Source organism: Curtobacterium sp. VKM Ac-2884 (assembly GCF_015350945.1).
GTDB lineage: Bacteria > Actinomycetota > Actinomycetes > Actinomycetales > Microbacteriaceae > Curtobacterium.
In genome coordinates this window covers 339,015-452,955 of record NZ_JADKSA010000004.1, presented here as the reverse complement: position 1 = coordinate 452,955, position 113,941 = coordinate 339,015, and the positions used below count along the sequence as shown (strand labels likewise).

Annotated in this window: 105 protein-coding genes, 1 tRNA gene and 1 riboswitch (2 of these 107 only partly in view); of the genes, 61 read left to right on the top strand and 45 right to left on the bottom strand. The window is 71.1% G+C overall.

Annotation, left to right across the window (positions count from 1 at the left end; all coding sequences use genetic code 11):
• The 3 genes in view from ITJ60_RS13680 to ITJ60_RS13670 are tightly spaced (at most 53 nt apart) and all read right to left on the bottom strand, a layout consistent with a single transcriptional unit that may run on beyond the window.
• On the bottom strand, window positions 1–972 hold the 5' portion of the coding sequence (locus tag ITJ60_RS13680) for a transporter substrate-binding domain-containing protein (protein ID WP_194648283.1). It extends 60 nt beyond the left edge of the window; 972 of the gene's 1,032 nt are visible here — the first part of the coding sequence; its start codon is at window positions 970–972; its stop codon lies beyond the left edge, outside the window.
• 53 nt (window positions 973–1,025) lie between these two features.
• The gene (locus tag ITJ60_RS13675) at window positions 1,026–1,799 is read right to left on the bottom strand and encodes an amino acid ABC transporter ATP-binding protein (RefSeq protein WP_131846160.1); all 774 of its coding nucleotides are present in this window, start codon (window positions 1,797–1,799) and stop codon (window positions 1,026–1,028) included.
• Window positions 1,799–2,974, bottom strand: coding sequence for an amino acid ABC transporter permease (locus tag ITJ60_RS13670; RefSeq protein ID WP_228510228.1), 1,176 nt, complete (start codon window positions 2,972–2,974; stop codon window positions 1,799–1,801). The genes ITJ60_RS13675 and ITJ60_RS13670 overlap by 1 nt, the downstream gene beginning before the upstream one ends.
• 160 nt (window positions 2,975–3,134) lie before the next feature.
• On the opposite strand from ITJ60_RS13670, the gene ITJ60_RS13665 reads away from it, so the two are divergent.
• From ITJ60_RS13665 to ITJ60_RS13655, 3 genes are all read left to right on the top strand, one after another.
• Window positions 3,135–4,103, top strand: a complete 969-nt coding sequence (locus tag ITJ60_RS13665; RefSeq protein WP_194648282.1) for a zinc-ribbon domain-containing protein — start codon at window positions 3,135–3,137, stop codon at window positions 4,101–4,103.
• 76 nt (window positions 4,104–4,179) lie between these two features.
• A complete protein-coding gene (locus tag ITJ60_RS13660) occupies window positions 4,180–5,634 on the top strand; it encodes an alpha/beta fold hydrolase (protein ID WP_194648281.1) in 1,455 nt (484 codons plus the stop codon).
• Entirely contained in the window at window positions 5,631–7,181 is a 1,551-nt protein-coding gene (locus tag ITJ60_RS13655) for a GMC family oxidoreductase (protein WP_194648280.1), read from the top strand. Before ITJ60_RS13660 ends, ITJ60_RS13655 begins: the two co-directional genes overlap by 4 nt.
• A 46-nt stretch (window positions 7,182–7,227) precedes the next feature.
• On the opposite strand, the gene ITJ60_RS13650 is transcribed toward ITJ60_RS13655, so the two are convergent.
• Entirely contained in the window at window positions 7,228–7,794 is a 567-nt protein-coding gene (locus ITJ60_RS13650) for a GIY-YIG nuclease family protein (RefSeq protein ID WP_194648279.1), read from the bottom strand.
• Window positions 7,795–7,991: 197 nt separating this feature from the next.
• Window positions 7,992–8,837 carry a siderophore-interacting protein gene (locus ITJ60_RS13645; RefSeq protein WP_194648278.1) on the bottom strand — a complete coding sequence of 282 codons (846 nt, stop codon included), beginning with the start codon at window positions 8,835–8,837 and terminating at the stop codon, window positions 7,992–7,994.
• A gap of 58 nt (window positions 8,838–8,895) precedes the next feature.
• Here ITJ60_RS13645 and ITJ60_RS13640 point away from each other — a divergent pair, with 58 nt between their 5' ends.
• From ITJ60_RS13640 to ITJ60_RS13585, 12 genes are all read left to right on the top strand, one after another.
• The gene (locus ITJ60_RS13640; protein ID WP_194648277.1) at window positions 8,896–9,579 is read left to right on the top strand and encodes a heme oxygenase (biliverdin-producing); all 684 of its coding nucleotides are present in this window, start codon (window positions 8,896–8,898) and stop codon (window positions 9,577–9,579) included.
• Window positions 9,576–9,869, top strand: coding sequence for a DUF2470 domain-containing protein (locus ITJ60_RS13635; RefSeq protein ID WP_214547084.1), 294 nt, complete (start codon window positions 9,576–9,578; stop codon window positions 9,867–9,869). The genes ITJ60_RS13640 and ITJ60_RS13635 overlap by 4 nt, the downstream gene beginning before the upstream one ends.
• 240 nt (window positions 9,870–10,109) lie before the next feature.
• Window positions 10,110–12,767 (top strand): phosphoenolpyruvate carboxylase, encoded by a 2,658-nt coding sequence (locus ITJ60_RS13630; protein ID WP_194648276.1) that lies wholly within the window; start codon window positions 10,110–10,112, stop codon window positions 12,765–12,767.
• Window positions 12,768–12,880: 113 nt separating this feature from the next.
• Window positions 12,881–14,089, top strand: coding sequence for a multidrug effflux MFS transporter (locus ITJ60_RS13625; protein ID WP_235036022.1), 1,209 nt, complete (start codon window positions 12,881–12,883; stop codon window positions 14,087–14,089).
• A gap of 60 nt (window positions 14,090–14,149) precedes the next feature.
• Window positions 14,150–14,485 (top strand): STAS domain-containing protein, encoded by a 336-nt coding sequence (locus ITJ60_RS13620; RefSeq protein WP_194648274.1) that lies wholly within the window; start codon window positions 14,150–14,152, stop codon window positions 14,483–14,485.
• Window positions 14,485–14,898: an ATP-binding protein gene (locus tag ITJ60_RS13615; RefSeq protein WP_111085614.1), complete on the top strand. Its 414-nt coding sequence runs from the start codon at window positions 14,485–14,487 to the stop codon at window positions 14,896–14,898. The genes ITJ60_RS13620 and ITJ60_RS13615 overlap by 1 nt, the downstream gene beginning before the upstream one ends.
• A 113-nt stretch (window positions 14,899–15,011) precedes the next feature.
• A complete protein-coding gene (locus tag ITJ60_RS13610) occupies window positions 15,012–15,971 on the top strand; it encodes a helix-turn-helix transcriptional regulator (RefSeq protein ID WP_123340501.1) in 960 nt (319 codons plus the stop codon).
• Window positions 15,972–16,000: 29 nt separating this feature from the next.
• Window positions 16,001–16,594 carry an RBBP9/YdeN family alpha/beta hydrolase gene (locus ITJ60_RS13605; RefSeq protein ID WP_194648273.1) on the top strand — a complete coding sequence of 198 codons (594 nt, stop codon included), beginning with the start codon at window positions 16,001–16,003 and terminating at the stop codon, window positions 16,592–16,594.
• Window positions 16,595–16,712: 118 nt separating this feature from the next.
• Window positions 16,713–17,771, top strand: a complete 1,059-nt coding sequence (locus ITJ60_RS13600; RefSeq protein WP_194648272.1) for a hypothetical protein — start codon at window positions 16,713–16,715, stop codon at window positions 17,769–17,771.
• Between the two features lie 71 nt (window positions 17,772–17,842).
• Complete coding sequence (locus ITJ60_RS13595) at window positions 17,843–18,688, top strand: Nif3-like dinuclear metal center hexameric protein (protein ID WP_194648271.1); 846 nt, start codon at window positions 17,843–17,845, stop codon at window positions 18,686–18,688.
• Window positions 18,689–18,690: 2 nt separating this feature from the next.
• Window positions 18,691–19,425 carry a zinc ribbon domain-containing protein gene (locus ITJ60_RS13590; RefSeq protein ID WP_123340505.1) on the top strand — a complete coding sequence of 245 codons (735 nt, stop codon included), beginning with the start codon at window positions 18,691–18,693 and terminating at the stop codon, window positions 19,423–19,425.
• 122 nt (window positions 19,426–19,547) lie between these two features.
• Window positions 19,548–19,955, top strand: a complete 408-nt coding sequence (locus ITJ60_RS13585; RefSeq protein WP_194648270.1) for a tautomerase family protein — start codon at window positions 19,548–19,550, stop codon at window positions 19,953–19,955.
• 151 nt (window positions 19,956–20,106) lie between these two features.
• Here ITJ60_RS13585 and ITJ60_RS13580 read toward each other — a convergent pair whose 3' ends face one another.
• The 4 genes from ITJ60_RS13580 to ITJ60_RS13565 form a co-directional block, all read right to left on the bottom strand.
• The gene (locus ITJ60_RS13580) at window positions 20,107–20,865 is read right to left on the bottom strand and encodes a GntR family transcriptional regulator (RefSeq protein ID WP_123294141.1); all 759 of its coding nucleotides are present in this window, start codon (window positions 20,863–20,865) and stop codon (window positions 20,107–20,109) included.
• 95 nt (window positions 20,866–20,960) lie between these two features.
• Window positions 20,961–21,419, bottom strand: coding sequence for an SRPBCC family protein (locus tag ITJ60_RS13575; protein ID WP_194648269.1), 459 nt, complete (start codon window positions 21,417–21,419; stop codon window positions 20,961–20,963).
• Window positions 21,420–21,502: 83 nt separating this feature from the next.
• Window positions 21,503–22,141, bottom strand: a complete 639-nt coding sequence (locus tag ITJ60_RS13570; protein ID WP_123294211.1) for an exonuclease domain-containing protein — start codon at window positions 22,139–22,141, stop codon at window positions 21,503–21,505.
• 64 nt (window positions 22,142–22,205) lie between these two features.
• A complete protein-coding gene (locus ITJ60_RS13565) occupies window positions 22,206–22,670 on the bottom strand; it encodes a hypothetical protein (RefSeq protein WP_194648268.1) in 465 nt (154 codons plus the stop codon).
• 134 nt (window positions 22,671–22,804) lie between these two features.
• On the opposite strand from ITJ60_RS13565, the gene ychF reads away from it, so the two are divergent.
• A complete protein-coding gene (gene ychF, locus ITJ60_RS13560) occupies window positions 22,805–23,878 on the top strand; it encodes a redox-regulated ATPase YchF (RefSeq protein WP_194648267.1) in 1,074 nt (357 codons plus the stop codon).
• A gap of 29 nt (window positions 23,879–23,907) precedes the next feature.
• Window positions 23,908–24,297 (top strand): DUF2510 domain-containing protein, encoded by a 390-nt coding sequence (locus ITJ60_RS13555; protein ID WP_194648266.1) that lies wholly within the window; start codon window positions 23,908–23,910, stop codon window positions 24,295–24,297.
• Between the two features lie 30 nt (window positions 24,298–24,327).
• Here ITJ60_RS13555 and ITJ60_RS13550 read toward each other — a convergent pair whose 3' ends face one another.
• Window positions 24,328–24,807 (bottom strand): nucleotidyltransferase domain-containing protein, encoded by a 480-nt coding sequence (locus ITJ60_RS13550; RefSeq protein WP_307860881.1) that lies wholly within the window; start codon window positions 24,805–24,807, stop codon window positions 24,328–24,330.
• Between the two features lie 86 nt (window positions 24,808–24,893).
• Here ITJ60_RS13550 and ITJ60_RS13545 point away from each other — a divergent pair, with 86 nt between their 5' ends.
• Together ITJ60_RS13545 and ITJ60_RS13540 are read left to right on the top strand one after the other, a co-directional pair.
• On the top strand, window positions 24,894–25,358 hold the full coding sequence (locus ITJ60_RS13545; RefSeq protein ID WP_194648264.1) for a phage tail protein: 465 nt from the start codon (window positions 24,894–24,896) through the stop codon (window positions 25,356–25,358).
• A gap of 353 nt (window positions 25,359–25,711) precedes the next feature.
• On the top strand, window positions 25,712–25,954 hold the full coding sequence (locus tag ITJ60_RS13540) for a hypothetical protein (protein ID WP_194648263.1): 243 nt from the start codon (window positions 25,712–25,714) through the stop codon (window positions 25,952–25,954).
• A gap of 79 nt (window positions 25,955–26,033) precedes the next feature.
• On the opposite strand, the gene ITJ60_RS13535 is transcribed toward ITJ60_RS13540, so the two are convergent.
• Both ITJ60_RS13535 and ITJ60_RS13530 read right to left on the bottom strand, forming a co-directional pair.
• Window positions 26,034–26,321 carry a hypothetical protein gene (locus ITJ60_RS13535; RefSeq protein WP_111084949.1) on the bottom strand — a complete coding sequence of 96 codons (288 nt, stop codon included), beginning with the start codon at window positions 26,319–26,321 and terminating at the stop codon, window positions 26,034–26,036.
• Window positions 26,322–26,594: 273 nt separating this feature from the next.
• Complete coding sequence (locus tag ITJ60_RS13530; protein ID WP_194648262.1) at window positions 26,595–27,206, bottom strand: HD domain-containing protein; 612 nt, start codon at window positions 27,204–27,206, stop codon at window positions 26,595–26,597.
• Between the two features lie 137 nt (window positions 27,207–27,343).
• On the opposite strand from ITJ60_RS13530, the gene ITJ60_RS13525 reads away from it, so the two are divergent.
• Together ITJ60_RS13525 and ITJ60_RS13520 are read left to right on the top strand one after the other, a co-directional pair.
• Window positions 27,344–28,153, top strand: a complete 810-nt coding sequence (locus ITJ60_RS13525; RefSeq protein WP_194648261.1) for a hypothetical protein — start codon at window positions 27,344–27,346, stop codon at window positions 28,151–28,153.
• On the top strand, window positions 28,150–29,994 hold the full coding sequence (locus ITJ60_RS13520) for an amidase family protein (RefSeq protein WP_194648260.1): 1,845 nt from the start codon (window positions 28,150–28,152) through the stop codon (window positions 29,992–29,994). Before ITJ60_RS13525 ends, ITJ60_RS13520 begins: the two co-directional genes overlap by 4 nt.
• Window positions 29,995–30,076: 82 nt before the next feature.
• Here the strand turns inward: ITJ60_RS13520 and ITJ60_RS13515 are convergent, their stop codons facing one another.
• Window positions 30,077–30,853 (bottom strand): isocitrate lyase/PEP mutase family protein, encoded by a 777-nt coding sequence (locus tag ITJ60_RS13515; protein ID WP_123294130.1) that lies wholly within the window; start codon window positions 30,851–30,853, stop codon window positions 30,077–30,079.
• 110 nt (window positions 30,854–30,963) lie between these two features.
• On the opposite strand from ITJ60_RS13515, the gene ITJ60_RS13510 reads away from it, so the two are divergent.
• Complete coding sequence (locus ITJ60_RS13510; RefSeq protein ID WP_228510226.1) at window positions 30,964–32,151, top strand: MalY/PatB family protein; 1,188 nt, start codon at window positions 30,964–30,966, stop codon at window positions 32,149–32,151.
• A 38-nt stretch (window positions 32,152–32,189) separates the two neighbouring features.
• Here ITJ60_RS13510 and ITJ60_RS13505 read toward each other — a convergent pair whose 3' ends face one another.
• The gene (locus tag ITJ60_RS13505) at window positions 32,190–32,966 is read right to left on the bottom strand and encodes a class I SAM-dependent methyltransferase (protein WP_194648258.1); all 777 of its coding nucleotides are present in this window, start codon (window positions 32,964–32,966) and stop codon (window positions 32,190–32,192) included.
• Between the two features lie 204 nt (window positions 32,967–33,170).
• Between ITJ60_RS13505 and ITJ60_RS13500 the strand changes: the two genes are divergently transcribed.
• Window positions 33,171–33,911, top strand: coding sequence for a DUF2087 domain-containing protein (locus ITJ60_RS13500; RefSeq protein ID WP_194648257.1), 741 nt, complete (start codon window positions 33,171–33,173; stop codon window positions 33,909–33,911).
• Window positions 33,912–33,941: 30 nt separating this feature from the next.
• Here ITJ60_RS13500 and ITJ60_RS13495 read toward each other — a convergent pair whose 3' ends face one another.
• The gene (locus ITJ60_RS13495; protein WP_123313312.1) at window positions 33,942–34,127 is read right to left on the bottom strand and encodes a hypothetical protein; all 186 of its coding nucleotides are present in this window, start codon (window positions 34,125–34,127) and stop codon (window positions 33,942–33,944) included.
• 29 nt (window positions 34,128–34,156) lie between these two features.
• Complete coding sequence (locus tag ITJ60_RS13490) at window positions 34,157–34,645, bottom strand: GNAT family N-acetyltransferase (RefSeq protein ID WP_194648256.1); 489 nt, start codon at window positions 34,643–34,645, stop codon at window positions 34,157–34,159.
• Between the two features lie 68 nt (window positions 34,646–34,713).
• Here ITJ60_RS13490 and ITJ60_RS13485 point away from each other — a divergent pair, with 68 nt between their 5' ends.
• Complete coding sequence (locus ITJ60_RS13485; protein WP_194648255.1) at window positions 34,714–35,598, top strand: LysR substrate-binding domain-containing protein; 885 nt, start codon at window positions 34,714–34,716, stop codon at window positions 35,596–35,598.
• A gap of 26 nt (window positions 35,599–35,624) precedes the next feature.
• On the opposite strand, the gene ITJ60_RS13480 is transcribed toward ITJ60_RS13485, so the two are convergent.
• From ITJ60_RS13480 to ITJ60_RS13465, 4 genes are read right to left on the bottom strand one after another with little or no spacing between them, the layout of a single operon-like run.
• Window positions 35,625–35,879, bottom strand: a complete 255-nt coding sequence (locus tag ITJ60_RS13480; protein WP_111084959.1) for a hypothetical protein — start codon at window positions 35,877–35,879, stop codon at window positions 35,625–35,627.
• The gene (locus ITJ60_RS13475) at window positions 35,876–36,358 is read right to left on the bottom strand and encodes an FBP domain-containing protein (protein ID WP_123673093.1); all 483 of its coding nucleotides are present in this window, start codon (window positions 36,356–36,358) and stop codon (window positions 35,876–35,878) included. The genes ITJ60_RS13480 and ITJ60_RS13475 overlap by 4 nt, the downstream gene beginning before the upstream one ends.
• A 40-nt stretch (window positions 36,359–36,398) precedes the next feature.
• Window positions 36,399–37,136 (bottom strand): M48 family metalloprotease, encoded by a 738-nt coding sequence (locus tag ITJ60_RS19355; protein WP_111084961.1) that lies wholly within the window; start codon window positions 37,134–37,136, stop codon window positions 36,399–36,401.
• Between the two features lie 13 nt (window positions 37,137–37,149).
• Complete coding sequence (locus ITJ60_RS13465) at window positions 37,150–37,524, bottom strand: BlaI/MecI/CopY family transcriptional regulator (RefSeq protein WP_111084962.1); 375 nt, start codon at window positions 37,522–37,524, stop codon at window positions 37,150–37,152.
• A 212-nt stretch (window positions 37,525–37,736) separates the two neighbouring features.
• Window positions 37,737–37,842: riboswitch (glycine riboswitch) on the top strand.
• A 49-nt stretch (window positions 37,843–37,891) separates the two neighbouring features.
• Here ITJ60_RS13465 and gcvT point away from each other — a divergent pair.
• The 3 genes from gcvT to gcvP are packed head-to-tail and all read left to right on the top strand — an operon-like array spanning window position 37,892 to window position 42,328.
• A complete protein-coding gene (gene gcvT, locus ITJ60_RS13460; protein WP_194648254.1) occupies window positions 37,892–39,010 on the top strand; it encodes a glycine cleavage system aminomethyltransferase GcvT in 1,119 nt (372 codons plus the stop codon).
• A 4-nt stretch (window positions 39,011–39,014) separates the two neighbouring features.
• Window positions 39,015–39,392, top strand: a complete 378-nt coding sequence (gene gcvH / locus ITJ60_RS13455) for a glycine cleavage system protein GcvH (RefSeq protein ID WP_123294121.1) — start codon at window positions 39,015–39,017, stop codon at window positions 39,390–39,392.
• Window positions 39,389–42,328: an aminomethyl-transferring glycine dehydrogenase gene (gene gcvP, locus ITJ60_RS13450; RefSeq protein ID WP_228510224.1), complete on the top strand. Its 2,940-nt coding sequence runs from the start codon at window positions 39,389–39,391 to the stop codon at window positions 42,326–42,328. Before gcvH ends, gcvP begins: the two co-directional genes overlap by 4 nt.
• Here the strand turns inward: gcvP and ITJ60_RS19350 are convergent.
• On the bottom strand, window positions 42,325–44,322 hold the full coding sequence (locus ITJ60_RS19350; RefSeq protein WP_194648253.1) for a prolyl oligopeptidase family serine peptidase: 1,998 nt from the start codon (window positions 44,320–44,322) through the stop codon (window positions 42,325–42,327). The genes gcvP and ITJ60_RS19350 overlap by 4 nt on opposite strands.
• Window positions 44,323–44,628: 306 nt before the next feature.
• Between ITJ60_RS19350 and ITJ60_RS13440 the strand changes: the two genes are divergently transcribed.
• The 5 genes from ITJ60_RS13440 to ITJ60_RS13420 all read left to right on the top strand — a co-directional run bounded on the left by ITJ60_RS13440 (window position 44,629) and on the right by ITJ60_RS13420 (window position 50,660).
• Window positions 44,629–46,254, top strand: coding sequence for a peptide ABC transporter substrate-binding protein (locus ITJ60_RS13440; protein WP_194648252.1), 1,626 nt, complete (start codon window positions 44,629–44,631; stop codon window positions 46,252–46,254).
• Between the two features lie 228 nt (window positions 46,255–46,482).
• Window positions 46,483–47,412 (top strand): ABC transporter permease, encoded by a 930-nt coding sequence (locus tag ITJ60_RS13435; RefSeq protein WP_111084968.1) that lies wholly within the window; start codon window positions 46,483–46,485, stop codon window positions 47,410–47,412.
• Window positions 47,402–48,352, top strand: a complete 951-nt coding sequence (locus ITJ60_RS13430; RefSeq protein WP_111084969.1) for an ABC transporter permease — start codon at window positions 47,402–47,404, stop codon at window positions 48,350–48,352. The genes ITJ60_RS13435 and ITJ60_RS13430 overlap by 11 nt, the downstream gene beginning before the upstream one ends.
• On the top strand, window positions 48,349–50,091 hold the full coding sequence (locus ITJ60_RS13425; RefSeq protein WP_123340695.1) for a dipeptide ABC transporter ATP-binding protein: 1,743 nt from the start codon (window positions 48,349–48,351) through the stop codon (window positions 50,089–50,091). The genes ITJ60_RS13430 and ITJ60_RS13425 overlap by 4 nt, the downstream gene beginning before the upstream one ends.
• 62 nt (window positions 50,092–50,153) lie before the next feature.
• Window positions 50,154–50,660 (top strand): PH domain-containing protein, encoded by a 507-nt coding sequence (locus tag ITJ60_RS13420; protein WP_123340696.1) that lies wholly within the window; start codon window positions 50,154–50,156, stop codon window positions 50,658–50,660.
• Window positions 50,661–50,764: 104 nt separating this feature from the next.
• On the opposite strand, the gene ITJ60_RS13415 is transcribed toward ITJ60_RS13420, so the two are convergent.
• From ITJ60_RS13415 to ITJ60_RS13405, 3 genes are read right to left on the bottom strand one after another with little or no spacing between them, the layout of a single operon-like run.
• Window positions 50,765–52,909 carry a dipeptide ABC transporter ATP-binding protein gene (locus ITJ60_RS13415; RefSeq protein ID WP_194648251.1) on the bottom strand — a complete coding sequence of 715 codons (2,145 nt, stop codon included), beginning with the start codon at window positions 52,907–52,909 and terminating at the stop codon, window positions 50,765–50,767.
• The gene (locus ITJ60_RS13410) at window positions 52,902–53,840 is read right to left on the bottom strand and encodes an ABC transporter permease (RefSeq protein WP_123340697.1); all 939 of its coding nucleotides are present in this window, start codon (window positions 53,838–53,840) and stop codon (window positions 52,902–52,904) included. Before ITJ60_RS13410 ends, ITJ60_RS13415 begins: the two co-directional genes overlap by 8 nt.
• A 3-nt stretch (window positions 53,841–53,843) precedes the next feature.
• Entirely contained in the window at window positions 53,844–54,824 is a 981-nt protein-coding gene (locus ITJ60_RS13405) for an ABC transporter permease (protein WP_123340698.1), read from the bottom strand.
• 256 nt (window positions 54,825–55,080) lie between these two features.
• Between ITJ60_RS13405 and ITJ60_RS13400 the strand changes: the two genes are divergently transcribed.
• Window positions 55,081–56,799 carry an ABC transporter family substrate-binding protein gene (locus ITJ60_RS13400; protein ID WP_123340699.1) on the top strand — a complete coding sequence of 573 codons (1,719 nt, stop codon included), beginning with the start codon at window positions 55,081–55,083 and terminating at the stop codon, window positions 56,797–56,799.
• A 92-nt stretch (window positions 56,800–56,891) separates the two neighbouring features.
• Here ITJ60_RS13400 and ITJ60_RS13395 read toward each other — a convergent pair whose 3' ends face one another.
• The 3 genes from ITJ60_RS13395 to ITJ60_RS13385 all read right to left on the bottom strand — a co-directional run bounded on the left by ITJ60_RS13395 (window position 56,892) and on the right by ITJ60_RS13385 (window position 58,916).
• Window positions 56,892–57,443 carry a PH domain-containing protein gene (locus tag ITJ60_RS13395; RefSeq protein ID WP_194648250.1) on the bottom strand — a complete coding sequence of 184 codons (552 nt, stop codon included), beginning with the start codon at window positions 57,441–57,443 and terminating at the stop codon, window positions 56,892–56,894.
• 234 nt (window positions 57,444–57,677) lie between these two features.
• On the bottom strand, window positions 57,678–58,157 hold the full coding sequence (locus ITJ60_RS13390) for a peroxiredoxin (protein ID WP_123673108.1): 480 nt from the start codon (window positions 58,155–58,157) through the stop codon (window positions 57,678–57,680).
• Window positions 58,158–58,166: 9 nt separating this feature from the next.
• Window positions 58,167–58,916, bottom strand: a complete 750-nt coding sequence (locus ITJ60_RS13385; RefSeq protein WP_123294108.1) for a CPBP family intramembrane glutamic endopeptidase — start codon at window positions 58,914–58,916, stop codon at window positions 58,167–58,169.
• A gap of 121 nt (window positions 58,917–59,037) precedes the next feature.
• Between ITJ60_RS13385 and typA the strand changes: the two genes are divergently transcribed.
• Entirely contained in the window at window positions 59,038–60,960 is a 1,923-nt protein-coding gene (gene typA, locus ITJ60_RS13380) for a translational GTPase TypA (RefSeq protein ID WP_111084979.1), read from the top strand.
• Window positions 60,961–61,132: 172 nt separating this feature from the next.
• Here the strand turns inward: typA and ITJ60_RS13375 are convergent, their stop codons facing one another.
• Window positions 61,133–62,005, bottom strand: coding sequence for a hypothetical protein (locus ITJ60_RS13375; protein ID WP_194648249.1), 873 nt, complete (start codon window positions 62,003–62,005; stop codon window positions 61,133–61,135).
• A 102-nt stretch (window positions 62,006–62,107) separates the two neighbouring features.
• Here ITJ60_RS13375 and ITJ60_RS13370 point away from each other — a divergent pair, with 102 nt between their 5' ends.
• The 6 genes from ITJ60_RS13370 (at window position 62,108) to ITJ60_RS13345 (ending at window position 68,229) form a co-directional block, all read left to right on the top strand.
• Window positions 62,108–63,301: an amidohydrolase gene (locus ITJ60_RS13370; RefSeq protein ID WP_194648248.1), complete on the top strand. Its 1,194-nt coding sequence runs from the start codon at window positions 62,108–62,110 to the stop codon at window positions 63,299–63,301.
• Window positions 63,302–63,508: 207 nt separating this feature from the next.
• Complete coding sequence (locus tag ITJ60_RS13365; protein WP_123673112.1) at window positions 63,509–64,051, top strand: hypothetical protein; 543 nt, start codon at window positions 63,509–63,511, stop codon at window positions 64,049–64,051.
• Between the two features lie 19 nt (window positions 64,052–64,070).
• Entirely contained in the window at window positions 64,071–65,261 is a 1,191-nt protein-coding gene (locus tag ITJ60_RS13360; protein ID WP_194648247.1) for a PIG-L family deacetylase, read from the top strand.
• Between the two features lie 35 nt (window positions 65,262–65,296).
• Complete coding sequence (gene fdxA, locus ITJ60_RS13355; RefSeq protein ID WP_069711637.1) at window positions 65,297–65,614, top strand: ferredoxin; 318 nt, start codon at window positions 65,297–65,299, stop codon at window positions 65,612–65,614.
• A gap of 13 nt (window positions 65,615–65,627) precedes the next feature.
• On the top strand, window positions 65,628–66,746 hold the full coding sequence (gene dapC, locus ITJ60_RS13350; protein ID WP_194648246.1) for a succinyldiaminopimelate transaminase: 1,119 nt from the start codon (window positions 65,628–65,630) through the stop codon (window positions 66,744–66,746).
• A 184-nt stretch (window positions 66,747–66,930) separates the two neighbouring features.
• A complete protein-coding gene (locus ITJ60_RS13345; RefSeq protein WP_123340789.1) occupies window positions 66,931–68,229 on the top strand; it encodes a citrate synthase in 1,299 nt (432 codons plus the stop codon).
• Window positions 68,230–68,253: 24 nt separating this feature from the next.
• Here ITJ60_RS13345 and dapD read toward each other — a convergent pair whose 3' ends face one another.
• Complete coding sequence (dapD, locus tag ITJ60_RS13340; protein WP_194648245.1) at window positions 68,254–69,240, bottom strand: 2,3,4,5-tetrahydropyridine-2,6-dicarboxylate N-succinyltransferase; 987 nt, start codon at window positions 69,238–69,240, stop codon at window positions 68,254–68,256.
• 140 nt (window positions 69,241–69,380) lie between these two features.
• On the opposite strand from dapD, the gene dapE reads away from it, so the two are divergent.
• Both dapE and ITJ60_RS13330 read left to right on the top strand, forming a co-directional pair.
• Window positions 69,381–70,463: a succinyl-diaminopimelate desuccinylase gene (dapE, locus tag ITJ60_RS13335; protein WP_194648244.1), complete on the top strand. Its 1,083-nt coding sequence runs from the start codon at window positions 69,381–69,383 to the stop codon at window positions 70,461–70,463.
• Window positions 70,448–71,692, top strand: a complete 1,245-nt coding sequence (locus ITJ60_RS13330) for a hypothetical protein (RefSeq protein WP_194648243.1) — start codon at window positions 70,448–70,450, stop codon at window positions 71,690–71,692. The genes dapE and ITJ60_RS13330 overlap by 16 nt, the downstream gene beginning before the upstream one ends.
• Here ITJ60_RS13330 and ITJ60_RS13325 read toward each other — a convergent pair.
• Window positions 71,671–72,906: an AI-2E family transporter gene (locus ITJ60_RS13325; protein ID WP_228510222.1), complete on the bottom strand. Its 1,236-nt coding sequence runs from the start codon at window positions 72,904–72,906 to the stop codon at window positions 71,671–71,673. The two genes, ITJ60_RS13330 and ITJ60_RS13325, sit on opposite strands and share 22 nt — an antisense overlap.
• Window positions 72,907–73,033: 127 nt before the next feature.
• Here ITJ60_RS13325 and ITJ60_RS13320 point away from each other — a divergent pair, with 127 nt between their 5' ends.
• Window positions 73,034–73,204 carry a DUF3117 domain-containing protein gene (locus ITJ60_RS13320; RefSeq protein ID WP_017887054.1) on the top strand — a complete coding sequence of 57 codons (171 nt, stop codon included), beginning with the start codon at window positions 73,034–73,036 and terminating at the stop codon, window positions 73,202–73,204.
• Between the two features lie 127 nt (window positions 73,205–73,331).
• A complete protein-coding gene (locus ITJ60_RS13315) occupies window positions 73,332–74,060 on the top strand; it encodes an AAA family ATPase (protein ID WP_194648242.1) in 729 nt (242 codons plus the stop codon).
• Between the two features lie 16 nt (window positions 74,061–74,076).
• Here the strand turns inward: ITJ60_RS13315 and ITJ60_RS13310 are convergent, their stop codons facing one another.
• Window positions 74,077–74,709 carry an O-methyltransferase gene (locus tag ITJ60_RS13310; RefSeq protein WP_123294100.1) on the bottom strand — a complete coding sequence of 211 codons (633 nt, stop codon included), beginning with the start codon at window positions 74,707–74,709 and terminating at the stop codon, window positions 74,077–74,079.
• Between the two features lie 64 nt (window positions 74,710–74,773).
• Here ITJ60_RS13310 and ITJ60_RS13305 point away from each other — a divergent pair, with 64 nt between their 5' ends.
• Window positions 74,774–75,148 carry a twin-arginine translocase TatA/TatE family subunit gene (locus ITJ60_RS13305; protein WP_194648241.1) on the top strand — a complete coding sequence of 125 codons (375 nt, stop codon included), beginning with the start codon at window positions 74,774–74,776 and terminating at the stop codon, window positions 75,146–75,148.
• Window positions 75,149–75,228: 80 nt separating this feature from the next.
• On the opposite strand, the gene ITJ60_RS13300 is transcribed toward ITJ60_RS13305, so the two are convergent.
• The 5 genes from ITJ60_RS13300 to ITJ60_RS13280 form a co-directional block, all read right to left on the bottom strand.
• Window positions 75,229–76,515: a carbohydrate-binding protein gene (locus tag ITJ60_RS13300; protein ID WP_228510220.1), complete on the bottom strand. Its 1,287-nt coding sequence runs from the start codon at window positions 76,513–76,515 to the stop codon at window positions 75,229–75,231.
• A 168-nt stretch (window positions 76,516–76,683) separates the two neighbouring features.
• Entirely contained in the window at window positions 76,684–77,532 is an 849-nt protein-coding gene (locus tag ITJ60_RS13295; RefSeq protein ID WP_194648240.1) for a class I SAM-dependent methyltransferase, read from the bottom strand.
• Between the two features lie 10 nt (window positions 77,533–77,542).
• The gene (locus ITJ60_RS13290; RefSeq protein WP_194648331.1) at window positions 77,543–78,673 is read right to left on the bottom strand and encodes an Mrp/NBP35 family ATP-binding protein; all 1,131 of its coding nucleotides are present in this window, start codon (window positions 78,671–78,673) and stop codon (window positions 77,543–77,545) included.
• Between the two features lie 22 nt (window positions 78,674–78,695).
• Window positions 78,696–79,196 carry a DUF1003 domain-containing protein gene (locus ITJ60_RS13285; protein ID WP_111085044.1) on the bottom strand — a complete coding sequence of 167 codons (501 nt, stop codon included), beginning with the start codon at window positions 79,194–79,196 and terminating at the stop codon, window positions 78,696–78,698.
• Window positions 79,197–79,248: 52 nt separating this feature from the next.
• Window positions 79,249–80,568 (bottom strand): magnesium transporter MgtE N-terminal domain-containing protein, encoded by a 1,320-nt coding sequence (locus ITJ60_RS13280; RefSeq protein WP_111084991.1) that lies wholly within the window; start codon window positions 80,566–80,568, stop codon window positions 79,249–79,251.
• 83 nt (window positions 80,569–80,651) lie between these two features.
• On the opposite strand from ITJ60_RS13280, the gene ITJ60_RS13275 reads away from it, so the two are divergent.
• Window positions 80,652–81,563 (top strand): general stress protein, encoded by a 912-nt coding sequence (locus ITJ60_RS13275; RefSeq protein ID WP_194648239.1) that lies wholly within the window; start codon window positions 80,652–80,654, stop codon window positions 81,561–81,563.
• 55 nt (window positions 81,564–81,618) lie between these two features.
• On the opposite strand, the gene ITJ60_RS13270 is transcribed toward ITJ60_RS13275, so the two are convergent.
• Both ITJ60_RS13270 and ITJ60_RS13265 read right to left on the bottom strand, forming a co-directional pair.
• Window positions 81,619–82,107 carry a GNAT family N-acetyltransferase gene (locus tag ITJ60_RS13270; protein WP_194648238.1) on the bottom strand — a complete coding sequence of 163 codons (489 nt, stop codon included), beginning with the start codon at window positions 82,105–82,107 and terminating at the stop codon, window positions 81,619–81,621.
• Window positions 82,108–82,116: 9 nt separating this feature from the next.
• Window positions 82,117–83,601 (bottom strand): aminopeptidase P family protein, encoded by a 1,485-nt coding sequence (locus tag ITJ60_RS13265; RefSeq protein ID WP_194648237.1) that lies wholly within the window; start codon window positions 83,599–83,601, stop codon window positions 82,117–82,119.
• Window positions 83,602–83,670: 69 nt separating this feature from the next.
• Between ITJ60_RS13265 and ITJ60_RS13260 the strand changes: the two genes are divergently transcribed.
• Window positions 83,671–84,543: a PHP domain-containing protein gene (locus tag ITJ60_RS13260; RefSeq protein ID WP_194648236.1), complete on the top strand. Its 873-nt coding sequence runs from the start codon at window positions 83,671–83,673 to the stop codon at window positions 84,541–84,543.
• A 159-nt stretch (window positions 84,544–84,702) separates the two neighbouring features.
• Here the strand turns inward: ITJ60_RS13260 and ITJ60_RS13255 are convergent, their stop codons facing one another.
• Window positions 84,703–86,205, bottom strand: coding sequence for a DEAD/DEAH box helicase (locus ITJ60_RS13255; RefSeq protein ID WP_194648235.1), 1,503 nt, complete (start codon window positions 86,203–86,205; stop codon window positions 84,703–84,705).
• A gap of 90 nt (window positions 86,206–86,295) precedes the next feature.
• Between ITJ60_RS13255 and ITJ60_RS13250 the strand changes: the two genes are divergently transcribed.
• Window positions 86,296–87,012: a ferritin-like fold-containing protein gene (locus ITJ60_RS13250; protein WP_235035842.1), complete on the top strand. Its 717-nt coding sequence runs from the start codon at window positions 86,296–86,298 to the stop codon at window positions 87,010–87,012.
• A 22-nt stretch (window positions 87,013–87,034) separates the two neighbouring features.
• On the opposite strand, the gene ITJ60_RS13245 is transcribed toward ITJ60_RS13250, so the two are convergent.
• Window positions 87,035–87,331, bottom strand: a complete 297-nt coding sequence (locus tag ITJ60_RS13245) for a hypothetical protein (RefSeq protein WP_123294090.1) — start codon at window positions 87,329–87,331, stop codon at window positions 87,035–87,037.
• Between the two features lie 4 nt (window positions 87,332–87,335).
• The gene (locus ITJ60_RS13240; protein WP_111084998.1) at window positions 87,336–87,560 is read right to left on the bottom strand and encodes a DUF3107 domain-containing protein; all 225 of its coding nucleotides are present in this window, start codon (window positions 87,558–87,560) and stop codon (window positions 87,336–87,338) included.
• A 127-nt stretch (window positions 87,561–87,687) separates the two neighbouring features.
• Between ITJ60_RS13240 and ITJ60_RS13235 the strand changes: the two genes are divergently transcribed.
• Entirely contained in the window at window positions 87,688–90,843 is a 3,156-nt protein-coding gene (locus ITJ60_RS13235) for a PD-(D/E)XK nuclease family protein (protein WP_194648234.1), read from the top strand.
• Entirely contained in the window at window positions 90,840–94,121 is a 3,282-nt protein-coding gene (locus ITJ60_RS13230) for an ATP-dependent DNA helicase (RefSeq protein WP_323749177.1), read from the top strand. The genes ITJ60_RS13235 and ITJ60_RS13230 overlap by 4 nt, the downstream gene beginning before the upstream one ends.
• A 217-nt stretch (window positions 94,122–94,338) precedes the next feature.
• Here ITJ60_RS13230 and ITJ60_RS13225 read toward each other — a convergent pair whose 3' ends face one another.
• The gene (locus tag ITJ60_RS13225; RefSeq protein WP_194648233.1) at window positions 94,339–95,337 is read right to left on the bottom strand and encodes a phosphotransferase; all 999 of its coding nucleotides are present in this window, start codon (window positions 95,335–95,337) and stop codon (window positions 94,339–94,341) included.
• 129 nt (window positions 95,338–95,466) lie between these two features.
• Here ITJ60_RS13225 and nudC point away from each other — a divergent pair, with 129 nt between their 5' ends.
• Both nudC and ITJ60_RS13215 read left to right on the top strand, forming a co-directional pair.
• Window positions 95,467–96,402, top strand: coding sequence for an NAD(+) diphosphatase (gene nudC, locus ITJ60_RS13220; RefSeq protein ID WP_194648232.1), 936 nt, complete (start codon window positions 95,467–95,469; stop codon window positions 96,400–96,402).
• Between the two features lie 20 nt (window positions 96,403–96,422).
• On the top strand, window positions 96,423–98,225 hold the full coding sequence (locus tag ITJ60_RS13215) for an ATP-dependent helicase (RefSeq protein ID WP_194648231.1): 1,803 nt from the start codon (window positions 96,423–96,425) through the stop codon (window positions 98,223–98,225).
• Here the strand turns inward: ITJ60_RS13215 and ITJ60_RS13210 are convergent.
• Both ITJ60_RS13210 and ITJ60_RS13205 read right to left on the bottom strand, forming a co-directional pair.
• Window positions 98,116–98,973 carry a hypothetical protein gene (locus tag ITJ60_RS13210; protein ID WP_194648230.1) on the bottom strand — a complete coding sequence of 286 codons (858 nt, stop codon included), beginning with the start codon at window positions 98,971–98,973 and terminating at the stop codon, window positions 98,116–98,118. The genes ITJ60_RS13215 and ITJ60_RS13210 overlap by 110 nt on opposite strands.
• Window positions 98,974–99,048: 75 nt before the next feature.
• Entirely contained in the window at window positions 99,049–100,530 is a 1,482-nt protein-coding gene (locus tag ITJ60_RS13205) for a zinc-dependent metalloprotease (RefSeq protein WP_228510215.1), read from the bottom strand.
• 152 nt (window positions 100,531–100,682) lie between these two features.
• Between ITJ60_RS13205 and ITJ60_RS19345 the strand changes: the two genes are divergently transcribed.
• From ITJ60_RS19345 to ITJ60_RS13185, 4 genes are all read left to right on the top strand, one after another.
• A complete protein-coding gene (locus ITJ60_RS19345) occupies window positions 100,683–101,792 on the top strand; it encodes a PDZ domain-containing protein (RefSeq protein WP_323749176.1) in 1,110 nt (369 codons plus the stop codon).
• Between the two features lie 165 nt (window positions 101,793–101,957).
• Window positions 101,958–104,924: a UPF0182 family protein gene (locus ITJ60_RS13195; RefSeq protein WP_194648229.1), complete on the top strand. Its 2,967-nt coding sequence runs from the start codon at window positions 101,958–101,960 to the stop codon at window positions 104,922–104,924.
• A gap of 63 nt (window positions 104,925–104,987) precedes the next feature.
• Window positions 104,988–105,064 (top strand) — tRNA-Met (locus ITJ60_RS13190).
• A 123-nt stretch (window positions 105,065–105,187) separates the two neighbouring features.
• On the top strand, window positions 105,188–106,102 hold the full coding sequence (locus ITJ60_RS13185) for a carbon-nitrogen hydrolase family protein (RefSeq protein ID WP_194648228.1): 915 nt from the start codon (window positions 105,188–105,190) through the stop codon (window positions 106,100–106,102).
• Window positions 106,103–106,232: 130 nt separating this feature from the next.
• On the opposite strand, the gene ITJ60_RS13180 is transcribed toward ITJ60_RS13185, so the two are convergent.
• Window positions 106,233–107,435 carry an aminotransferase class I/II-fold pyridoxal phosphate-dependent enzyme gene (locus tag ITJ60_RS13180; protein ID WP_194648227.1) on the bottom strand — a complete coding sequence of 401 codons (1,203 nt, stop codon included), beginning with the start codon at window positions 107,433–107,435 and terminating at the stop codon, window positions 106,233–106,235.
• A 191-nt stretch (window positions 107,436–107,626) separates the two neighbouring features.
• On the opposite strand from ITJ60_RS13180, the gene ITJ60_RS13175 reads away from it, so the two are divergent.
• The 5 genes from ITJ60_RS13175 to ITJ60_RS13155 all read left to right on the top strand — a co-directional run.
• A complete protein-coding gene (locus tag ITJ60_RS13175) occupies window positions 107,627–109,732 on the top strand; it encodes a S1C family serine protease (protein WP_228510213.1) in 2,106 nt (701 codons plus the stop codon).
• Window positions 109,733–109,915: 183 nt separating this feature from the next.
• Complete coding sequence (locus ITJ60_RS13170) at window positions 109,916–110,959, top strand: glycosyltransferase family 2 protein (protein ID WP_194648226.1); 1,044 nt, start codon at window positions 109,916–109,918, stop codon at window positions 110,957–110,959.
• A gap of 4 nt (window positions 110,960–110,963) precedes the next feature.
• Complete coding sequence (locus ITJ60_RS13165; RefSeq protein ID WP_194648225.1) at window positions 110,964–111,785, top strand: CDP-alcohol phosphatidyltransferase family protein; 822 nt, start codon at window positions 110,964–110,966, stop codon at window positions 111,783–111,785.
• A 56-nt stretch (window positions 111,786–111,841) separates the two neighbouring features.
• Complete coding sequence (locus ITJ60_RS13160; RefSeq protein WP_194648327.1) at window positions 111,842–112,750, top strand: glycosyltransferase family 2 protein; 909 nt, start codon at window positions 111,842–111,844, stop codon at window positions 112,748–112,750.
• Between the two features lie 42 nt (window positions 112,751–112,792).
• Window positions 112,793–113,941: the 5' portion of a CDP-glycerol glycerophosphotransferase family protein gene (locus ITJ60_RS13155; RefSeq protein ID WP_194648224.1), read on the top strand. Its footprint extends 84 nt past the window's final position; only the first 1,149 of its 1,233 coding nucleotides appear in the window; its start codon is at window positions 112,793–112,795; its stop codon lies off the right edge, out of view.

Below are 113,941 nucleotides of genomic sequence, written 5' to 3'. Positions count from 1 at the left end.
CGACAGGTTGTAGGCCTTGAGCCACTTGGCGTAGGTGCCGTCGTCGATGAGTTCGTCGATGGCGTCTGCGATGGGCTCGGCGAGCCCGCTGTCCTTCTTCGTCGTCGCCGCGATGAGCCCCTGCAGATCCCCGCCCGCGCCGGAGAACGTGCCGGCCGTCTTCGTGGGGTTCGCGCCGTCCGCGCTCAACGTGTTCTGGTACGCGACCGTCGGGTTCGGCCCGAAGTAGGCGTCGATCTTGCCGGAGTCGAGCGCCAGCTTCACGGCGTTGCCGTCCGGGTAGTACTTGATCGTGATCGTCTTGCCCTGCTTCGCGAGGTCGGCCTTCCAGCCGAGCAGGATGAGTTCCTGGTTGGTGCCGGAACTGACGGCGACGGTCTTGCCGGCGAGCACGGACGGGTCGCCGTCGAACGTCAACGAGGAGTCCTCCGGCACCTGCAGCGCGAGGTTGTCCTGGCGGTACGAGGCGAAGTCGTACTTCTCCTTGCGCTGCTCGGTCACCGTGATGTTCGAGAACCCGGCGTCGTACTTGCCGCCGTCGATCCCGACGAACAGGTTGTCCCACGTGGCGTTCTGCACCTGGGCCTCGAGGCCGAGCTTCGCGGCGACGAGACGACCGAGGTCGGGCTCGGAGCCGGTCAGCGTCTTCTGGTCGTCGCCGGTGAACGCGAGCGGCGGGAACCCGGCGGGCAGCGCACCGATGCCGACGACGAGCTTGCCGGACTTCTTGATCGACGCGGGGAGTTCGTCGTGCAGCTTCTGGTCTGCGTCGACGGTGACCTTCGTCTCGGTGGCGGCACCGTTCGACGCGGCGCCGATCGTGACCGTGCCGTCGGACGCGCCGGAGCCGGAGCCGGAGCCGGAGCCGGCCGTCGCCGACGTGGCGCACCCGGCGAGGGCGACGACGACTCCGGTGGCGAGGACGAGGGCGCCGGCGCGGTTCCGCCAGCGTGCGGGGGTGGTGGGGGACATGGTTCTCCTGGGATCGGGTGGAAGGGGAAGAAGGGAACGTCGAGGGGACGGCGTCAGCGGACGCGGGACAGGAAGTCCCGCGTGCGAGCGTGCTGCGGATCGTCGAGCACCTGGGCGGGGGAGCCCTGCTCGACGACGCGGCCGTGGTCGAGGAACACGACGTGGTCGGCGACCTCGCGGGCGAAGGCGATCTCGTGGGTGACGATGACGAGCGTGGTGCCCGTGTCCGCCAACCCCCGGATGACCCCCAGCACCTCGCCGACGAGCTCCGGGTCGAGTGCCGAGGTCGGTTCGTCGAGCAGGACGACCGACGGCTCGAGCGCCAGCGCCCGCGCGATGGCCACACGCTGCTGCTGCCCGCCGGAGAGCTGCCGTGGCCGGGTGTCGCCACGGTCGCCGAGTCCGACGCGCTCGAGCAGGGCCGCCGCGCGGTCGCGCGCCACGGCACGGGGGACCCCGGCGGCGATCGGCCCCTCGGCCACGTTCTCGAGCGCGGTCAGGTGCGGGAACAGGTTGAAGTGCTGGAACACGAAGCCGATCCGCGACCGCTGCCGCAGGATCAGGCGCTCGGGCAGTTCCTTGTAGCGGGGGACCCCGTCGCGCCCGGTCCGGAGCCGGACGCCGATCGTCTCGCCGCCGACCGTGACGACGCCGCGGTCGAGCGGTTCGAGGTGGTTGATCGCGCGCAGCAGCGTTGACTTGCCGGACCCGGAGGGGCCGAGCACCACGGTGACGCTCCCGGACGGCAACGACAGGTCGACGCCGTCGACGACGACCGTGTCACCGAACGCCTTGACGGCTCCGTGGATGCTGATCGCTGCGCTCATCAGATGGTCCTGTCGTCGATGGTGGAACCGGGGCCGGACGCGACCCCGCGCGCGGCGGAGGCGGCCTGCCGGGGGCGATCCGGGCCTCCAGGCCGTCCCGGCCCACGTCCGGAACCGCGACGCACGGCGGCCCGCACCCGCTGGAACGGCGTGGGCGGCAACGCCCGGACCGAGCCGCGGGCGGTCCTCCGCTCGACGTAGTACTGCACGACCGACACCGCGCTGGTGAGCGCGAGGTACCAGAGCGTCGCGACGACGAGCAGCGGGATGATGTCGGTCGGGTAGGTGCTGGACAGGTTCTGCACCACCCCGAACAGGTCGAGCAGCGACACGTAGAACAGCAGCGACGACGCCTTGAGCAGCCCGACGACCTGGTTCACGAACGCCGGCACGATCGACCGCAGCGCCTGCGGCAGGATCACCCGCACGAACTGGCGACGTCGGGGGAGTCCGAGGGCCTGCGCGGCCTCGTGCTGGCCGTGGTCGACGGCGAGCACGCCGGCGCGGACGATCTCGGACGCGTAGGCGATCTCACTCAGGCTCAGGCCGATCACACCGATGGCCAGGTCGCCGAGGACGTTGGCCGTGGCGACCTCGACCTGCGGCCCGAACGGGATCCCGATGCCGATCGTCGGGTAGAGCGACCCGAGGTTGTACAGGAAGACGAGCACCAGGATGAGCGGCACGGAGCGGAACAGCCAGACGTAGCCCCACGCCAACCCGGAAAGCACCGGGTTGCGCGAGAGCCGGGCGATCGCGACGACGATGCCGCCGGTGAAGCTGATGACCGCACTGAGCGCCGTCGCGACGAGTGTGAGCTGCAGGCCGGTCAGGATCGCCGGACTGAACAGCCACTTCCCGACGGCTGGCCAGCCCCACGACTCGTTCGTGAACAGCGTCTCGACGAAGTTCAGGAGCACCACCAGCACGACGGCTGCGGCGATCCAGCGCAGCGGGTGCCGCAACGGGAGGACGGGCCGGTCGAGCGCGGCGCGTCCGGCGGCGTCCACGGAGGTGTCGGTCGCGTCGGTCGCGTCGCTCGCGACGGTCGGCCGGGAGGCCCGTGGTGCGCCCGGCGTTCCGGCCGCGTGGTCGACGCCGGTCGCGTCGACCCCGTCGGTGCCGGCGACGGCGCTGGTCGCGTCGCGGGGCAGTCCCGTTCTGGTGTCGGTCATGTCGCGACCGTAGAAGGGTCGCGGTGCCTGGACAACGCACTGTGAAACACACCGCTACGGGGCGGAACCCTGCGTCACAGTCGACGCGCGCATGACGTTCCGTGACGCGACGTACTTTCCGGTTCCCCGCAGTGTCGGTGGCGGTGCCTAGCGTGTGGACGTGGCCGAACCCGTCGACGCGTGGTGGCGCCGCCGACAGTGGTCGCGCGGCGAGGCAGTGCCGTACGCCGTCGGGCAGTTCCGCGCCGACTGGGCGCCGTACCCGGTGCTCATCCGGCAGTACCACCCGGACTGGAATAACGGCGTCGTCCTGACCCAGGTCCCGCCGGCGGCCGAGGTCCTGCTGACGTGGGAGTGCGACGTCGGCCACGTCTTCGTCGCCACGCCGGCCGAACAGCGGTCCCGACCGGGTCGTGAACGCCGGCGCTCGGTGTGGTGCCCGGAGTGCGCGGTGCAGGCGCAGCCCCAGCGCTGGCCGGTCCTGCCGTCCGACTGGCCGTCGCAGGTGCCGGTCCCGCAGCGGGTCGTCCGGGCCAGCGGTCGCCAGACCCTGCCGGCAGCGCCCTCCCGCGGGACCCCGGCGGGTGCCGTCGCCTCGAGCCGCACCCGTGCACGTCGACCGGCGCCGGGCACGCCGCGACGTCCGAGTCAGCCGGTGCCCCGCACGATCTGCCCGAAGACCCCGCGGCTGCCCTCGGGCGAGTCCTTCACGAGCGTCTGCGCCCCGGCGACGGCGTCCGCGGTCGAGGCAGAGCTCCGCGCGGCGCTGTCCGACCGGTTCGCGTTCACCTACGACCACTCCGCGATCCGCCTCGACCGACCGTTCTTCGACCACGTCGAGGTCTGGCCGGACATCATCCTGCCCGAGCTGCGCGTCGCGATCGAGTACGACTCGACCGGCCGTCACGGCCTCGAGCACGTCGGCCCGCGGCAGGACACCGACCGCAGGAAGGACCGCGCCGTCCGTGCCGTCGGCTGGGAGGTCGTGCGCATCCGCACCGGACGCCTGCCGGCGCTCGGGCCGTACGACCTGCAGGTGTCCGGCATCTCCGGCCGCACGGTCGACCGGCTCGCCGACACCCTGCGGGAGATCAGCGGTGACCTCTTCGTGGACGCGTACGCACGGTGACCGATCGGGGGACAAGATCGGCCGACGGGGTACACGCCGCCTGGGTCCGCCACGGAGCGACCGGTAGGCAAGAAGAGTGACCCCTGCGTTCTGCCTCCACGCGCTGGGGGCGAGCTCCGAGGAGTTCGCCCTGCTGCGCCGCGCCCTGATCCGCGACGACCTCGAACTCATCGGCATCGACCTGCCCGGCTTCGGCCGCAGCCCGGCGTCGTCCGGCACCACCGTCGAGGAAATGGCCGTGCTCGTCGAGCGCGCGATCGGCGCCAGCGGTGCGAGCGAGTGGGTGCTGGTCGGTCACTCCATGGGCGGCAAGGTCGCCACGGTCGTCGCGGACCGCACGATGTCCGGAGCGAACGGCCTGTTCGGGTTGCGCGCCGTGGTGCTGCTCGCGGCCTCGCCGCTGGCGCCCGAGCCGATGGACGACGACCGCCGCGCCGCGATGCTGTCCTGGGCGGCGGACGGCCCGATCAGCGCGGCCCACGCCGCCGAGTTCGTCGACGCGAACACCGCGTCCACCCTGGCACCCGAGCGGCACACGACGGCCGTGCAGGACGTCGAGCGCGCCGACCCCGGCGCGTGGACCGCGTGGCTCACGCGCGGCAGCCGCGAGGACTGGTCCGACGCGGCCCCGAACCCCGTGCCGGCACTCGTGCTCGCCGGTGCCGAGGACGGCGACCTCGACGCCGAGGCACAGCGGCGCCTGACGCTGCCGCACTGGCCCGACTCGGAGCTCCACGTCGTCGAGGGTGCTGCCCACCTGCTGCCGTGGGAGCAGCCCGAGGCGGTGGCGGACCGCATCCGCGACTTCTGGACCCGCCGGTTCACCGGGGCGCCCGTCGTGCCCGTCGAGCAGGCACGGGTGATCGCCTCGCCGCGGGTCAGCGCGCGGATGCGTTCCCTGTTGGCGGCCCGCGCGCTGCCCGACGACCCGTCCGCCGAACCGCGAGCACTCACTGCTCGGCAGCTCGACACCCTCCGTGCGATCGCGCGGATCGTCGTGCCGCAGCCCGGCGACGGTCAGGTGGACCTCGCCCTGCGCGTCGACGACCAGCTCGCCGCGGGGCTCGGTGACGGATGGCGCGTCGACGGCATGCCCACCGACCTCGAGGCGTACCGGGCGGCGCTCGACGTGCTCGCCCGGCCGGCACACGACGGCGTGCTCGACAACGCCCTGCAGGACGTGGCCGCCGGCCGGTACGGCGCCGACGGTGTGCCCGACGCCGGACGCGACGACGTGGTGGACGCCGTGCTGGACACCGAGATGGACGCAGCGCAGCTGCGCGCCTGGTACGAGGACGCCAGCGTCGACCTCGTGAAGCACTGGCTCGCGCACCCCGCGACGATGGCGGCCATCGACTTCGACGGCTTCGCGAACGGGGGCGACGGCGTCCGCAAGCAGGGCTTCCAGTTGCTCGCCGCCGATCAGCGCGAGGCCTGGGAGCCAGCGGCCCCCGACCGCCGCGAGCGCACCCGCGACGACACGCACGACGACACCCACGACGGCACCACGACGACGGAAGCAGCACGATGAGACTCGACGGACAGCGCACCTACGGCACGGACGACGTCGTCGACGTGGTGGTCGTCGGCACCGGAGCCGGCGGAGCGCCCCTGCTGGCCTCCCTGGCCCGACGTGGCCTGCGGGTCGTCGCCCTCGAGGCCGGTCGCAACACCGAGCCGGGCGAGCACGTGCCCGACGAGGTCGCCGCCCCCGGGGACATCAACTGGATGGACGAGCGGCTGAGCGGCGGCGGCGCACCGACGGCGTTCGGACCGAACAACAGCGGCACCGGGGTCGGCGGTTCGACGCTGCACTGGGGCGCGTTCACCCCGCGTCCGAGCACGCACGACCTGTCGCTCCGCTCCGCGTCCGGTGTCGGCGAGGACTGGCCGATCAGCCACGCCGAACTCACCGGCTGGATCGAGCAGGTCGAACACGACGTCGGGGTCGCCGGACCCGAGCACTACCCGTGGGACCCGTCCCGCCGCTACCGGATGCGTCCACCGGCGCGCAACGCCTCGTCGGACATGATGATGCGCGGGGCAGCGGCCGCCGGCATCACCGCGACCGACGCCCCCGTCGGGCTGACCACCGAGGACCGCCACCAGGAACACCACGGCCTGCGGCACGCCTGCGTCGCCTGCGGCTCGTGCCACCAGGGCTGCCGCAACGGCGCGAAGGTCTCGATGGACACCACCTACCTGCCCACGGCGGTGGCGTTCGGCGCCGAGATCCGGCCGGACTCGTTCGTGCACGGCATCGAGCTCGACGCCGCCGGCGAGGTCAGCGCCGTGCTGTACACCCACGACGGCCGCGAACACCGGCAGCGCTGCCGTGCCCTCGTGCTCGCCGCCGGCGGCATCGAGACCCCACGCCTGCTGCTGCACACCGGGCTCGCGAACGGCAACGACCAGGTCGGCCGGAACTTCACCGCGCACGGCGCCACCCAGGTCTGGGCGCGGTTCGACGAGTCGATGCGCTCCTACCGCGGCTACCCGTCGTCGATCATCACCGAGGACTTCGTCCGCCCCGCCGACGCGGACTTCGCCGGCGGGTACCTGATCCAGAGCCTCGGCGTGCAGCCGCAGACCTTCGCCAACACACTCATCCGGGGCGGCGGCCTGCGCGGTGCCGAGCTCGTGCAGGCGCTGCAGGACTACCCGCACTCGGCGGGTGTCGGCATCAACGCCGAGTGCCTGCCCTACGACGACAACCGGCTTGTCCTCGCGGACGAGGTCGACGAGCACGGCGTGCCACGTGCCCGGGTCTCGTTCACCCCGGGCGCGAACGAGGACGCGATCCGCCGCCACGCGGTCCGCACCATGACGACCATCGTCGAGGCCGCCGGCGGCAAGGACGTCCGGGTCCTCGAGCGCACCGCACACACCATCGGCACGGCCCGCATGGGCGCGGACCGCGAGACCTCGGTCGTCGACCCGGACGGCCGCTCGTGGGACGTCCCGAACCTGTGGATCGCCGACAACTCGGTGTTCCCGAGCGCCGTCATCGCGAACCCGGCGCTGACGATCATGGCGCTGTCCCTGCGCACCGCCGACCGGATGCTCCGCGCGGCCTGACCTGCGTGGGCGGGCCGTCGGCGCGGACGCGCTCCGGCCCGCTCGGTCAGCCGCGCAGTGCGAGTGCCTCGCTCGTCCACCGGGCGTGCAGGTCCCACGGGTCGTCCACACCGGCGGCGACGGCGTCGACGTGCGCGAGCAGGTCCGGTGTCGCCCGGAACCACTCGGTGCCGGGGTACCGGGTGGCCGCGAACTGGGCGTGCCGCCGACGTTCGAGCGACCGGTCACCCCGCTCGAACGCCAGGAGGTCCTGGTGCGGGATCGCGGCCAGCCGCTGCTTCGGGTTCATCGTCGTGCCGATCTTCACCCGGTCGCCGAAGTCGTCGCGCATCCGCAGGTAATACACGACGTCGACCCGCGGGGGAGCCAGGTCGCCGTCGGGCACGTCGCCCCACCGCCACTCGCAGCGCGCGCAGACGAACGCCGTCGGGAACCGCACCCCGACGCGGGCTCCGCACACCGGGCACGGCCCCGGCAGGGCGTCCTCGACGCCGACGTGCTCGGCCGCGAACTCCGTCACCAGCGAGACGTGCGTCGCGCACAGGGGTACGCCCGCGAGGGCGTCCGCAGCGGGGCCCGCACAACCCGGCACGCAGCACGACGAGGTGACCATGCCCGAACGCTAGCCCGACCCACCGACGCCCCCCGGGCCTCCCGGCCGCCCCGCGCACCCGCGCACCCGCGCACCCGCGCCGAACCGGCGCGTACCTGCCGATAACGGGCGTACCTGGTCGGTTGGAACGACCAGGTACGCCCGTTTCCGCTTCCCACCGCAACCGCTCTGGGAAGAACCGTGCAGGCCGAGACCCGTCAGTCGGTGAAGATCACGCCGACCGGCTCGCGCTTCTCCTCTTGGAACTGGTCCTCACCACGGCCGAGCGCCCAGTAGGCCGACAGCGACATCTCGCGCTTCTCGAGCCCCCAGTCGTCCTGCAGCAGCCGACGGATCGCCTTCATCGCGGTCCGCTCGCCGTGTGCGAACACCTGGACCGGCCGGGAGGCACGGGGCAGCGCCCGGGCCGCCTCCAGCAGGAGCGTGCCCGGTTGGGCGCCGGTGGCGTCGCGGTGCAGCCACCGCAGGTCGACCCCCGCCGGGTGCGCGATCTCCTGTTCGTCGGCAGGGCCGGCCACCTCGACCAGGGCGACGCCCGTGGCGGTGTCGGACATCGACTCCAGCGCGGCGCCGATGGCCGGCAGGGCACTGTCGTCGCCGAGCAGGACATGGGTGACGTCCGGGTCGTCGACGGGCGCGTAGCCACCGCCGGGACCGGACAGCGCGAGCTTGTCGCCGGGCTGCGCCGCTGCGGCCCAGGGCCCGGCGAGTCCGTCGTCGCCGTGCACGACGAAGTCGACGGCGATCGTCTTCGCGGTGTGGTCGACGGCCCGCACCGTGTACGTGCGGCGGGCCGGTCGGTCCTGCTTCGGCAGCGTCTCGCGCAGTTCCTCGAGGTCGTACGGGGGTTCGAGGCCGAGCGACGGCTTGGCGAGCAGGAGCTTGACGTACTTGTCGGTGGCGGCCAGCTTGTCCGGGTCGGCGGTGCCCACGAAGGCGTCGAAGGCCGGTCCGCCGAGGTGGACGCGCACCATGTGGGGCGACAGTCGCTCGGTGCGGTCAACGACGAAGACGTGCTGGGGGCGTTTGGGCTTGGAGCTCATCGGTACGAGCGTCCTCTCTCCTGCTTGACGTTTGTCGAACTAAGGTTAGCCTTACCTCATGGACACGACCGTCATCCCGTTCTCCGAGCTGCTGCGCAAGCGCACGCGTCGCTCGCACGGTTCCTCGGCCGGGAACGGCTTCATGCACGACCTGCTCGGCGGGAAGTGCGACGTCGCCGACTACGCGGCGTTGCTCGGACAGTACTCGTTCGTCTACGACGCCCTCGAACGTGCGGCCGAACGGATGGCGGACCACCCGGTGGCGGCGCCGTTCGTCACCTCGCAGCTCACCCGGATGCCGGCGATCCGTGCCGACCTCGAGTACCTGATCGGCCCGGACTGGTCCGAGCTGGTCTGCCCGCTCCCCGCCACGACGGCGTACGTGCGGCGGCTCAACGAGGTCGCGGCCGAGTGGCCGGGCGCCTTCGTCGCGCACCACTACACGCGGTACCTCGGCGACCTGTCCGGCGGGCAGATGATCGGTCGGATGCTCTCGGACCAGTTCGGCTTCGACACGAACGGCGTCCTGTTCTACATCTTCGACCAGGTCGCGGACCCGAGTGCCTTCAAGGACACCTACCGCGCGCAGCTCGACGCGGCGCCGTGGACGGCCGAGGAACAGGAGCGGGTCATCGCCGAGGTCGAACTGGCGTACTCGCTCAACAACGGCCTGCTCGAGGGGCTCGATGCCCGGCGTCGTCCGGTCACCGACGGGGTCGGCGACGTGGCGGTGACCGCGTGACCGAGCCGTTCGACGACGAGGCGCGCCGCGCGGTCCTCCGGCACATGAACGCCGACCACGCGGCCGACAACCTGGCGATCGTCCGTGCGAACGGGGCCGCGACCGCCGTGGCCGCGACGATGACCGAGATCGACGCGATCGCCGGTGTCTGGATCGCCCGGCTCGACGACGGCGACGAGGAACAGGTCATCGTGCCCTGGACGTCGCCGCTGACCGACCGCCGTTCGGCGCGGGTGCAGATCGTCGAGGTCCACTCCGCCGCGCAGGCCCAGCTCGCCGAACCGAGCTGAACCGAGCCGATCCGCGCCGACCACAGACCCGCCGGGATCGCGGACCGCGTCGCAACTGCAGGGGTGCTCCCGCCACGCGTCGCGATCCCGGCGTCCCTCCTGCATGCCCACGCTGCGCGCGGACGCGTTCCGGGCGCCCTGCCCGCTGGTCCGTCCGGACGGTCGACGTCACGGGTGGCCGCGGGCCGATACGCTGCTCGGAGCCGGGACGGTGTTCCCGGACGACCCCGAAAGGACCCCATGACGGCGATCGACGGATCGGCGCGCCATGAGCGCGCTCGGGACGACGTCAGCGGCGCGGTCGACAGTGACCTGCGCGCCGACGTGCGCTACCTCGGCAACCTGCTCGGCCGGGTGCTGCGCGAGAACGGTGGCGACGAGCTGCTGCGTGACGTGGAGTCGCTGCGTGCGGCCGTGATCGACGCCTACGAGGGCGACCACGCCGAGGGTGCTGTCCGCGCGCAGACCCTCGTGTCCGCGATGTCGGCCGAGCGCGCCGAAGCGGTGGCGCAGGCCTTCACGACGTACTTCCACCTGACGAACCTGGCCGAGGAGCACCACCGCGTGCGGGTGCTCCGGCAGCGCGGCGACGACGGCGGCCTGGCCGGCGACTCGTTCCCCGCGACCTACGCCGAGCTCGTGGCCGAGGTCGGCGAGGCCGAGGCGGCGGAGCGACTCCGGACGCTGCGGTTCCACCCGGTGCTGACCGCGCACCCGACCGAGGCCCGCCGTCGTGCGGTGACCACGGGCGTGCGGCGCATCACGGACCTCATCGACGAGCGCGACCGCTCGAAGAACGCCACGGCGCGTGCCGAGAACGAGCGACGGCTGCTCGAGGAGATCACGACGCTCCTGCGCACCTCGCCGCTCCGCACGACCCGCCCGACCCCGCTCGACGAGGTCCGCACCGCCATGAGCGTCTTCGACCAGACGCTGTTCGAGATCGTCCCGCAGGTCTACCGCCTGCTCGACGACCGGCTGCAGGGCGACGACGCCGGACGTGCACCGGTGACGGCGCCCGCGTTCGTGCGGTTCGGCACCTGGATCGGTGGTGACCGCGACGGCAACCCGCACGTGACCGCCGACATCACGCGCCAGGCTGCGGAGATCGCGGCCGAGCACATCCTGATCGGGCTCACCCGCGCCACCACCCGAATCGGCAGTGCCCTGACCCTCGACGCGAGCGACACCCCGGCCGACGCCGGGCTCACCGCGCTCGTGGCGGCGCAAGAGTCGCTCGACCCGGGCATCGCCGAGCGCATCGGTGTCCGCGCCCCGAACGAGACGCACCGCCGCGCGCTCCTGTTCACCGCCGCGCGCATCGACGCCACCCGCCAGGGCACGACGCCGCTCGCGTACGACGGACCGGACGCCCTGCTCGCCGACCTCCGCACGATCCAGGCGTCGCTCGTCGCCGCCGGCGCGATCCGGCCGGCGAACGGCGAGCTGCAGAACCTCATCTGGCAGGTCGAGACCTTCGGGTTCCACCTGGCCGAGCTCGAGGTCCGGCAGCACTCGCAGGTGCACCGCACCGCCCTGGCGGAGATCCGGGCCGGCGGCGCGCTGAGCGAGACCACCGAAGAGGTCCTCGCGGTGTTCCGGACCATCGCCGACCTGCAGGACCGTTACGGGGTCCGTGCCGCCAGCCGGTACATCGTGTCGTTCACGCAGTCGGCGGCGGACCTGGCGAACGTGCACGAGCTCGCCGTCGCCGCACTCGGCTCGCCCGAGGCCGCGCCGGTGCTCGACGTCATCCCGCTCTTCGAGACCTTCGCCGACCTGCACGCCAGCGTCGACATCCTCGACGAGGCCGTCCGCACCGAGACGTTCCAGCGTCGTCTCGCCGCGACCGGCCGCCGGCTCGAGGTCATGCTCGGCTACTCGGACTCGTCGAAGGACGTCGGTCCGGTCTCCGCGAACCTGGCGCTCTACGACGCCCAGGCCCGCATCGCCGACTGGGCGCGGGACAACGAGGTCGAGCTCACCCTGTTCCACGGCCGCGGCGGTTCGCTCGGCCGCGGCGGCGGGCCGGCCAACGAGGCAGTCCTCGCGCAGCCGCCGGGATCGATCGACGGTCGCCTGAAGCTCACCGAGCAGGGCGAGGTCATCTTCGCGCAGTACGGCGACCAGGACATCGCGGCCCGTCACCTCGAGCAGATGGCCTCGGCCACCTTGTTCGCGTCGTCGCCGTCCAACGAGGCGCGCACGGCCGCTGCTGCCACCCGGTTCGCCGACCTCGCGCAGCAGCTGGACGACGTGTCGCGCGTCGCGTTCTACGAGCTTGTCAAGGCGGACGGGTTCGCTCCGTGGTTCGCACGGGTCACCCCGATGGAGGAGATCGGGCTGCTCCCGCTCGGCTCCCGCCCGGCCCGCCGCGGGCTGTCCGTCGAGTCACTCGAGGACCTCCGGGCGATCCCGTGGGTGTTCTCGTGGACGCAGGCGCGGATCAACCTGGCCGGCTGGTACGGGCTCGGCTCCGCGCTCGAGGCGGTCGGTGACGTCGACGTCCTGCGGGCCGCGTACGCCGAGTGGCCGCTGTTCGGCGCGATGATCAAGAACGTCGAGATGTCGCTCGCGAAGACCGATGAGCACATCGCCCGCCGGTACCTCGAGCTCGCCGACCGCGACGACCTCGCCGCCAAGGTGCTCGACGAGATGACGCGGACCCGTGACTGGGTGCTCCGGATCTCGGGCGGCAGCGACGTGCTCGAGGACCGTCCGGTCCTGGCCCGGGCCGTGCGCCTGCGCAGCCCCTACGTCGACGCGCTGTCGCACCTGCAGCTCCGCGCGCTCCGGTCCATCCGGACGACGGGCAGCACCGACCCGACCGACGCCGACCACCGTCTGCTCCTGCTCACCGTGAACGGGATCGCCGCCGGCCTGCAGAACACCGGCTGACGCCGGCCGAGGCGGACAGGAGGCCCGTGGCGGTGCCGCCACGGGCCTCCTGTCCGCCAGCGCGCACGCCGTACCCCCGTCGAATCGATTCGGGTGCGCGTAGCGTGTCGATCGTGACGACGGAGCGCACCCGGAAGCCCACCACGACCACCCTGCCGCCGATCGTGCCGCTGGCCCTGATCGTCGGGGTGTCGCCGTTCGCCACGGACATGTACATCCCGGCGCTCCCGCAGATCGCCCACGACCTCGGCACGACCCCCGGTGCCGTGCAGTTGTCGCTCACGGCGTTCCTCGTCGCCTTCGCGGTCGGGCAGTTGCTCGTCGGCCCCGTCAGCGACGGGGTCGGCCGGCGGCCGATGCTCGTCGTCGGCACGGCGGTGTTCGCGCTCGCCTCGGTCGGGTGCGCCCTCGCACCGGACGTCGTCACGCTCGTCCTCGCCCGCATCGCCCAGGGGCTCGGCGGAGCGGCCGGAGCGGTCGCCGGCCGGGCGATGGTGTCGGACGTGGCGAGCGGGACGCGGATGGCGAAGGTCTTCGGCACGCTCGCCGCGATCAACGCGATCGGCCCCGTCGTGGCACCCCTGGCCGGGGGCGCCGTGCTGACGTTCGGCACGTGGCGGATCATGTTCGTCGTGCTCGCGGTGCTCGGCGCGCTGTTCTTCGCGATGGTCGTACTGCGGTTCCGCGAGACCCTGCCGCCGGAGCGACGCGGGGGCGTGGGCTTCGCCGCGAACGGTCGACGCATCCGCGAACTGCTGGCGATCCCGCGGTTCCGGGCCTACGTGCTGAGCGGGGTGCTGTCCACCGTGGGGTTCTTCGCGTACATCGCGACCAGCTCGTTCGTGTTCCAGACCCAGTTCGGCTTCTCCGAGGGCATGTACACGCTGGTCTTCGCCACGAACGCGTCGATGATGATCGTCACCACCCTGGTGTTCGGCCGGGTCGTCGGCCGGTTCTCCGAGGACTCCCTGCTCACCGTCGGACTGCTCGTCGGCACCGCGGGCGCGGCGGCGGTCCTCGTCTCGGCGCTGCTCGACCTCGGACCGGTGCCGGTCTGGTGCGCGCTCGCGGTCGTCACGGGTGCGTGGGGCTTCGTGCTGCCCGCGGCGATGACCCGGACGCAGCACGTCGGGGCGGCGCACCCGGGGACGGCCGCGGCCCTGCAGGGCGGCCTGACGTTCGGGATCGGCGGCCTCGGGACACCGCTCGCCGGCGCGCTCGGCGGGACCGCACTGGCGATGGGCGGGGTCATGGCGGCACTCATGGCCGCGGCCGTCGTGGTGCAGGTCACCGCGACGCGTCGGGACCGCAGCGGGACCTGACACGGCGGAGCCGGTAGGTTGCTGGTTGCAAGGCGCACCGATCAGAGGAGACCACCCGGCATGGACATCGTCGTACACGAAGCGCAGCCCGACACCGCGGTACTCGAGTGCAGCGGGCGCCTCAACATGGTGTCCGCCCCCGCGTTCCGCGAGGCGGTCACGAAGGTCGTCGACAACGGACGTGCCCGCGTCGTGGTCGAGCTCTCCGGTGTCGAGTTCATGGACTCGTCCGGGCTCGGCGCGCTGGTCGGCAGCCTGAAGACCGCGCGGCAGGCGGGCGGCGACCTCCGCATCGCGGCGCCGTCCGAGCAGGTGCAGATGGTCCTGCAGCTCTCCAACATCGACAAGATCCTCCGCACGTACCCCGACGGGGACGCTGCGGTCACCGACTGGTGATGACCGCCTCGGCCGCCGAGCACACGCTCGCGTTGTCATGCCCGCCGGACGACGTGTCCGCCGTGCACGAGTTCCTGGCGGGTGTGTGGCAGCACGAACCCTCGGTCTCCGTCGAGGACCGGATGGCCCTCGAGCTCGCGATCGTCGAACTGACCTCGAACGTGATCGAGCACGGGACGCGCCCGGAGGGCGTCTCCTGTCGCCTGCGCCTCGAGATCGGAGCGGACCGCTTCGCGGCACTGCTCTCCGACGACGGCGTCGCCGCCACCGTGGACACCGAGTCGGCCGAGCTGCCCGACGGACTCGCCGAGAGCGGCCGCGGCCTCGCCCTGGTCCGGATGGTCGTGGACGACCTGCGGTACGAGCGGATCGCCGACGAGAACCGGTGGACGGTCCTGCGCGCCCGTCACTGACCTCCACCACCCGGCCCGTCGCTTCGTCCGTCTCGCGCACTCGGTGGGCCACAATCCGCAAGGTGCCGCCGGGGATTCCCGGGGTTCCTGGCCGCCGTGTCACGATTCGCGCGATGACAGCCGAACCGGATCCCAGGATCAGCTTCGAGACGTCGGGGGCCGATCTCGACGCTGCCGTGCACATGTACGAGGACGCCTACGCCAGTGTGGGCTTCACCGCGACCCGCACGGAGCGACCGTTCGCGTACCGTTTCCGCGTCGTCGGCGACGACGTGATGTCGTTCCGATCGACCCGGTTCGACGCGCGGATGCAGGGTGAGCTGGACGTCCGCGACGAGTACGTCGTCATGTGGACCACGGACGGCGGCGGGCGCGTCGACATCGGACGGCAAGAGGTCGCGTTCACGCCCGCCAGCCCGATGATGTTCCCGACCGGCCGGCCCTTCGCCTTCGACCTGCAGGACGTCCGGCAGAGCCTGGTGCAGTTCGACCGCACCGCCCTGGAGCGCGTCGCGGCCGAGGTCCACGGTGCGCAGCCGGGTCCGCTCGTCTTCGACCACACGGCGACGCCACGCACGGCCGAACTCCGGGGCTGGAACGCGCAGGTCCAGCGTGCCGCGGCGGTCGTGCTCGGTCGGGCGTCGGTCAGTTCGCTCGCCCTTGCAGAGGTAGCCCGGGACACCGCCCAGTCCCTGCTCCGGACCTTCCCGCACAAGCTGCTGGCCCCGGACGTCCCCCTGCCGCAGGGCGCCACGGGTCGCGTCCGGGAGGCCGTCGAGTACATGCACGCCTTCGCGCACACGCCGATCTCGACCACCGACGTCGCCGAGCACGTCGGACTGAGCGTCCGCGGTCTGCAGCAGGCGTTCCAGCGGCAGGTCGGCACCGCCCCGAACGCGATGCTCCGCGGGATCCGTCTCGACCGGGTGCGCGAGGAGCTCCGCCGTGCGTCGACGGGCGACCTGACCGTGGCGAGCGTGGCGATGCGGTGGGGCTTCGCACACCTCGGCCGGTTCTCGGCGGCGTACGCAGCGCGCTTCTCCGAGTACCCGCGCGACACCCTGCAGCGCTAGTCCCGTCCGGGGTTCGATACGCTGCCCGGGTGAGCAGACCTCGACCGTGGGTGATCGTGCCCGGGATCTGGAACTCCGACGCGGAGCACTGGCAGTCCGTCTGGCAGCGGGAGCGCGGTGACGACGCCGTCCGCATCGCACCGGCGTCCTGGGGTGAGCCGGACCCGGGGGACTGGCGAGACGCCATCTCCCGCGCGGTCGCGTCGTGCGCCGAACCGCCGGTGCTCGTGGCGCACAGCCTGGGCGTGCTCGCCGTCGCCGACTGGCTCGCCGCAGACGCGGCAGCCGCCGCAGCCGTCGCAAGCGCCGAGGGTCCCACCGTCGCCGGCGCCTTCCTCGTCGCGCCGCCGGACCCCGCGGCGCCGGGCTTCCCCGCCACCGCCTCCGGGTTCCCCGCGCCCCGCCCGATCCCGGCCGGCACCGCTGCGGCCCGCGTTCCGACCCGCATGGTGGTGAGCGACGACGACCCGTACTGCACCGCCGACCGTGCTCTGGCGTTCGCGGAGACGATGGGTGCCGCGGCGCTCCGGGTCGGCCCGCTCGGCCACGTCAACGTCGCCAGCGGCGTCGGCGCGTGGCCCGCAGGTCGGGAGCTCCTCGGCGCGTTCGAGCAGACGCTCTGACCCGACCCCCGGGGCGACGGGCGACACGCCGTTCACGTTCGGGGCGATATGGCAGGGATTGCTGCGACACACCGCGGATGTCCTGAGTTTCGGCGCGCGCGATATTTATCCTTCGGACATGGAGACCCAGTCCGGTGCACGCACCCCCCTCGTCGACCCGTTCGGTCGCGAGGTCGAGGAGTGGCTCCGCGACGCCCCGGCGACGCGCACGCCGTACGTGGCGGACCTCGTGGTCCCGCCCGTCACCGGCCCGGTGCAGCGCCCCGGCGCCGTGGCTGACGCCACCGCCGCCCAGACGCCGGACCCCAGCACCGCGCCGGACCCCAGCACCGCGCCGGACCCCAGCACCGCGCCTGACGTCAGCACCGTGCCCGCAGCCCCCGCGTTCCGCCGCGACCGCGCCCGGCACGCCGCCGTCTGCGCGCCGTCGTTCCCCGAACCGCCGGAGCGCCTCGCCCTGCGCATCGAGGACCTCGCGATCCAGGTCTCGTCGTCCACCGGTCGCAGCACCATCGAGCGGATCGTGCTGCTCGAGGACGAGGTCCGTCGCCGCGACGAGGACCTCGCCCGCCTCGCCGCCTGGGAGGCCACCGTCGACGGCGCGGACGACCCCGAGGTCACCGCAGCCCGCGCCTTCGCCCGGACCGTCTTCGCGGACCTGCTCGAGGACGCCGCCGCCGAGTCCGACCGTCGCGACCGTGCAGCCGCCCGCCGAGCCGCGACCGCTCCGGTCGCCGTCGTGACCGGCGTCGCCCCCGCTCCCGCGGTCGCCGTGCTCCGCCCCGCACCGACGGCAGCAGCCGCACCTGGAGCCGACGTCGTCACCGCGACCCCGGCCGGGGCGCTGGTCGCCCCGGAACGCGACGAGCCCGTGCGACCGGTGCTGGGCCTCCCGGCCGTGTCGCCGGTGTCCGCGAACACGCGACCCACCCCGCTCGTCCAGCCCGCCACCGGGCCGACGGTCATCGACCGTGCGGCGTTCGCGGCCGCCCTCACCGCCCATCAGGGCACGACCGCGAGCACGCCCGTCGTGCTGCCGGACGCGATCGCCGTGCCCGTCGTCGAGACGGCCGCCCCGGCGAGCGTCGACACCGAAACCGGCACCGACGAGCCGGCCCGGCCCGGCTGGTGGTCGCGACTCGTCGCCGGCCTGCTCCGTGCGCTCGGTCGCCGCTGACCGGGAGGCCCGGATCACCCCGCGCGGACCGGCTGCCGGTGCCGACGCGGTCGGCTCGGTAGACTGACCGGATGCCGACGCTCCGCGAACTCCAGGCCGTGATCGAAGACCTGTGGCCCGCCGCAGGAGCCGAGTCGTGGGACGCCGTCGGACTGGTCGCCGGGGATCCGGACGCCACCGTCGAGCACGTCCACCTGGCCGTCGACGCCGTCCCCGCGACCGCGCGTGAAGCGGTCGAGCTCGGTGCCGGGCTCCTGCTCACGCACCACCCGTTGCTGCTGCGCGGCGTCACGACGATCGCCGAGTCGACGTACAAGGGCAGCGTCCTCGCGACCCTCGTGCGCGGTGGCAGCGCCCTGATCGCGGCCCACACCAACGCCGACGTGGTCACCACCGGGACCTCGGCCGTGCTCGCCGACCGGATCGGCCTGACCGACCAGCGACCGCTCGACGCCGGCTCCGACCCCGCGACGGGCATCGGCCGCGTCGGGGTCCTCGCCGAGGGCACGACCCTCGGCGCCCTGGCACGGAAGCTCGTCGACCTGCTGCCGCCCACCGCGACCGGGGTCCGGGTGTCCGGCGACTTCGACCAGCCCGTCCGCACCGTGGCACTGTGCGCCGGTGCGGGGGACTCGCTGCTCGGCCACCCCGCCGTCCTCGCTGCCGACGTGTACATCACGAGCGACCTCCGCCACCACCCGGCGTCCGAGTTCCGCGAACAGGCGCTGCTCGGCGGCGGTCCCGCCCTCATCGACACCTCGCACTGGGCCACCGAGTGGCTCTGGCTCGACGTCGCGGCCGCGCAACTGCGCCAGGCAGCGGGCGTCCGCGTCACCGTGAGCGACCTCCGCACCGACCCGTGGGACTTCGCGGTCCTGCCGGCGGCCGAACCCACCACCCCCACTGAAGGAGTCTGACCATGAAGGCAGCACCCGAGGACCAGGTCATCCTCCTCGACGTCCAACGACTCGACAACGACGTCACCCGCATCGCGCACCGCATCACGTCGCTGCAGAAGGGCGACCAGCTCACCGGGCTCGGCACCAAGGCCGCCGGACTGCGCAGCGAACTCGTCGCCGCCACCGGCCTGGTCGAGGACGCCGAACGCGAGCTCGCTCGCCTGGAGTCCGACACCGCCACTGCGCAGGCCCGCGTCGAGCGCGACACCACGATGCTGCAGAACGTGTCGAACTCGAAGGACGCGACCGGTCTGCAGAACGAGCTCGAGTCGCTGCAGCGCCGCATCGGTGGCCTCGAGACCGCCGAGCTCGAGGTCATGGAGAACCTCGACGGCCTGCGCGCCCGGGTCGGCGACATCGAGGCGCAGCTCGCCGACGTCGAGGCCGCGCGCTCCGGCCTGGTCGCCGAGCGTGACGCCGAGATCGCGCGGCTGTCGTCCGACCGTGCCTCTGCCGAGCAGGCCAGGGCCGACGTCGCCGCGAAGGTGCCGGCCGAGCTGCTCGCGCTCTACGACCGGCAGCGTGCCCGCTACGGCTTCGGTGCGTCGCTGCTGCAGGGCGGGGTGTCGACGGCGTCGGGCGTCGCGCTGAACAACTCGGACCTGCAGGACATCCGCCGTGCCGCGCCGGACGACGTCGTGCTCTGCCCGGACAGCGACGCGATCCTGGTGCGCACGGCCGAGTCGGGGCTGTAGGCGCTCGCACGCTGACGACGGCAGGCGCGGTGCCAGCTGGCACCGCGCCTCCCGGCTCTCTGTTGCCGGGTCTCGATCCATGTTAGTTTGTCAGGACAAAGTCCCGAACTGCAGGAGGCACCATGCCGCTCGTCCGTATCGACCTCGCCACCGGCCGCACGCCGCAGGCGGTGCGCGCCATCGCCGACGCGATCCACACGGCCATCGTCGACGTCTACGGGATCCCGCTGCGCGATCGCTTCCAGATCGTCACGGAGCACCCGGCGGGTCAGATCATCGCCGAGGACGCGGGGCTCGGCTTCGAGCGCACCGACGGCGTGGTGATGATCCAGGTCTTCACGCAGCGTGGGCGCACCGACGAGGCGAAGACGACGCTGTACGCGGCCGTCCACGACGCTCTGGCGGCGATCGGTGTGGCGTCCGAGGACGTCTTCATCGGCTACGTCGAGAACGGCCCGCAGGACTGGTCGTTCGGGTTCGGGCGCGCACAGTACGTGACCGGCGAGCTCGGCGTGCCCGCGCCCGCCTGAGCGGGGGCGTCCTGCGCCCGCTCGCTCCGGCCCCGGCCCGAGGTTCCGAAATCTTGGCATCTCGAGGCGTCCGGCGCTCGTCCGTGGAACCTCGGCGTCACGCACACGGCAGTTCGTGGAACCTCGACGTCACGCGGACAGCACGAACTGCCTACTTGTCGACGAGGGTGACCTCGAACGAGTAGCGGTCGGGGCGGTAGCAGTGCACGCCGTACTCGACCGCGCGGCCCGAGGCGTCGTACGCCGTGCGGCTCATGGTGAGCACGGGGTCGCCGTCCTCGATCTCGAGCAGACCGGCCTCTTCGTCGGTCACCGCGCGGGCACCGATCCGCTGCTTCGCCACCCGCATCGTCACACCGCGGCCTCGGAGCAGCTGGTAGAGCCCGTGGTCCTGCAGGTCCTGGTCGGTGATCTCGAGGAACTCCGGCGGCAGGTAGTTCTCGAGGATCGCCATCGGGACGTCCTCGGCGAACCGCACGCGGCGGATGTGCGCCACGATCGTGCCGGGCTCGATGCTCAGGGCTGCGGCGACCTCGTCCGAGGCAGGGACGTCGTTGCGCTCGAGGAGCTTCGTCGCCGGTGCCTGTGATCCCTGGGCCAGGTCGTCGTACAGGCTCGTGAGCTCGACCTTGCGGGTCACCGGGCCGTGCACGACCTGTGTGCCGATGCCGCGGCGGCGGACGAGCAGGCCCTTGTCGACGAGGTCCTGGATCGCCCGGCGGATCGTCGGGCGGGACAGCCCGAGGCGCTCGCCGAGCGCGATCTCGTTCTCGAGACGGGCGCCGGGAGGCATCACGCCGGAGCGGATCGACTCCTCGATGCGCGAGGCCACCTGGAAGTAGAGGGGCATGGGACCCGACCGGTCCAGGTCCATGAACAGGTCGGACGGCAGCTGGCCTTCGTTGGTCATCGCGGTCCTTCGGGGAATTGCGGGTTCGGCAGCGATGCCGAGGGATTGTCGTGACAATACCACCGGGTGCCCTGCTCCCCGGTGTGCCACTCCCGTCAGTGCTCGACCGCAGCCTTCAGCTTGGCGAGGCCCTTCTCGAAGTCGCCGCCGAGGAACTTGTCCATGTTGACGAACACGCCCATCACGCGCGACATCAGGTTCTGCGGGCTCGTCATCGACCAGACGACCCGCGTGCCGTCGGTCGCTTCGTGCAACCGGAACGCCACCGCGCTCGACGACTTGAACGGTGCGGTGAACTGCAGGTCGACGTCGACCTCGGTGGCATCGACCCGGGTGATCGCCATCGATCCGGCACCGGCCTTGCGGTTGCCCTTCCAGCTGTAGGTCGAGCCGACCGCCCCCGGTTCACCGGTGTACGTCCGGTGCAGCGCGGGATCCTGCCCCTCCCACGGCGACCACTCGACCCAGCGGTGCAGGTCTGCCAGGTACGGCGTGATGTCCGTGGCGCGAGCCGTGATGACGGTCTCGCGTTCGATCGTGGTGGGCGCTGCCATGCGCTGAGCGTAGTGCCGCGGTCGAGGGCGCGACAGGGGCCTTCGGCTCGGCCGGCTCGGCCGACTCGGTGACCTCGGTCAGCTCAGTCGGCGAACACCATCGGGCGGTTCGACAGCCGTGGCTGCGGCGTCGAGGCCTTGGGCTTCTCGGCACGGGCCCGGACCGGGGCGATCGTCACCCGGGTCGCTGCCCCCAGGGCCTCGACCGTGTCGGTGCCGTGGTGGCCGGCAGCGTGGATGACGATCGCGGCGCACGCTTCGGCATCGGCGGCGGCGTCGTGGTGCTGGAAGCCCTCGAACCCGGCAGCCATCGCGGCGACCGGCAGTCGGTAGGAGTCGAGCGTGTAGGTCTTGCGGGCCACCGCGAGCGAGCACATCGAGTGGTGCTCGGCGAGGTCGATGCCGGTGGCCGAACAGCCGCCGGCGATGACGCCCATGTCGAACCGAGCGTTGTGCGCGACCAGGACGTCACCCTCGGCGAAGGCCACGAGGTCGGGGTACTGCTGCTCCCACGTCTTCGCCCGGACGACGTCCTCGGCGACGATCCCGTGGATCCGGGTGTTCCACTCGAGGAACGCGTCGTGTCCGAACGGCGGGCGGATGAACCACGACGCCCGGTCGACGACCCGGCCCGCGCGGACCTTGACGAGTCCGACGGAGCACGCACTGGCGGGCGAGCTGTTCGCGGTCTCGAAGTCGATCGCGGTGAAGTTCAACGGCACGGTTCCGATCGTCGCACGGGGCGCCGACATCGCCGGAAGCCGCCTCGGCGTTGCGGCCGGACGCTCAGCGGCGTCGTGCCGAGCGGGAACCGCTGCGCCGGCGTCGTGCCGTCGCTCGCCAGGTCGCCGTCCGACGGGCTCGTTCGCGCTTCCAGTACGGCGCGAGCAGGGTGCCCACCATCTCGAACGCCACCGCGACGCCGTCCAGTCGCCAGCGCAGCGGCAGGCGCTCGACGTGTTCGGTGAGCCCGGCGGTCAGATCGCCGGTGACGACTGGGAACCCTGCGTCCCGGGGGAGGGGTATCCCGAGGAACCGGTCTTCTTCGGCGTAGTCGATCGTGTCGTCCTCGGGGTCGTAGACGACCAGGACGTCCGCCTCGAGCTCGGCCATCGCGTCGTGCAGCTGCTCGAGCTCAGCGCGGGAGGCCTGCTCGAGTGCGGCGAGGGTCTCCGGGGCGAAGCGCTGCCGCAGCGCCGGTGCTCCCATGCCCACCGAGTGCACACCGCGCTCGTCGCGTTCGAACCACATCGACGTCCTCCTGTTCCGTCGCCCGGTCCGGACGACGGGGTCCACGCTGCCACGACCGGCTCGCGCCGGTTCTGACGGACGGACTGGAGGCCCGGGTCGGCTCCGGCGGGCCGCCGCCGGTAGGCTCTTCTTCCGTGGCTCTCACCATCGGAATCGTCGGTCTCCCGAACGTCGGCAAGTCGACCCTGTTCAACGCCCTGACCAAGAACCAGGTCCTCGCCGCGAACTACCCGTTCGCGACGATCGAGCCGAACGTCGGGGTGGTGAACCTGCCCGACTCGCGGCTCGACCGGCTCGCCGAGCTCTTCCACTCGGAGAAGACCGTGCCCGCGCCGGTGTCCTTCGTCGACATCGCCGGCATCGTCAAGGGTGCGAGCGAGGGTGAAGGGCTCGGCAACAAGTTCCTCGCCAACATCCGTGAGGCCGACGCCATCGCGCAGGTCGTCCGCGGCTTCACCGACGACGACGTCGTGCACGTCGCGAACAAGGTGTCCCCGAAGGACGACCTCGAGGTCATCAACACCGAGCTGATCCTCGCCGACATGGAGACGATCGACAAGGCGCTCCCGCGGTACGAGAAGACCGTGAAGCTCAAGCAGGCCGAGCCGATCGTGCTCGAGACCGCTCGCGAGGCCCGTGCCGCGCTCGAGCAGGGCACCCTGCTGTCCGCGACGAAGATCGACCTCGCGCCGATCGCCGAGCTCGGACTCCTGTCCGCCAAGCCCTTCATCTTCGTGTTCAACGTCGACGAGGCGATCCTGACCGACGACGCCCGCAAGGCTGAGCTAGCCGCGCTCGTCGCCCCGGCCCAGGCTGTCTTCCTCGACGCCCAGGTCGAGTCGGAGCTCATCGACCTCGACCCCGCCGACGCCGCCGAGCTGCTCGAGTCGACCGGCCAGACCGAGTCCGGCCTCGACCAGCTCGCACGCATCGGCTTCAACACCCTCGGGCTGCAGACCTACCTGACGGCCGGTCCGAAGGAAGCCCGTGCGTGGACGATCGGCAAGGGGTGGAAGGCGCCCCAGGCTGCCGGCGTCATCCACACCGACTTCGAGAAGGGCTTCATCAAGGCGGAGGTCATCTCGTTCGGCGACCTGGTCGAGACCGGCTCCATCGCCGAGGCCCGCGCTGCCGGCAAGGCCCGCATCGAGGGCAAGGACTACGTCATGCAGGACGGCGACGTGGTGGAGTTCCGCTTCAACAACTGACCCCGCCGTGGGTGCGCCAGGATGAGCGCATGACGAACCCACAGGCAGGTTGGTACGACGACGGTTCCGGCACCATGCGGTGGTGGGATGGTTCGGCGTGGACGGAGCAGGTGCAGCCGAAGGCACCTGGCGCGCCCGGTATCGGCGGAGTGATCGACCGTATCCAAGCGGAAGCCGCGGCGGGCGGACAGCCTCGTCCGGCGCAGAACGGCATGAGCTACGTCGTCCTGCAGGTGGTCCTGCGGGAGAAGTTCTTCGGGACGGGGTCCGGCAACCTCACCGAGCTGGAGAAGGCGATCAATGCGCAGGCTGCGCTCGGCTACCGGCTGCACACGATCACGACGGCCTCGTCGGGCAGTACTGGGTTCGGTGGCGGAGACCGACTGCAGGCGACCATGGTGTTCGAGCGGATCAACTGAGCACCCAGGACCGGCCGATGGCGCGCACGGTCAGAGCGGCACAGCTTCGTAGAGGACGTGTGCGAAGTGCTCGTCCTCCCCGACGTCATCGGTGAGGACGTCGACTTCGAAACCGGTGATGCGCTCGACCACGTGGGCGAATCCGCCGAGGTCGAACAGCGAGGCCACGGGCGTCAAGCTGACCAAGAGGTCGATGTCGCTGTGCTCGGTGTCGTGACCTCGAACCGCCGATCCGAAGACGCGGACGTTCTCGATGTGGAAGCGCTTCGCCTCGTCGAGGATCGTGTCCGCGAAGACCGCGAGCGGAATGCTCGGTCGGGTGCGAGCAGCAGTGAGGATGCGCTCGAGAGACTCCGGGCGGGGTCGGCTCCGTCCGCTCTCGTATTCGGAAAGCTCCGGAAACTCCACTCCCGCGACTTCGGCGAGGTCGGCCCGCGAGAACCCGATGTCCTCGCGCGCAGCACGGATGAGTTCCGCTGCGCGGTCGATTCGCGTCGTCGCTTCCACCACGATCATCGACTGTAGGTGGATCGCGTCGGCTTCGGGAGGGAGTCGAGGGGCTAGATTCAGACCGTCCGAGCGCCCGAGGAGGCCCCATGTCGTACGTCGTCGACTTCGTGAACGTGTCCACGGTGGGTCTGGAGTCCTCGCCGGTCGCCGACGCACTCGCCGGGCTCCGAGCCAACGAGGCGCGGTACTTCGCGAACAAGTACGACCACGTGTTCACCACGCACGCCGCAGCTGACGTGCCGGACCTGGTCGCATACGTGCGGCGGGTCCTCGAGGAGGAGCGCGGGCTGGTCATCGCGTCGCCACCGCTCGAAGCCACGGAAGCCCTGGTCGACGGCGTGCGCTGGACGTACGTGTTCTACGAGTCCGGTCTGGCGATCAACGTGCTCTACACGCTCGAACCGGGCGGCAAGCGTGCGGTCGGCTTCAAGCTCTCCGACGGCATGGAGGTGCCCGAGGAACTCGCCGACAAGTTCAAGTTCGCCCGGCAGAAGTCGAAGCTCGCCGGCACGATCCGCGGCTCGTTCTTCGTCGTGAAGGGCGAGTACTGACGTCGCGAAGCAGCCGTGCATGCAAAATGTTTGGTACGGCAGGCCACGCTGATCGACCCTGGTCACCACGAACCGGTGATGAAGGGCAGGGCATGGGCTATGACGGCGACTCTGGTGAAGACTGCGGTGATGCACGGCCTGTACGTCGGGTTCACGGGCGACAGCTCCCGAGCGCGGGCGATGCGGTTGCTGCTGAACGAGAAGCGGGCGTCAGCAGCACAGCGAGCGGCAGCCGAGGAGAGGCGGACGCGAGCGTCCTCAACATCGCTGCAACGGAGATGTTCAGTGGACCGGTAGCGTCCCCGCGTGTCCTTGCCGAGTACGAGCAGCTCGTTCCGGGAGCGGCCGAGCGGATGATCGGCTGCCACCTCCGCTCCGAAGCGGTCGCTGCTGACGCCGTCGAGCGTCTGAGCAGAGCGGAGGCAGTCGCCGTCCTGACGGGTGTCATCGGTGCGCAGGTGCTCACCGTCGGAGCGCTCATCGCGGGGGCGATCCTCATCTCGGCCGGTCACACCGTCGGAGCGCTCGCAGCGATCGTGCCCGGCGTGCTCGGTGCGGCATCGCAGGTCGTCGCTGCGGCCCGTCGAGGTGGATGACCGTCGCACGGCCGGTCGCAGGTACGACGAAGCGCCGCCGGGACAGCCCGGCGGCGCTTCGCGTTCGTCCTGGTGGAGCCTAGGCCGCGAGGGCCATGTCGCCTGCGTGCACGGACTGTGCCTGCAGCAGGGTTCGGCTGGCCTCGCCGGCCCAGGAGCGGCCCGGGACGGTCCAGCCGGCTTCGCCGACGGCGTCCAGACGGGTGCCGCGGGTGACGAAGGTCTGCAGGTCGTCGGCCGCGATGCGGACGAGGTACTCGCGCTGCGAGCGGTCGTCACGCACGGGGAACTCGGCGATGCGGTCAGGGGTGATCGTCGGGGCCGCGAGCGCGGTCCCGAACACGGTGATTCGTTCGTTGCTGGTCATGGTGCTGTACTTCCTGGTCATTCGGCGCCAGGGCGACTCGGTGTCGGCGGACGTCTCAGTCCGGCGCGACGCATCGAGTGCGGGGCGCGCACGTCGAGTTTCAACGTGCTGCTGATCCGTTCGGATCAAGCGGTGGTCTCGGTTGGAATGCGACTCGGGTGAGTCGGTCTCGAGACGTTGGTGTGCGCGAGTCAGATGGGTTCGCTGCAGTGCACCAACAAAGAACTATACGCACCCGAAGCGCAGAAGTCCAGCGCAGACCAGGAACACGGTTCAGGACGCCAGGAACGCGTCCCATCGCGCGCCACCTGCAGCCACGTTGCCGGAGCCGTCGAGCCGAGCAGCTGCCGAGGACGGCTTGCGCGAAGCCTGCGCGTGGATGAGCTCGTCGAACGCGCCGGAGAACCCGAGGCGGGGCAGTGCCGTGGCGACCGCGTGCAGGTCCTCCGTGGACCACCTGGAGAACCCGGCACCGGAGACGTCGAGCGAGGTGGCGACCTCGAGCAGGTGCCCCTCCACGTCGACCGCGGGGTCGACGGAGGTCCACATGTGCCGCTCGATGACCTCACCGACGCGTCGAGCGCGGGCTGCGTCCCACCCGGCGCCGAGGGCGAAGACGGAGCCCATGGCGCCGCCGGCGTCTTCGAACGGCACGGCGTGGGCGTCGAACGACGGTGTCACGCCGAGGTCGTGCAGCATTGTGGCGACGAAGAGCAGTTCACGGTCCGGCTCGAGGTCGACGGTCGGTGCGAGCAGGACGGCCCACGCCCACGAGCGCAGGCAGTGGTTCACCAGCGCGGGGGACGACCAGGTGCGGACGACGTCCAACGCCCGTGCGGCGACGGGGGAGGGCGGGGTGAGCAGGGCTTCGACGTCGAGCGGCATGGCACGACAGTAGCGGTGCGGCGGAGCCGTAACGGCGCGGAAACGTGCCGGGCCCGAGCCGGAAACAGCGCACCGTTAGCTTTCGGATCACTGAGTACCCGCTCAGCACCCGACCTCCTCCCGAAGGACCTGCACCCATGCAGCACCGCCTCCGGCTGCGCCCTCGCGCGACGATCGTGTCCTCGACACTCGTCGCCGCCGGGGCGATCGGCCTCGCCGCCCTGACCGCCTCGCCGGCCCAGGCAGCACCGACCGCGACGACCGCGACCATCGACGCCCCCACCACCGCGACCGTCGGCACCGCGTTCGACGTGGACCTGACGATCCCGGCGACGACCGACGTCTACGCCTACGAGATCACCCTCGACACCGATGCGGACTCCGTGTCGTACGTGGAGGACAGCGTCACCGGTCCCGACGGCGGCTTCGACAGCGTCGAGCAGGACGGCGACGCCCTGACGATCGTGCACACCCGCCTCGGGACGTCCCCGGCACTCAGCGGCGACCTCGCTGCCTCGATCGGCCTGACGCCGACCGCGCCGGGCAGCGTCGACCTGGCGGTCACGAGCATCACGCTCGTCGGCTCCGACGGCACCTCGACGACCCTGACCGACCCGGCGAGCACCACGATCTCGATCGCTGCAGCGGCGACGGCCACGCCGACGCCCACCCCGACGGGCACGCCCACCCCGGGCGCCACCGCCACGGCCGACCCGGGCACCGGCGCGGGCGACCCCGACCCGACGACCACCGCCGGCCCGACCAGCGGCGCCACCGCCGTGGGCGCAGCCGGTGGCGACCGTCCGACCGGCGGAGAACTCGCCTGGACCGGCGTCGACGTCGCGCCGTGGATCGCCGCGTCGCTGGCCCTCCTCGCCGCCGGCGGGACCCTGATCACCCTGCGTGCGCGCCGCGCCCGCCGCGAGCGCACCGGAGCAGCCGAATGACCGCCACCAGCCGGAAGCGCACGGCCGTCGCCGGCGCCTCGCTCATCGCCCTCGTCGGCACCGTCCTCGCCGCGACCCCCGCGATCACCGCCGCAGCAGCACCGGCAGCCGTGGACGCCAGCCCAGCAGCGATGCTCGCGCCGTACTACACGGACCTCGACCTGACCGGCGACGACCAGGTCACGAAGGCCGACCTCGCGGTGCTCACCGAGCACCTCGGTGCGACAAGCGCCAGCGGTGACTGGGCGACGGTCAGCGCCGCGGACTCCGACGCCGATGGCACGATCACCGTCGCGGACGTCGCGGCTCTGTCCCAGCGGATGATCTACGACGACGGTCCGTTCACGCTCGTCGAGGCGTCCACCATCGACATGCAGGCCGCGATGAACGCCGGGGTCACCACCTCGGTCGCCATCACGCAGGACTACCTCGACCGCATCGCCGCGTACGACCGCACGAAGGTCGACTCCGCGTCGACCGGCCGCGCGCTCAACTCGATCGTCACGACGAACGCCGAGGCCCTCGCTGCAGCGAAGACGGCGGACACCGAGCGTGCCGAGCACGGCATGACGAGCATGCTGCTCGGCGTGCCGATCGCGGTGAAGGACAACTACGACACCAAGGACATGCCGACCACGGGCGGCTGCGGCTGCTGGGACGACAACCAGACCGACACCGACGCCACGATGGTCGCCGGACTGCGCGGCGCCGGTGCGGTGATCCTCGCCAAGGCCAGCCTCGACGAGTTCGCCTACGGCTTCGTCTCGGAGTTCTCGTCGAACCAGCCCGCCGGTTCGTCCCTTCTGGTCGCCAGCCCGTACAACACGGCGCAGACCGCCGGTGGCTCCAGCGGTGGTACCGGTGCGGCGATCGCGGCGAACCTCGCCGGCATCGGGTTCGGTACCGACACCGGGGGCTCGATCCGCATCCCGTCGACGTACAACCAGCTCGTCGGCATCCGCCCGACGGTCGGTCTGGCCAGCCGCGACGGCATCATCCCGCTCGCACTGTCGCAGGACACCGGCGGGCCCATCGCCCGCTCGGTGACCGACGCGGCCGTCGCGCTCGACGCCGTCACCGGCGTGGACGCGGCCGACCCCGTCACGAGCGCCCAGTCCGGCAAGGTGCCGACCTCGTACACGTCCTCGCTCGACGCCGACTCGCTCGACGGCGCCCGCATCGGCTACGTCACGTCGATGGTCGGCACGAACGCCACGGCCAAGCGACTGTTCGACGCGTCCGTCGCGAAGCTCGAGGCCGCTGGCGCGACCGTCGTCCCGATCACCGCGACGACGGCGTTCAACCGGGTCCTGTCCGAGGGCAGCGGCAGCACCAACGAGTTCAAGCACGACCTGGACGAGTACGTCGCGAAGCACCTCGACCCCGACGTGACCGCCCGGTCGCTGCAGGGCATCCTGGCCTCGGGCGAGTACGTGCCGAGCCGCAAGTCGACCTACGAGTCCCGCGACCTGATCACCGACGCGCAGTACCAGGCGTGGGCCGGGCCGACGGGGTCGCACACGACGCAGCTCGCCACCGGCAAGCTGCTCGTCACCCAGATGCTCGACGACCAGGACCTCGACTCGCTCATCTACCCGTCGGGCACGCCCTACGGCACGCAGTCGACGAACATGCGTCTGAGCCCGAACACCGGCATGCCGGCGATCACCGTCCCGATGGGGCAGGCGACCGCGGCCGACGGCACGATCACCGGCGCCGGCGTGAACCTTGAGTTCCTCGGCCGCTCGTTCGACGAGAGCACGCTGATCGGCCTCGGCTACGCCTTCGAGCAGGAGACGAAGGCGCGCACCACGCCCGCGCTGTACCCGGCGCTCGGCTGAGCTGAGCGGGTCGCGATCGCGACCACATGCAGACGGGAGGCCCGGTGCCAGCTGGCACGGGGCCTCCCGTCCGTCTGCTCCGTCAGTTCAGGGTCGGGGTGTCCTCCGGCACGACGCCGTCGGCGTACAGGTCGGTCGCCAGGTCGCGGAGCGCCCGCAGCGCGACGCGCTGCGTGAGCGGACCGTACGAGATGCGGGCGACGCCGAGGGCCTCGTACTCGGCGGCGGGCAGGGCTCCCGGCAGACCGATGACCGACAGCTTGCCGCGGCCGAGGCCCGCGACGAGCTGCTCCACGACGTCGCGCTGGATCGCGCCGGGCACGAAGACGAGCGCGGCGCCGTTGTCGAGGAACGCCTTGCCGCGTGCGATGGCGTCCGCGATGCTCTCGTCGATCGGACGGTCGCCGCCGCGGGCGATCGCGTCGGTGCGGGCGTTCAGCTGGAAGTCGACGCCCTCGGCCTGGGCAGCGGCCGTGATCGCGGCGACCCGGGCGACGGCCTCGTCGAAGGGACGCAGGCGGTCCTCGACGTTGGCGCCGACGATGCCGGAGCCGATCGCGCGGCGAATGGTCTCAGCCGGGTCCTCGTAGCCGTCGTCGAGGTCTGCGGTGACCGGCAGGTCGGTCGCGGCGGCCACGATCGCGGCACCCGACAGCGCGAGGTCGAGGGGCATCCCGCCGTCCTCGTACCCGTACGACGCGGCGATCGAGTGCCCGGCGGTGGCGATCGCCTTCGTGCCGGGCAGGTCGCTGACGACCTTCGCGGTGATCGCGTCCCACACGTTCACGACGCGGAGGATCTCCGGGGCTTCGTGCAGCTGCTTGAGGGTGGTGGCCTTGTCGGCGGTGCTCGTGCTCATGGGACCGACAGTAGGCGGGGCGACGCCCCGCGTCCCAGGGTGCGCGGAAGACGACGCTGGATGACAGGCGGGCTCGCGCCGGGCCTCCCGGTCGGTGCATGCTGGGACGCATGGCGAGCGACGAGCAGGACCCGGTCGGCACGCTCCGCGGGGTCCGTACGAGCATCAAGTGGACGCGGTACGCGCCCGACGTGCTGCCCCTGTTCGTCGCCGAGATGGACCACGACGTTGCGCCGGAGATCCGGCAGGCCCTGATCGAGCGCGTGTCGCAGTCGGACCTCGGCTACCTCGACGGACCCGGGCCACTCGCGCCCGCGTTCGCGCAGTTCGCGCTCGACCGCTGGGGCTGGGAGATCGATCCGTCCCGCATCCACCTGGCCACCGACGTCAGCGTGGGGATCGTCGAGTCGCTACGGCTCGCGCTGCCCGACGGCGGTCGCGTCGCGATCACGCCGCCGGTGTACCCGCCGTTCTTCGAGCTCGTCGACGAGGCCCGATGTCAGGTGGAAGAGGTCCCGCTGCTCGAGCAGTGGGGGCAGTACCGACTCGACCTCGAGGGACTCGAGCGGGCGTTCGCGAGCGGGGTCGGCGTCTTCCTGCTCTGCAACCCGCACAACCCCGTCGGCCTCGTGCACGACCGCGCCGACCTGCTCGCGATCGCCGAACTCGCGGCGAAGTACGACGTGCTCGTCATCAGCGACGAGATCCACGCACCGTTGACCCACCCGGGCGTGCAGTTCACCCCGTTCGCGGCCGTCGCCGAGTCCGTCGGAGCCCGCAGCGTCTGCGTGACGTCGGCGAGCAAGGGATGGAACCTCGCAGGCGTGAAGTGCTCGATCATCGTCGCCGGTGACGACCGCACCGCCGCACTCCTCGACACGCTGTGGGAAGAGGTCGCCTGCCGCACGAGCATCCTCGGGCTGCACGCGAACCTCGCCGCGTTCACCGTCGGGACCACCTGGCTCGACGACGTGGTGTCCCGGATCGTGGCCAACGACCGGCTGCTCGCGAAGCTCCTCGCCGAGCACCTGCCCGGCGTCGTCTACACGCGGCCGCGCGCCGGGTACCTGGCGTGGCTCGACTTCCGGGGGATCGGGCTCGGCGACGACCCGGCCGTTCCACTGCGCGAGAACGCCTACGTCGCGCTGAACTCCGGGCTCGGGTTCGGGAGCGAGGGGCGCGGGTTCGTCCGCCTCAACCTGGCGTGCTCACCGGAGACGCTGCGCGAGGCCGTGTTCCGCATCGCCTCGGCGTACCCGTCGAGTGCGCAGGAGGGGCTGGTCTGGCACGTCGCGTGAGCGCGTGACGGTGATGCGTCCAGGAGGCACGGGTCGGCTCAGGTGGGTCGGCGCGCCTCGATCAGGTGGCGCGTCGAGTGCGCCACGAACGGTCCGTCCCGCTGGATCAGGTCGTGCAGGTCGAGCAGGCGGTCGCGGTACCGCTCGACGGTGAAGTCGGGCACCCACCAGATCACCTTCCGGAGCAGGTAGACGACCGCGGCGACGTCGTGGATCTCGATCCGGGTCCGCGCCGTCCGCAGCTCGACGACCTCGAGTCCGGCGGCGCGTGCTGCGTCGGCCTCGTCGTCGTGGTGCCGTCCGCGCCGCTCGACGGGCTTCGGGCCGAGGAAGAACTCGATCAGCTCAAAGACGCTCGCCGGGCCGACGTGCTGGGCGAAGTACGTGCCGCCGGGAGCAAGGACCCGGGTGATCTCGTCCCAGTGGATCGCAGCGGGGTGCCGGCTCGTCACGAGGTCGAAGGCGCCGTCGGCGAAGGGCAGCGGCGGCTCGTCCAGGTCGGCGACGACGACCACGCCGCGCGGGTGCAGGTGCCGTGTGGCGGTGGCGACGTTCGGCGCCCAGGACTCCGTCGCGACCGCGGTGGCCGGGAACGCCGGCGCCTCGGCGAGGACCTCACCACCGCCGGTCTGCACGTCGAGGCTCGCGGTGCCGGAGACCCCGGCGAGGCGACCGAGTCGCTCGCCGAGGAGCTTCGCGTAGCCCCACGGCGGGCGTTCCTCGGTGGCGCGGCCGTCGAGCCACGAGAAGTCCCAGCCGGTGACGTCGGCGGCTTCGCCGATCGCGATCAGGTCGTCGAACGTGGTGGTGCTCATGCCGTCCATCTTGGCTTCGAGACGGAGCAGGAACGAACACCGGTGATCCCCGACGTGAGTCCGAGGTGGGCTGGATATATCGCCATCTGCAACTTGACCGATCGGATTTCGGTGCGGAAGACTCGTCCGGAGACTTGAAGGCACGATCCTGAGTGGCTGTGACCTTGCAGCGTCCGGATGCCGAGCGGCAGGAGAAGAGTTCTGATGACCACGGAGTCTGCGGCTGATTGGCGGCCGATCTTCGCTGCTCTTGCCAATGACGACATGCGACGCGTGTACTCGGAGGTCGTGCTCGAGCGTGCGCCGATCGTGGACCCGACGGTTCAGCAGTCGGCACGGACTCGACGAGCGGTGGAAGCGCTGCGCCGCGTCGGGCTCATCGAAGAGGAAGACGGCGTGCTGGTCGCGCGCAGCGATCCTTTCTCCAGCGCGCTGCGCGCCCGAGCTCACGACAAACCGGATGGCATCGGCCGGTTCGTGCGTGATGGGCGGATCGTGCAGTACCCGGCACGCCCGTCAGATCGGATGGAGCTCCTGCGGTGGGTGGCCGACCAGGCGCTGGAAGAGGGAGAGACGCTCAGTGAGCAAGCGGTCAACGCGCGGCTCAGCGCGTTCCATGACGACTCTGCGGCACTCCGCCGGTACCTGGTCGACGCCGGGCTCGTCGATCGAGATCGTGCCGGAAGTGCGTACAAGCGCATGCCCAAGGTGTGCGCCAAGGAAGAGGCGACGGTGAGCCGTCACGTCGTCCGTGCTGAACGCTCCGCGAAGTACTGGGTCATCTCGATCGACGGCGTCGTCCGGACACAGGCGAAGCGTGAGCGCGAGATCGAGGTCATGGCCCGAGACTGGCTCGCGTTGATGAACGAGCGCGAGCCTGAGTCGTTCGAGCTTGAGATCGATGTGACGCACGCGCGTGCTGCAGGAGGTCGCTGCTCGCGCTGAGGTCGCCTCGTAGCCTCGTGAGCGCCCGGGTCAGTCGATGTACTGGTTGCGCCCGACGACGCGGATCTGCAGGTCGTCGGTGCGGTCCATCGCCAGGATCTCGCGGGCGACGAAGCCGACGGCCGGCCAGCGGTCGACCTCGGTGACCATGAAGCCGTCGATGAACACCTGCCACGCGCCGCGCTCACGGACCGCCTGCACCTCGTACGTCGCCATGTCGCGAGCGTACCGAAACGGCTCTGCCCTCAGCGCAGTTCGAGCGTCATGTGCACGTCGGCGCGGACGTACGGGCTCGGCATGAGCTCGTCGTCGCGCAGGTGCCGGAAGCCGAACGCCTCGTACAGGTGCACGGCGCTGGCCAGCTGCGCGTTGCTCTCGAGGTCGACCCGCTGCGCACCGAGCTCCCGGGCGCGGTCGAGTGCAGTGGCGATGAGCTTCCGACCGGTGCCGTGCCCCTGGTGCCCCGGAGCGACGGCCATCTTCACGAGCTCGAACACCCCCGGCGTCGTCGGGACGATGCCGATGCACCCGATCACCTGGTCGTCGAGTCGTGCGACGAACACGGCGCCGCCGGGCTCGACGACGTGACCGACGGGGTCGCCGAGGAACTTGCGGTCCTCGTCCTCGAGCGCGAAGAACTGCGTGATCCAGGCCTCGTTGAGGACGCGGAACGCCTCGGCATCGGCGGGGGTGGCGAGGTCGGCGATGGTGACGGTGGAGATCGCTTCGGGCATGCGTCCATCCTCCGATCCCGATGAGGTCGCGTCCAATACTCGTTCGCTTCGATCGATAGGCTGCGTGCATGGATCGGGATCCGGACGTCGACCTCCGTCAGCTTCGCGCGTTCCTGGCAGTGGCGGACGAACTGCACTTCGGGCGCGCTGCAGAGCGCCTCCGCATCGCACAGCCCGCGCTGTCCCAGCAGATCCGCCGCACGGAACGCGAACTCGGCGTCGACCTGTTCGTCCGGACGAGCCGCAGCGTCGCCCTCACCGCCGCCGGCCAGGCGCTGCAGGGGCGTGCGCGGTCGCTGCTCGGGCAGGTGCGCCGTGACCTCGACGAGACGGTCCGGGTGGGGCGGGGTGAGGCCGGCCGGCTCGACGTCGGGTTCGTCGTCTCCGCGCTGCCCCTCGGGCCGATCGAGCGCGTGCAGGCGTTCCGTGCGCGGTACCCGCTGGTCCGTGTGGACCTGACCGAGGGCTACTCGTCGACGCTCCTCGCCCGGATCGTGCGGGGCGAGCTGGACCTGGCCGTCGTGCGCGACCCGGACCCGGACCCCGCTGTGCGGCTGCTGCCGTTCCGGACCGAGGCGTTCGTCGCGGCGGTCCCGCGCGGACACCGGCTCGCGGGCCGTGCGGCCATCCGCGGCACCGAGCTCGTGGACGAGCCGTTCGTGTTCTTCCCGGCCGTGGCCGGTTCGCTCGCGACCGAGCGGAACCTCGCCCCGGTCACCGCCGGTGGCCGACGGCCCGTGGTCGTGCAGGAGGCCACGACCTGGGCCACCGTCCTGCACCTGGTGGGTGCGGGACTCGGCGTGACCGTCGCTCCGGAGAGTGCCGCGCTCGCCGCACCGGACACCGTCGTGCTGCTGCCGCTGACCGACAGCGATCACCGCAGCGAGCTGTCGTGGGCGATGCGCGCCGACGACGACCGCGAGATCCTGCGGAACTTCGTCGAAGCCGACTGAGCGACGTCCGGCAGGAAGCGCTCCGCTCAGCCGAGCGCGAGGACCGGCGCCCGGTGGTCGCCGAGCTCGTCGACGTGCCACGGCCGTGCACCCCGCAGGGTCAGCCCGAGCTGCACGAGCACGAACCCGACGTGGGGTTCGACGTCCGGGTCCCACGGCCCCTCGACCCCGAGGCCGAACGCACCGAGTTCGTCGTCGGCCTCGTCGCGCAGGGTGAGGCGCCAGCGGCCGTCGCCGAGTTCCTCGACCACGGCCCAGCGGGCGGTGCCGAAGCGGCTCACGCCGACTTCATGATGTCCGCGGTGAAGTTCTGGACGCGCTGCAGCAGCGAGGCACCGCGCATCGCGATCGTCGCCGGCGGGTTGAGGTGCGGAGGAGCGGTGCGGATGAGCATCGAGCACCCGAGGTCCTCGCAGATGTAGGTGCCGATCGTGTTGCCGTTGCGCCCGGCCTCGCCCGCACGGGGAGCCGAGAACAGCCGCACCTGCGTCGCCGGCTGCGGGGAGTGGCAGAACGAGCACATCGCGGCGATGCCGGCGCGCAGGGACCCGCCCGCGGACCGGACGATGATGCCCACGGGGCGGTCGTCGATCCAGGACACGATGTACCCGCGGCGGGCGGCCTGCGGGTCGCGCCAGCCCAGGAACTCGCGCTCGTCCCAGAGCATCTCGTGCAGGCCGGGGATCGGCAGCTGCTCGAGCTCGTCGGGGGTGGCGTTGACGAACGAGGATCGGATGTCGGCTTCGGTCAGTGGCTTCACGGTCCGATCACCATATGCCTCGCCTCCGACACGCGCCCGCTCAGGACAGACGGGAGGCCCGGATCGCCCCGAGCGCGCTGCTCTCGTCCGCCACCAGGACGGCCCGGCGCAGGGCGTCGCGTCCGACACGTCGGGCCGCGGCGTCGTCAGCGGCGAACTCCACGAGGACGCGGGTCGAGCGCGCCATGGCGCGCGCACCGGGCACCCACGGGACCGCACGCTCGATCGATTCGGCGACCGCGACCGCAGCCGCGTGGTGCTGGGTCAGGTGGGCGCGCTCGTGGGCGACCACGGCCTCCAGTTCGTCCGTCCGCAACCGGTCCGCCAAGCCGGTGCTGACCAGCACCCCGCCGCTCCGCCCGGGCACCGCGCAGGCCAGGGCGTGGTCCGCGTCCACGACGGCCACCGGGGTGCCGTCGATCTCGCGGTGCGGCGCGACGCCGGAGCGCATGGCCTGACGGACGGCCTCGTGCTCGGGCCCGGGCCGGACGCGCACGGCGACGACGAACGCGATGACCGCGAGCAGTGCGACGCCGACGTTGAAGCCGTGCGTGGGGGAGCCGTCACCGCCGAGGAGCTCGGTGAGCGGGCGGTCGGCGAGCACGACGAGCGCGATGCCGGCGACGAACCCGACGACGCCGAGCAGCACCGCGAGCGACCAGCACACCAGGGCGGTGCGCGGCCGGTCGATGGTCCAGGCGGACCGGGTCAGCACCCTCGGGGCGAACACGACCACCAGCAGGGCGAGGACGATGAGCGCGATGCCGGCGACGACCACGGAGCGGCCCCGGTCAGGAACGTGCGCGGGCGTCGAGGGCGCGGCGCAGGGCCTCGAGGTCGTCGGAGGCGAGCGAGCCGGTGAACTGCAGCAACGCTGCTTCACGGTCGGCCGAGGCGGCGAGCGCACTCGACATGAGGGACGCGGTCTGTTCGTCGCGACTGTGCACGGCACGGAAGCTCAGCGGGGCGTCGTCGTGCTCCTGCCGCTCCACCTGCCCCTTGCGGCCGAGCCGGTCGAGGACGGTGAGCACCGTGGTCAGCGCCGGTCGGGGCTCCGGGAAGGCATCGAGCACCTGTCGTGCGGTGAGGCCGTCGGTCACGGAGCGGAGCGCGTCGAGCACCGCTTGCTCGAGCTGCCCCCTGGGGCGTGATCGCTGTCCGGCCATCCCCGCATTCTACGAGATGTCGAAGGCCGGCACGCGACACACGTTCGTAACGCGGTCTCGGTATGCTCGGCGCGGACAACTGAACACACCGGCCGCTCATCCGTCGCGGGAGACGCCGTGCAGTGCCCACGGGCACATCGTGCCCTCGGGCGCGCGCACGGCACCGAAGGAGCAATCCCCCCGTCAATCTCTCAGGTCCCACACCGCAGCGGACAGGCCACTCTGAAAAGCAGACGCTCAGTCGTCTCGCCCACGGTGAAAGCCGCCGGACCTCACGGGCCGCGGTGAAACTCTCAGGCCCATGACAGAGGGGGAGTTCCACCCGGCGATCGTCGCCGGGCCCTGCTGATGCCAGGAGAACTCCGCCATGAGTCCGACGCCACTGCGTTCGTCCCCGCTCGAACCCGCGCACGAAGCCGCCGGTGCGACCTTCACCGACTTCGCCGGGTACCGCATGCCCGTGCGCTACTCGTCCGACCTCGCCGAGCACCACGCGGTGCGCCAGTCGGCCGGGGTCTTCGACCTGTCGCACATGGCCGAGATCGGCGTCACCGGTCCGGACGCCGTCGCGTTCCTCGACCACGCGCTCGCCGGGTCGTTCGGTGCGATGCCACTCGGCCGCGCGAAGTACTCCCTGCTGCTCGCCGAGGACGGCGGGATCCTCGACGACCTCGTCGTGTACCGCACCGACGACGACGTGTTCCTCGTCGTCGCGAACGCCTCGAACCGCGAGGTCGCCGTCGCCGCGCTGTCCGCGCGCACCGACGGCTTCGACGTCGCGGTGTCGGACGACTCGGACAGCACCGCACTCGTCGCGATCCAGGGCCCCGCGGCCGCCGGCACGCTCGACGCCCTCGTCGTCGCCGACCGCCTGCAGCCGGAGAGTCCGCTCGACGACCTCGGCTACTACCGCGCCCTGCACGCCGTGTTCGACGGCTCCGAGGTGCTCGTCGCCCGCACCGGGTACACCGGCGAGGACGGCTTCGAGCTGTACAGCGCACCCGAGGTCGCCCCGGCGATCTGGGACGCGCTGCTCGAGGCCGGCGCCGACCGCGGTGTCGTCCCCGCCGGACTCGCAGCGCGCGACACCCTGCGGCTCGAGGCCGGCATGCCCCTGTACGGACACGAGCTCGGCACCGACGTGCGCCCCGCCCAGGCAGGCCTCGGCCGCGTGGTCGCGAAGACCGGTGACTTCGTCGGCGCTGCCGGGGTCGCGCCGTCGAACGACGCCCGCGTGCTCGTCGGGCTCGTCACCGAGGGCCGCCGCGCCCCGCGTGCCGGCTACGACGTGGTGCACGACGGCACGGTCGTCGGCACCGTCACCTCGGGTGCCCTCTCGCCGACGCTCGGCCACCCGGTCGCGATGGCCTTCGTGGACCCGGCGCTCGCCACCGAGGGACAAGTCCTGCACATCGACGTCCGCGGAACGGCCATCCCCAGCACCGTCACCGCGTTCCCCTTCTACCGCCGTCCTCAGAAAGGCTGATCCCGTGAGCGACCAGACCGCACTCCAGTACACCGCCGACCACGAGTGGCTCCTCGTCGAGGGCGACACCGTCACCGTCGGCATCACCGACCACGCCGCCGAGCAGCTCGGTGACGTCGTCTACGTCGAGCTCCCCGCAGTCGGCACCGCCACCACCGCGGGCGAGCAGATCGGCGAGATCGAGTCCACCAAGAGCGTCGGTGAGCTCTTCGCGCCGATCGAGGGCGAGGTCGTCGCGGTCAACGACGCCGTGGTCGACGCCCCCGACACGGTCAACCAGGACCCGTTCGGCACCGGCTGGCTCGTCAAGATCAAGGTCGACGGCACCTCGTTCCCCGAGGACCTGATGGACCACGACGCGTACCGGGCGTCCATCGCATGACCGGCCCCGACGACCAGCAGGAGTTCCAGAACCTGCAGACCTCGTTCGCCGACCGCCACATCGGCACCACCCCGGCCGACCAGCAGACGATGCTCGACACCGTGGGCCGGCCGTCGCTCGACGCCCTGGTCCGCGCCGCGATCCCGGAGTCGATCCACGCAGCACCCGTCACCGACTCGGTGATCCCCGCCGCCGTCGGCGAGACCGAGGCGCTCGCCGAACTCCGCGCCAAGGCCGGGCGCAACACCGTCCGCAGCGCCATGATCGGGCTCGGGTACCACGGCACCCACACCCCCGCCGTCATCCAGCGGAACGTGCTCGAGAACCCGAGCTGGTACACGGCCTACACGCCGTACCAGCCGGAGATCTCCCAGGGCCGGCTCGAGGCGCTCATCAACTTCCAGACGATGGTCTCCGACCTGACGGGCATGGCCACCGCCGGCGCCTCGATGCTCGACGAGGGCACCGCCGTGGTCGAGGGCATGCTCCTCGCCCGCCGCGCCTCCAAGGTGAAGGGCGACGCGTTCCTGGTCGACGACGACCTGCTGCCGCAGACCCGCGCGCTGCTCGACCACCGCGCCGACGCCGTCGGCATCACGCTGCGTGCGTTCGACCCCGTCACCGGGCCGACCGACGAGCAGCTCGACGGCGTCTTCGGCGTGATCGTGCAGTACCCCGGTGCCTCCGGCCGGATCGTCGACCCGTCGTCGATCATCGAGCGCGTCCACGCCGGTGGCGGCATCGCCGTCGTCGCGGCCGACCTGCTCGCCATGACCCTGCTCGCCAGCCCCGGTGACCTGGGTGCCGACGTCGCCGTGGGGACGAGCCAGCGCTTCGGCGTCCCGCTCGGCTTCGGCGGCCCGCACGCCGGCTACCTCGCCGTGCGCGCCGGGCTCGAACGCCAGCTGCCCGGTCGCCTGGTCGGGGTGTCCTTCGACGCCGACGGGGCGATGGCCTACCGCCTCAGCCTGCAGACCCGCGAGCAGCACATCCGCCGCGAGAAGGCGACGAGCAACATCTGCACCGCGCAGGTCCTGCTCGCCGTGATGGCCTCGATGTACGCCGTCTACCACGGGCCCGAGGGGCTGCGCTTCATCGCGAACCGGGTCGCCCGGACGACGTCGGCGCTCGCCGCGGTCGCCCGCGACGCCGGGCTCGAGGTCGTGCACGACGCGTTCTTCGACACGCTCACCCTGCGGGCCACCGGTCGCGCCGGGGCGGTCGTCGCCGCAGCGCAGGACGCCGACTTCCTGCTGCACCAGGTGGACGAAGACGTGTTCCAGCTCTCCGTCGACGAGACGACCACGCCCGACGACGTCACCCGACTGGCGGGCGTGTTCGGGGCCGTGGACGTGACCGTCCCCGCGACCGAGGCGGCCGTGCGGGACGCGGCCACGGGCCTCCCGGCCGGTCTGCTGCGCGCGAGCGAGTACCTGACGCACCCCGTCTTCAGCGCCCACCGCAGCGAGACCCGCATGATGCGGTACCTGAAGCACCTGGCGGACAAGGACTACGCGCTCGACCGGGGCATGATCCCGCTCGGCAGCTGCACGATGAAGCTCAACGCGGCGACCGAGATGGCCGCGGTGACGTGGCCGGAGTTCGCGAACATCCACCCGTTCGCGCCGCGCGACGACATCGAGGGCTACCTCGACATGATCGGTGACCTGGAGTCCTGGCTGGCCGAGGTCACCGGGTACGACACCGTGTCCCTGCAGCCGAACGCGGGCAGCCAGGGCGAGCTCGCCGGACTCCTCGCGATCCGCGGGTACCACCTGGCGAACGGCGGCACCGAGCGCACCGTCTGCCTCATCCCGTCGAGCGCGCACGGTACGAACGCCGCGTCCGCGGTGCTCGCCGGCATGCAGGTCGTCGTGGTCGCCTGCGACGAGAACGGCAACGTCGACCTCGCCGACCTCCGCGCGAAGACGGAACAGCACGCCGACACCCTCGCGGCGCTGATGATCACGTACCCGTCGACCCACGGCGTGTACGAGCACGACATCCGCGAGATCTGCGACGCCGTGCACGACGCCGGCGGCCAGGTCTACGTCGACGGCGCGAACCTCAACGCGCTGCTCGGCCACGCCCGCTTCGGCGACTTCGGCGGCGACGTCTCCCACCTCAACCTGCACAAGACCTTCTGCATCCCGCACGGCGGCGGCGGACCCGGTGTCGGTCCGGTCGCGGCGAAGGCGCACCTGGCGCCGTACCTGCCGGGGCACCCGTTCGCCCAGCAGGCCGACCGACGGCCCGGGTCGACCGCGGCCGAGGCCGACGACCGCCTGGCACACGCCGGCGGTCCGGTCAGCGCGGCACCGTACGGCAGCCCGAGCATCCTGCCCATCACGTGGACGTACGTCCGGATGATGGGGCTCGAGGGCCTCACCCGTGCGACCGAGGCAGCCGTGCTCGGGGCGAACTACATCGCGGCTCGACTGCGCGACGCGTTCCCGGTGCTCTACACGGGCGAGGACGGCCTCGTGGCGCACGAGTGCATCCTCGACCTGCGACCGTTGCGCGACACCACCGGCATCACCGTCGACGACGTCGCGAAGCGCCTGGTCGACTACGGCTTCCACGCCCCGACCATGTCGTTCCCGGTCGCCGGCACCCTGATGGTGGAGCCGACCGAGAGCGAGGACCTGGCCGAGCTCGACCGGTTCGTCGACGCGATGCTCGCCATCCGTGCCGAGGCCTCGGCCGTGGAGCGCGGGGAGTGGCCGGCGGACGACAACCCGCTCGTGCACGCCCCGCACACGGCGTCGTCGGTGATCTCGGGGGAGTGGGCGCACGCCTACACCCGCGAGCAGGCCGTCTACCCGCTGCCGGGCATCAGTGGCCGCAAGTACTGGCCGCCGGTCCGCCGGATCGACCAGGCCTACGGCGACCGCAACCTGGTGTGCGCGTGCCCGCCGGTGGAGGCGTTCGCCTAGCGACCCGCGTCCACCGGTGTGACGGGCAGGTGCTCCGCCCACCACGCGAGGACGTGCTCGAACCGCTGCACGCGGTGCCACGGCGTGCCGGAGCGGGAGAGCTCGTGGCCCTCGCCCGGGAACACGAGGAACGACGCGTCGACCCCCGCGCGCCGGAGGGCCACGAACTGGCGCTGCCCCTGCTCGATCGGGCAGCGCCAGTCGGCTTCCGAGTGCGCGACCATGAACGGGATGGTGACCTGCGCGGCGTAGGTCAGCGGGCTCCGTCGACGCTGCTCTTCCGGGTCGGCGCCCACGTACGCGTCGGCGAAGTACCAACCGATGTCGGAACTGCCCGCGAACGAGTCCCACGCGTTCACGGCGCGCTCGCTCCACGCGGCGACGAACCGCTCGCCGTGGTGGGCGGCGACCCAGCTCGTCATGAACCCGCCGTACGAGCCGCCCATGATGCCGACGCGTGCCGCGTCGAGGTCGGGGCGCTCGAGCGCTGCGTCGAGCAGGGCGAGCACGTCGTCGACGTCGACGGTGCCCATCGCCCCGATGACCGCGCGGCCGTGGTCGAGCCCGTAGCCACCGGATCCGCGCGGGTTGCCGATGACCACGGCGTACCCGGCGCTGGCGTAGACCTGCGCCTCGTCGAAGAACGCCCAGGTGTCCTGGCCGAACGGTCCGCCGTGCACCACCCGGAGGACGGGGTGCGGCCCCTCGCCTTCGGGCAGGACGACCCAGCCGTGCACCGGGGTACCGTCCGGAGCGGTGCCGGTGAGCTCCTCGATGCGGCGGACACCGGGGGCCGATGCCTCGGACCGGAGCGGGGCCGCGTAGTCGGTGAGCGCCGTCGGGAGGGCATCGTCGGTCACGGTCAGGTCGACCACGTGGACCTCGCCGGGCGAGTCCGTCGTGGCAGCCGTGGCGACCAGGACGTCCCCGTCGACGTCGAAGCCCGAGACGACCAGACGGCCGCCGAGGACGACCCCGAGCTCGTCGAGCCGGAGCGGGGCCGTCGTGCCGGCGGGGACACGACGGACGGTGACGGTGCCGCGGTCGAGCACCTGCACGAGGACGTCGTCGCGGTGGAACGCCGGCGTCCCGGAGACGTCGACCGTCTCGCGGGCGGTCAGTCGGACCGGTTCGGAGTCGTGCGCCGCGACCCACAGCCCTTCGGGTTCGCCGACCAGCCGCCCGTCGCGGTGCGACGCCCCGACGTAGTGGACGGTGCCGTCCGAGGTGATCGCGATCGAGCTGACCGAGCCCTCGGTCCGGATCGCCAGCGCCATCGTGCCGTCGGACGTGTCGACGCGGTACAGGTCGTCGTCGTGGGTCTCACGCGCACCGAGGTCCCGCGGGGCGACGACGAGGAGCGCGCCGCCGTCCGGGTACCAGGCCGGTGCGGAGACCGAGCAGGGCGCGCTCGTGAGCGGGGAGTCCACCGGTGCCGCTGCGGGGTCGGTGACGTCGACGACCACGATCTGCTGCGGCTTGTCGAGCAGGTACCCCGTGCCGTCGACGTGGAAGTCGAGTCGGGACACGAGCCGCGGCGCCTCGGCGTCCGCCGCCGGACGACGGTCGCCGCCGGGGACCTCGGAGCCGTAGCGGCCGGGTTCGGGGAAGCGTGCGGTCACGGCGACGCGTGTCGAGTCGGGCGACCAGACCGGGGTGCCGGCGCCGAGCGGCAGGGCGGTGACCACGCGGGCCTCGCCGCCGTGCACCGGCGCCACGGCGAGCTGCGGGTGTGCGACGCCGTGGTCGTCCTCGACGGACCGGAGGAAGGCGAGGGCGCGACCGTCGGGGGACAGGGCCGGCGACGAGTCGCGGTCGCCGGACGTCCAGCGGACCGCGCCCTCGGTGGTCACGCGTTCGATGGTGCTGCGGTACGCGTCCTGGTCGAGGTCCGGACGGGCGACCGCGACGAAGGCCGCTCCGCCGTTCCCGGGATCACCGCTGACGGTGGGGGAGGAGGGGACGTGGAGATGGGGGATGTCGTTCGCGAGCACGTGTTCACGGTACGGCTGGTGCGGCGCCGATGCCCGGGTCCTGAGGCGGCCTCGGAACAGGTCTTCCTTGCACAGAACTGTGTCGCAGTGCAACGAATTTCATGCAGATGCAACAAAAGCGCGAGGGCGTTCAGCAAGCGCGCGAATCTTGCATCTTCTCGCAAGGATCGTGCAAGTTGGTTACCGGCTTGTAACCGTTCGCTCCAGGGTTTGGAGGCTGCTGTCCACCTTGCCTACAGTGCAGATGTCAAACGCGCCCGGGTGACACCGCTGTGCCCTTGCGCGTCCCATGCACCAGGAGGAACCTTGATCAAGAAGCGCGCCGGGCTTGCAGCCCTCGCCGTGCTCGGGGCCACAGCACTCGCCCTGACCGCCTGCTCCAGCAACAGCAACAGTGGGGGTGGCTCGGGCTCGTCCAACGCCTCCGGCATCGTCACGACCAACGGCAGCGAGCCGCAGAACCCGCTGATCCCGTCGAACACCACCGAGACCGGTGGCGGCAAGATCATCGACTCGCTCTTCGAGGGCCTCGTGTCCTACGACGCCGACGGCAAGTCCGTCAACGAGGTCGCGAAGAGCATCGACACCGATGACTCGAAGACCTTCGACATCAAGCTGAACACGAACTACACGTTCACGAACGGCGAGAAGGTCACCGCGGAGTCCTTCACCAAGGCCTGGAACTGGGCCGCGCAGAAGTCGAACGCCCAGGGCGCCAGCTACTTCTTCGAGAACATCGAGGGCTACGACGCCGACAAGGACTCGGAGCTCACGGGCCTCAAGGTCGTCGACGACGACGAGTTCACCGTCACGCTGAAGTCGGCCCAGTCGGACTTCCCGCTGTCGCTCGGCTACTCGGCGTTCGTGCCGCTGCCGTCCTCGTTCTACGACGACACCAAGGCGTTCGGTGAGAACCCGATCGGCAACGGTCCGTACAAGCTCGACGGCAAGAAGGCCTGGACGCACAACCAGTCCATCAAGCTCGTCACCAACAAGGACTACGAGGGCAAGCGCAAGCCGAAGAACGGTGGTCTGACGATCACGTTCTACGCATCGCAGGACACCGCGTACTCCGACGCGCAGGGCGGCAACCTCGACGTCCTCGACGCCGTGCCGGACAGCGCCTTCAAGACGTACAAGTCGGACTTCCCGGACTCGAACGTCAACCAGCCGGCCGCCATCTTCCAGGCGATCTACCTGCCGTACTACCTCGACCACTGGAAGGGCGAGGAAGGCACGCTGCGTCGTGAGGCCGTCTCGATGGCCATCAACCGCAAGCAGATCACCGACAAGATCTTCGACGGCACGCGCACCCCGGCGAAGGACTTCACGTCGCCGGTCATCGCGGGCTGGAACGACGACCTCGACGGCTCCGACGTCCTGGACTACAACGAGTCCGAGGCCAAGAAGCTGTGGGCCGAGGCCGACAAGATCTCGAAGTACGACGACACCCTCACCATCACGTACAACGCCGACGGTGGGCACGAGGCGTGGGTGACCGCGGTCACGAACTCGATCTCGAACACGCTCGGCATCAAGGCCGAGGGCAACGCGATCCCGACGTTCCAGGAGGCGCTCGACCTCCAGACGAACGACAAGCTCACGGGCGGCAGCCGCACCGGTTGGCAGGCCGACTACCCGTCGCTGTACAACTTCCTCGGCCCGACCATGGGTGAGGGCTCGTCGAACAACTACTCGCGGTACGACTCCAAGGAGTACAACGAGCTGCTCGCCGAGGGCCGTTCGGCCGCCACGGTCGAAGAGGGCAACAAGGCCTTCGACCAGGCCCAGGAGCTCCTGTTCAAGGACCTCCCGGAGATCCCGCTCTGGTACTCGAACGTCACCGGTGTCTGGAACGCCGACAACGTGTCCAACGTGAAGTTCGGTTGGAACTCGGTGCCGCTGTACTACGACATCGAGGTCAAGAAGTAACACCGCTCTCCTCGAGAGCACCGCGTGGGCAGGTATCCTGCCTCGCGACCACCGGACGGGGGTTCGGGGACCGCAACGGTCCCCGAACCCCCGTACCACGGCGGCAACACCTTCCCCCACCACATCGGGCGCCGCCGCCCGAACCGGACATCCGTGCCGACCCTCGGAACGTCCACCCCTCACCACAATGAACCTGATCGACATCGCTCCGGACCGGGCAGGGATCTGATGCTCTGGTACCTCGGAAAGCGCCTCCTGCAACTCATCCCCGTGTTCTTCGGGGCCACGTTCCTCATCTACTTCATGGTGTTCTCGCTGCCCGGCGACCCCATCGCAGCGCTGTTCGGCGACCGCCAGCCGTCGCCGCAGGTCATCGAGACCCTGCGCCAGCAGTACAACCTGGACAAGCCGTTCATCGTCCAGTACCTGCTCTGGATCGGCGGCGTGTTCCGTGGCGACCTCGGTGTGACCTACTCCGGTCTGCCGGTCAGCCAGCAGCTCGCCTCCGCGTTCCCGATCACCGCTCGTCTCGCGATCCTCGCGCTCGTGTTCGAGGCCGTCGCCGGCATCGTCGTCGGTGTCATCGCGGGTCTGCGCAAGGGCAAGCTGTTCGACGCCACCGCGCTCGTCGTCTCGCTCCTGCTCATCTCGGTGCCGACCTTCGTCGTCGGGTTCGTGCTGCAGTACGTGTTCGGCATCAAGCTCGGGTTGTTCCGGGTCACGGTGTCCGGGCAAGCGCCCTGGGACGAACTGATCCTGCCGGCGATCGTCCTGGCGTCGGTGTCGTTCGCCTACATCGTGCGGCTCACCCGCGCGAGCGTGGCCGAGAACACCACGGCGGACTTCGTGCGCACCGCGACCGCGAAGGGCCTGCCCCGTCGTCGTGTGGTGGGCGTGCACATCTTCCGGAACTCGCTCATCCCCGTGGTGACCTACCTGGGTGTCGACATCGGCAACCTGATGGTCGGTGCGATCGTCACCGAGGGCATCTTCAACATCAACGGTGTCGGCGGCACGGTCTTCCGCGCCGTCAAGCTCGGCGAGGGCCCGACGGTGGTCTCCTTCGTCGCCGTGATGGTCATCATCTTCATGCTCGCCAACCTCCTGGTGGACCTGCTCTACGCCGTCCTGGACCCGAGGATCCGCTATGCCAAGTAACGCCGCACCCCGCTCGGCGACGCACTTCGTCGCCCCGCTCGAGGAAACGCCCCTGCAGGCGATCGACCAGGTCAACGAGGACGAGAAGACCCGTTCCCTGTGGACCGACGCCTGGGAGTCCATGCGGACCCGTCCGACGTTCTGGATCTCCTCGATCCTGATCCTGCTGATCATCGTGGTCGCGGTCTTCCCGGGGCTCTTCGCCCACGTCGACCCGCGTGCGTCGAACCTCGACAACAGCGACGGCGGACCCGAGGCCGGGCACATCCTCGGCTTCACGCGTCAGGGTTCCGACGTCTACGCCCGCGTGATCTGGGGCGCCCAGAACTCGCTCATCGTCGGCATCGTCGCGACGGTCCTGGTGTCGCTCGTCGGCATCGTGATCGGTGCGCTGGCCGGCTTCTACGGCGGCTGGCTCGACACGATCGTGTCCCGCATCGGTGACATCTTCTTCTCGATCCCCACCGTCCTCGGTGCGATCGTGATCATGTCGGTCATCCCCGCGCGGAACGCGATCACCGTCGCGCTCGTGCTCGCTGCGTTCGCCTGGCCGCAGATCGCCCGCATCATGCGTGGTGCCGTCCTGAGCGCCAAGCAGGCCGACTACGTCATGGCGTCGGCGGCCCTGGGCGTCAGCCGGTTCAAGACGCTCGTGCGCCACGTCATCCCGAACTCGCTGGCTCCGGTCATCGTGGTCGCGACCGTGTCGCTCGGCACGTTCATCGTGGCCGAGGCGACCCTGTCGTTCCTCGGCATCGGACTGCCGCCGTCGGCCCTCAGCTGGGGTCTCGACATCGGCACGGCGCAGACGTCGATCCGCACCAACCCGTCGACGATCTTCTGGCCGTCGGCCGCGCTGTCCATCACCGTGCTCGCGTTCCTGCTCCTCGGTGACGTGGTGCGCGACGCGCTCGACCCGAAGGCGAGGGCCCGCCGATGAGCGAGACGCTGACCAACCCCACCGGCCGACGCACCAACGCCGACGGCGCTCCGCTGCTCGAGATCCGCGACCTGCAGGTCGGCTTCAAGACGCAGTCCGGTCTCGTGCAGGCCGTACGCAGTGTCGACCTCACCCTCGAGCAGGGCGAGCGTCTGGCCATCGTCGGCGAGTCCGGTTCCGGCAAGTCGACGAGCGCCCAGGCGATCATCAAGCTGCTGCCCGGCACCGGCCAGGTCACCGGCGGGTCGATCAAGTTCAACGGGCGCGAGCTCGTCGGGCTGAGCGACAAGGAGATGTCCGAGATCCGCGGGAAGGAGATCGGCTACGTCCCGCAGGACCCGATGTCGAACCTCAACCCGCTGTGGTCGATCGGTTTCCAGGTCGAGGAGGCGATCCGTGCGAACGGCATGGCCACCGGCAAGAAGGCCGTCCGCGACCGCGCGATCGAGGTCCTGAAGGAAGCCGGCCTCGGCGACGCCTCGACCCGCCTCAAGCAGTACCCGCACGAGTTCTCCGGCGGTATGCGGCAGCGCGTGCTCATCGGCATCGGTCTGTCGAGCCGCCCGCAGCTGCTCATCGCCGACGAGCCGACGAGTGCGCTCGACGTCACGGTCCAGCGCGTCATCCTCGACCACCTCGAGAGCCTGACCCGCGACTTCGGCACCTCGGTGCTGTTCATCACGCACGACCTCGGCCTCGCCGCCGAGCGCGCCGAGAAGCTCGTCGTGATGTACAAGGGCCAGGTCGTCGAGGCCGGTCCCTCGAAGGAGATCCTGGCCAACCCGCAGCACCCGTACACGCAGCGCCTGGTCGCTGCGGCGCCCTCGCTCGCAAGCCGCCGCATCCAGTCGAAGGTGCAGCACGAGCGCATCGAGATCGCCGACGCCGGCAGCGACGACGCCGAGCTCATCGCCCGGGCGCAGGAGCGAGAGCACCGTCCGGCCGAGGACCTCATCGTGGTGAAGAACCTCGAGAAGATCTACAAGCTGCGTGGCAAGAGCCTCGCCACCCGCGAGCTCAAGGCCGTGGACGACGTGTCGTTCGCGATCCCGAAGGGCACCACCACGGCGCTCGTCGGCGAGTCCGGCTCGGGCAAGTCGACCGTCGCCAAGCTGGTGCTGCAGCTCGAGAGCATCTCGAGCGGCACCGTGCAGTTCGACGGCATCGACATCGGCGCGCTGAAGGGCAAGGACCTCTTCGACTTCCGCCGCCGCGTGCAGCCGGTGTTCCAGGACCCGTACGGCTCGCTGGACCCGATGTACAACGTCGGGAACACGATCGCCGAGCCGCTCGCCACGCACAAGGTGGGCGACAAGGCGTCGCGTCGGGCCCGCGTGCTCGAGCTGCTCGACCAGGTCGCGCTGCCGAAGTCGATGGTCAACCGCTACCCGAACGAGCTCTCGGGTGGGCAGCGGCAGCGCATCGCCGTCGCCCGCGCGCTCGCACTCAAGCCGGAGGTCATCGTCCTCGACGAGGCCGTCTCCGCGCTCGACGTGCTCGTGCAGGGGCAGATCCTCGACCTGCTGACGGAGCTGCAGACCGAACTCGGCCTGACCTACCTGTTCATCACGCACGACCTGGCGGTCGTCCGCCTCGTCGCGGACAACGTGTGCGTCATGCGCCAGGGCAAGATCGTCGAGAAGGCGACGACCGACGAGGTCTTCGCCGCCCCGAAGGAGCAGTACACGAAGGACCTCCTGGCCGCCATCCCCGGCGCCGGGTTCGAGTTCGGACGCTGATCCTGCTGGACACGAACGAGGCCGGACGTCCCGTCGTCCTCCGCGCTGGTCGCGGAGGCGCCGTGGCGGCCGGCCTCGTCGCCGTCCTGGGCCTCTTCCTGCTGGTCGACGCGGCGGTGCGCGGCAGCTGGATCGTGGTGCTCGACGCCGTCGGACCGATCGCCGTGCTCGTCTGGGTCCTGTGGGTGCTCACGTACCGCCCGTGCATCCGTATCGACGACACGGCCGTCACCGTCGTCAACCCGCTCCGCCGCACCGTGGTGCCTTGGCACGCGGTCGCTGACGTCAAGCTCCGCTGGCAGATCGTCATCGAGACGGTCGCGGGCCGTCGCGTGCAGTGTTGGGGCGGCCCGTCGCTGCCGCGGCCGAAGCCGGCCCGGCGCGGCGAGCGTGCTGTGCTGCGCCAGCCGGACGAGATGACCGTGCTGCTCGACCGGTGGGCTGAGCAGCGTGCCGTCGCCGGTGACGGCGACGCCGTGCGCGGCTGGGACCGCCCCGCCGTCATCGTCGGCGCGGTCGCGCTGGCGCTCCTCGTGGTCTCGCTGCTGAGCCTGACGCTGGGCGGCTGACGCGGCTCGCGATCGCGACGACGAGACGGACGGGAGGCCCGTTGCCAGCTGGCAACGGGCCTCCCGTCCGTCTGCTGGTCACGTCCACCACGTGACCCGCGTCGTCAGACGACCGCGCCGACCCGCTCGGTGAGCAGGTGCTCCTGGTCGGTCTGGATGCACGCGACGCCGCGGCCGTGCACGTCCTGCAGGCGCGGATCCACGGTGCGGCACTGTTCCTGCCGGCCCTCGTCGAGGAGCTGGTAGAGCGGGCAGCGGGTGCGGAACCGGCAGCCGTCGATGCGCTCCGTGGGCGAGGGCAGGTCGCCGTCGAGCAGGATCCGCCCGCGGGCGGCCTCGGCGGACGGGTCCGGCACCGGCACGGCCGACAGCAGCGCCCGCGTGTACGGGTGCTGCGGGTCGGAGAACACCTTGTCGCCGTCGCCGTACTCGACGATCCGCCCGAGGTACATGACCGCGACGTCGTCGGCGATGTGCCGGACGACGGACAGGTCGTGCGCGACGAACAGGTACGACAGGCCGAGGCGGTGCTTCAGGTCCTCGAGCAGGTTGATCACGCCGGCCTGCACCGAGACGTCGAGCGCCGAGACCGGCTCGTCGAGCACCAGGATCTTCGGCTCGACGATGAGCGCCCGCGCGATGCCGATGCGCTGCCGCTGGCCGCCGGAGAACTCGTGCGGGTACCGGTCGATGTAGCTCGGCTCGAGCCCGACGAGCTCGAGGACCTCGCGGACCCGGCGGCGGATCTCGTCCTTCGCGACGCCGTGCACCGTCAGCGGTTCACCGATCACCGAACCGATGTCGAGCCGGGGGTCGATCGACGCCATCGGGTCTTGGAACACGACCTGGATGTCGCGGCGGATCGCCAGGCGGTCCTTCTTCGACAGCGATGCGGTGTCGACGCCGTTCACCCGGATGGTGCCCTGCTGCGCGCCGGCGAGCTCGAGGATCTCCATGATCGTGGTGGTCTTGCCGCAGCCGGACTCACCGACCAGGCCGAGCACCTGCCCGCGCTTCAGCGTCAGGGAGATGCCGTCGACCGCGTGCACCTCGCCGATCTGCCGGCGGAAGAGCGCGCCCTTGGTGAGCGGGAACGTCTTGACGACGTCGGTGAGCTCGAGGACGACGTCGTCGCCGTGGTCGACCGCTGCCTCGGGGATGTCCTCGGGGCGGGGGAAGATCTCCGACCGCTCGAGGGTGCCCGCCGCGATCTCGTCGCGACGGATGCACGCAGCGGTGTGGTCGTCGAGCAGCGTGCCGTTGCCGATCGTCGGGACGGTCCCGGTCAGGACCGGGTTGTCGCCGCTCTGCGGGACGGTCGGCTCGACCAGCGCGGGCTCGCCGTCGCGGCAGGCGTCGAGGACCGCCGGGCAGCGGTCGGCGAACGGGCAGCCGGTCGGCTTCTGCGTGAGCAGGGGCGGGCGGCCCTCGAGCGGGACGAGTCGTTCGGTGCGGGCCGCGGTCATGTTCGGCATCGAGCGGAGGAGTCCGATCGTGTACGGCATGACGGGCTCGCGGAAGAGCGGCTCGACCGGTGCCGTCTCGACGATGCGGCCCGCATACATCACGGCGACGCGGTCCGCGTTGCCGGCGACGACACCGAGGTCGTGCGTGATCAGGACCACGGCGGCGCCGGTCATGTCCTTCGCCGTCTGCAGCACGTCGAGGATCTGCGCCTGGATCGTGACGTCGAGCGCGGTGGTCGGCTCGTCGGCGATGATCAGCTTCGGGTCGTTCGCGATGGCGATGGCGATCATCGCGCGCTGCCGCATGCCGCCGGAGAACTCGTGCGGGAACGCGTCGAGGCGCCGAGCGGGGTTCGGGATGCCGACGACGCGCAGCAGCTCCTCGGCGCGGGTGCGGGCGGCGTGCTGGGTGAGGGAGCGGTCGTGCAGTCGCAGCCCCTCGATGATCTGCTGGCCGATCGTGTACACGGGCGTCAGGGCGGACAGCGGGTCCTGGAACACCATCGCGATGTCGCCGCCGCGCAGGCGGGACATCTCGCGGTCGTTCTTGCCCAAGAGCTCTTGGCCGTCGAAGCGGATGCTGCCCTCGACGTGGGCGGACGACGGGAGCAGACCCATCACGGCCATCGAGGACACCGACTTGCCGGAGCCGGACTCGCCGACGATCCCGAGGAACTCGCCGGGGGCCACCGTGTAGTCGACCCCGCGGACGGCGTAGACGGGCTTGGTCTTCGGGTTGAACGTGACCGACAGGTCGGACACGGTCAGCAGCGGCTCAGTCACGGTTGGCTCCGGAGGTGGGGTCGATGGCGTCGCGCAGGGCGTCGCCGAGCAGGCTGGTCGAGAGCACGGTCGCGACGAGGGTCGCGGCGGGCAGGACGAACAGCCACGGGCGGGTGACGGCGGACTGGCTGCCGGCGGCGAGCAGGGTGCCGAGCGAGACGTCGGGGATCTGGATGCCGAAGCCGAAGAAGCTCAGCGAGCTCTCCGCCAGGATCGCGGCCCCGACGCCGAGCGTCGCGTCGATGATGAGCAGGGACGCCACGTTCGGCAGGATGTGCCGTCGGATGATCGTGAACGCCGGGACGCCCATGAAGCGGGCGGCCTTGACGTAGTCGCGTTCGCGCAGGGACATCGTCTGGCCGCGGATCACGCGGGCCATCACCATCCAGCTGAACACCGCGAGGCCGACGATGAGCGCCACCCACGTCAGGTTCTTGAACACCGGGCTGAGGAGCACGAGCGCGTAGAACGAGGGGATCACGAGCAGCAGGTCGATGACCCACACGAGCACGCGGTCCACGGTGCCGCCGAAGTAGCCGGCGATCGCACCGACGATGCCGGCGATCAGCGTCGCGGCCGGACCGGCGATGAGGCCGATGAGCAGCGACTTCTGCAGGCCGACGAGCGTCTGCGCGTAGATGTCCTGGCCGATGTCGTTCGTGCCGAACCAGTGCGCGGCGCTCGGCGGCATGCCGAACGCCAGACCGTCGGAGTCGACGGCGTTCCAGTGGTACAGGTGCGGGCCGACGAAGGCCCACAGCAGGATGAGCAGCAGGGCGCCGCCACCGATGCGGGCACGCCAGGTGCCGAACACCTTGCGCCAGAGCGGCGTGCGGCCGCCCTTGACCTCGATGACGTGCGCCGGGGTGCCGGCGTTGCCGTCACCGGGGTCGCCGGCGGTGGTCGTGGTCGTGGGGTCGAGAACAGACACGGGTCACACCCTCACTCGCGGGTCGAGCGCGGCGTAGAGCAGGTCCGCGAGGGTTCCTGCGATGAGCACGAGGATCGCCGTGAAGAGGATCGTGCCCGAGGCCGCGTTGATGTCGTTGTTGGTGATGCCCTGGACGAAGTACTCGCCCATGCCGTGCCAGCTGAAGACCAGCTCGGTGATGCTCGCGCCGGTCAGGATCAGCCCGAACGAGTACGCGAAGAACGTCGACATCGGGATGAGGGCGACGCGGACGCCGTGGCGCATGATGGCCGATCCGCGCGTCCGGCCCTTCGACCGCGCGGTGCGGATGAAGTCGTTCGACAGCACGTCGAGCATCGCGGAGCGCTGGTACCGCGAGTACGTGGCGACGGCGCCGATGGTCAGCGAGATCGTGGGTAACAACAGGTGGATCAGCCGGTCGCCGAGCACCGGGAAGAACCCGTTCACCCCCGGCGTGTACTCACCCGTGAACCGGATCACCTGGGTGCCGAGCCCCTGGTTCATCGCGGTCGCGAGGATCATCAGGACGACCGCGATGACGAAGGTCGGGGTGGCGAGCACGGCGAACGACAGGTACGTCGAGACCTGGTCCGACGTGCGGTACTGGCGGACGGCGTTCCACACGCCGAGCAGCACCCCGAGGATCGCGCCGAGCAGGGTGCCGATGACCAGCAAGCGCAGGCTCGTGCCGGAGCGGGCGACGATGTCGGCCGTGACCTCGGTGCCGCGGGTGCTCATGCCGAGCGAACCGTGCGTCACGAGGTTCGACCACCAGGTCCACGTCCGGACGATGAGCGGGGTGTCCGGATCGGCACCGAGCTTCCGCAGGGACGCGTCGATCGTGCCCTGGGGCACGGCCGGGTTGCGGCCCAGGAACCGGGCAGCCGGGTTCAGCGTGCTGCTGGCGAGGATGTAACCGAGGGTCGTCGCGACGATCGTCAGGACGATGTAGTTGACGATCCGCTTTGCGATGAAGGCAAGCATGTACTGGGACCTCGTGGGGTGCGGCCGTCCGTCCGGACGGCGTTGTCGGTGGCGACAGGTTAGCCGCTCGCGACGGAGGGGTGGGACTTCCGTTGTGACGCTATGCAACATTCGTTACGAGCATGTTTCGATTCCCCACATCAACCCTTGTGGAGCCTTCGGATGTGACTAGGGTTCTCAACCAACAGGCGTGGCGGCGGGGGTCGCCGCGTTCCAGCGCGAACTGCGCGAACCACAACGAAAGGGAATCCTCGCCATGCGAAAGAGGATCAAGGGCATCGCCGTGCTGGCCACCGCTGCGGCTGCGGCCGTCGTGCTGGCCGGCTGCTCCGGCGGTGGACAGGCGGGCAACAGCAGCTCCGCGGTCGCCGAGTCGTCGCTGAAGTCGACCGGCTGGACCGTCGCGGACCGCGCGGACGTCAAGGACGGCGGGTCGATCACCCTGCCGATCGACACCGCTCCGGCGAACTTCCAGATCAACAACCTCGACTCCGGAACCGTCGACGACCAGACGATCTCCGGTGCGTACCTGCCGGGCTTCATCCAGTTCAAGGAGAACGGCGAGTGGGAGGTCAACAAGGACTTCGCGACCTCGGTCGAGCTGACCAAGGACTCACCCCAGACCGTCGAGATCAAGATCAACCCGAAGGCCGTGTGGTCTGACGGGACCCCGATCAGCGCGAAGGACGTCATCGCCAACTGGAAGGCGCTGAACGGCACGAACAAGGCCTTCGCGCCCCTCGCCACCAACGTGTGGGAGGACGTCGACTCGGTCAAGCAGGGCTCGGACGAGCGCGACGTCATCATGACGTTCTCGAAGACGAACGCCGACTGGGCGAGCGTCCTGGGCTCCATCTACCCGTACTGGGCCGTCGACACCCCCGAGCACTTCAACACCGCCTGGGCCAAGGGCCCGTACGCCGCTGACGGCAAGACCTACGTCTCCGGTGGCCCGTACATCGTGAAGTCCTTCGACGCCAACGGCGGCGTCCTCACGTTCGAGAAGAACTCGAAGTGGTGGGGCGACCCGGGCAAGCTCGACACCATCGTCTTCAAGACGGTCTCGCGTGACGGTGTCGCGCAGGCGTACGGCAACAAGGAACTCGACGCGTTCAACCTGAACGGCAGCGCCGACAACCTCAAGACGGCGAACTCCCGCTCCGACTCGAAGATCGAGCGCTCGCTCGGCACCACGCAGCGGCAGATCACGCTGAACGGCACCTCGGACGTCTTCAAGGACCAGGACGTGCGCCAGGCGTTCGCCCAGGCCATCAACCGCAAGGTCCTCGCTCAGGCGATCCTGTCGCCGGTGAAGAGCCCGGGTGACGTGCTCAACAACCTGACGTACCTGCCCGGTCAGGAGGGGTACAAGGACGACGTCTCGTCGGTCTACGGCTACAGCACCGACAAGGCGAAGTCGAAGCTCGAGGACGCCGGCTGGAAGGTCGGTTCGGACGGCTACGCGACCAAGGGCGGCAAGGAACTCGACGTCCGCTTCGTGATCCCGTCGGACAACCCGAACTCGGCGAACGTCGCGCAGCTCGTGCAGCAGCAGACGAAGCTCGCCGGCTTCAAGGTCACGATCGACACCGTCCCCTCGGACGACTTCTTCACGAAGTACATCACCACCGACGGCCGTGACTTCGACGCCACGTACTTCGCGTGGCAGGGCACGCCGTTCCCGATCTCGTCGCTCAAGTCGATCTACTACCCCGCCGACGCCGGCCAGAACTACACCGGCGTGACGGACGACTCGCTCGGCGCGGCATGGGACAAGGCGAACGCCGAGCTCGACGCCGACGCCCGCATCAAGGACGCGCAGGCGATCGACAAGAAGATCGTCGCCGTCGCCGGCACCATCCCGCTGTTCGCCGAGCCGTACGCCTGGGGTGTGCGCAAGGACCTCGTGAACTACGGGCCCGCGCAGTTCCAGCAGTACTCGGTCAAGTGGCAGGACGTGGGCTACACCAAGTAGTCCCGCGGTCGCACGACCCGCAACGACACCCTCGACGTCGCACGACGTCGGGGGTGTCGTTCTGCGTCGGCGGGGGAGCGGACGCCGGGACGCTACATCCGGGCCGCCGCCAGCGACGCCGCGATCCCGAGCACGACGAACGCCAGGACCGTCCAGCCGTGCACCCGGTGGGTGATCGGCGCCGCCGTCACGGTCGCGGGCGGCGGACCGTCCTGCGGAGCCGGGGCGGGTACGAGGGCCAGCATCCGCGCGGCCGCAGCGTCGACGTCGAGGTGATCCGGGCCTCCCGGTCGGCCCTGGACCTGGGCGGTGAGCCGCGCGGTCGGGCGCGTCGCGATCCAGACGCGGCGGACGCCCTCGCTCGTGACGACCTCGATGCCGTACTTGGTGCGCACCTCGGTGACACGCGACCACGTGTAGGTGCTGGTGCGGCGGACGTCCACGATCCGCAGGTGCTCGGGGGTCAGCTCGATGCGCGGACGCCAGAGCGCGGCCCACGCCACGAACGCGATGCAGATGCTCGGGACCGGGACGAGCCACGGGGTGCTGCCACCGAGCAGGGCCACGGGAACGAGCGCCACCGCGACGACCCAGAGGACGATGGCGAGACGGCGGAGGCCCGGGGCGACGATGGTGGTGTGCACCGGACGAGGTTACGAGATGCCTCCCCGGAGACGCCCGGGGAGCGGGTGTGACACACCAGCGCGTATCTCCGGACGACCCGATTCCCCGGGGAGGCAGATCCTGCGTGGACCTCTCGTGCCGACAATGGTCGTCGCCCCCAGTTCGGGTGTCAATACCCCATGGCGACGGATTCCGGGATTCCCCACGCCGGGAGCGGCCGAAGCCGCGGGGTCCGCGGGATCCGCGGGGTCCGGTTACGAGACCAGCAGTTCGATCTGTTCACGGATGGTCTCGGCCTTCGGGAACCGCAGACCGACCAGCCCGACGTGCCGCCACCGCACGATGCCGTCGGGGCCGATCACGAACACCGATCGGCGAAGTCCGATCCCCGGCGCACGCACGCCGTAGTCGCGGATCACCGAGCCGGCCGTGTCGCTCAGCAGGGGGAAGGTGAGCGAGGAGCCGCGCGCGAACGTCTCGTGCGAGTCGAGGGCCTGCGGGCTGATGCCCCACACCACGGCGCCCAGTTCGTCGAACTCGTCGAGCTCCGCCTGGTAGCTGCACAGCTGCGCGGTGCAGACGGCCGTCGCGTCGCCGGGGTAGAAGGCGAGCACCACGGTCCGGCCGATCTCCGACGACAGGTCGTACTCGTCGTCGGTGCGGACCCCGTCGCGGACGATCATGCCCGGCAGGGTGAACGTCGGCGCGGACTCGCCGACCTCGGGGATGCTCATGTGCTCACGCTACGAGAACAACCGGGGGAACGCGCTCGCGACCCAGGGGTAACCGACGAACACCGCGGCGTCGAGCAGGCAGTGCGTGATGATCAAGGGCATCAGGCGGCCCCACTTCGTGTAGATCCAGCCGAACACGATGCCCATCACGGCGTTGCCGACGAACGCGCCGAAGCCCTGGTACAGGTGGTAGCTCCCGCGCAGCAGTGCCGTCGACAGGATCACCTGCCACCGCCCCCAGCCCAGGTCGCCGAGCCGGGCGTAGAGGTACCCGATCACGATGACCTCCTCCTGCAGGCCGGAGCGGATCGCGGACAGCAGCAGGACCGGCACCGTCCACCAGTACGAGTTCAGGGCAGCGGGGTCCACGTTCACCGTGATGCCGAGCGCACGCCCGGCGAAGTACAGGGCGAGCCCCGGGATCCCGATGCACAGCGCGATGAGCGCCGGACCGCCCAGGTCGGGCTTCACCCGGAACCGGTCGATGCCGAGCCGGGACAGGTGCGGGCGGGACGTGCTCCACAGCAGGAAGCAGACGAGCGCGACCGGTGCCAGGTCCACTGCGATGCCGAGCAGCTGCCGGGCCAGGTCGACGTACTGCACCGTCGTCGACGACGTGTTGAGCGCCGTGGACTGCTCGCCGAGCGGCGTCGTCTGCGACAGGTCGTCGATGATCTGGAGGATCGAGTACAGCGCGCTGGCACCCAGTGAGAGCAGCAGCACGATGGTGATCTCGACCCACGTTCGCCGTCGGCTCATCTGCTGTACTCCTGACGGTTGCGAACTACCGGTAGACTGGCGTGTCGGGCGTTCTGCCCGCGGGTGCGGTGCCGACAAATCACTGGCCCGACACTCTCCCAGAAATTGAAGGATGTCCTGTATGGCGCTCGCCACCCGGTCCGACCTGCGCAACGTCGCCATCGTGGCACACGTCGACCACGGCAAGACCACCCTCGTCGACGCGATGCTCACGCAGACCAACTCGTTCGACGCCCACTTCGAGGGCGAAGACCGCATGATGGACTCGAACGACCTCGAGCGCGAGAAGGGCATCACGATCCTCGCGAAGAACACGTCGGTGCTCTACAACGGCAAGCACGCGACCGAGTTCGGCGCGGACGGCCCCATCACCATCAACGTGATCGACACCCCGGGTCACGCCGACTTCGGTGGTGAGGTCGAGCGCGGCCTCTCCATGGTCGACGGTGTCGTCCTGCTCGTCGACGCGTCCGAGGGCCCGCTGCCCCAGACGCGCTTCGTGCTCCGCAAGGCGCTCGCCGCCAAGCTCCCGGTGATCCTGCTCGTCAACAAGACGGACCGCCCCGACTCCCGCATCGACGAGGTCGTCTCCGAGTCGCAGGACCTGCTCCTCGGCCTGGCGTCCGACCTGTCGGACGAGGTCGACGACCTCGACCTCGACGCGATCCTCGACGTCCCCGTGGTCTACGCCTCGGGCCGTGCCGGTGCCGCGTCGCGCAACAAGCCGGCCGACGGCTCGCTGCCCGACAACGACGACCTCGAGCCGCTGTTCGAAGCGATCCTGCAGCACGTCCCCGCGCCGAAGTACGACGACCAGCACCCGCTGCAGGCCCACGTCACCAACCTCGACGCGTCGCCGTTCCTCGGTCGTCTCGCGCTGCTGCGCATCTTCCACGGCACGATGAAGAAGGGCCAGACGGTCGCGTGGGTCAAGCACGACGGCACCGTCGTGAACGCCCGCATCACCGAGCTCCTCATCACCAAGGCCCTCGAGCGCTACCCGGCCGAGTCGGCGGGCCCCGGTGACATCGTCGCCGTCGCCGGCTTCGACACGATCACCATCGGTGAGACGCTGACCGACCCCGAGGACGTCCGCCCGCTGCCGACCATCACGGTTGACGACCCGGCGATCTCGATGACGATCGGCACGAACACCAGCCCGCTCGTCGGCAAGGTCAAGGGTCACAAGCTGACCGCCCGCATGGTCAAGGAGCGCCTCGACCGCGAGCTCATCGGCAACGTCTCGCTCAAGGTCCTCGACATCGGTCGTCCCGATGCGTGGGAGGTCCAGGGCCGTGGTGAGCTCGCGCTCGCCATCCTGGTCGAGCAGATGCGTCGTGAGGGCTTCGAGCTCACCGTCGGCAAGCCGCAGGTCGTCACGAAGCGTGACGAGAACGGCAAGCTGCAGGAGCCGTACGAGCACATGACGATCGACACGCCGGAGGAGTACCTCGGCGCGATCACGCAGCTCATGGCCGCTCGCAAGGGCCGCATGGAGAACATGACGAACCACGGCACCGGCTGGGTGCGCATGGAGTTCATCGTCCCGTCGCGCGGCCTGATCGGCTTCCGCACGTCGTTCCTCACCGAGACCCGCGGCACCGGCATCGCCAACGCGATCTCGCACGGCTACGACGAGTGGGCCGGCCCGATCCAGACCCGCATCAACGGCTCGATCGTCTCCGACCGCTCGGGTGTCGTCACGCCGTTCGCCATCACGAACCTGCAGGAGCGGATGACGTTCTTCGTCAACCCCACCGAAGAGGTCTACGAGGGCATGGTCATCGGCGAGAACTCGCGCGCCGACGACATGGACGTCAACATCACGAAGGAGAAGAAGCTCACGAACATGCGTTCGGCGAACGCCGACTCCTTCGAGTCGATGACGCCGTCGCGCCAGCTCTCCCTCGAGGAGTGCCTGGAGTTCGCGCGCGAGGACGAGTGCGTCGAGGTCACCCCGGCCGTCGTCCGCATCCGCAAGGTCGAGCTCGACGCGCAGGCCCGCCAGCGCTCGTACGCCCGCCTGAAGCGTCAGGACGCGTAGCGGCTTCGCAGCTGCGCGACGCGTAGCGGCTTCGCAGCTGCGCGACGCGTAGCGCCCACGGGTACGAGCCCGCACGCACGCCCGCCACGACCGGCCCGGTCACCTCGCACGAGGTGCCCGGGCCGTCGTCGTCCCGACGCCGATCCGCAGCGCGCGGCGCGCAGGGTCAGCGTCAGACCACTTCGCAGGCGATGCCCGAAGCGACCTCGAACGCCTTCCCCGGTCCGTCGATGCGCACACCGAACGCGTTGACCTGCACGCGGAACTCGGTCGTCGTCCCGGTCGGGTACGCGACGAAGAGTTGCCCGCGGCGCATCGCGGGCGAGGTGCAGCGGACGTCGACGCTCCGCGCACTGGTCCAGGAGCTGCTGATGCCGGCGGTCAGCCAGTCCAACGACGGCCCCGTCGGATTGACGGACCCGTTGAGGGTGACCGAACTCGTCACCGTCTTCGTCTCGGCGATGGAGCAGGTGATGCCGTCGGTCAGGACCTGACACGAGGTCAGCGGTCGGAGCTTGTCGATGACACCGGGGCTGGTCGCGATGTGCTGCACGGCGCGGTGGGCGCCACTGGAGGACACGCCAGCTGTGCACCGTGGGTCGGAGCCGGACTTGTCGAACACGAACTCGACACCCGTGCCGGATGCCTGTGACATGGACGTCCACGGGACGCTCGACCGGGAGAGCTCGAGACCGAGGTTCTGCCACTGGCCGTTCTGCACCATTGCATCCCGCGACGACTCCTTGTGGTCGAGGGTCGTCTGACCGGCGAAGTTCTTGCCGTAGACGTACGCGTTGATGTTGCCCTTGCTCCGGCCGTTCGCGGTGATCCGGTACGAGTCGACCGTCGTCGTCCACCGGGTGCCGTCACTGGCGAGTGTCAGGCGCGCTTCACCGGTCATGCCGCCTGCGGAGCACGACACCGTCGTCTCGGTCGAGGGCATGTCGACGAGCGCGGGGGCGATCCCCGCTCCGGACGGAGGGTCGACGGCCGCCGCAGCGGGCGCAGCGGCGATCAGGGTGCTCATCAGGCTGAGCGCGGTCACGGCTACGGTGGTACTCGATGAGAATTTCACATGACACGTTCTAGCAGTGATGTGCCGACTTGTGAAGATGTTCAACTGCTCGAGAGTTGTAGCGTGGTGCGCGTGACCCTCGACCTCCTCTCGCTGTACCAGGACCTGCACGCCCACCCCGAGCTCGGTTTCCAGGAGCACCGCACTGCGGGCATCGTGGCCGACCGGCTCGCCGAGCTCGGTGGCATCGAGGTGACGACCGGCGTCGGTGGCACCGGTGTCGTCGGCGTCCTGTCGAACGGCGAGGGCCCGGTCGTGTGGCTCCGCGCCGACATGGACGGCCTGCCGGTCCAGGAGCGCACGGGGCTGTCCTACGCCAGCCAGCACCGCGGCACCGACGAGGACGGCAACGACGTCCCGACGATGCACGCCTGCGGCCACGACATCCACGTCACGTGGCTGCTCGGCACGCTCGAGCGCCTCGTCGCCACGAAGGACCAGTGGAGCGGCACGGTCGTCGGCGTCTTCCAGCCGGCGGAGGAGGTCATCTCCGGCGCCCGCGCCATGGTCGAGGACGGCCTGGTCGACCGGTTCCCGAAGCCCGACGTGGTGCTCGGCCAGCACTCGGCTCCGGCCCCGGTCGGCATCGTCGCGATCGGCTCCGGCCCGGTGATGGCCTCGAGCGACCGGCTCACGGTGACCTTCAACGGTCGCGGGGCGCACGGCTCCGCACCACAGGCCTCCCTCGACCCGGTCGTCACCGCCGCGTCCGCCGTCGTCCGGCTGCAGACCGTGGTCTCGCGCGAGGTCTCGCCGAGCGACGCCGGTGTCGTCACCGTCGGCAGCTTCCACGCCGGCACCCGCGCCAACATCATCCCCGACCAGGCCGTCATCGAGATCTCGACGCGTGCCCGCAACGAGGAGACCCGTGCGCGGATCATCGCGTCGATCGAGCGGATCGTCCGTGCCGAGAGCGACGCCGGCGGGCTGCCGGAGCCGACGATCGTGCGGTCGCCCGGTGCCGAGGTGACCGTGAACGACGCGGAGTCCGCCGCCCGGGTGCTCGCGGCCGTCAGCGCCGCCGTGCCGGGTGCGCGCGAGCTCGAGATCGGGCTCGCGATGGCGTCGGAGGACGTCGGGCAGCTCGCGACGGCGGCGGGCGTCCCGCTCGTGTACTGGTTCACGGGGATCACCGACCCGGAGCTGTTCCGCCGCGGCGACGACATCCCGAGCAACCACTCGCCGTTCTACGCGCCGCAGGCCGAGACCGCGATCCCGGTGGGCGTCGACGCCCTGGTGGCCGCGGCGCGCGCCTACGTCGCCTGACGCTTCCTTCCCATCGCGCGGGCGGTGGGAAGCGGGAACGGGCGTACCTGGTCGGAACGAAGGACCAGGTACGCCCGTTTCGGCCAGGTACGCGCGAGGCGGACGGGAGGCGCGGGGCGGCCCCGCCGCGCGGGTGACCGCCCCGGGGACAGGACGTTCACAGCCAACTCGCGCCGTGCCTCCCGGCTCACCCGTTACCGTCGGCGCATGCGTTCCCTCCGTACCCCGCTGATCGCCGCCGTCGCTGCCGGCATCGCCCTGGCCGGACTCACCGGCTGCTCCTCCGACTCCGTGAAGCAGGCGACGGACCTCGGGTCCTCGGTGGCCTCGACGGTCGCGGACGGCGTCGCGGGCATCGACGGCAAGGCGATCCAGGACGGCATGTCCTCGGTCGCGGGCGGTATCGACGGTGCACTCGACACGGCGCTCAAGGGCGCCAACGTCACCTCTGACGGCAAGGTGCCCGACGGGTTCCCGTCGTCCGACGTGCCGCTGGTGGACGGCACGGTGCTCGGCGGGGGAGCGGGACCGAACGGCTCCGGGTGGGTCGTGCAGGTGCGCGCCGGGTCGGTCGACGACTTCGCCTCCGCTGCGCAGCAGCTCGCCGACGCCGGCTACACCGAGTCGGCGAAGCGTGCCGACTCGTCGAGTGCCTTCGGGATGTTCCGCAGCGACGGGTACCGCGTCGTGCTCACGTTCTCGGACGGCGACGACGGCGTCACCGCGACCTACATCGTCACGGCCCGCTAGTCCCGTACCCTTGGGGGCGATGTCGAAGGCCTCCGTCACGCGCCCCGAGCGCGTCCTGTTCGTGCACGCCCACCCCGACGACGAGACCCTGTCGTCCGGCGGGACGATCGCGACCCTGCTCGAGCTCGGCGCCGAGGTCACCGTGTTGACGGCGACCCGCGGTGAGCGCGGCGAGATGCTCACCGAGCGGCTCGCACCCCTGGCCGGCGACGCGCAGCGCGTCGCCGCGCACCGTACGACCGAGATCGACGCGGCACTCGCGGCCCTCGGCGGCCCGGCGCACCTGTGGCTCGGCGGTCGCGGTGCGCGGCCCACCGACCTGCCGGAACGCCGGTACGTCGACTCCGGCATGCAGTGGGGGCCCGACGGTCGGGCGACCGCCGCCGACGACGCCCCCGCCGACTCGCTGACCGCCGCCGACCTGGGCGAGGTCGTCGACGACGTCCGTGCCGCGATCCGCTCCACCGGTGCGGACGCGGTCGTGAGCTACGCCGACGACGGCGGGTACGGCCACCCCGACCACGTGCGTGTGCACCACGCTGCTCGGTACGCGGCCCGGGCGGAGGAGGTGGCGTTCGCGATGATCGTCGCCCCGGACACCGGGCACGCCGACGTCACCGTCGACGTCCTGCCGGTGCGGGCGAAGGTGCGTGCCGCCGTCGAGCAGTACCGCTCGCAGGTCACGGTCGACCCGGTCGACCCCGCCGACCCGACCGCGCTGTCGTGGGTGATGCCGCACGGCGTCCGCGAGCACGCCCCCGCGGTCGAGGCCTTCCGGCACGACGCCGACCCGCAGCCCCCGGCACCGCAGACCTACGCCGAGATGTCCGGCCAGGGCAAGGTCGCCGCGGTCGCCGTCGCGCTCGTGCTCGGGCTCGTCACCGGCGGCCTCGGCACCGTGACGCACCAGCAGACCGTCGGCGCCGCCGCGTTCCCGATCGGCATGGTGATCACCACGCTGCTCGTGATCGGGCTGACCGTGGGGATCCGGCTGCTGTACCGGTCGCGGGCGATGGTCGCCGCGATCGGCATCGGCATCCTCGTCGCCACGCAGGTGCTCGTCTCCGTCGGCGGCCAGGGCTCGCCGCTCGTGCTGGCGAACGCGGCCGGGTACGTCTGGACGTTCGCCCCCGCCGTCATCGCCGCCCTGGTGCTCGCGTGGCCGGACCTGTCGGGGCTGCGGTCCCGGACGGCCCCGGGCCGCGAGTAGACTCGAACCCGCTCGTCGAAGGGAGCACCCGAACCGTGACCTACGTGATCGCCCAGCCCTGTGTCGACGTCAAGGACCGTGCCTGCATCGACGAATGCCCCGTCGACTGCATCTACGAGGGCGACCGCTCGCTGTACATCCACCCCGACGAGTGCGTCGACTGCGGTGCGTGCGAGCCGGTCTGCCCGGTCGAGGCCATCTACTACGAGGACGACCTGCCCGACGAGTGGGCCGACTACTACAAGGCCAACGTCGAGTTCTTCCAGGAAGTCGGCTCGCCCGGTGGCGCCGCGAAGGTCGGTGTGATCCACAAGGACCACCCGGTCGTCATGGCCGAACCGCCCCGCGGCTGAGCCGGACACGCACGTGGCGCTCGACCTGCCCGACTTCCCCTGGGACCAGCTCGTCCCGTTCAAGCAGCGCGCGGCCGGGTACGAAGGCGGCATCGTCGACCTCAGCGTCGGTTCGCCCGTCGATCCCACCCCCGAGGTCGTCCGACGCGCCCTCGCCGACGCCACCGACGCGCACGCCTACCCGCAGGTCGCCGGCACCCCCGCGCTGCGGCAGGCCATCGCCGACTGGTACGGCCGCCGGCACGGGGTGCAGCTGACCGAGGCGCACACCCTGCCGACGATCGGGTCGAAGGAGTTCATCGCCGGCCTGGCGCTCTGGCTCGGCATCGGCGCCGGCGACACCGTGGTCTTCCCCGCCGCCGCGTACCCCACGTACGAGCTCGGGGCAGCCCTGGTCGGCGCGGACGCCCTCGCCTCGGACGACCCGGCCGCGTGGCCGGCGACGGCGAAGCTGGTGTGGCTGAACTCGCCCGGCAACCCCGACGGCCGGGTGCTCTCGATCCACGACCTGCGCGTCGCGGTCGACCGGGCCCGCGAACTCGGTGCCGTCATCGTCGGCGACGAGTGCTACGCCGAGCTCGGCTGGGACCCGGAGTACGCGACCACCCCGACCCCCACGATCCTCGACCCCCGCGTCGTCGGCGACTCGTTCGACGGTGTGCTCAGCGTGTACTCGTTGTCGAAGCAGTCGAACCTGGCCGGGTACCGTGCGGCGTTCGTCGCCGGTGACGCCCGGATCCTCGCCGACGTGCTCGCGGTCCGGAAGCACGCGGGGCTGATGCCGCCGCTGCCGGTGCAGGAAGCGATGATCGTCGCACTCGCGGACCAGACCCACGTGCAGCAGCAGAAGGCCCGCTACCGGGCGCGCCGGAACATGCTCCGACGGGCACTCGAGGACGCCGGCTTCCGCATCGACCACAGCGAAGCCGGCCTGTACCTCTGGGCGACCCGCGGTGAGCCCGCGCTCGACACGGTGTCGTGGTTGGCCGACCGCGGGATCCTCGTCGCACCGGGCACGTTCTACGGCACGGCGGGCGGGGAGCACGTCCGGGTGGCCCTCACCGCGACCGACGAGCGCATCGCCGCGGCGGCCCAGCGGCTGGCCAGCAGCCGTCGGCTCGGCACCGCGTAGCGCGGGGACGGACCCCGCGACCGGGCGGATCGTGCATTCCGCCCGGAGCGCAACCGGGGGTTCCCACCAAGTCGTGACCATCGATGTGTGCACGAGCGACAGACGCCGCGATTAGGCTGTCAACGTGACTGACACTGCCAACGACGCTCAGAAGACGGCCACACCGCCCACGACGCCCGTGCCCGTGAGTCCCGCCGCCGAACAGACGGGCGAGACCGCGACGCTGACGTACCCGGGCGGCAGCGCAGAGTTCCCGATCCTGCCGAGCGTCGACGGCGCGTCCACGATGGACATCTCGACGTTCAAGAAGCAGACCGGGATGAACACGCTCGACTACGGGTTCGTGAACACCGGGTCGACCAAGAGCGCGATCACCTACATCGACGGCGACGAGGGCATCCTGCGGTACCGCGGGTACCCGATCGACCAGGTCGCGTCGAACTGCACCTTCCTCGAGGTCGCGTGGCTCCTGATCTACGGCGAGCTGCCCGACGAGTCCGAACTCGCCGACTTCGACGCCCGGATCCGTCGGCACACCCTGCTGCACGAGGACCTCCGGCGCCTGTTCGACGCGCTCCCGCACTCCGCGCACCCGATGTCCGTGCTGTCCAGCGCCGTCAGCGCCCTGTCGACGTACTACGAGGACGACATGGACGTCGACGACCCGGAGAAGGTCGAGCTGCAGACCGTGCGGCTGCTCGCCAAGCTGCCGGTCATCGCCGCCTACGCGCACAAGAAATCCATCGGGCAGGCGTTCCTGTACCCGGACAACGGGCTGTCGTTCGTCGACAACTTCCTGCGCCTGAACTTCGGCACCATGGCCGAGACCTACCAGCCGAACCCGGTGCTGTCGAAGGCCCTCGACCGGCTCCTCATCCTGCACGAGGACCACGAGCAGAACGCCTCCACCGCGACGGTCCGCCTGGTCGGCTCGACGAAGGCGAACATGTTCGCCTCGATCTCGGCCGGCATCAACGCCCTGTACGGGCCGCTGCACGGCGGCGCGAACGAGGCCGTGCTCGAGATGCTGCAGCAGATCAAGGACTCCGGCGAGCCCGTGCAGCGCTTCGTCGAGCGGGTGAAGAACAAGGAGCGTGGCGTGAAGCTCATGGGCTTCGGACACCGCGTCTACAAGAACTACGACCCCCGCGCGAAGCTCGTCAAGGAGTCTGCGGACGAGGTCCTCGAATCCCTCGGCGTGCAGGACGACCTGCTCGACATCGCGAAGGAGCTCGAGCAGATCGCGCTGAGCGACCAGTACTTCATCGACCGCAAGCTCTACCCGAACGTCGACTTCTACACCGGCATCATCTACAAGGCGATGGGCTTCCCGCCGCGCATGTTCACGGTGCTGTTCGCGATCGGCCGCCTGCCCGGCTGGATCGCGCAGTGGCGCGAGCTGAACAACGACCCGCTCAACAAGATCGGTCGCCCGCAGCAGCTCTACGTGGGTGCGCCGAAGCGTGACCTCCCCGCGCGCTGACGCACGCGCGCGGGGGTGTCCGGCCTACGCGTGGAGCGCGGTGTTGAGCTGGATGCCCTCGCCCTTGCGTTGCAGGGCCTCGACCGCGCCGGTCAGGCTGTTGCGCCGGAACAGGACGTTCGGGGTGCCGGACAGCTCGGCGGCCTTGACGGTCTTCGGTGTGCCGTCCGGGTTCGGTGCGGCGCCGACCAGGACGACCTTCGTGCCGGCCGTGACGTACAGGCCGGCCTCGATGACGGAGTCGTCGCCGAGGGAGATGCCGAGACCCGCGTTCGCACCGAGCAGCGCGCGCTCGCCCAGGGAGACCCGGTGCGTGCCGCCGCCGGAGAGCGTGCCCATGATGGACGCACCACCGCCGATGTCGGTGCCGTTGCCGACGACGATGCCCTGCGAGACGCGGCCCTCGATCATGGCGTCGCCGAGCGTGCCGGCGTTGAAGTTCACGAAGCCCTCGTGCATGACGGTCGTGCCCGGCGCCAGGTGCGCACCGAGACGGACGCGGTTGGCGTCACCGATGCGGACGCGGTCCGGCACGACGTAGTCGACCAGGCGCGGGAACTTGTCGATGGCGTGCACGGCGATGCCCGCGCGCTGCAGCGACGGGCGCAGGCGGGTCAGGGACTCCGGGTGGACCGGCCCGGCGTTCGTCCACGCGACGATCGGCAGGTACCCGAAGACACCGTCGAGGTTGATGGTGTTCGGACGCACGTGCAGGTGGCTCAGCAGGTGCAGGCGCAGGTACGCGTCCTCGGTGCTGGTCGGGGCGGCGTCGATGGTGACCTCGGTGGTGACGGCCTCGATCCGGACCTCGCGGCGGGGGTCGTCGCCGACGTGCGCCTGCAGTTCAGCGGGGACCACCGCGTCGGTCGGCAGCGGGCCGAGGTGGGTCTCCGGGTACCAGGTGTCGAGCGTCGTGCCGTCGGCGGCGATCGTCGCGAGGCCGTGGCCCCAGGCGTGCGTCGGGCGGTCGGCGGTGGCGGTCGGGTCGGTGGCAGCGGTCGTGTCGGTCACCGCACCAGGGTACCGACGCACTGGACGGGGGCACCGGACCGACCGGACGGACGCTGCGGAACCGCACCGTGCCTCCCGGGCCGCCGGGCCGCCGTGCCGTGGGCCAGCGCGACGGGGGCGACGGCAGATAAGGTGACCGCATGCCGGAGCAGCTCGACCTCACCGCCTCGTCCATCGACATCACCCGTGCCATCTGCGACATCGAATCGGTGTCGGGGAACGAGCAGGCCCTCGCTGACGCGATCGAGGCGGTGCTCGTACCGCTGCCGCACCTCGAGGTGATCCGGGACGGCGACGCGATCGTCGCCCGCACGAACCTCGGCCGCGACCGCCGCGTCGTCATCGCCGGGCACATCGACACCGTGCCGCTCAACGACAACCTGCCCACCGAGTTCCGCACCGCCGAGGACGGCACCGAGATCCTGTGGGGTCGCGGCACCGTCGACATGAAGGCCGGCTGCGCGGTGCAGCTCAAGCTCGCGTACGACCTGGTCGAGCCCTCGGTCGACGTCACGTGGGTCTGGTACGACCACGAAGAGGTCAGCGACCTGCTGAACGGCCTCGGTCGTCTCGCCCGGACACGTCCGGAACTGCTGGCCGCCGACTTCGCCATCCTGGGGGAGCCGTCCGGCGCGCAGATCGAGGGTGGCTGCAACGGCAACCTCCGCGCCGAGATCCGCACGTTCGGCAAGCGCTCGCACAGCGCGCGCAGCTGGATCGGCGACAACGCGATCCACAAGACGGCACCGATCCTCGCCACGCTGGCCGCCTACGAGCCCCGCACCGTCACGGTCGACGGGCTCGAGTACCGCGAGGGCCTCAACGCCGTCGGGATCAGCGGCGGCATCGCGGGCAACATCATCCCGGACGAGGCGATGGTGCACGTGAACTACCGCTTCGCGCCGTCGCGTTCGGCCGACGAGGCCGTGGCGCACATCCGCGAGCTCTTCGACGGCTACGACGTGACCATCGTCGACCTCGCGGCCGGCGCCCGCCCCGGTCTCGACGCCCCGCTCGCGCAGGACTTCGTGTCGGCGGTCGGTGGCCCGGAGCCCCGCCCGAAGTACGGCTGGACCGACGTCGCCCGCTTCTCGGCGCTCGGGGTGCCCGCGGTCAACTACGGCCCCGGTGAGCCCGTCTTCGCCCACCACGACGACGAGCAGGTCCCGGTCGCGCAGATCACCGCGGTCGAGGCCGGCCTCCGTCGGTGGCTGACGGCCTGACGACGGCCGGGGCCACCCGGCCGACCCCTGCACGCACCCGTTGGCGCGCCCGCTACCGGGTGGTGCCGTGGTGGGTCCGCATCACGGTCGTCTACGTGCTCGCCCGGTTCGTCACCGGACTGATGATGCAGGCCTTCGCGAGTGTGCAGGCGGCGAACTCCTTCACCGTCCAGCACCCGGCGTACCTGTCGTTCGCGTCCATCTGGGACGGCGCCTGGTACCGCGTGATCGCGACCGGCGGCTACCCGTCGACCCTGCCCGTGGATGCGGCAGGGCACGTGACCGAGAACGCGTGGGCGTTCATGCCCGCGTACCCGTTCCTGGTGCGCGGCCTGATGCTGCTCACCGGCGCGTCGTTCGAGTTCGTCGCGGTGGCGGTCTCGCTGCTCGCCGGGCTCGGCGCTGCACTCGTGTTCCGTCGCCTGATGGGGCGTTTCCTCGACCCGGCGCGGGCGACCTTCGCCACGGTGCTGTTCTGCGTCGCGCCCGTGTCGGCGATGTTCCAGGTGGCGTACGCCGAGTCGATGGGGCTGTTCCTGCTGCTCGTCGCGCTGCTGCTCATGGTCGACCGACGGTGGTGGACGATGCTGCCCGTCGTGCTGCTGCTCGGGATGACCCGGCCGACCGGGCTCGCCTTCGCGCTGCTCGTCGTGCTGTTCGTCGGCGCGTGGGCGATCCGGCCCGCGTGGGTGCGGTCGTCGGAGCCGCTCACCCTGCGCCGCCTCGTGCCGCCCGCCGTGGTCGCGGTCGTGTCCGGACTGGTCGGCCTGGCGTGGCCGGCGATCGCCTGGGCCGTCACCGGGGTGCCCAAGGCCTACACCGACACCGAGCTCGCCTGGCGGTCGTCCTACGTCGGGTGGCAGGAGCTCGTGCCGTTCGCGCCGTGGATCCAGGGCTTCGGGTGGTGGTTCCACCAGCCGGCCGGCGGGATCCTGCTGGCCGTCGTGGTCGTCGGCTTCGTGGCGTTCGTGTGCATGCCCGCAGCACGGGTGATCGGGATCGAGCTGCGCCTCTGGGGCATCGCATACGTCGTGTACCTGCTCGCCGTGTTCTTCCCGCAGTCGAGTACCTGGCGGATCCTGGTGCCGATCGCGCCACTGCTCGGCATCGTGGCGCTGCCGCGGTCCCGCGTGTACCGGGTCGCCGTCGTGGTGGCGTTCGTCGGGCTGCAGTGGGTCTGGTTGTACTACTGCTGGTGGGTCGACGGCTACGACTGGACCCCGCCGTGATCGGCACGGCGCTCACGGGCCTGGGCGCGGGCCAGGAGCCGTGCGGCGGGGCCGCTCCGCTCGCGCTTCGGCACCGTCGCTGACATCGGCTCCGGGTCACCCGGTCGCCAGTTCGCCGCCGCCACGACCATCGCGTTGACGGTGGCGATGAACGGCACCGCGAAGAACGCGCCGACGACACCCGCGATCGTCGTGCCCGCGGTCACCCCGAGGACGACCCCGAGTGGGTGGACCTTGACGGCCGTGCCGGTCAGGAACGGGTGCAGGACGTGGCTCTCGAGCTGCTGCACGACCACCACGATGCCGAGCATCACGAGCGCCGGCACCCAGCCGTTGAAGACCAGGGCGATGAGCACCGCGACCGCACCGGCGACGATCGCCCCGACGACGGGGACGAACGCGCCGAAGAAGACGATGACGCCGATCGGGATCGCCAGCGGGATCTGCAGGGCGAGCGCACCGATGGTCACGCCGAGGGCATCGGTGACGGCGACGACCAGCTGGACGCGGATGAAGCTGGTGAGGGTCTTCCAGCCGGCGTGCCCGGCGACGTCGATGCGAGCACGTGCGCGCCGTGGGAAGAGCCGGACGACCCACCCCCAGATGCGCGGGCCGTCGATGAGCACGAACAGCGTCGTGAACACGATGATGAACAGCCCCTCGAGCACGTGCACGGCGCCGGTGCCGGCGGCCTGGAAGCCGGACAGGATCGTCGCGGCGTGCGCCTGCAGGTAGTCGAAGCCGTTCGACACCCACGAGTCGACGTCCTTCGCCGTGATCCCGAACGGCTCGCTGTCGAGCAGGGTCCGCAGGGACTGCACGCTGTGGTGGAGCCGGCGTTCGAGCGACGGCAGGTCGGACCGCACCTGCTCGGTGACGAGCAGCGCCAGCCCACCGAGCGCCAGGACCAGCGCCACCAGGCTCGACAGCACCGCCGTCCACTTCGGCCACCGGTGCCGCTGCAGGAACGACGACATCGGCATGAGCAGTGCGCACACCAGCAGCGCGATGAGGAACGGCACCACGATGTCCTGCAGCAGCACGACCAGGGCCACCAGGAGGGCGAGGCCGGCACCCACGACGAGGATGCGCCAGGTGAACGCCGCGCCGATCCGCAGGCCGGCGGGCACTGCGTCGTCGGACCTGCCGGTCGGCTCGGACCGGTCGGGTCGCCCGCTGAGGGACTGACGGCGCATGGAGCGGATGTTCGGCATCCGCCAAGGTTACGAACGGAACCCGCGAAGAACCGGCGATCCGACACCCCCAACCTGGGCGGTTTCGCAGTTGCCCCATCAATACGAGATAATGAGCGGGCATGTACTGCACGAAAGGGGACATCTGATGGCAGCCATGAAGCCGAGGACCGGTGACGGGCCGATGGAGGCTGTTAAGGAGGGTCGACTCATCATCGTGCGGGTTCCGCTCGAAGGAGGAGGCCGCCTGGTCGTCTCGGTCAACGATGCCGAGGCCAAGGAACTCCATGACGCACTCGCTGAGGTCGTCTCGGCCTAGTAGTCGAAAGCACCAGAACGACGGGTCCGGAGCGTGTACGCGCCGGGCCCGTCGTCTGCGTCCGGGGTGCCGCGCCGTCGGCGTCCGCGCCCGTCGCGCTGTCGGTCGGGTCCGGCAGGATGGCCTCGTGCCGAGGACCCACATGCCGATCCGCCGCGTCGAGGAGTACCGCGACCCGGACCCGATGCCGCGCGACGTGTGGCCGGCGACGCTGCCCCCGGTGCGGCAGCTGCTCGACGAAGGACTCGACCTCGACCCGGTGACGGTGTTCGTCGGCGACAACGGTGTCGGCAAGTCCACCCTGATCGAGGCGATCGCGCTCCGGTTCGGCATGTCGCCCGAGGGCGGCTCCACCCTGGCGAACCACTCGACGCGTCCGTCCGAGTCGTCGCTGTGGCAGCACATCGTCCTCCGCCGTGACTTCGGTGCGCCCCGCGGCGGGTTCTTCCTGCGCGCCGAGACCATGCACGGCTTCTTCACCTACCTCGAGGACAATCCCAACCACTCCCGCCCCGAGCCGGTGTTCCACGAGCGCAGCCACGGTGAGTCGTTCCTCGACTTCGTCATCGACCGCGCGCAGTGGCCGGGGCTCTGGATCCTCGACGAACCGGAGTCGGCGCTGTCCTTCTCCGGGTGCCTGACGCTCATCGCGCTGCTGCGGTCGATCGTCGACAGCGGGGTCGGACAGGTCGTGCTCTCGACGCACTCACCGGTCCTGGCGGCGTTCCCCGGCGCGACGATCCACGAGGTCGGCGAGTGGGGGTTCCGGCGCACCGAGTGGGAGGACCTCGACCTGGTGCGCAACCAGCGGTCGTTCCTCGAGTCCCCGGAGCGGTACCTGCGGCACCTCGAGTGACCGACAGGGGACGGCGCTACGCGGTGACCTTCGTCAGCTGCAGCAGCCCGTCGCCGGCCGGCGAGAGCGCACTGCGCACCGCACCCGACGTCGACACCTCGGTCAGCAGCAGCCGGAAGTCGGTCGTCGCCCGGTCGCGCTTGACGGGGTCGGCGACGCGTCCGCGCCACAGTGCGTGCGGCACCAGGACGGTCCCGCCGAGGCGCGCGAGCCGCAGCCCGTGCTCGACGTACTCGATGACGTGCTCGGGGTCGGCGTCCACCAGGACGACGTCGTACGACGCCTCGTTCATCCGGGGGAGCACCTGGTTCGCGCGGCCAGGGATGAGCCGGATCCGAGCGGGGGCGGTGCCGGCGCTGATGTAGGCGTCGCGGGCGAACTGCTGGTGGTCGACCTCGACGTCGATCGTGGTCAGGGTCGCGTCCGGCGCGCCGCCGAGCAGGTACAGCCCGGAGACTCCCAGGCCCGTCCCGATCTCGATGATGCTCGTGGCTCGGGAGGCTGCGGCGATGACACCGATCTGCGCGCCGATCGCGGGCGAGATCGCCTCGACACCGAGCTCCAGGGAGTGCTCACGAGCGCGGGCGATCGCCTCGGACTCCGAGACGATGTCCTCGGCGAACTTCCAGTTCGACTCTTTCTCTGACACGCACACTCCGTTCGGTTGACAACTCTAGGGGTGCATCGGAGCCGTACGGGTTAGGCTCGCTCACGTGAACATCCCGCTCGACAAGATCCTGATCATCGGGATCATTGCCGTGCTCCTGCTCGGGCCGCAGCGCCTGCCGATGTACGCCCAGAAGTTGGCCGAGTTCGTGAAGGCCGTCCGCCGGTTCGCCGACACCGCGAAGGAGCGGATGCGCGACGAGATGGGCCCCGAGTTCGACGACATCGAGTGGCAGAAGCTCGACCCGCGACAGTACGACCCCCGCCGGATCATCCGCGATGCACTCCTCGACTCCGGCGGCGCCAGCAGCGCCGCCGCGGTCCAGACCGCGCAGGTGACCGCCTCCAAGGTGCGCGCGACGGCTCCCGTCGTGCCGCTGGCCGCGGGAGAAGCGCCGCCGTTCGACGCGGAAGCGCCCTGACGCCCGTCACGTGACCACCTGACGGACGGGAGGCCCGGTGCCAGCTGGCACCGGGCCTCCCGTGTTCGGTGTGGTGACGACTACTTCAGGTCGGCGAGGAAACGATCCGTCCAGGCGAGTGCCGGTGCGCTCGGGACGGAGCTGCAGGTGGACGACGCCGTCGACGAGGCGCAGGGCGTGTCCCGGTCGAGCGACCAGTAGTGGATCCCGGCGAGGCCGTTCGCCTTCGCGTAGGCGGACAGCGTGTCGACGTCGGCGAGGGTGAAGACCTCGTCGGTGGTGTCGTTGACGCCGATCATCGGGGTGACCTCGATCTTCGACGACGCGATGCCGTACGTGTGTTGCAGGTTGGTGACGGCCTGGATCGAGGACTTGCCCATCTGGCAGGTGGAGCCGGAGAGCACGCAGTTCGCGGCGGTTGCGCGGCCGAAGTCCATCGTCATGAGGTTGATCGTGTAGTTCGTCAGGGTCGACGCCTTGATCGCCTTCACGGTGGCGTCGCCGGTGCTGTTCAGCCCGCCGTACGAGCCGTCGCTCGCGGCCAGGGTCGCGAGCGTGAACGAGAAGCGCATGCCCGGGTACTTCGCCTGGGCGAGGGCTGCGGCGCTCACCAGGTTCTGCACGTCCGCGGCGGACTGACCGCTCTCGATGTCGAAGTCGACGCCGATCATGTGCGGGGTCGCGTACCGGGCGATGAACGACTGCAGTGCGGCGCCCGAGCACTTGAACGAACCGGCGGCTCCACCGGTGCTGACGATGTAGTTCACCCCGGCGGCGTCGAGCTTCGGGATGTTGGCGTTCGCGAAGGCATCCGCCGCGACGCCGCCCCAGTTCTCGCTGCCGCACGTGCCGGTCGCGAAGGCGAGGGTGATCGCCTTGAGGCCGGGCTCGCGGGTCGACACCAGGCTGTTGCTCGAGCCGACCACCGGGATCCGCGTCCCGGTGACCGCGGTGTTCATGACGTTCGTGTTCCAGTCGAGGTTCACGGTGATGTCCTTGTACGGGCTGAACACCAGTCCGCTGGCCGTGCCGCCGCTCCCGCCAGTGCCGGGGGTCGTCGTCCCCCCGCCAGGAGGAGTGGTGCCGCCGCCCGTGCCGGAGCAGGCGCCGGTCGACGTCCACGGCTGGCCGCTGCCCGTCGCCCCGGCGTGCGTCGCGGGGTCGTCGCCCTGCGTCCACCAGTTCGCGGTGTAGTTCGATCCGTTCTCGCTGACGGTGGCACCGCCGGAGTAGGCGGTGCCGGCGGTCCACGCGGTCGCGCACGACGGTGTCGCGGCGATGGCCGGTGTTGCGGCGAGTGATCCCCCGGCGATCACTGCGGCGACGGTGGCCACGAGGCCGATCCGTACTCGGGTGTTCTGGTTCACACGGTTCTCCTGTCCTCGGCCGGACATCGTCGTCCGACGGGTGGAGCCCAGGCGGTCACATTCCGCAAGGGCATTGTGCAATGCCCTTGCATAATGCTCCGGGGTGGAACGACCTGTCCATGAACGAACGTACAGGCGTGCGCCAGGTGGACGGCAGGACGCCCGTCGTCAGTCGCGGGTGGCGACGATCGTGTACGTCAGGGGGACCCGGTCGCGATCGGCGTCGGGCCACGCCCACGAGCCGTCACCGGTGTCCTCCATGCGGGGACTGAAGCGCCAGGGCAGGGTGCGCCCCTCGTCCAGGCGGCGGAGTCGGAGTCCGGCGTCGAGCAGGGCGTTCACGATCTCGGACAGCGGGTGCGGCCACTCGAACGTGCGAGTGTTCGCCACGGTGCCGTCGCCGGCGTAGGTGCCGGCGTCGTCCCACTGCTGCGCGGTGCCGTCCGGGAAGTACCGGTACCGGGTGACGAGTTCGTCGGCGGTCTCGTCGAGGGCGTAGAGCGCGGGGTGGCCGTCGCGGATGAAGAACACCCCGCCCGGGCGCAGCAGGCCGGCGACCTGTGCGGCCCAGCGGTCGAGGTCGGCGAGCCAGCAGATCGTGCCGATGCTCGTGTAGACGACGTCGAAGTCGCCGGTGACCGCGGCACGGGCATCGAGCACGTCGGTCTCCACCCAGGTGACGTCGAGGCCGAGCCGTGTCGCGAGGCCGGCGGCGGAGGCGAGCGCCGCGGGGGAGAAGTCGACACCGGTCAGTCGGGCACCCTCGCGGGCGAGCGACACGGTGTCGGTGCCGATGTGGCACTGCAAGTGGCAGACGTCGAGGTCGGCGAGCGTGCCGTCCGGCAGCCACGGCGTCAACACCGGCAGGTCGTCGCGCACGACGTCGGAGCGGTGCGCCGGGTCGGACAGCTCGTCCACGGCGTAGGCGCCCTCGTGCATGGGGACCCGGTCGTCCCAGTTCGCCCGGTTCGTGTCGCGGGCGCGGTCCCAGTCGACGCTGACGTGATCCATGCTCATGCTGATGAGCCTAGGACAGCGAGAGACCCAGCTTCCGTCCGGCCAGTCCGCGCCCCATCGTCGTGATGCCGTCGGCGATCGCGGCGAGGGCGACGGCTGCGGGGTCCTCCGGCGCGCCGAGCACGACCGGCAGGCCGGTGTCCCCGCCCTCGCGGAGCGGCACGGACAGCGGCACGCTACCGAGCACCGGCACGGGGGCATCCTGCCCGCGGGACAGCCGTGCCGCGGTCTCGGCGCCACCGCCCTCGCCGAACAGGTGCAGGACCGAGCCGTCGGGCTGCACGAGCCCGGCCATGTTCTCGATGACCCCGATCACCCGCTGGCCCGTCTGTCGTGCGACGGTCCCGCTGCGCTCGGCGACGTCGGCCGCGGCCGCCTGGGGTGTGGTGACGACCAGGACCTCGGCGTGCGGGAGGAGCTGACCGACCGAGATCGCGACGTCACCGGTGCCGGGCGGCAGGTCGAGCAGGAGCAGGTCCAGGTCGCCGAAGAACACGTCGGTCAGGAACTGGTTCACGGTGCGGTGCAGCATCGGACCGCGCCAGGACACCGCGGTGGAGGCGTCGTCGACGAACATGCCGATCGACACGACCTTCACGTCGTGGGCGACGGGCGGCAGGATCATGCTGTCCACCCGGGTCGGACGCGGCGCGACGCCGTGCTCGTCGGTCAGACCCATCAGCCCGGGGATGCTGAAGCCGTGCACGTCGACGTCGACGATCCCGACCCGCAGGCCCCGGCGGGCGAGCGCGACGGCGAGGTTGGCGGTGACCGTCGACTTGCCGACGCCGCCCTTGCCGCTCGTGACGGCGATCACCCGGGTGAGCGAGTCCGCCGTGAACTGGATGCCGTTCGGCCGGCCGGCCCGCAGGCGTTCGGTCAGCGCGGCGCGCGTCGCGGGGGCCATCACCGACACGTCGACGTCGACCGAGGACACCCCGTCCACGGAACCGGCGGCGACGCGCACGTCGCGCTCGATGGTGTCGGCGGCGGGGCACCCCACGATCGTGAGCTGCAGGTCGACGCGCACCGCGCCTCCTGGCTGCACGTCGACCCCACGGATCATGTCGAGCTCCGTGACGGGCCGACGGATCTCGGGGTCGATCACGCGGCCGAGCGCAGCGAGGACCGCCGTGCCCATCTGCTCGTCGGCGGGAGCCGTGTCAGCCACGGGTGGAGCTGCCGGGCTCGTTCGCGTAGCCGGCGTCGTCGGCGTCGCGCCGGTCGAGTTCCTCGAGCAGGGACCGCAGCTCGGCGCGGATGAAGTCCTTCGACGCCATGTCGCGCATCGCCAGCCGGAGCGCGACGACCTCGCGCGCCAGGTACTCGGTGTCCGCCAGGTTGCGCTCCGCACGCTGCCGGTCCTGCTCGAACTGCACGCGGTCGCGGTCGTCCTGCCGGTTCTGCGCGAGCAGGATGAGCGGGGCGGCGTACGAGGCCTGCAGCGACAGCACCAGGGTCAGTGCGGTGAAGCCGATCGCGGCGGAGTCGAACTGCCACGGCTTCGGCGCGAGGGTGTTGTAGCCCATCCAGACCACACAGAACAGGGTGAGGCCGATGAGGAACCACGGCGTGCCCATGCCCCGTGCGATGCCCTCGGTCGCGCGACCGAACGTGTCACCGCGTCCGCCACGACGGCGGGTCGGGAGCACGCGCGTGCGCATGCCCTTGGGGGAGTCGAGGCGGACGTCGGAGCGCTCGCGATCACGACGGTTCTCATCCGTTCGGGCCACGGGTGGTCCTCCTTCCCGTCGTCACGGGTGTCTTGCGCGGGCGTTGGCGTGGAAGCGGTGAGGGTTCCCCCTCGCCCTGACTTCGCCAGTCGTCCGGCAGGACGTGGTCGAGGACATCGTCGATCGTCACCACCCCGACGAGGCGGTGGGCGTCGTCGACCACGGGGACGGACAGCAGGTTGTAGGTCGCCATCACGCGGGTGACCTCGGCTGCGCTCGCGTCGACCCGGACCGGTTCGGTCTGCTGGTCGATGAGCGTGCCGAGCCGTTCGTTCGGCGGGTAGCGGAGCATGCGCTGGAAGTGCACCAGCCCGAGGAACCGACCGGTCGGCGGCTCGTACGGCGGCAGCGTGACGCACACCGCGGCGCCGAGCACCGGGGCGAGGTCGTGGCGGCGGACGAGCGCGAGCCCCTCGGCGACGGTCGCGTCGGCGGAGACGATGACGGGCTCGGTGGTCATCAGACCACCGGCGGTGTCCGGCTCGTACTCCAGGAGCATGCGGACGTCCTGCGCCTCCTCCGGCTCCATGAGCTGCAGGAGTGCCTCGCTCCGTTCGTCGGAGAACTGCGCGAGGACGTCGGCGGCGTCGTCCGGCTGCATCTGGTCGAGCACGTCGGCCGCACGGGAGTCCTCGAGCCGCGACAGGATCTCGACGCGCTCCTGGTCGGGCATCTCCTCGAGCACGTCGGCCAGTCGGTCGTCGGGGAGCTCTTCGGCGACCTCGAACCGGCGTTCCTCCGGCAGGTCGAGCAGCGTGCTCGCCAGGTCGGCGGGCACCAGGTCGGAGTACGCGGCGATGACGTGCTCGGCGGACTGGGCCTCGCCGGGGAGCTCGTCCTCGGTGACCTCGTTCCACGTCGCGAACGTCGTCGGGCCCTTGCCGAACGGCGACGGTGTGGTCTTCGGCTTGCGGAGGAAGAGCTGCGCGACCTCCCAGTCGCCCTGCCCGCGGTCCTCGATCGCGACGTCCTCGATCGTGGCGCGGATGCGCTGGTTCTTGATGAGCACCTTGCGACCGAGCATCTCGGCGATCACCCGCACCTCTCCGCCGCGCTGCTCGAAGCGGCGCATGTTGACGAGCCCGGTGGTGATGACCTGGCCGGCACCGATCGAGGTGATGCGACCGACGCTGACGAAGATGCGGCGCTTGCCCGGTACCTCGACGATCAACCCCACGACGTGCGGGGGATCGGCCCGGCGGTAGACCACCAGGACGTCCCGGACCTTGCCCACGCGGTCGCCCGCGGGGTCGAAGACGGAGCACCCGGCGAGGCGGGCGACGAAGACCTTCGTGGCGCTCACCCGACCCAGCGTAGTCGGTTGCGTGCTGGCGCTTCCCCGGCGGTGCACGTGCGATTGCAAGGTGCGCGGTGAATGATGGCTGTGTGAGCAATCAGAGTCCCTTCGCCGGCAGGACCGCCCAGGCCTTCCCGACGCTGCCCAAGGGCGACGTCCTCGGCACGTACGACAGCTACCCCGATGCGCAGCGCGTCGTGGCGAAGCTCGCGGACGCCGACTTCCCGGTCAACCAGCTCTCGATCGTGGGCAACGACCTGAAGACCGTCGAGCGCGTCACTGGCAAGATGACCTACGGCCGTGCGGCGATCGCCGGAGCACTGTCCGGTCTCTGGCTCGGCATCTTCTTCGGCATCGTGCTCACCCTGTTCTCCCCGAGCGCCGGCGGCCTGATCCTCGCCGCCGCGATCATCGGCGCCGCGTTCGGCATGCTCTACGGCATCGTCTCGTTCGCGATCACCAAGCGGCAGCGCGACTTCACGAGCGTCCACCAGGTGCTCGCCACCAACTACCAGATCGTCGTCAACCCGCAGCTGACCGGTCAGGCGCAACGCATCCTCGGGGAGCACGGCGCGACGCCGTCCACACACTGGAACGAGCAGCCCCAGCAGGGCGCTCCCGGAGCACCGGTGCAGGGACAGCAGCCGTGGCGCCCCACCCCGCCGCAGCAGCAGTCGCCGTACGGCGGACACGCGACACCCCACCAGCAGCCAGGAGGCCCGCAGCAGCCCGGCACGTCGGCCCCCGGCGGGCAGACGGATGCGCCCACGGCCCCGCCGCGGTACGGCACGAACGACGGACCCCGGTACGGGGAGCACGCAGACCCGTCCGCTGCCGCACCCGCCGACCGACCCACCTCGGGTGGGCCGGCGATCCCCGAGCGTCGTCCGCAGGACCCGCCGCAGTACGGCGAGCGGGTGCCCGGTGCGACGCCGCCGGCACCGTCGTCTTCGTCGACCCCGTCGTCCCCGTCGTCCCCGAAGGGCGACGAGCGCCCCTGACGCCTGCAGGGTCGGTGTTCCCGGGGCCGGTGTGCTCGGGGCCGGTGTGCTCGGGCTACAGCACCTTCGAGTAGCAGATCGACAGCGGGGCGCCGACGTACGGACCGAAGTTGGCGATGCGCGTGAAGCCCTCGCGCTCGTAGAACCCGACGGCGCGCTTCTGCTCGTTCCCCGTCTCGAGCACGAGCGCCGGTGACCCGAGGTCGAGCGCGGCCTCTTCGAGCCGGCGCAGCAGCGCGGCCGCCACACCCGAGCCGCGGGACTCCGGCCGGACGTACATGCGCTTGATCTCGGTGATGCCGTCGTCGACGACCCGCAGTCCGCCGCACGCCAGCGGAGTACCGGCTTCGTCGCGCGCCAGGAAGAACACCGCGATGGAGTCTGCCGTCGGCTTGTCGCCGGGTTCGGTGTCGCCGCCGTAGGCGCGGTCGATCTCCAGGCGCTGCGCGGCCCGGAGCCGCTGCGCGTCGGGGGAGTCGAAGTGCTCGACCTCGATCGAGAACTGCTGCGTGCGGGTGTCGGAGGAGGCGTCGGGCGTCGTCACCCGCTCAGGCTAGCGGCCGGAGCGGGCGATCCACCCCTCCACTTCCGAGGGGGTCCGGGGGATGCCGATCGACAGGTTCTCGGCCCCGTCCTCGGTGACCAGGATGTCGTCCTCGATCCGGACGCCGATGCCGCGGAACTCCTCGGGCACCGTCAGGTCGTCCTGCTGGAAGTACAGACCGGGCTCGATCGTGAACACCATGCCGGGCTGCACGACGCCGTCGATGTACATCTCGCGACGGGCCTTCGCGCAGTCGTGCACGTCGAGGCCGAGGTGGTGGCTCGTGCCGTGCACCATGTAGCGGCGGTGGAACTGGTTGTCCGGCTCGAGCGACTCTTCCGACGAGACGGGCAGGAAGCCCCACTCGGCGGTCTTGCGGGCGATGACCTCCATCGCGGTGGCGTGCACCTGGCGGAACGTGATGCCCGGCTTGACGATGGCGAACGCGGCGTCGGCCGCCTCGAGCACGGCGTCGTAGACCATGCGCTGCACGGGCGAGAACGTGCCGCTGACCGGCAGCGTGCGGGTGATGTCGGCCGTGTAGAACGAGTCGACCTCGACCCCGGCGTCGATGAGGATCAGGTCACCCGGCTGCACGGCGCCGTCGTTCCGGGTCCAGTGCAGGATGCAGGCGTGGTGGCCCGAGGCGGCGATCGTGTCGTAGCCGACCGTGTTGCCGTCGGCACGAGCCCGGCGGTTGAAGGTGCCCTCGACGATGCGCTCGCCCCGCTGGTGCGCCAGGACGGCGTCGAAGTCGGCGATCACGTCGTCGAAGCCGTGCTTGGTGGCGTCGACGGCCTTGCGGAGCTCGCCCACCTCGTACGCGTCCTTCACCAGGCGCTGCTCGGACAGGTCACGGGCGAGGACGTCGTCGGTCGCCGGTGCGTCGTCGGTCTCCGGAGCGCCGCCGACCGCGCTGCCGAGTCGTGCGTCGAGGGTGCGGGTCAGGTCGTCGTCGGCCTCGCGCACGAGCAGCGCCGAGGCGTCGAGTCCGTCGGCGACGTCCGAGAAGGAGCCGAGGTCGGCCGTGGCCAGCCCGAGGTCGGCGGCGACGGCGTCGAGCGACGGACGCGGGCCGACCCAGAACTCGCCGATCTCGGGGTTCGCGTAGAACTCTTCCGAATCACGACCGGCCGTGGCGCGGAAGTAGAGCGTGGCGTCGTGCCCGGAGCCGTTCGGCGTCATCACGAGGACGGAACCGACGACGGTGTCGGTGCCCCACCCGGTCAGGTGCGCGAAGGTGGAGTGCGGGCGGAACGGGTAGTCGCAGTCGTTCGAGCGGACCTTGGCCTGCCCGGCGGGGACGACGATCGTGCGGCCCGGGTGCAGCTCGGAGATGCGGGCCCGACGCTCGGCGGCGAAGGCGGCCTGCTCGCGGGGCTCGGGGATCGTCTGCTCGCGGTCGGCCCACTGCGACCCGATGAAGTCCTTGAAGGTCGAGGACCCGGGGGTCGTGGAACGGTTGCTCGTCGCGCGGGGAGTCGTGTCGGCCATGCCCCCATCATCGCACCGCGCTGCACCGGCGTCCTGTGCGGCCCCTCACCTGTGGATAGCATTGTCGACGTGCCCGACCCGTTCATCGACCTGCACGCGCACTCGAGTGTCTCCGACGGCACCGAGCGACCCGCGGAGCTCGTCCGAGCGGCCGCGGCCGCCGGCCTGGACGCCGTCGCGCTGACCGACCACGACACGACCGCCGGTTGGGCCGACGCGTCCGAGTCCGCACGCGAGCTGCCGCTGACGCTCCTGCCGGGTCTCGAGCTGAGCACGCGCATCGGTTTCCGCAGTGTGCACGTCCTCGGCTACCTGGTCGATCCGCAGGACCCGGGCCTGGTCGAGGAGACGGACCGCATCCGCTCCGGCCGCCTCTCGCGCGCGCACCGCATGGTCGACCGCATCGGCGAGGACCACCCGATCACCTGGGCCGACGTCCTGGCGCAGGCGAGCCCCGGGGCCACCATCGGCCGCCCGCACATCGCCGACGCGCTCGTCGCGCGGGGCCTGGAGTCCGACCGGAGCGCGGCGTTCCGCGGGATCCTGCACCCGGCATCCGGCTACTACGAACCGCACGAGGCGCCGTCGCCCCTGCGCGGCGTCGAACTCATCCGACAGGCGGGCGGTGTGCCGGTCATCGCGCACCCGGCAGCCTCGTCGCGGGGGATCGTCATCGACGAGCCGATGCTCCGCGACCTCGTCGACGCCGGGCTCGGCGGGCTCGAGGTGGACCACCGCGAGAACCTGGCGCACGGCAAGCGCACCCTGCTCGACTGGGCGTCGCGCTACGGCCTGTTCGTCACCGGTTCGAGCGACTACCACGGCACGGGCAAGCCGAACCGGCTCGGCGAGCACCGGACGGCGCGGGTCGCGTTCGACGCCATCCTGTCCGAGGCCACCGGCAGCGCGCCCGTGGTCGGCCCCGGCTCGCGCTTGTCCTGACCCGAGGCTCGTCCCCACCGGTCCGAGACTCGTGTTCAGCGACAGTTCTCGTGTCCGCGGGCGCGAGGAATGTCGCTCAGCCCGAGTCTCGGGGCGGTGTGCGGGCGGGGACGACGAAGGGCCCGTCGCGTCAGCGACGGACCCTTCGGTCTGGAGGCGCTACTCGCCGTCCGACGAACCCTGCGGTGCCGAGGCGGTCGCCGAGGCATCGCCGGTGCCGGCTCCGCGACGGCGGCGACGGCGGCGACGCTTCGCGGCGCCGTCGGTGGTCCCGCCCTCGGTGGCCGACGTGTCGTCGGTGGGCGCGGAGGTCGGAGCCGCGGACTCGGAGGCGGGAGCCTGCGAGGCGGGCTGCTCAGAGCCTCCTGACCGGGTGCGACTGCGCGACCGCGAACGCGACGCGTCACGCGGACCGGAGGCCGGACGGTCGCTGCTGCGCTTCTCGGCGGGGGCACCGGCCGACGCGGCGTGCGACGACGCACCGGGCAGACGGCCCTTGGTGCCCTTCGGGATGTCGAGTTCCTCGAACAGGTGCGGCGACGACGAGTAGGTCTCGACGGGCTCGGGGATGCCGAACTCGAGGGCCTTGTCGATCAGCGTCCACTTGTGCAGGTCGTCCCAGTCGACGAACGTGACCGCGATGCCGGTCTTGCCGGCACGGCCGGTACGACCGGCGCGGTGCAGGTAGGTGTCCGGGTCGTCCGGGATCGTGTGATTGATGACGTGCGTGACGTCGTCCACGTCGATGCCGCGGGCGGCGACGTCGGTGGCGATGAGCACGTCACGCTTGCCGGCCTTGAAGGCGGCCATCGCGCGCTCGCGCTGCTCCTGGTTGAGGTCACCGTGGACCGCTGCGGCGTTGAACCCGCGGTCCTTGAGCTCCTCGACCAGCTTCGCCGCCGCACGCTTGGTGCGGGTGAAGATCACGGTCTTGCCGCGGCCCTCGGCCTGGAGGATGCGGGCGATGACCTCGTCCTTGTCCAGGGAGTGCGCGCGGTAGATGAGGTGCTTGATGTTGGCCTGCATCAGGCCCTCGTCCGGGTCGGTCGCCCGGATGTGCACCGGACGGCTCATGAACCGGCGGGCGAGGGCGACGATCGGCGCGGGCATCGTGGCCGAGAACAGCATCGTGTGCCGTACCTCGGGGATGGCCTGGAAGATGCGCTCGATGTCCGACAGGAAGCCCAGGTCGAGCATGCGGTCGGCCTCGTCGAGGACGACCTCCTGCACGTGGGACAGGTCGAGGAGTCGCTGACGCTGCAGGTCGATGAGGCGCCCGGGCGTGCCGACCACGATCTGGGCACCGGCCTTGAGCTGCTCGATCTGGCCCTCGTACGCCTTGCCGCCGTAGATCGCCGCGACGGTGGTCGGGCGGTTCGAGGTGGCGACCTCGAGGTCCTCGGTCACCTGGACCGCGAGTTCGCGGGTCGGGACGACGACGAGGGCCTTGACGCCGGGGGCCGGGTCGGCGCCGAGTCGCTGGATGAGGGGGAGGCCGAACCCGAAGGTCTTGCCGGTACCGGTCTTGGCCTGGCCGATGATGTCCTGGCCGGTGAGGGCGAGCGGGATCGTCTGCTGCTGGATCGGGAAGGGCTCGAGGATGCCCTTGCCCGCGAGCGCGTCGACGATGTCCTGCTCGATGGAGAGGTCTGCGAAAGTCAAAGAATCACCTTAGTTCTGGTGGAAGTCCGGGCCAGTCTACCGATGGGCGGGTGGAGCGGGGCGCGAGGCGGTTCCCGCTATGCTCTCCGGGTGGTGTCGTGGTGGAACCGGAAGCGCGCGGCGCAGCTCGCAGCAGCGTGGCTCGCGTCGCGGAACCCGCGGAACGCAAGCCAGGTCAAGCGTCTGGCGCTCGACGACGTCACCCCCGAGCTCGACGTCTACCTGGGCCAGGCCGCGTACCTGCAGCTCTCCGTCTACGAGACGATGGGTCGTGCCGGTGCCTCGGCACCGACGCTGTCCGGTCGCCTGGTGACGGGTGTGCTCGCGACGACGGCGCTCGACCGGCACCGCACGATCGTCGCCGAGATCGAACGCAACGGGTCGGACCCGGCGGAACTGATGGCGCCGCACCGCGAGGCGATCGACCGGTTCCTCGAGCGCACGAGCGGCGCCGACTGGTACGAGTCGATGCTGACCGGCTACGTCACGGCGGGCATCCTGAACGACCTGTTCGGCAACCTGCTGCGGTCGCTGCCGAACGACGTGCGGCAGCGGTTGCGCTCCGTGTTCGACGCGCGTGAGGAACCCGCGGTCGTCGAGGAACTGACCGCCCGCATCGAGGACGACCCCGAGGTCGGCTCGCGCCTGGCGATGTGGGGCCGGCGTCTGGTCGGCGACACCCTGCTCGTGGCACGGTCGGCGCTGGCGTCGCACGCTCGCGAGGACCAGGAGCGGCTCGAGCCGGTCTGGACCGAACTGATCGCGGCGCACACCCGACGGATGGATGCACTCGGCCTGACGGCCTAGGCGCGGCGGTCCCGTGCTCGGCTCAGGCCCCGCGGGCCTTGAGTCGTTCGTAGTACTCGACGTCGCTCTTGTCGCGGCGCGTCCCGAGCAGCCACTCGACGACGAGGGCGACGACGCCCGCGCCGACCAGGGCCACGACCCAGATCCAGGTGGCGTCGTACCGCCAGCCGGCCCAGGTCAGTGCCTCCCACAGCACGGCAGCAGCGATGCCGCCCACGGCGGGCCCGATCAGGACGCCACGACTGGCGCGCCACGGCAGGACCACGTGCGCGATCCCGCCGATGATCAGGCCGCCGAGGACGGCGAAGAGCAGTTCCACGTCGTCAGGCGACGAAGCCGATGCGGCGTGCCTCTTCCGCGCCGACCTCGACGTACGCCAGGGCGGCGACCGGAACGATGAAGCGACGGCCCTTCTCGTCCTGGAGCGACAGGTGCGTCGCCTTCGACGCGAGGGCCTCAGACACGGCCTTCTCGATCTCGTCGGCGGTCTGGGCGGTCTCGAACGCGATCTCGCGCGGGCTGTTGATGATGCCGATCTTGATGTCCACGAGCACAGCGTATCCGAGCGGTCCCGGAGGACATCGGACGTTCGCCGCGGGCGCACTCGGCGGCCCGGGTACGCGCCGCGCCCGCGTCGGGCCGGGTGGTGTCGGCGGTCGTGGGTACCGTACGAGCGTGCCGCAGACCACGCTGACGCCAGCCCCCGCAGACGTCGGCGTCGCACGCGCCCTGGTCGACGACCCGTCCCAGACCGCCGTGCTCGCGCTGCCCGACGGCCGACACGCGGCGGTCATCGGCGCTCCCGGCACGGGCAAGACGACCACGCTCGCCCGGCTCGTCGCCGACCGGTTGCGCGGACCGCACGCGATCAGCCCCGACGGGCACGCCACCGTGCTCGCGCTGACCTCGTCGCGGACCGCTGCCACCGCCCTGCGTGACCGCCTCGCCGCCGCCGTCGACCGCGTGGTGCCCGGAGCGCTCGCCCGGACCGTGAACTCGTTGGCCTTCCAGATCGTCGCGCACGCCGCGGCGGTCCAGGGGCAGGAAGCACCCACGCTGCTGACCGGTGGCGAGCAGGACCGCATCATCGCCGACCTGCTCGCCGGTCACGAGCTCGACGGCACCGGTCCGGACTGGCCCGAACCCATCACCGCGGTGGTGCGGGAGCGCGCCGGGTTCCGGACCGCGATGCGCGACGTCATGATGCGTGCGGTCGCGGCGGGCGTCGAGCCCGAGGACATGCGCGAGCTCGGCGACGAGGGCGGTCGACCCGAGTGGCGGGCCGTCGGTGACTTCGTCGACGAGTACCGGGCCTCGGTCACCGCGTTCCGTGCGACCAGCCTCGACTCCGGTGAGCTCGTCGCGTTCGCCACCGCCGCCGTGCTGCGGGGGGAGCTGCCCGCGAGCGTCGCCGCCCTCGGACTCATCGTGGTCGACGACACCCAGGAACTCGTCGAGGGCGAGGTGGCACTGCTCGGTGCGCTCGCCCGGTCCGGCGTGCAGGTCGTCGCGTTCGGCGATCCGGACATCGCCGCCTCGGCGTTCCGCGGGGCCGAACCGGACGTGCTCGGGCGCCTGGCCGTGCGGCTCGGCGTGGACCGAGTCGACGAACTCTTCCTCGGCACCGTGCACCGGTACCCCGCGCCGATCCGGTCGTTGGTCTCCGGGATCACGGGGCGCATCGGCACGGCAGCGGCCGGTCGGCAGCGCGCGGCGACGGCGAGCGACGAGGACGCCCGAGCAGACGCCGTCGTGCACCTCGAGGCGGCGAGCCGGTCGGCGCTGCTCGTCGCCGTCGCCCGACGGCTCCGGGAGCACCGCCTGCTCGACGGTGTGCCGTGGCACCGGATGGCCGTCGTCACCCGCAGCGGCGCCGCGATCCCCGAGCTCGTGCGTGCGCTCTCGGTGGCCGAGGTCCCCGCGACCGCCGGTGCCGCGCCCGTCCGCCCCCGTGACGACTCGGCGGCGCGGGCACTGCTCGACGCCGCGGCGGTCGCCCTCGGGGTCCTGCCCCTCGACGCCGCCCTGGCCACCGCGTTCGCCACCGGGCCGCTCGGCGGACTCGACACCCTGGCGATGCGCCGGCTGCGGCTCGCCCTGCGGCGCGAAGAGCTCGCCGGCGACGGCACCCGCACGGCCGACGAACTCCTGATCGACGCGCTCGGTGCCCCGGAGCGTCTGGCCACGGTCGACGCCGGCTTCGCCAGACGGGCGACCCGACTCGCACGCAGTCTGGTGCAGGCACACGCCGACGCCGAGGCCGGATCGAGCATCGAGGAGATCCTCTGGGGCCTGTGGGAACGCAGCGGCCTCGCGAAGTCGTGGGGCGGGCAGTCCGCAGCCGGCGGGGTCGGAGCGGGCGAGGCGGACCGGCACCTCGACGCCGTCGTCGGCCTGTTCACCGCCGCCAAGCGGTTCGTCGAACGCACCCCGGACGCCCCGGCCCGGGTGTTCGTCGACGACCTGCTCGGCGCCGACCTGCCCGAGGACTCCATCGGACCCGACCGCACCGCCGGCCGGGTCCGGGTGCTCACCCCCTCGGCGACGATCGGACTCGAGTGCGACGTCGTCGTGGTGTTCGGACTGCAGGACGGCGTGTGGCCGAACACCCGGGTGCGTGGCAGTCTGCTCGACCCGGACGGTCTGGTCCGTGCGGCGTCGGGAGCCGAGCGTTCGCCGATCGACGACCGCGCCGCGGTGGTCGCCGACGAACTCCGCTTGTTCGCCCGCGCCGTCTCCCGCGCGACCACGCAGGTCGTGATCGGCACCGTCGCCAACGACGACGAGTCCCCGTCGCCGTTCGTCCGCCTGGTGCCGGTGCCGCCGGACCGGCAGCCGACCGTGCACCCGCTGTCCCTGCGCGGACTGGCCGGGTCCCTGCGACGTCGGGTCGTCCTGTCCGGCGACCACGAGGCCGCCTCGGCGCTCGCCCGGTTGGCCGCGGCCGAGGTCCCCGGGGCCGCACCGGACGACTGGTACGGCCTCGCCGAGCCCACCACCGACGAGCCGCTGGTCGACCTCGACGCCGAGCCGGTGCCCGAGGTCGAGGGCGGCGAGCCCGTCGCCCCGACCGTGTCCGTCTCGCCGTCGCGCATCGGCACGTTCGAGGAGTGCCCGGTGCACTGGTTCGTGCAGACCTTCGGCGGCGGTGCGCCGAGTCCGGCGATGGGGATCGGCACGATCGTGCACGAGGCGATGGAGCACGCGACCGAGATCGACGTCGAGTCGCTGTGGGAGCGGGTCGAGGCCCGGTGGGACGAACTGACCTTCGAGTCGCCGTGGGTGGCAGATCGGGAACGCGCGCGCACCCGCCGCATGATCGAGGGGCTCAGCGACTACCTGCGGACCTTCGCGGGCGCCGGCCGCCGGTTGCTCGGCGCCGAGACCTCGTTCGCCCTGGTCACCGGCCCCGCCCGGATGCGCGGCAGCATCGACCGCATCGAGGTCGACCCCGAAGGCCGCGTCAGCGTCGTGGACCTCAAGACCGGACGCTCGATGCCGAGCGAGAAGAACGACATGCCGGAGCACCCGCAGCTCGGCGCGTACCAGCTGGCGATCGAGGACGGCGCGGTCGAGGGCGTTCCGGCCGGCTCGGCCATGACGGACGCCCGACTCGTGTTCGTGCAGAACCCCCGCGGCGGGCACGCCTACTCGGAGCGCACCCAGCACGCGTTCGACGCCGAGGCGCGCGACGCCTACCGGGAGCGCCTGCACGGGGTCGCGCGCGGCATGGCCGGACGGACCTTCCTGGCGAACGTGGACGACCACTGCGAGAAGGCCCGGACCGGTGTCGAGTGCCGCATCCACGTGGTCTCGGAGGTGACCTGGTGACCGACACGACCGACACCACCGACACCACCGACACGTCCGGCACGACCGACACGACGGACGCGCCCGGAACCCACGCGCCCGCGATCCGGCACGGGGCCGACGCCATCGCCGACGCCCTCGGCCGCCCGCGCCCGACCGCACAGCAGCGCGCCGTCATCGAGTCCCCGCTCACCCCCGCCCTGGTCGTCGCCGGAGCCGGCAGCGGCAAGACCGAGACGATGGCGTCGCGGGTGGTCTGGCTGCTCGCGAACGGGATGGTCCGCCCCGACGAGGTCCTCGGTCTGACCTTCACCCGCAAGGCCGCCGGCGAGCTCTCGGTGCGCATCAACGACCGCATCCGTGCACTCGAGGACGTCGGTCTGATCACCCCGGGCGACGCCTTCGAAGCGCCCACTGTCTCGACCTACAACGCGTTCGCGAACGCCGTCTTCCGCGAGAACGCCCTGCTCGTCGGCCGCGACGGCGAGTCCCAGGTCCTGACCGAACCGTCCGCCTGGCAGCTGGCCCGCCGCGTCGTGGTGGCCGCGCGTGACGACCGTCTGGCCGGGCTCGACCGCGACGTCGACACGCTCACGGCGGCCGTCGTGGCGCTCGCCGGGGCCACGTCCGAGCACCTCGTCGAACCCGAGGACCTCCGCCGGTTCGCCGTCGAGTTCTCCGACCTGCTCGAACTGCCCGGCAACCGTGGCAAACCGTACAAGGCGATCACCGACGCCGTCGCCGCGATCGGTGCGCTGGAGCCCCTGGCCGACCTGGTCGCGGAGTTCCGGCGGCAGAAGGTCGACCGCGGCTTCGTCGAGTTCTCCGACCAGATCGCCCTGGCGCTCGCCGCGGCCGAGTCCGCGCCGCGGGTGGTCACGGACCTGCGGCAGCGGTTCGGCGTCGTGCTGCTCGACGAGTACCAGGACACCTCGGTGGTGCAGACCCGGTTCCTCGCCCGGCTGTTCCGCGGGCACTCGGTGATGGCCGTGGGCGACCCGCACCAGTCGATCTACGGGTTCCGCGGTGCGAGCGCCGCGAACCTCGCCCGCTTCCCGCACGACTTCGGCGGCACCGAGCCGGATGCGGTCCGGCCGGTGACGTTCGCGCTGTCGACGAGCTGGCGGAACCCGATCGACGTCCTCGCGGGGGCGAACGCGATCGTGGCGCCGCTGTCCGAGGCGTCCGAGGTCGACGTCGAGCGCCTGTCACCGCGACCCGGTGCGGACGCCGGGACGGTCCGGGCGGTGTTCCCGGAGACCCTGCCGGAAGAGGCCGACGAGGTCGCCTCGTGGTTCCAGGGCCACCGGAAGCGGAACCCGACCGGGTCGATGGCCCTGCTGCTCCGTGCCCGCAAGGACCTGGCGTCGTTCACCGCGGCGCTCGGAGCGCGCGCGGTGCCCTTCCACGTGCTCGGCACCGGCGGCCTGCTCCAGCGCCCCGAGATCGTGGACCTGGTCGCGTGCCTGCGGGTGCTGCACGACCCGGCTGCCGGCAACGACCTCATCCGGTTGCTCGCGGGTGCCCGGTGGCGGGTGGGCGCCGCGGACGTCGTCGCCCTGCACCACCTCGCGCGGTGGCTGTTCCAGCGCGACCACACCCAGCAGCGGCTCGACGACGAACTGACGGCGGCGTTCCGCGCCTCGGTGGCCGCGGGGGAGCACGGTTCGATCGTCGACGCCCTGGACTTCGTGGCGACCGCACCGGACGAGCACGGCGCGCTCGAGGGCATCACGCCCGCCGGCCGCAGCCGGATGCGGGCGCTCGGCGCGCAGCTCGCGATGCTGCGGTCGCGGGCCGGCAGCGACCTGGTCGACTTCGTGACGCTCGTGGTGCAGGAGATGCGGCTCGACATCGAGGTCGCGGCGCACGAGCAGGGCAGCGGGGCTTACCTCGATGCCTTCATCGACGAGCTCGCCGGGTTCGTGTCCACCGACGACCGCGCCGACCTCGGCTCGTTCCTGGGCTGGATCGACGCCGCCGCCCGCCGTGACGACATGGGCCCGCGCTCCGAGGAACCCGAAGCCGGCACGGTCCAGATCCTGACGATCCACGGGTCGAAGGGCCTCGAGTGGGACGCCGTCGCGGTGCCGCGCATGGTCGAGGGCGGGCTGCCCGCGCGGCCGCAGGAGGGCTCGTCCGGGTGGCTCGGCTTCGGCCGTCTGCCGTACGAGTTCCGGGGGGACGGCGCCGAGCTGCCGAGCCTGGCGTGGCGCGGGCAGGAGACCCAGAAGGACGTCACGACCGCGATCGACGCCTTCAAGGAGCAGGTGAAGGCCCGCAACGAGGACGAGGAACGACGACTCACGTACGTCGCACTGACCCGTGCCCGCCACGACCTGCTCGTGTCCGGTTCGTTCTGGGCCGGCGGCGTGCGCCCCACCGAGCCGAGCCGGTACCTGCACGACCTGGTCGAGGCCGGGGTCGTCGACGGCACCGCGATCCCGGAGACCACCGTGCACGACGAGAACCCCCTCGGCGAGGACGGCGCCCGGCAGCTCTGGCCGCACGTGCCGTTCGGGCAGCGAGCGCCCCGGGTGCTGGCGGCGGCCGAGCGGGTGCGGAACGCCAACCCCGGTGCCTCCGGCCGGTACGCGGCCGACATCGACCTGCTGCTCGCCGAACGACGCGCGACCCGGAACGCGAAGCACGCGGTCGTGGTCCCGCACCGCGTGCCGGCGTCCGGCTTCAAGGACTACCTGACCGAGCCGGACACGGTGGCCGAACGCCTGCGGCGGCCGATGCCGGAGCGTCCGTACCGAGCGACCCGGCTCGGCACGCTCTTCCACCAGTGGGTGGAGCAGCGTGCCCGTTCGGGCGGGTCGCTCGAGACCCTCGACGTGTGGGGCGACGAACTCGACCTCGACGCCGACGACCTGGTCGACGCCTCGCCGGACGCCGTGGTCACGGACGACGACGCCCGACGGCTGGCCGACTTCCAGGCCACCTTCGCCCGCTCACGGTGGGCCGGCCGCACGCCGGTCGAGGTCGAGCGGGAGATCCACATCCCGTTCCTCGGGCACAGCGTCGTCTGCAAGCTCGACGCCGTCTACGAGATCGACGGGCGTGCCGAGGTCGTCGACTGGAAGACGGGCAAGGCACCGTCCGGTGCCGACGACCTGGCCCGACGGACGCTGCAGCTCGCCCTGTACCGGGTGGCCTACGCCGAGTTCACCGGTCGACCGCTCGACCAGGTCGACGCCGTGTTCTACTTCGTCGCGGACGACCTCGAGGTGCGTCCGACCGAGCTGCTGGACCGTGCCGGCCTCGAGCGCGCCTGGACGGCCGCGATCGGCTGACGGGCCACCGAGCTGCCGAGCTGCTGGGTCGCCGGGTCCTGGCTGATCGACGACGTGACCGCCCGGCAGACGTGACCGCTCGGCGGAGCGCCCCGCGCCCGTCCGGCAACGCACTGGAGGCCCGGTGCCGGCCCGCCGGACCGGCACCGGACCTCCAGGCGGTCGCGGACACCGCGTCCCGTGCGACCGTCGTCGGCCACACGACCGACGCGTGGGGTCAGCCGTGTCGGCGTTCGGTCGACGACAGCAACTGCTCGACCTCGCCGATCTCCATCGTCTCGGGGGACACCGACTGCAGCGGCTCCGCGCTCGGCGCGTGCACCGCGTCGACCAGTCGGTGCATCATGGCGACCGCGTCGTCGACGACCTCGGTGCTCTTCGCCTGGACGCCGTGCAGCAGCCAGTGCGCCGTCTCGAGTTCGTGGTGCACGCGGGCGCGCTGCGCGAGCTGGCGGTCGCGTCCGCCCCCGTTCGCCTCGTAGGCGCTCAGGACGGTGTCGAAGGCGTCGCGTCGGCCGGCGAGCACCCAGGCGAGGTCCTTCGCCGGGTCGCCGAGTCGGAGCTCGCCCCAGTCGAGGATCCCGCTGACGGCGTCGCCCTCGACGAGCAGCACGCCGGTGCCGATCGATCCGTGCACGACGGTGGGGGTGAACTGCCACAGCTGCTGGTCGCGCGCGGCACCCTCCCACCGTTCGACCAGGGCGGCGGGCACGAGCTTGGTGGCGACGGCGCGATCCATCACGGACACGGCGGAGCGCAGCACCTCGAAAGGGGTGAGCGACGGCAGGCCGGCGTCCGAGACGAAGCTCGTCGGCAGCTGGTGGATCGCGGCGAGGGCGCGGCCGACGCTCGTGGCGAGCTCGGGGCGCTCGGCGAACGACGCGAGCGTCGGGTGCGCGCCCGGCAGCCGGGTGGTGACGATGGCGCGGGTCGATCCGATCGGCGCCTGACCGCGGTACTCGGCCACACCGAACGGGAGGCGCGTGCGGATCCCGGCGCTCAGCGCACGGATCGCGACGAGGTCGGCCGACTGCCGGGCTTCCGCCCGCTGGTTCCGGGGACGTCGGATGACCGTCAGGGCGCCGTCGGCGTCGCGGAGGAGAGCCGACTCGTAGTCGCCGGCCGCGGCCGAGCCGAGCGTGCGCGTGCCCGTGACGACGAGACCGGGCACGGCCGTCGTCGCCAACGCGGCTAGAGTGAACTGGGATCCCGCCATGCCCCTCAGGGTAGGTGCGTGACGCCTGCACCGGTGCACGCCACGCTGTTCCCGAAGCCTTCCCAGTACGCCTTGCCGCACGCCTTGCCCGCAGGCCTCGCCTGCACCTGAACCGAGGAGCCCTCTGCCGTGACCGTCGAGTTCGCCTCCCGGCTCCCGCTGTCCCGCAACGAACTCGACCGCGACGCCGAGTTCCGCACGACGCCGGACCTCGACCGGGTCCTGCGCGAGGACTCCGCGACCCGGTACCTGCCGGTGCACGGCTCGGAGATGCTCCGGAACGCCGACGGCACCCTGCGGTTCGTGACCGGTGCCGACGTGCCCGACGGCACCGTGACGCTGTACCTCGGCCGCGCCGTGTCCGACGCTGCCGACGCCCCAGCCGGCACCCGCTTCGTCGCGGCCCTCGTCGACGACGCCACCGCGTCGGCCATCGAACCGTCCGACGACGCGTGGGAGAGCCTGCGCATGTTCGGCACCGAGCTGTCCCCGCGCGACCAGGGCCTGGCGGTCGAGGCCGTGGCGATGGCGAACTGGCACGCCGTCCACGGCTTCTCGCCCCGCACCGGGTCCGCGACCGACGTCGTCACCGGCGGCTGGGTCCGCCGCGACCCCGAAGGACACGAGCACTTCCCGCGCACCGACGCCGCGATCATCGTCGGTGTCGTCGACGCCGACGACCGCATCCTGCTCGGCTCGAACGCCGCGTGGGACGCCAACCGCTACTCGCTGCTCGCCGGGTTCGTCGAACCGGGCGAGTCGCTCGAGGACGCCGTCCGCCGCGAGGTCTTCGAGGAGTCCGGCGTGCACGTCGAGGAGCCCGAGTACCTCGGCTCGCAGCCGTGGCCGTTCCCCGCGTCGCTGATGGTCGGCTTCCGTGCCCGCGCGGTGGACGGCGACCCGTCGACCGCCCGGCCCGACGGCGTCGAGATCCTCGACGTGCGCTGGTTCTCGCGCGAGGACATCCGGGAGCGTGCGGGGGACACCCTGCTGCTGCCCGGTCGGACCTCGATCGCCCGCGCCATCATCGAGGAGTGGTACGGCGGGCCGCTGGACCTGCCGTGAGCAGCGCTGGTCGTGGGCCGGTGCCAGCTGGTGCAGCCGGTTCGGCCGGTTCGGCCGGGTCGGCCGGTTCGGCCGGTTCGGCCGGTTCGGCCGGGTCGGCCGAGGTCCGTCCGCCGTCGCCCGATGAACTCCTCGCCGCTCTCGACACCGAGCAACGAACCGTCGCCCGGACCCTGCTCGGCCCCGTCGCGGTCCTGGCGGGCGCCGGCACCGGCAAGACCCGTGCGATCACCCACCGCATCGCCTACGGGGTCGCGACCGGCACCTACGCGCCGAACCACGTCCTCGCGCTGACGTTCACCACCCGCGCCGCCGGGGAACTGCGGTCGCGGCTCCGCTCGCTCGGCGCCGGCACGGTGCAGGCTCGGACCTTCCACGCCGCGGCGATGGCGCAGCTCAGCTACTTCTGGCCGGACACCGTCGGCGGGCACGCACCGAAGATCGTCGAGTCCAAGGGTCGGATGATCGCGCACGCCGCGGACACCGTCGGGATGTCGGTCGACACCCCGGTGCTGCGCGACCTGGCCGCCGAGGTCGAGTGGCGCAAGGTGCAGATGCTCTCGCTCGAGGAGTACGAGGCCGCCGCCGCCGAGCGCGTGATGCCGCGCGACACCTCACCGCGCCGGGTGATCGACCTGATGAAGGCCTACGAGCGCCTGAAGGACGACCGCCGACAGCTCGACTTCGAGGACGTCCTGCTCGCCACGCTCGGCATGGTCGAGTCGGAGCCGCGGGTGGCGTCCTACGTGCGGCAGCAGTACCGGTTCTTCGTCGTCGACGAGTACCAGGACGTCTCGCCCGTGCAGCACGACCTGCTGCGGGCCTGGCTCGGCGGGCGCGACGACCTGTGCGTCGTCGGCGACGCCAGCCAGACGATCTACTCGTTCGCCGGTGCGTCGAGCGACTACCTGCTCGGCTTCGGCTCGGAGTTCCCCCGCGGCTCGGTCGTGCGACTCGAGCGGAACTACCGCTCCACCCGCGAGGTCGTGCACGCCGCCAACGCCCTGATGCGCGGGCAACCGGGCGCGCTCGACCTGGTCGCCCAGACGGACGAAGCCGGCCCCGACCCCGTCGTGGTGCCGTGCGTGCACGACGGCGACGAGGCGCAGACCATCGCCCGACGGATCGCGGAACTCGTCGCCGGCGGAGCGTCGTACGGCGACTGCGCGGTGCTGTTCCGCGTCGGCGCCCAGTCCGCGGCCCTCGAGTCCGCGCTCGGCCGCAACGGCATCCCCTACCGGGTGCAGGGCGGCACGCGCTTCTTCAACCGGCCCGAGGTGAAGCTCGCGGTGCACCACATGCGCGGCGAGGCGATCCGGCAGACCGACGACGAACTGACCCGCCGTGTCCGCCTCGTGCTGCAGGTCAGCGGGTGGACGTCGACCGCCCCCGAGGGCACCGGCGCCGTCCGCGAGCAGTGGGAAGCGCTGCAGGCGATCATGGGCCTGGCCGAGGACGCCCCCGCCGGGACGACCATGCAGCAGTTCACCCAGGACCTGGTGGACCGTGCCGCGACCCACCACGAGCCCGAGGTCGACGCCGTGACCCTGGCGACCCTGCACTCATCCAAGGGCCTCGAGTGGCCGAACGTGGTCATCGCCGGTGCCGCCGAGGGCCTGTTGCCGATCTCGCACGCCACCACCGACACCGAGGTTGACGAGGAACGGCGCCTGTTCTACGTCGGCCTGACCCGCGCCCGGCGGACCGTGACGATCACGTGGTCGAGACAGGGTTCCACGCGTGGGGGAGCCCGCGCTCCGAGTCGGTTCCTGGCAGCGCTCGGCACGCGCACCGCGGATGGAGCGGCACCGACCACCGGCTGACGGCCAGGTCGTCGCGGTCGAACACCACCTGGTCCGGGTCGGCACGTTGCGACCGGAGCGGCAGGCGCTGCACGAGCAGCCGGGTGGTGGCCGCGGCCACCGCGGCGGACCGCCATGGTGACAGCGTCGACGGTGGCCGTCCCCACAGCTGCGACGCGATCGCCGGCCACGCCGGGTCGTCGTCCACGCGTGCGAACTCGGCGCACTGGAGGCACGGGCCGGCCCCCGGGACCACGAACGGCCCGAGGCGGATGCGGCCGTCGCCCACCACGACCGCCAGGTGCGGCACGCCCCTGCGGGTCCAGGCGGCGCGGAGCGCCGGGTCGACGACGTGGTCGGCGACCACCACGGCGAGCCGGGGTTCGTGCTCCGGCAGGTCGACGGGGCCGCCCCGCGGGGACGAGGTCCGGGCGACGGTCACGCCCTCGCCGGACAGGTGTGCCGCGATCGTGTCCGCCAACCCGCCGGCCCCGTGCACCTCGACCCGTTCGAGCGGTTCGGGCAGGACGTCGATCACCGCGGGGGACGCCGCACCGAGCACGCGCGCGGCGACGTCCGGTGGGCAGCCCGAGGTGACGGCGAGGCCGCTCAGGGCCTCGCGCCCCGTCTCACGCCGCAGGGCACTGAGGAACCGTTCCTCGCCCGTGGTCGGGACGTCGACGACGGCACGAGGCGGATCGACCCCGAGTTGCACCGTCGTCGGGTCGCGCCAGACGAACTCGAGTGTCGGATCGATGCGGATGCCCATGACCCCACGGTGCCCGAGTCGGGGGGCACGCGTGGGGCCGGTGGTGGATCTGTGGAGAACTCGGCGGGGCCGGACTCAGCGGGGTTGGTCGCCGGGGCGGTCCTCGTCGGTGCCCGTTCTGTCGGGGCCGCTCTCGTCGGTGCCGGTTCCGTCGGTGCCGCTCTCGTCGGTGCCCGTTCCGTCGGTGCCCGGGGCGCCGTCGTCGATCCGGCCGGACTCGTCCTCGTGCGGACGGGCGCCGGTGGCGTCGTTGAGCAGGTCCTCGAGCGCCTTGTCGAACGCGTCGTCCTCCTCCGTCTGCGCGGGGTTCCGCAGTCGGGCGACCAGGGCGTCCGGCGCGTCGACGTCGTCGGACGTGGGGACCAGGTCGAAGTGCGACCAGAGCGCGTCACGCTGCTCGGCACCGAGCTCGTCCGTCACCCGCTGCCACATCGCGGCGGCCTCGCGCAGACGGCGGGGTCGCAGTTCGAGGCCGACGAGCGTCGCGAACGCGGACTCGGCGGGTCCTCCGGCTGCCCGGCGACGGCGGACCATCTCGGCGATGGCGCCGCTCTTCGGCAGCCGGACGGTGGCGGCGGCGGTCACCGTGTCGACCCAGCCCTCGACGAGCGCGAGCATGGTCTCGAGACGTGCCAGCGCAGCGTCCTGCTCGGGCGTGCGCGGCGGGATGAGCGCACCCGAGGCGAGCGCGTCCCGCAGCTGCTCCTGGTTGGTCGGGTCGATGTCCGCAGCGAGCTCCTCGACGCGGTCGAACGGGATGTGGATGCCCCGTGCGTAGTCCGTGATCGACGAGATGATGTGCAGTCGCAGCCACCGCGCCGAGCGGAAGAGCCGTGCGTGGGCGAGTTCGCGGACCGCCAGGTAGATGCGGACCTCGTCCTCGGAGACGTCGAGTCCCTCGGCGAACTCGGCCACGTTCTGCGGCAGGAGTGCAGCGACCTGCTCGTCCAGCAGCGGGACACCGACGTCACCGCCGGACACGACCTCCTTCGACAGCTGGCCGACGACCTGGCCGAGCTGGATGGCGAAGAGGGCCCCGCCGACGCCGCGCATCGCCTTCGAGACGTCGCCGAGCATCGCCTTGAGTTCTTCGGGAGCACGCTGGTCGATGGCCTCGGTCAGCGCATCGGCGATGCTGAACGCGACGGGCTCGGCGATCTGGGTCCACACCGGAACCGTCGCCTTCGCCCACTGCTCCCGCGTGTACAGGCTCGGGGTCGCGGTGAGTTCGGCCACGGTCGTGACCTCGTCCAACCAGAGGGCGGCGACCTGGAACGCCTGGTCGGCCGCCTGCGAGGCCACCGGGTCGACGGCGTGCCCACCCTCGCGGGCGATCGCGGTGGCGCGCTCGGCGGTCGCGGAGAAGTCGATGCCGTCGCCGCCGGACTGCGCGGCCCGCTGCAGCTGGCTCATCAGGTTCGCGACGAAGGCCGGGTCGTTCGGCAGGCCGGCTGCACCGGCGAGCTGCGACGGGTCGATCTGGCCCTCGCCCGAGAGCAGCTTGCGCAGCATCTCCTGGAAGTCGTCGTCCGGCCCCGGCTGTGGTTCATCAGGCATGCCGACTACGCTAATCGCTGCTCACGGGGCCGCACCTGGGATGCCCCCGTGGGAACGCCCGAACCGCTGCGCCGAGGGCGAACAGTCCCGCCGCACGGCGAGGACGACCGCCCTGCCGTCAGGCCCGGCGACCGCCCCTGGAAGGACCCCGCGTGACCCTCTTCGCCCCCGCGCCCCGTCGTCGTTCGCGTGCCAGGACCGTCGGGTGGGCGTTCGTGATCGGCGCCGTCGTGCTGGGGATCCTGGCGAGCGTGCTGCCGAGCCCGTACCTGATCGAGGTCCCCGGACCGGTCTACAACACCATCGGGACGCAGAAGCAGGGCACGGGCAAGGACGCGAAGGACGTCAAGCTGATCCAGGTCTCCGGGCACGAGACCTACCCCACCGCCGGGGCGCTCGACATGCTGACGGTCGGCATCCAGGGCGACGCGACGAACCGTCCGTCGTGGACCAGCGTCGTCCGGGCGATCTTCACGAAGTCCGAGGCCGTGATCCCGGTCGAGGCGATCTACCCGACCGGCACCACCACCGAGCAGGTCAACCAGCAGGACTCCGCCGACATGCAGGCGTCGCAGCAGTCCGCCGTGGCCGCAGCACTCATCCAGCAGGGCAACGACCTGCCGACGGAGCTCGAGGTCGGCACGGTGCAGAAGGGTTCGGCTGCTGACGGCCCGATCGAGAAGGGCGACGTCATCACGGCCTTCGACGGCACCTCGCTCACGACGAACGCCGACGCCACCTCGCTGCGGGAGCTCGTCGCGAAGCACGGCACCTCGACCCCGGCCACCGTCACGATCGAGCGCGACGGTGCGACGAAGGACGTCCGGGTGACCCCGCGCGACGAGCAGGGCACCGCGCTCCTGGGCGTCGGCGTCACGGAGAAGTACGACTTCCCGTTCGACGTCTCGATCAAGCTGCAGGACGTCGGCGGCCCCTCGGCCGGCATGATGTTCGCGCTCGGGATCATCGACGAGATCACACCAGGCAAGCTCAACGGCGGCAAGCACGTCGCGGGCACGGGCACGATCACCGCCGACGGCGAGGTCGGAGCCATCGGCGGCATCCGGCAGAAGCTCTACGGGGCGCGAGAAGCGGGAGCGACGGTGTTCCTCGCCCCGGCCGACAACTGCGGCGAGGTCGTCGGGCACGTGCCGGACGGGCTCGACGTCTACAAGGTGTCGACGCTCGACCAGGCCGTCACCGACCTGCAGACCATCGCCGACGGGAAGAGCACCGCGAAGCTCGCCCGCTGCGGTTCCTGACCGGGTTCCTGAGTCCTCGCACAGTTTCACAGTCCGCCCGGTCCAATAGGATCAGTGCACTGACGGCCCGCCGCGAGCCGGGCCCGCCGGTCCGACACGTCTGGAGCACATCAAGTGACGACAACCTCGTCCACCTCGGGGCGGCGTTCGCCGCGGGTCCCGATCGTGGTCACGATCATCGTGCTGGCCGCACTGGTGATCGGCTTCTTCATCTTCGCCAGCCTGTACACCGACTACGCGTGGTTCGCGCAGCTCGGGTTCCAGCAGGTCCTCACGACGCGGTGGATCGCGGGGACCCTGATGTTCATCGCGGGCTTCCTGGGCATGGCGATCCCGGTCTTCCTGAGCATCGGACTGGCCTTCCGGTACCGCCCGGTCTACGCGAAGCTCAACTCGCAGCTGGACCGGTACCAGCAGGTCATCGAACCGCTGCGCCGCGCCGTCATGATCGGCATCCCGGTGGTGCTCGGCATCTTCGCCGGGCTGTCGACCTCGGGGCGCTGGAGCATGGTGCTCGAGTACTTCAACCGGACCCCGTTCGGCAAGACGGACCCGCAGTTCGGCCTGGACATCGGCTTCTACGTCTTCGAGCTGCCGTTCTGGCGCTCGATCGTGGCGTACTCGTCGGCCGTGGTGCTGATCGCGGGGCTTGCCGCCCTCGCTGCCTGCTACCTGTACGGCGCGCTGCGCTTCGGGGGACGTGAAGTCCGGATCTCCCGAGCAGCGCGCATCCAGCTCGCCGTCTCTGCCGCGCTCTACATCGCGCTGCAGGCCGTCAGCCTGTGGCTCGATCAGTACGCGGCGCTCACCAAGTCGAACTCGCTCATCACCGGTGCCCAGTACACCGAGGTCAACGCGGTCATCCCGGGTCGCGAGATCATGGCGGGCATCGCGGCGATCGTCGCGATCCTGTTCATCGTCACCGCGGTGATCGGCCGCTGGCGCATCTCGATCGTCGGCACCGGCCTGCTGCTCGTCGCCGCGATCGTCATCGGGGGCATCTACCCCTGGATCGTCCAGCGCCTGCAGGTCAAGCCCTCGGAACGTACGTACGAGTCCGCGTACATCGAGCGGAACATCAAGGCCACGCGTGACGCCTACGGTGTCTCCGACGTCAAGGAACAGAACTACGACGCCACGACCGAGGCCAGCTCCGGCGCCCTCGCGCAGGACGCCCAGACGACGGCGAACATCCGCCTCATCGACCCGAAGATCGTCTCCGACACCTTCAGCCAGCTGCAGCAGTACCGGCAGTACTACCAGTTCCCGGACGAGCTCGACGTCGACCGCTACGACGTCAAGGGCGAGACCGAGGACACCGTCATCGCGGTGCGCGACATCGACCTCGACGGTCTGAGCTCGGCCGCGAACACCCAGTACAACCGGGCGTTCGTGTACACCCACGGCTACGGCGTGACCGCTGCCTTCGGCAACCAGCGCGCGAGCGACGGCAAGCCGGTCTTCCTCGAGTCGGGCATCCCCTCGAACGGCGCGCTGGGTGACTTCCAGCAGCGCGTGTACTTCGGCGAGACCTCGCCGGCGTACTCGATCGTGGGCGCGCCGAAGGGCTCGAAGGACGTCGAGCTCGACTACCCGTCCGGCTCCGACGACGACAACGGCGGCAACGCCACCACGACGTACTCCGGCGACGGCGGACCGAGTGTGGGCAACTTCTTCAACCGACTCGTCTACGCGGCGAAGTTCCAGTCGGAGCAGGTCCTGCTGTCGGACGCGGTCAACAAGGACTCGCAGATCCTCTACGACCGCGACCCGATCACGCGTGTCCAGAAGGTCGCTCCGTACCTGACGGTCGACAGTGACGCTTACCCGGCGATCGTCGACCACCGCATCCAGTGGGTCGTCGACGGCTACACGACGAGCGATGCCTACCCGTACTCGCAGAGCCAGAGCCTGTCGGACAGCATCGCCGGTTCGGAGTCCTCGGCGTACCGCACCGACCAGGTCAACTACATCCGCAACTCGGTGAAGGCCACGGTCGACGCCTACACGGGCAAGGTGACCCTCTACGCGTGGGACACCAAGGACCCGGTGCTGAAGACGTGGGAGAAGATCTTCCCGACGTCGGTGAAGTCGGTGTCGAGCATGAGCGCCGAGCTGCTGGACCACGTCCGCTACCCGACGGACCTGTTCAAGGTGCAGCGGTCGATCCTCGGCACCTACCACGTGACGAACGCGAACTCGTTCTACTCGGGTGACGACGCGTGGAACACGCCGCAGGAGCCCACCACCACGGGGTCGACCGACACGGATGCGAGCGCCGCTGACACGTCGACGACCACGAACGCCCTGGGCGCGCAGACGACGACCACCGCGAGCAAGGCGAACTTGCAGGATCCGTACTACCTGACGATGAAGGTGCCAGGGCAGGAGACCGCGTACAACCTGTACACGACCTACATCCCACAGCAGTCGGCCGGGGCGAACAACCGCAACGTGCTGACCGGGTACCTGGCCGCCGACTCCGACGCGGGAGGTGCGGGCAAGGGCAAGAAGGCGTCGGGCTACGGCAAGCTCACGTTGTTGACGATGCCGAAGACCGACAACATCCCGGGCCCGGCGCAGGTGCAGAACCTGTTCAACTCGGACACCACGGTGTCGCAGGAGCTGAACATCCTGAAGCGCGGCAACTCGACGGTGAAGCAGGGCAACCTGCTCACCCTGCCGGTCGGCGGCGGCTTCCTGTACGTGCAGCCCGTGTACGTCCAGTCGACGTCGAGCGGTTCGTACCCGCTGCTGCAGAAGGTGCTCGTCGCGTTCGGCGACAAGATCGCGTTCGAGGACACCCTCGACGAGGCGCTCAACTCGCTGTTCGGCGGTGACTCGGGTGCTGCTGCCGGAGACTCCGATGCCAGTGGTTCGGGGAGCGACTCCGGTTCGGGCTCGTCCGACGCCGGCTCCGGCTCCGACTCGGGTTCCGGTTCGACCGGTGGCTCGACCGGCTCGGGCACCGTCGACAACGACGCGCTCCAGAAGGCGCTGTCCGACGCGAAGGCCGCACTGCAGGACCGTCAGGACGCCTACGCCGACAACGATCTGGTGGCAGCAGCCGAGGCCGACAAGCGCCTGCAGGACGCGATCGAGGCCGCGACCGCGGCCGAAGACGGCAGCTGACACGCCGTGGCGGGGCACACGATTTGTGCCCCGCCACGACCGTGTGTAGGCTATTCAACGTGCCGCGGGGTGGAGCAGTTCGGTAGCTCGCTGGGCTCATAACCCAGAGGTCGTAGGTTCAAATCCTGCCCCCGCAACCAAGCGTCACATGAAAGCCCCGGTCCGAAAGGACCGGGGCTTTCCTCGTTCGCGGACGCCTCCCTGGACTCGTGCATGCCAGAGCGCACCCAAGGGCGCCGGATCCCGCCGAGTACGCTCGGCGGATGGGCACCCTCACGATCGCCGCCGCACAGTTCGCTCCCGTGGACGACCCGGCAGCCAACCTCGAGACCGTCCGGGCCGCGGCAGCCGACGCAGCGGCGCGGGGAGCGGCCCTGCTCGTCACGCCGGAGTACTCGTCGTACTTCACCGCCGACATCGACGACCGGTTCGTTGCCGCAGCGCAACCGCTGGACGGCCCGTTCGTCTCCGGGCTCCGCGACATCGCCCGCCACACCGGTGTCGCACTGATCGTCGGGATCGCCGAGACGACGGAAGCAGCGACGACCGACGCAGCGACGACGGAAGCAGCGAAGTCCGACGCATCAACGTCCGACGCGGCGGCCGCGGCAGGCCCCACGCGCTTCCGCAACACCCTCGTGGCGGTGCTCCCCACCGGCGAGCTCGCGGCGACCTACCGGAAGGTGCACCTCTACGACGCCTTCGGCTCGCGGGAGTCCGACCGCATCGAGTCCGGCGACCCGGAGCAGCTGCCGGTCTTCGAGTTCGAAGGCCTCCGGATCGGGCTCGAGACCTGTTACGACCTGCGCTTCCCCGAGGTCACCCGGCGGCTGGCGGCACCCGAGCACGGTCGGGCCGACGTCGTCGTCCTGCCGGCCGAATGGGTGCGCGGCCCCGGCAAGGAGCACCACTGGCGGACCCTGCTCACCGCGCGGGCGATCGAGAACACCGTGTGGGTCGTCGGTGTCGGCCAGACGCCCCCGATCGGCATCGGCGCCTCGGTGGTGCTCGACCCCTCCGGTGTCGCCGTGGCGTCGGCCGGCTCCACGCCCGGCACGCTCGTCGCGACCGTCGACACCGCCGTGACCGATGCGGTCCGCAAGGTCAACCCGTCGCTGGCACTCCGCCGGTACGACGTCGCGCTGCGCGCCCAACCAGGAGGCACGGCTCGCCCCTGACAGGCGCGTTCCGTCCCATCGCGGTCGCCCTGCAATGCCGGAACGCGCGTGGGGAGCAGGAACGTCCGGCCTTCGACGCGCGGGACGTCCTCCCACGCGCGGAACGTCCTCTCACGCGCGGGACGTCTCGCTACGCGCCAGAGGCCAACTGTGCCAGGCGGTCGGCGGCGTCCTCGAGGACGGAGCGCCGCTTGCAGAACGCGAAGCGGACGAGGGACCGGTAGCCCGCGGCGTGGTCCGGCCGGACGAAGGCCGACACCGGCACGCCGACGACCCCGGCCAGGGCGGGCAGTTCGAGGCAGAAGGCCCGTGCGTCGTCGTAGCCGAGCGGCGCGGTGTCGGCGATCACGAAGTACCCGCCGTCCGGCCGCATGACGTCGAAGCCCGCTGACCGGAGCCCTGAGGCGAGCATCTCGTGCTTGGCGGCGAGTTCGGCGGCGATCCCGGCGAAGACGGCGTCGGGCAACCGCAGTCCGACGGCGACGGCCGGCTGGAACGGTGCGCCGTTGACGAAGGTCAGGTACTGCTTCACCGTCGTGATCGCGTCGACGAGCGTCGGGGGAGCGGTGAGCCACCCGATCTTCCAACCGGTGGTGCTGAAGGTCTTGCCGGCGCTCGAGATCGACACCGTCCGCTCGGCGGCTCCGGGAAGCGTCGCGATCGGCGTGTGCGGGACGGTGAACGTCAGGTGCTCGTAGACCTCGTCGGTGACGATGAGGGCGTCGTACCGCGTCGCGAGTTCCACGATCGTGCGCAGGACCTCGTCGGGCAGGACCCGGCCGGTCGGGTTGTGCGGCGTGTTGACGAGCACGACGCGGGTGCGGTCGGTGAACGCGGCGCGCAGGGTGTCCTCGTCCGGCAGGAAGTCCGGAGCGGTGAGGGGCACGGTGACGTGGGTACCGCCGGCGAGGCGGACGAGTGCACCGTAGGCGTCGTAGAACGGTTCGAACGTGATGACCTCGTCGCCCGGTTCGACCAGGGCGAGGAGCGTCGCGGCGAGGGCTTCGGTGGCGCCCGCGGTGACCAGGACCTGCCGGTCGGGATCGACCTCGAGGCCGTACCACCGCTGCTGGTGTTCGGCCACGGCGGTGCGGAGGTCGGCCGTCCCGCGGCCGGGCGGGTACTGGTTGACGCCGTCCCGGATGGCGCGGACCGCGGCCTCGAGCACCTCGGCGGGGCCGTCCTGGTCGGGGAAGCCCTGCCCGAGGTTGATCGCGCCGGTGCTCGCGGCGAGGGCGCTCATCTCGGCGAAGACGGTGGGCGCGGGGACGCCGTCGGGTCCCAGGAGCATCGCTCCCTCGGCTGCTCGCAACCAGGGTCCTGCCTGCCGCATGTGGTTCCCTCCGGTGACGGCGACGACGTGTCGCGCTGAACGGACCCCAACCTAGCTGGCCGTCCGACGGCGATCCGGGGACGGACCCACAGCCCACGCATAAGATCGGCAGAGGATGCTTCCAGCGTCGCCAGAAGCACCGCTCAGGTGGTTGCGACAGACTGCACGAGCTTGAAAGGAGCACGTCCAGCATGACCGACACCACGCCCAACGGGCAGGGCGACGACCGCCGTCCGGACGATGCGGCATCGCCTGCCGCCAGTGAGGACGCCGCCGCAGCGGCCACGAAGGGGAACACGTCGATGCCGAACGACTCCGAGCAGTTCAACGACGCCGAGCAGTTCAACGACGCCGAGCAGCCCAAGGACGCCGAGCGCTCCGACGCCGCCGCGCAGCACGCGGCTCCGTCCGACGACGCCACGAACGCCGACCACACCGACGTGATCCCGTCGGCGACCGACCACCCCACGGACCGCTACACGGCTCCGTACCCGACGCTCTCGGGCGACCAGCAGCGCGACGCCGGCCAGCAGCGCGATGCAGGCCAGCAGCGCGATGCAGGCCAGCAGCCGGCCGGGTACGGCCAGCAGACCTCGCCCTACGGGCAGGCGTCGCAGTACGGCCAGCAGCCGGCGGCCGACCAGACGAACCAGCACGGGCAGGCCCAGCAGAGCCCGCACGGCCAGAACCAGCAGCCGCAGTACGGCCAGTCCCAGCAGAGCCCGTACGGGCAGCAGTCCCAGTACGGCCAGCAGTCCCAGTACGGCCAGAACCAGCCGAACCAGCAGTCCCAGTACGGTCAGCAGTCGCAGTACGGCCAGAACCAGCAGCCGCAGTACGGCCAGCAGCCGCAGTACGGCCAGCAGCCGCAGTACGGCCAGCAGCCGACCGCGGGCCAGCCGCGGTACGGCGAGTACGCCCAGCCGGCCTCCGCCGCTGCCCCCGCGTCCTCGTCGGAGTACGCGGCCGCGTCGGCGCAGGCGCCGCAGTCCGCCACGAGCGCCTTCGGGGACGTGGACGGCGCGAACCAGCGCAACGGCCACTACTTCGCCGACGGAACAGCGGGTGCAGCGGCCACCACGACGACCACCCGCTCCGGGCGCAGCAAGCTCGTCCTGCCGATCATCGCCGGACTGGTCGTCGCGGGTCTGGTCGGCGGCGGCGCCGGGTGGCTCGCCGGGTCGTCGCAGGGCGGCACCGTCACGTCGTCGTCCGGTTCGTCGCAGGGCGGCAACCTCACGGTCAACGACTACGACTCCGCGACCGTCGTCACCGCGGTCGCCGCTCAGGCGACGCCGTCGGTCGTGACGATCAACGTGTCGTCCAGCAGCGAGGCCGGCACCGGTTCGGGTGTCGTGATGAGCAAGGACGGCTACATCGTCACGAACACCCACGTGGTGACGCTCGACGGCGACAGCTCGAGCGGTTCGATCACCGTGACGACCTCGAACGGCAAGATCTACGAGGGCAAGCTCATCGGCACCGACCCGACGGTCGACCTCGCGGTCATCAAGATCGACGCGACCGACCTCAAGCCGATGGAGTTCGCGGACTCCACGAAGCTCAACGTCGGTGACACCGCGGTCGCGATCGGTGCACCCCTGGGCTTGTCGAACACGGTCACGGACGGCATCGTCTCGACCCTGAACCGCAGCATCCAGGTCACGTCGAGCGCTCCCAGCGAGGGCGGCGACTCGAACGAGGGCGGCAACGGCGGCAGCGGCCCGTTCGACTTCTGGGGCAACGGCGACAACGGCAGCAGCTCGTCCGCGAACACCACGGTCTCGCTGCCCGTCATCCAGACCGACGCGTCGATCAACCCGGGCAACTCCGGTGGCGCCCTGCTCGACGCGAAGGGCAAGCTGATCGGCATCAACGTGGCCATCGCCTCGGCCGGCAGCTCGTCGTCGTCCGACTCGGCGGCCGGCAGCATCGGCGTGGGCTTCTCGATCCCGTCGAACCTGGTGAAGCGCGTCGCGAACGAGATCAAGGACAAGGGCTCGGCCACGCACGGCCTGCTCGGCGCCACGGTCGGCGACGCCTCGGAGAACGCGAGCGCGACCCAGATGGGTGCGCTCATCAAGTCGGTGTCGTCCGGCGGTGCGGCGGCGAAGGCCGGTCTGCAGAAGGGCGACGTCGTCACCAAGATCGGTTCGGCGACGGTCTCGGACGCCACCGACCTGACGGCGCAGGTCCGGTACTTCGCAGGCGGCGCGTCGACGACGATCAGCTACCTCCGGAACGGGCAGTCCCGCGAGGCGGACGTGACCCTGGGCACGTACGACAGCAAGGGCTGACGCCACCACGGACAAGACGGGAGGCCCGGTGCACGACGTGCGCCGGGCCTCCCGTCCGTCTGCGGGTCGCGTCGCGGGCGCCCCGCAGGTTCCGGGTTCGGGTCTTGATAGGCTCATGGTCGCTCTGCGGGGCGGCACCGCCCCGGTGCGTCCCGTGCACCCAGCCAGCACCCCGAGGTACGCATGCAGACAGACGGACAGCCCCTGCCGGGCGTCTCGTACGTGATGCCCGTGCTCAACGAGGTCACCGAGGTCCGCGCTGCGGTCGCCAGCCTGCTCGACCAGGACTACGCCGGCGTGTTCGAGGTCATCCTCGCGCTCGGTCCCTCGATCGACGGCACGAACGAACTCGTGGCCGAGATGAGCGCGGCCGACCCGCGCATCCGGGCGATCGACAACCCGGTCGGGTCCACGCCGGCCGGACTGAACGTCGCGATCACGGCGTCGGTGCACCCCGTCGTGGTCCGCGTCGACGCGCACTCGGTGCTGCCCCCGGACTACACGCGCATCGCCGTCCGGACCCTGCTCGAGTCCGGTGCGGACAACGTCGGTGGCATCATGCGCGCCGAGGGCCGCAGCCCGTTCGAGCGGGCCGTCGCGCTGGCGTACGGCAGCCGCGTCGGACTCGGCGGCACCCCGCACCACGTCGGTGGGACCGCCGGCCCCGCCGAGACCGCGTACCTCGGCGTCTTCCGCCGCGACCGCCTGTTCGAGGTCGGCCTGTTCGACGAGGGCATCAAGCGCGGCCAGGACTGGGAGCTCAACCGACGCCTGCGCCAGACCGGCGGAACCGTGTGGTTCACGCCCGAGCTGGTCGTCACGTACCGCCCGCGACCGAGCCTGAAGCGCCTGGTGCGGCAGTTCGTCGCCACCGGGTTGTGGCGGGGCGAACTCGCCCGTCGGTTCCCCGCGAACAACGGCCTGCGGTACTTCGTGCCGCCCGCGATGGTCGCGGCCATGGCCGTCGGGATCCTCGCCGGCGTCGTCGGTGTCGTCGGCGCAGCCCTCGGCAGCCCGGTCGCCTGGGCGCTGCTCGGGTTCGTCGTGCCGGCCGTGTACCTGCTCTTCGTCGTCCTCGGGTCGGTCGCCGTCGCGCGCCGGTCCGGGGTGGCGACCTTCCTCTGGTTGCTCGTGGTGCTGCCCTGCATCCACGTGGGATGGGGGCTCGGTTTCATCATCGGGTTCCTCACCCGCACCTCCGAGCTGACCACCCACACCGGACGGTGACCCCATGACCGACCACGCCACCCACGGCCGCGGTTCCGCACGCCCGACGTCGATCGCCGAGCTGCGTGCCGTCGCCCAGCCGGACGAGGTCCGCGCCCGCGCCAACGCCGAGCACTGGACGGCGTCGCTGTACCTGCGCGACGTCTCGCCGTACCTGACCTGGGTGCTGCTGAAGACCCGCGTCAGCGCCAACCAGGTGACCGGCCTGATGATCCTGGTCGGGTGGAGCATCGCCGCGGCCCTGCTCATCCCCGGCATCTGGGGCGCAGCGCTCGCCCTGGTGCTCGGACAGCTGCAGATGCTCGTGGACTGCTGCGACGGCGAGGTCGCACGGTGGCGTGGCACCCGCTCGCCCGCCGGGGTGTTCCTGGACAAGGTCGGGCACTACACGACCGAGGGACTGATCCCGGTCGCGCTGGGCATCCGGGCCGCCACCTGGCCGATCCACGGTGCCGACTGGATGTGGACCACGATCGGCTGCGCCCTCGGCCTGGTGATCGTGCTGAACAAGGCCCTCAACGACATGGTGCACGTCGCCCGGGCGAACGCGGGGCTCGACAAGCTCGTCGACCGACGCGACGCCTCGACCGCGCCGTCCGGCCGGAAGCTCGCCTCGCTCCGCCGCCTGGCCCGGTTCCTGCCGTTCCACCGCCTGTACCACTCGGTCGAGCTGAGCATGCTCGCGTTCCTGTTCGCGCTCATCGGACTGGCGATCGGCGACACGCTCGCCAGCCGGATCCTGGTCGGGGCGCTGCTGCCGCTGGCCGTGCTGGCGACCGTCGGACACTTCCTGGCGATCATGGCGTCCAAGCGGGTCAAGGCGTGACCGACGACGCGGTGCCCCACGACGCGGTGCCCCACGACGCGGTGCCCGATGGCACCGTGACCCCGAGCACCGTTCGTCGCCACGCGGTCGCGCACCCGCAGCGACCGCGCGTCGCCGTCGTGAGCCTGTCGCAGGGCACCCGGCCCGATGACCTGCGCCGCGGGCTCGACAGCGTGCTCGCGCAGCAGGGCGTCGAACTCGACGTGGTCTGCGTCGGCAACGGCTGGGAGCCGACCGGTCTGCCCGACGGAGTGCGGACGCTGGCGCTGCCGGAGAACCTCGGGATTCCGGCCGGCCGCAACGCCGGTGCCGAGGTCGTCGACGGGGACTACGTGTTCTTCCTGGACGATGATGCCTCGATCCCTTCGGTGACGTTCCTGCAGGACGCCGTCGGCCGCTTCGAACGCGACCCCTCGCTCGGATTGCTCCAGCCCCGCGTGGTCGACCCGACCGGCGCCGCGAACCCACGGCGCTGGGTACCGCGCATCCGCAAGGGCGAGCCGGACCACTCGTCGCCGGTGTTCTCGGTGTGGGAGGGCGCCGTCGTGCTGCCGATGGACGTGTACCGGGTCGTCGGGGGCTGGGGCGCGGAGTACTTCTACGCGCACGAGGGCATCGAACTCGCGTGGCGCGTGTGGGACGCCGGCCGACGTCCCTGGTACGCCGGCGACCTGGTCGCCCACCACCCGGCCATCGACCCGGCGCGGCACACCGAGTACTACCGCCTGAACGCTCGCAACCGGGTGTGGCTGGCCCGACGGAACCTGCCGGCACCGCTCCGGCCGCTCTACGTCGGCTCGTGGGCCGCGATCCAGGTCGCGCGCTGGTGGCGACACCCGCGGCGCCTGACGACGTGGTTCGCCGGCATCCGGGAAGGATGGACCACCGACTGCGGACCGGCCCGACCGATGAGCTGGCTGACCGTCGCCCGGATGACGCTCGCCGGGCGCCCGCCCGTCGTCTGACCACCCCGACCCACACCGCCACCGCAGAACGGGAGACAGTCCATGCCGATCACCAGTGACGTGCGGACCGCCGTGCGCTTGGCCCAGCGCCTGCTCGCCTCGCGCCGGAGCCGCCGGGCGCTCGCCCGTCGCCTGTCCTCGGTCGCGGTGCCGGCGCCCGGCACGATCGAGATCGCGGTGTACTTCGCCGACGGCCCCGTGAACATGTACCAGGTGCGCCAGTGGTACGCGCCGCTCGCTGAACTGGCGAAGACGCACCCGGTCGCGATCATCGCGCGCAGCCCGGGCACGATGACCACGCTCATCGACGAGTCGCCCGTCCCCGCCGTGTACGCCCGTCAGGTCGTCGACCTGGAGCAGTTCGTCGAGACCCAGGCACCGAAGGTGGTGCTGTACGTCAACCAGAACGCCCGCAACTTCCAGATGATGCGGTACGGGCGCATGTGGCACGTCTTCGTCAACCACGGCGAGAGCGACAAGATGTACATGACGACGAACCAGTTCAAGGCGTACGACTACGCGTTGATCGCCGGGGACGCCGCGCGTGGGAGGCTCGCCGAGGCGCTGTGGGACTACGACCTCGACGCCAGGACCATCGCGATCGGCCGCCCACAGGCCGACCACTTCGCCGGCGCGGCACCGTACCCCGCCGACGACCGGACCGTCGTGCTGTACGCACCGACGTGGGAGGGCGATCGCGGCGCCGCTGCGTACGGCTCGATCGCGTCCCACGGCACCACCATCGCCGAGCAGGTGCTCGCGTCGCCCCGACACCGCCTGGTGTACCGACCGCACCCGCGGAGCGGCGTGCTCGACCCGGCGTACCGAACGGCACACGAGCGGATCGTCGCGGCGATCACGGCGGCGAACGCGGCCGACCCCACCGCGCACCACGTCCACGACGAGGGCGGTGAGCTCGGCTGGCAGCTGGCCGACGCCGACGTGGCGATCACCGACATCAGCGCGATGATCTACGACCGCCTGGCGGTCGGGAAGCCCCTCATCGTGACCCGCCCGGTGTCGCCGGAGGCCGACGTGGACGAACGCGGCTACCTGAGCGACGCCAACTGGCTGACCGCGGCCGACGCACCGTCGGTGCTCGCGCGGATCGACGCCGCCGTGGGGGACGCCGCCGAGCTCGCCAAGCTGCAGCAGTGGGTGGCGCGCTACTTCGGCGACACCACGCCCGGT

Excerpts from the sequence above, each read along its gene's own strand:
- ITJ60_RS13675 (WP_131846160.1), bottom strand. The coding sequence starts at position 1,799 with ATGAGCGCAGCGATCAGCATCCACGGAGCCGTCAAGGCGTTCGGTGAC.
- ITJ60_RS13670 (WP_228510228.1), bottom strand. The coding sequence starts at position 2,974 with ATGACCGACACCAGAACGGGACTGCCCCGCGACGCGACCAGCGCCGTC.
- ITJ60_RS13655 (WP_194648280.1), top strand. The coding sequence starts at position 5,631 with ATGAGACTCGACGGACAGCGCACCTACGGCACGGACGACGTCGTCGAC.
- ITJ60_RS13650 (WP_194648279.1), bottom strand. The coding sequence starts at position 7,794 with ATGGTCACCTCGTCGTGCTGCGTGCCGGGTTGTGCGGGCCCCGCTGCG.
- ITJ60_RS13645 (WP_194648278.1), bottom strand. The coding sequence starts at position 8,837 with ATGAGCTCCAAGCCCAAACGCCCCCAGCACGTCTTCGTCGTTGACCGC.
- ITJ60_RS13640 (WP_194648277.1), top strand. The coding sequence starts at position 8,896 with ATGGACACGACCGTCATCCCGTTCTCCGAGCTGCTGCGCAAGCGCACG.
- ITJ60_RS13630 (WP_194648276.1), top strand. The coding sequence starts at position 10,110 with ATGACGGCGATCGACGGATCGGCGCGCCATGAGCGCGCTCGGGACGAC.
- ITJ60_RS13620 (WP_194648274.1), top strand. The coding sequence starts at position 14,150 with ATGGACATCGTCGTACACGAAGCGCAGCCCGACACCGCGGTACTCGAG.
- ITJ60_RS13615 (WP_111085614.1), top strand. The coding sequence starts at position 14,485 with ATGACCGCCTCGGCCGCCGAGCACACGCTCGCGTTGTCATGCCCGCCG.
- ITJ60_RS13610 (WP_123340501.1), top strand. The coding sequence starts at position 15,012 with ATGACAGCCGAACCGGATCCCAGGATCAGCTTCGAGACGTCGGGGGCC.
- ITJ60_RS13600 (WP_194648272.1), top strand. The coding sequence starts at position 16,713 with ATGGAGACCCAGTCCGGTGCACGCACCCCCCTCGTCGACCCGTTCGGT.
- ITJ60_RS13595 (WP_194648271.1), top strand. The coding sequence starts at position 17,843 with ATGCCGACGCTCCGCGAACTCCAGGCCGTGATCGAAGACCTGTGGCCC.
- ITJ60_RS13590 (WP_123340505.1), top strand. The coding sequence starts at position 18,691 with ATGAAGGCAGCACCCGAGGACCAGGTCATCCTCCTCGACGTCCAACGA.
- ITJ60_RS13585 (WP_194648270.1), top strand. The coding sequence starts at position 19,548 with ATGCCGCTCGTCCGTATCGACCTCGCCACCGGCCGCACGCCGCAGGCG.
- ITJ60_RS13580 (WP_123294141.1), bottom strand. The coding sequence starts at position 20,865 with ATGACCAACGAAGGCCAGCTGCCGTCCGACCTGTTCATGGACCTGGAC.
- ITJ60_RS13575 (WP_194648269.1), bottom strand. The coding sequence starts at position 21,419 with ATGGCAGCGCCCACCACGATCGAACGCGAGACCGTCATCACGGCTCGC.
- ITJ60_RS13565 (WP_194648268.1), bottom strand. The coding sequence starts at position 22,670 with ATGTGGTTCGAACGCGACGAGCGCGGTGTGCACTCGGTGGGCATGGGA.
- ITJ60_RS13555 (WP_194648266.1), top strand. The coding sequence starts at position 23,908 with ATGACGAACCCACAGGCAGGTTGGTACGACGACGGTTCCGGCACCATG.
- ITJ60_RS13545 (WP_194648264.1), top strand. The coding sequence starts at position 24,894 with ATGTCGTACGTCGTCGACTTCGTGAACGTGTCCACGGTGGGTCTGGAG.
- ITJ60_RS13540 (WP_194648263.1), top strand. The coding sequence starts at position 25,712 with ATGATCGGCTGCCACCTCCGCTCCGAAGCGGTCGCTGCTGACGCCGTC.
- ITJ60_RS13535 (WP_111084949.1), bottom strand. The coding sequence starts at position 26,321 with ATGACCAGCAACGAACGAATCACCGTGTTCGGGACCGCGCTCGCGGCC.
- ITJ60_RS13530 (WP_194648262.1), bottom strand. The coding sequence starts at position 27,206 with ATGCCGCTCGACGTCGAAGCCCTGCTCACCCCGCCCTCCCCCGTCGCC.
- ITJ60_RS13525 (WP_194648261.1), top strand. The coding sequence starts at position 27,344 with ATGCAGCACCGCCTCCGGCTGCGCCCTCGCGCGACGATCGTGTCCTCG.
- ITJ60_RS13520 (WP_194648260.1), top strand. The coding sequence starts at position 28,150 with ATGACCGCCACCAGCCGGAAGCGCACGGCCGTCGCCGGCGCCTCGCTC.
- ITJ60_RS13515 (WP_123294130.1), bottom strand. The coding sequence starts at position 30,853 with ATGAGCACGAGCACCGCCGACAAGGCCACCACCCTCAAGCAGCTGCAC.
- ITJ60_RS13510 (WP_228510226.1), top strand. The coding sequence starts at position 30,964 with ATGGCGAGCGACGAGCAGGACCCGGTCGGCACGCTCCGCGGGGTCCGT.
- ITJ60_RS13505 (WP_194648258.1), bottom strand. The coding sequence starts at position 32,966 with ATGAGCACCACCACGTTCGACGACCTGATCGCGATCGGCGAAGCCGCC.
- ITJ60_RS13500 (WP_194648257.1), top strand. The coding sequence starts at position 33,171 with ATGACCACGGAGTCTGCGGCTGATTGGCGGCCGATCTTCGCTGCTCTT.
- ITJ60_RS13495 (WP_123313312.1), bottom strand. The coding sequence starts at position 34,127 with ATGGCGACGTACGAGGTGCAGGCGGTCCGTGAGCGCGGCGCGTGGCAG.
- ITJ60_RS13490 (WP_194648256.1), bottom strand. The coding sequence starts at position 34,645 with ATGCCCGAAGCGATCTCCACCGTCACCATCGCCGACCTCGCCACCCCC.
- ITJ60_RS13485 (WP_194648255.1), top strand. The coding sequence starts at position 34,714 with ATGGATCGGGATCCGGACGTCGACCTCCGTCAGCTTCGCGCGTTCCTG.
- ITJ60_RS13465 (WP_111084962.1), bottom strand. The coding sequence starts at position 37,524 with ATGGCCGGACAGCGATCACGCCCCAGGGGGCAGCTCGAGCAAGCGGTG.
- gcvT (WP_194648254.1), top strand. The coding sequence starts at position 37,892 with ATGAGTCCGACGCCACTGCGTTCGTCCCCGCTCGAACCCGCGCACGAA.
- gcvP (WP_228510224.1), top strand. The coding sequence starts at position 39,389 with ATGACCGGCCCCGACGACCAGCAGGAGTTCCAGAACCTGCAGACCTCG.
- ITJ60_RS13435 (WP_111084968.1), top strand. The coding sequence starts at position 46,483 with ATGCTCTGGTACCTCGGAAAGCGCCTCCTGCAACTCATCCCCGTGTTC.
- ITJ60_RS13430 (WP_111084969.1), top strand. The coding sequence starts at position 47,402 with ATGCCAAGTAACGCCGCACCCCGCTCGGCGACGCACTTCGTCGCCCCG.
- ITJ60_RS13425 (WP_123340695.1), top strand. The coding sequence starts at position 48,349 with ATGAGCGAGACGCTGACCAACCCCACCGGCCGACGCACCAACGCCGAC.
- ITJ60_RS13405 (WP_123340698.1), bottom strand. The coding sequence starts at position 54,824 with ATGCTTGCCTTCATCGCAAAGCGGATCGTCAACTACATCGTCCTGACG.
- ITJ60_RS13400 (WP_123340699.1), top strand. The coding sequence starts at position 55,081 with ATGCGAAAGAGGATCAAGGGCATCGCCGTGCTGGCCACCGCTGCGGCT.
- ITJ60_RS13390 (WP_123673108.1), bottom strand. The coding sequence starts at position 58,157 with ATGAGCATCCCCGAGGTCGGCGAGTCCGCGCCGACGTTCACCCTGCCG.
- ITJ60_RS13385 (WP_123294108.1), bottom strand. The coding sequence starts at position 58,916 with ATGAGCCGACGGCGAACGTGGGTCGAGATCACCATCGTGCTGCTGCTC.
- typA (WP_111084979.1), top strand. The coding sequence starts at position 59,038 with ATGGCGCTCGCCACCCGGTCCGACCTGCGCAACGTCGCCATCGTGGCA.
- ITJ60_RS13365 (WP_123673112.1), top strand. The coding sequence starts at position 63,509 with ATGCGTTCCCTCCGTACCCCGCTGATCGCCGCCGTCGCTGCCGGCATC.
- ITJ60_RS13360 (WP_194648247.1), top strand. The coding sequence starts at position 64,071 with ATGTCGAAGGCCTCCGTCACGCGCCCCGAGCGCGTCCTGTTCGTGCAC.
- dapE (WP_194648244.1), top strand. The coding sequence starts at position 69,381 with ATGCCGGAGCAGCTCGACCTCACCGCCTCGTCCATCGACATCACCCGT.
- ITJ60_RS13325 (WP_228510222.1), bottom strand. The coding sequence starts at position 72,906 with ATGCCGAACATCCGCTCCATGCGCCGTCAGTCCCTCAGCGGGCGACCC.
- ITJ60_RS13320 (WP_017887054.1), top strand. The coding sequence starts at position 73,034 with ATGGCAGCCATGAAGCCGAGGACCGGTGACGGGCCGATGGAGGCTGTT.
- ITJ60_RS13295 (WP_194648240.1), bottom strand. The coding sequence starts at position 77,532 with ATGAGCATGGATCACGTCAGCGTCGACTGGGACCGCGCCCGCGACACG.
- ITJ60_RS13290 (WP_194648331.1), bottom strand. The coding sequence starts at position 78,673 with ATGGGCACGGCGGTCCTCGCTGCGCTCGGCCGCGTGATCGACCCCGAG.
- ITJ60_RS13285 (WP_111085044.1), bottom strand. The coding sequence starts at position 79,196 with ATGCGCACGCGCGTGCTCCCGACCCGCCGTCGTGGCGGACGCGGTGAC.
- ITJ60_RS13265 (WP_194648237.1), bottom strand. The coding sequence starts at position 83,601 with ATGGCCGACACGACTCCCCGCGCGACGAGCAACCGTTCCACGACCCCC.
- ITJ60_RS13225 (WP_194648233.1), bottom strand. The coding sequence starts at position 95,337 with ATGGCGGGATCCCAGTTCACTCTAGCCGCGTTGGCGACGACGGCCGTG.
- ITJ60_RS13210 (WP_194648230.1), bottom strand. The coding sequence starts at position 98,973 with ATGGGCATCCGCATCGATCCGACACTCGAGTTCGTCTGGCGCGACCCG.
- ITJ60_RS13205 (WP_228510215.1), bottom strand. The coding sequence starts at position 100,530 with ATGCCTGATGAACCACAGCCGGGGCCGGACGACGACTTCCAGGAGATG.
- ITJ60_RS13185 (WP_194648228.1), top strand. The coding sequence starts at position 105,188 with ATGGGCACCCTCACGATCGCCGCCGCACAGTTCGCTCCCGTGGACGAC.
- ITJ60_RS13180 (WP_194648227.1), bottom strand. The coding sequence starts at position 107,435 with ATGCGGCAGGCAGGACCCTGGTTGCGAGCAGCCGAGGGAGCGATGCTC.
- ITJ60_RS13175 (WP_228510213.1), top strand. The coding sequence starts at position 107,627 with ATGACCGACACCACGCCCAACGGGCAGGGCGACGACCGCCGTCCGGAC.
- ITJ60_RS13170 (WP_194648226.1), top strand. The coding sequence starts at position 109,916 with ATGCAGACAGACGGACAGCCCCTGCCGGGCGTCTCGTACGTGATGCCC.
- ITJ60_RS13165 (WP_194648225.1), top strand. The coding sequence starts at position 110,964 with ATGACCGACCACGCCACCCACGGCCGCGGTTCCGCACGCCCGACGTCG.